This window comes from Sinomicrobium weinanense, assembly GCF_018863395.1.
Classification (GTDB): domain Bacteria; phylum Bacteroidota; class Bacteroidia; order Flavobacteriales; family Flavobacteriaceae; genus Sinomicrobium; species Sinomicrobium weinanense.
The window spans coordinates 288,358-403,700 of the sequence record NZ_JAHKRR010000004.1 but is presented as its reverse complement, the minus strand read 5'-3'; the positions used below and the strand labels follow the sequence as shown (position 1 = coordinate 403,700).

At 46.1% G+C, this 115,343-nt stretch carries 86 protein-coding genes and 3 tRNA genes (2 of these 89 only partly in view); 55 read left to right on the top strand and 34 right to left on the bottom strand.

Going from position 1 to position 115,343, the window contains the following annotated elements; all coding sequences use genetic code 11:
- The 7 genes from KN811_RS13995 to KN811_RS13965 all read left to right on the top strand — a co-directional run.
- On the top strand, window positions 1–378 hold the end of the coding sequence (locus KN811_RS13995) for an SDR family oxidoreductase (protein ID WP_187966477.1). The gene continues 378 nt to the left of window position 1, outside the view; 378 of the gene's 756 nt are visible here — the last part of the coding sequence; its start codon lies beyond the left edge, outside the window; the stop codon is at window positions 376–378.
- 150 nt (window positions 379–528) lie between these two features.
- Window positions 529–894: a DoxX family protein gene (locus tag KN811_RS13990; protein WP_187966476.1), complete on the top strand. Its 366-nt coding sequence runs from the start codon at window positions 529–531 to the stop codon at window positions 892–894.
- Window positions 895–978: 84 nt separating this feature from the next.
- On the top strand, window positions 979–1,299 hold the full coding sequence (locus KN811_RS13985; protein ID WP_187966475.1) for a nuclear transport factor 2-like protein: 321 nt from the start codon (window positions 979–981) through the stop codon (window positions 1,297–1,299).
- A gap of 68 nt (window positions 1,300–1,367) precedes the next feature.
- Window positions 1,368–1,880 carry a methyltransferase domain-containing protein gene (locus tag KN811_RS13980; protein WP_187966474.1) on the top strand — a complete coding sequence of 171 codons (513 nt, stop codon included), beginning with the start codon at window positions 1,368–1,370 and terminating at the stop codon, window positions 1,878–1,880.
- A 5-nt stretch (window positions 1,881–1,885) separates the two neighbouring features.
- Window positions 1,886–2,563 carry a potassium channel family protein gene (locus KN811_RS13975; protein WP_187966473.1) on the top strand — a complete coding sequence of 226 codons (678 nt, stop codon included), beginning with the start codon at window positions 1,886–1,888 and terminating at the stop codon, window positions 2,561–2,563.
- Between the two features lie 15 nt (window positions 2,564–2,578).
- A complete protein-coding gene (locus tag KN811_RS13970; RefSeq protein WP_187966472.1) occupies window positions 2,579–3,583 on the top strand; it encodes a bestrophin family protein in 1,005 nt (334 codons plus the stop codon).
- Window positions 3,584–3,752: 169 nt separating this feature from the next.
- On the top strand, window positions 3,753–4,382 hold the full coding sequence (locus KN811_RS13965) for a carbonic anhydrase (protein WP_187966471.1): 630 nt from the start codon (window positions 3,753–3,755) through the stop codon (window positions 4,380–4,382).
- An 80-nt stretch (window positions 4,383–4,462) separates the two neighbouring features.
- On the opposite strand, the gene KN811_RS13960 is transcribed toward KN811_RS13965, so the two are convergent.
- On the bottom strand, window positions 4,463–6,349 hold the full coding sequence (locus KN811_RS13960; RefSeq protein ID WP_187966470.1) for a hypothetical protein: 1,887 nt from the start codon (window positions 6,347–6,349) through the stop codon (window positions 4,463–4,465).
- A 748-nt stretch (window positions 6,350–7,097) separates the two neighbouring features.
- On the opposite strand from KN811_RS13960, the gene KN811_RS13955 reads away from it, so the two are divergent.
- Window positions 7,098–8,000, top strand: a complete 903-nt coding sequence (locus KN811_RS13955; RefSeq protein WP_187966469.1) for a metallophosphoesterase family protein — start codon at window positions 7,098–7,100, stop codon at window positions 7,998–8,000.
- A gap of 32 nt (window positions 8,001–8,032) precedes the next feature.
- A complete protein-coding gene (locus KN811_RS13950) occupies window positions 8,033–8,842 on the top strand; it encodes an endonuclease/exonuclease/phosphatase family protein (protein ID WP_216334858.1) in 810 nt (269 codons plus the stop codon).
- 183 nt (window positions 8,843–9,025) lie between these two features.
- Here the strand turns inward: KN811_RS13950 and KN811_RS13945 are convergent, their stop codons facing one another.
- From KN811_RS13945 to KN811_RS13925, 5 genes are all read right to left on the bottom strand, one after another.
- Complete coding sequence (locus tag KN811_RS13945) at window positions 9,026–10,483, bottom strand: glutamate synthase subunit beta (RefSeq protein WP_187966467.1); 1,458 nt, start codon at window positions 10,481–10,483, stop codon at window positions 9,026–9,028.
- A 103-nt stretch (window positions 10,484–10,586) separates the two neighbouring features.
- Complete coding sequence (gene gltB / locus KN811_RS13940; RefSeq protein ID WP_187966466.1) at window positions 10,587–15,113, bottom strand: glutamate synthase large subunit; 4,527 nt, start codon at window positions 15,111–15,113, stop codon at window positions 10,587–10,589.
- A gap of 605 nt (window positions 15,114–15,718) precedes the next feature.
- Window positions 15,719–17,203: an efflux transporter outer membrane subunit gene (locus tag KN811_RS13935; protein ID WP_247716501.1), complete on the bottom strand. Its 1,485-nt coding sequence runs from the start codon at window positions 17,201–17,203 to the stop codon at window positions 15,719–15,721.
- Window positions 17,204–17,243: 40 nt separating this feature from the next.
- A complete protein-coding gene (locus KN811_RS13930) occupies window positions 17,244–20,417 on the bottom strand; it encodes an efflux RND transporter permease subunit (protein ID WP_187966304.1) in 3,174 nt (1,057 codons plus the stop codon).
- 104 nt (window positions 20,418–20,521) lie between these two features.
- Entirely contained in the window at window positions 20,522–21,667 is a 1,146-nt protein-coding gene (locus KN811_RS13925; protein WP_187966303.1) for an efflux RND transporter periplasmic adaptor subunit, read from the bottom strand.
- 712 nt (window positions 21,668–22,379) lie between these two features.
- Here KN811_RS13925 and KN811_RS13920 point away from each other — a divergent pair.
- Both KN811_RS13920 and KN811_RS13915 read left to right on the top strand, forming a co-directional pair.
- A complete protein-coding gene (locus tag KN811_RS13920; RefSeq protein ID WP_187966302.1) occupies window positions 22,380–22,673 on the top strand; it encodes a hypothetical protein in 294 nt (97 codons plus the stop codon).
- Between the two features lie 648 nt (window positions 22,674–23,321).
- Complete coding sequence (locus KN811_RS13915) at window positions 23,322–23,615, top strand: hypothetical protein (RefSeq protein WP_187966301.1); 294 nt, start codon at window positions 23,322–23,324, stop codon at window positions 23,613–23,615.
- A 93-nt stretch (window positions 23,616–23,708) separates the two neighbouring features.
- On the opposite strand, the gene KN811_RS13910 is transcribed toward KN811_RS13915, so the two are convergent.
- Window positions 23,709–24,851 carry an acyl-CoA dehydrogenase gene (locus KN811_RS13910; RefSeq protein ID WP_187966300.1) on the bottom strand — a complete coding sequence of 381 codons (1,143 nt, stop codon included), beginning with the start codon at window positions 24,849–24,851 and terminating at the stop codon, window positions 23,709–23,711.
- 408 nt (window positions 24,852–25,259) lie between these two features.
- On the opposite strand from KN811_RS13910, the gene KN811_RS13905 reads away from it, so the two are divergent.
- The 9 genes from KN811_RS13905 (at window position 25,260) to KN811_RS22135 (ending at window position 32,405) form a co-directional block, all read left to right on the top strand.
- On the top strand, window positions 25,260–26,711 hold the full coding sequence (locus KN811_RS13905; protein ID WP_187966299.1) for an alanine/glycine:cation symporter family protein: 1,452 nt from the start codon (window positions 25,260–25,262) through the stop codon (window positions 26,709–26,711).
- A gap of 70 nt (window positions 26,712–26,781) precedes the next feature.
- Window positions 26,782–28,008, top strand: a complete 1,227-nt coding sequence (locus KN811_RS13900; protein WP_187966298.1) for a Glu/Leu/Phe/Val dehydrogenase dimerization domain-containing protein — start codon at window positions 26,782–26,784, stop codon at window positions 28,006–28,008.
- 272 nt (window positions 28,009–28,280) lie between these two features.
- On the top strand, window positions 28,281–28,970 hold the full coding sequence (locus KN811_RS13895) for a MotA/TolQ/ExbB proton channel family protein (RefSeq protein ID WP_187966297.1): 690 nt from the start codon (window positions 28,281–28,283) through the stop codon (window positions 28,968–28,970).
- 144 nt (window positions 28,971–29,114) lie between these two features.
- Window positions 29,115–29,501: an ExbD/TolR family protein gene (locus KN811_RS13890; RefSeq protein WP_187966296.1), complete on the top strand. Its 387-nt coding sequence runs from the start codon at window positions 29,115–29,117 to the stop codon at window positions 29,499–29,501.
- A gap of 5 nt (window positions 29,502–29,506) precedes the next feature.
- Complete coding sequence (locus KN811_RS13885; protein WP_187966295.1) at window positions 29,507–30,355, top strand: energy transducer TonB; 849 nt, start codon at window positions 29,507–29,509, stop codon at window positions 30,353–30,355.
- 117 nt (window positions 30,356–30,472) lie between these two features.
- Window positions 30,473–31,684, top strand: coding sequence for a bifunctional folylpolyglutamate synthase/dihydrofolate synthase (locus KN811_RS13880; protein WP_187966294.1), 1,212 nt, complete (start codon window positions 30,473–30,475; stop codon window positions 31,682–31,684).
- 221 nt (window positions 31,685–31,905) lie between these two features.
- Window positions 31,906–31,980 (top strand) — tRNA-Val (locus tag KN811_RS13875).
- A 29-nt stretch (window positions 31,981–32,009) separates the two neighbouring features.
- Window positions 32,010–32,084: transfer RNA gene (locus KN811_RS13870), tRNA-Val, on the top strand.
- Between the two features lie 9 nt (window positions 32,085–32,093).
- On the top strand, window positions 32,094–32,405 hold the full coding sequence (locus tag KN811_RS22135) for a GIY-YIG nuclease family protein (protein WP_216334856.1): 312 nt from the start codon (window positions 32,094–32,096) through the stop codon (window positions 32,403–32,405).
- Here KN811_RS22135 and KN811_RS13860 read toward each other — a convergent pair.
- The 8 genes from KN811_RS13860 to KN811_RS13825 all read right to left on the bottom strand — a co-directional run bounded on the left by KN811_RS13860 (window position 32,344) and on the right by KN811_RS13825 (window position 49,367).
- Window positions 32,344–33,783, bottom strand: coding sequence for a sialate O-acetylesterase (locus KN811_RS13860; RefSeq protein ID WP_187966293.1), 1,440 nt, complete (start codon window positions 33,781–33,783; stop codon window positions 32,344–32,346). The two genes, KN811_RS22135 and KN811_RS13860, sit on opposite strands and share 62 nt — an antisense overlap.
- A 69-nt stretch (window positions 33,784–33,852) precedes the next feature.
- Window positions 33,853–36,630: an alpha-L-rhamnosidase gene (locus KN811_RS13855; RefSeq protein ID WP_187966292.1), complete on the bottom strand. Its 2,778-nt coding sequence runs from the start codon at window positions 36,628–36,630 to the stop codon at window positions 33,853–33,855.
- Window positions 36,631–36,672: 42 nt separating this feature from the next.
- Window positions 36,673–38,157, bottom strand: a complete 1,485-nt coding sequence (locus tag KN811_RS13850) for an alpha/beta hydrolase fold domain-containing protein (protein WP_187966291.1) — start codon at window positions 38,155–38,157, stop codon at window positions 36,673–36,675.
- Between the two features lie 54 nt (window positions 38,158–38,211).
- Entirely contained in the window at window positions 38,212–40,527 is a 2,316-nt protein-coding gene (locus KN811_RS13845) for a discoidin domain-containing protein (protein ID WP_187966290.1), read from the bottom strand.
- Between the two features lie 43 nt (window positions 40,528–40,570).
- Window positions 40,571–42,271 carry a RagB/SusD family nutrient uptake outer membrane protein gene (locus KN811_RS13840; protein WP_187966289.1) on the bottom strand — a complete coding sequence of 567 codons (1,701 nt, stop codon included), beginning with the start codon at window positions 42,269–42,271 and terminating at the stop codon, window positions 40,571–40,573.
- 35 nt (window positions 42,272–42,306) lie between these two features.
- The gene (locus KN811_RS13835) at window positions 42,307–45,330 is read right to left on the bottom strand and encodes a SusC/RagA family TonB-linked outer membrane protein (RefSeq protein ID WP_187966288.1); all 3,024 of its coding nucleotides are present in this window, start codon (window positions 45,328–45,330) and stop codon (window positions 42,307–42,309) included.
- A 27-nt stretch (window positions 45,331–45,357) separates the two neighbouring features.
- Entirely contained in the window at window positions 45,358–47,631 is a 2,274-nt protein-coding gene (locus KN811_RS13830; protein ID WP_187966287.1) for an FAD-dependent oxidoreductase, read from the bottom strand.
- An 8-nt stretch (window positions 47,632–47,639) separates the two neighbouring features.
- Window positions 47,640–49,367, bottom strand: coding sequence for a sodium:solute symporter family protein (locus tag KN811_RS13825; protein WP_187966286.1), 1,728 nt, complete (start codon window positions 49,365–49,367; stop codon window positions 47,640–47,642).
- A gap of 215 nt (window positions 49,368–49,582) precedes the next feature.
- Between KN811_RS13825 and KN811_RS13820 the strand changes: the two genes are divergently transcribed.
- The 5 genes from KN811_RS13820 to KN811_RS13800 all read left to right on the top strand — a co-directional run bounded on the left by KN811_RS13820 (window position 49,583) and on the right by KN811_RS13800 (window position 55,932).
- Window positions 49,583–50,623 carry a LacI family DNA-binding transcriptional regulator gene (locus KN811_RS13820; RefSeq protein ID WP_187966285.1) on the top strand — a complete coding sequence of 347 codons (1,041 nt, stop codon included), beginning with the start codon at window positions 49,583–49,585 and terminating at the stop codon, window positions 50,621–50,623.
- 151 nt (window positions 50,624–50,774) lie between these two features.
- On the top strand, window positions 50,775–51,155 hold the full coding sequence (locus tag KN811_RS13815) for a hypothetical protein (RefSeq protein WP_345725292.1): 381 nt from the start codon (window positions 50,775–50,777) through the stop codon (window positions 51,153–51,155).
- Between the two features lie 83 nt (window positions 51,156–51,238).
- The gene (locus KN811_RS13810; RefSeq protein ID WP_187966284.1) at window positions 51,239–52,270 is read left to right on the top strand and encodes a transporter family protein; all 1,032 of its coding nucleotides are present in this window, start codon (window positions 51,239–51,241) and stop codon (window positions 52,268–52,270) included.
- Window positions 52,271–52,298: 28 nt separating this feature from the next.
- Window positions 52,299–54,656 carry a TonB-dependent receptor gene (locus tag KN811_RS13805; protein ID WP_216334855.1) on the top strand — a complete coding sequence of 786 codons (2,358 nt, stop codon included), beginning with the start codon at window positions 52,299–52,301 and terminating at the stop codon, window positions 54,654–54,656.
- A 4-nt stretch (window positions 54,657–54,660) separates the two neighbouring features.
- Window positions 54,661–55,932, top strand: coding sequence for a PepSY-associated TM helix domain-containing protein (locus KN811_RS13800; RefSeq protein WP_187967725.1), 1,272 nt, complete (start codon window positions 54,661–54,663; stop codon window positions 55,930–55,932).
- A 139-nt stretch (window positions 55,933–56,071) separates the two neighbouring features.
- Here the strand turns inward: KN811_RS13800 and KN811_RS13795 are convergent, their stop codons facing one another.
- Window positions 56,072–56,500, bottom strand: a complete 429-nt coding sequence (locus KN811_RS13795) for an META domain-containing protein (protein ID WP_187967724.1) — start codon at window positions 56,498–56,500, stop codon at window positions 56,072–56,074.
- 342 nt (window positions 56,501–56,842) lie between these two features.
- Between KN811_RS13795 and KN811_RS13790 the strand changes: the two genes are divergently transcribed.
- The 4 genes from KN811_RS13790 to KN811_RS13775 are packed head-to-tail and all read left to right on the top strand — an operon-like array spanning window position 56,843 to window position 59,627.
- Window positions 56,843–57,373 (top strand): RNA polymerase sigma factor, encoded by a 531-nt coding sequence (locus tag KN811_RS13790; RefSeq protein WP_187967723.1) that lies wholly within the window; start codon window positions 56,843–56,845, stop codon window positions 57,371–57,373.
- Window positions 57,370–58,149: a HEAT repeat domain-containing protein gene (locus tag KN811_RS13785; protein ID WP_187967727.1), complete on the top strand. Its 780-nt coding sequence runs from the start codon at window positions 57,370–57,372 to the stop codon at window positions 58,147–58,149. The genes KN811_RS13790 and KN811_RS13785 overlap by 4 nt, the downstream gene beginning before the upstream one ends.
- Window positions 58,150–58,172: 23 nt before the next feature.
- A complete protein-coding gene (locus tag KN811_RS13780) occupies window positions 58,173–58,925 on the top strand; it encodes a DUF4097 family beta strand repeat-containing protein (RefSeq protein ID WP_187967722.1) in 753 nt (250 codons plus the stop codon).
- 18 nt (window positions 58,926–58,943) lie between these two features.
- Window positions 58,944–59,627: a DUF4097 family beta strand repeat-containing protein gene (locus KN811_RS13775; RefSeq protein WP_216334854.1), complete on the top strand. Its 684-nt coding sequence runs from the start codon at window positions 58,944–58,946 to the stop codon at window positions 59,625–59,627.
- A 118-nt stretch (window positions 59,628–59,745) separates the two neighbouring features.
- Here the strand turns inward: KN811_RS13775 and nagA are convergent, their stop codons facing one another.
- The 3 genes from nagA to KN811_RS13760 all read right to left on the bottom strand — a co-directional run bounded on the left by nagA (window position 59,746) and on the right by KN811_RS13760 (window position 62,964).
- On the bottom strand, window positions 59,746–60,846 hold the full coding sequence (gene nagA / locus KN811_RS13770) for an N-acetylglucosamine-6-phosphate deacetylase (RefSeq protein WP_187966618.1): 1,101 nt from the start codon (window positions 60,844–60,846) through the stop codon (window positions 59,746–59,748).
- A gap of 273 nt (window positions 60,847–61,119) precedes the next feature.
- Entirely contained in the window at window positions 61,120–62,370 is a 1,251-nt protein-coding gene (locus KN811_RS13765) for an aspartate kinase (protein WP_187966617.1), read from the bottom strand.
- Between the two features lie 111 nt (window positions 62,371–62,481).
- Entirely contained in the window at window positions 62,482–62,964 is a 483-nt protein-coding gene (locus tag KN811_RS13760) for a GNAT family N-acetyltransferase (RefSeq protein ID WP_223129413.1), read from the bottom strand.
- A 335-nt stretch (window positions 62,965–63,299) separates the two neighbouring features.
- Here KN811_RS13760 and fbp point away from each other — a divergent pair, with 335 nt between their 5' ends.
- The 5 genes from fbp to KN811_RS13735 all read left to right on the top strand — a co-directional run bounded on the left by fbp (window position 63,300) and on the right by KN811_RS13735 (window position 67,666).
- Complete coding sequence (gene fbp, locus KN811_RS13755; RefSeq protein WP_187966616.1) at window positions 63,300–64,307, top strand: class 1 fructose-bisphosphatase; 1,008 nt, start codon at window positions 63,300–63,302, stop codon at window positions 64,305–64,307.
- A 63-nt stretch (window positions 64,308–64,370) separates the two neighbouring features.
- Window positions 64,371–64,727, top strand: a complete 357-nt coding sequence (locus tag KN811_RS13750; protein ID WP_187966615.1) for a fructose 1,6-bisphosphatase — start codon at window positions 64,371–64,373, stop codon at window positions 64,725–64,727.
- Window positions 64,728–64,858: 131 nt separating this feature from the next.
- The gene (locus tag KN811_RS13745) at window positions 64,859–65,686 is read left to right on the top strand and encodes a cell envelope biogenesis protein OmpA (protein ID WP_187966614.1); all 828 of its coding nucleotides are present in this window, start codon (window positions 64,859–64,861) and stop codon (window positions 65,684–65,686) included.
- Window positions 65,673–66,158, top strand: a complete 486-nt coding sequence (locus tag KN811_RS13740; protein ID WP_187966613.1) for a Rab family GTPase — start codon at window positions 65,673–65,675, stop codon at window positions 66,156–66,158. The genes KN811_RS13745 and KN811_RS13740 overlap by 14 nt, the downstream gene beginning before the upstream one ends.
- On the top strand, window positions 66,158–67,666 hold the full coding sequence (locus tag KN811_RS13735; RefSeq protein ID WP_187966612.1) for an ATP-binding protein: 1,509 nt from the start codon (window positions 66,158–66,160) through the stop codon (window positions 67,664–67,666). The genes KN811_RS13740 and KN811_RS13735 overlap by 1 nt, the downstream gene beginning before the upstream one ends.
- Before the next feature lie 174 nt (window positions 67,667–67,840).
- Here KN811_RS13735 and KN811_RS13730 read toward each other — a convergent pair whose 3' ends face one another.
- On the bottom strand, window positions 67,841–68,272 hold the full coding sequence (locus KN811_RS13730) for a tellurite resistance TerB family protein (protein ID WP_187966611.1): 432 nt from the start codon (window positions 68,270–68,272) through the stop codon (window positions 67,841–67,843).
- A gap of 268 nt (window positions 68,273–68,540) precedes the next feature.
- Between KN811_RS13730 and mfd the strand changes: the two genes are divergently transcribed.
- The 6 genes from mfd (at window position 68,541) to KN811_RS13700 (ending at window position 75,715) form a co-directional block, all read left to right on the top strand.
- Window positions 68,541–71,900, top strand: a complete 3,360-nt coding sequence (gene mfd, locus KN811_RS13725; protein WP_425596679.1) for a transcription-repair coupling factor — start codon at window positions 68,541–68,543, stop codon at window positions 71,898–71,900.
- A 207-nt stretch (window positions 71,901–72,107) separates the two neighbouring features.
- A complete protein-coding gene (locus tag KN811_RS13720) occupies window positions 72,108–72,986 on the top strand; it encodes a cell division protein FtsX (RefSeq protein ID WP_187966610.1) in 879 nt (292 codons plus the stop codon).
- A gap of 70 nt (window positions 72,987–73,056) precedes the next feature.
- Window positions 73,057–73,320 carry a DUF3098 domain-containing protein gene (locus KN811_RS13715; protein WP_187966609.1) on the top strand — a complete coding sequence of 88 codons (264 nt, stop codon included), beginning with the start codon at window positions 73,057–73,059 and terminating at the stop codon, window positions 73,318–73,320.
- A gap of 68 nt (window positions 73,321–73,388) precedes the next feature.
- Window positions 73,389–74,186 carry an undecaprenyl-diphosphate phosphatase gene (locus KN811_RS13710; protein WP_187966608.1) on the top strand — a complete coding sequence of 266 codons (798 nt, stop codon included), beginning with the start codon at window positions 73,389–73,391 and terminating at the stop codon, window positions 74,184–74,186.
- 1 nt (window position 74,187) lies between these two features.
- Window positions 74,188–74,886, top strand: coding sequence for a tRNA pseudouridine(55) synthase TruB (gene truB, locus KN811_RS13705; RefSeq protein WP_187966607.1), 699 nt, complete (start codon window positions 74,188–74,190; stop codon window positions 74,884–74,886).
- Between the two features lie 88 nt (window positions 74,887–74,974).
- On the top strand, window positions 74,975–75,715 hold the full coding sequence (locus tag KN811_RS13700; protein ID WP_187966606.1) for a hypothetical protein: 741 nt from the start codon (window positions 74,975–74,977) through the stop codon (window positions 75,713–75,715).
- Window positions 75,716–75,815: 100 nt separating this feature from the next.
- On the opposite strand, the gene KN811_RS13695 is transcribed toward KN811_RS13700, so the two are convergent.
- The 3 genes from KN811_RS13695 to KN811_RS13685 all read right to left on the bottom strand — a co-directional run bounded on the left by KN811_RS13695 (window position 75,816) and on the right by KN811_RS13685 (window position 77,927).
- The gene (locus KN811_RS13695; RefSeq protein WP_187966605.1) at window positions 75,816–76,757 is read right to left on the bottom strand and encodes a helix-turn-helix domain-containing protein; all 942 of its coding nucleotides are present in this window, start codon (window positions 76,755–76,757) and stop codon (window positions 75,816–75,818) included.
- Between the two features lie 130 nt (window positions 76,758–76,887).
- Window positions 76,888–77,130, bottom strand: coding sequence for a uroporphyrinogen decarboxylase (locus KN811_RS13690; RefSeq protein ID WP_187966604.1), 243 nt, complete (start codon window positions 77,128–77,130; stop codon window positions 76,888–76,890).
- A 26-nt stretch (window positions 77,131–77,156) separates the two neighbouring features.
- On the bottom strand, window positions 77,157–77,927 hold the full coding sequence (locus tag KN811_RS13685; protein ID WP_187966603.1) for an SDR family NAD(P)-dependent oxidoreductase: 771 nt from the start codon (window positions 77,925–77,927) through the stop codon (window positions 77,157–77,159).
- A gap of 101 nt (window positions 77,928–78,028) precedes the next feature.
- On the opposite strand from KN811_RS13685, the gene KN811_RS13680 reads away from it, so the two are divergent.
- Window positions 78,029–78,391: a winged helix-turn-helix transcriptional regulator gene (locus KN811_RS13680; RefSeq protein WP_187966602.1), complete on the top strand. Its 363-nt coding sequence runs from the start codon at window positions 78,029–78,031 to the stop codon at window positions 78,389–78,391.
- Here the strand turns inward: KN811_RS13680 and KN811_RS13675 are convergent.
- Window positions 78,375–79,571 (bottom strand): anhydro-N-acetylmuramic acid kinase, encoded by a 1,197-nt coding sequence (locus KN811_RS13675; RefSeq protein WP_187966601.1) that lies wholly within the window; start codon window positions 79,569–79,571, stop codon window positions 78,375–78,377. The two genes, KN811_RS13680 and KN811_RS13675, sit on opposite strands and share 17 nt — an antisense overlap.
- A gap of 185 nt (window positions 79,572–79,756) precedes the next feature.
- A complete protein-coding gene (locus tag KN811_RS13670) occupies window positions 79,757–80,512 on the bottom strand; it encodes a DeoR/GlpR family DNA-binding transcription regulator (RefSeq protein WP_187966600.1) in 756 nt (251 codons plus the stop codon).
- 345 nt (window positions 80,513–80,857) lie between these two features.
- On the opposite strand from KN811_RS13670, the gene polA reads away from it, so the two are divergent.
- Window positions 80,858–83,683 (top strand): DNA polymerase I, encoded by a 2,826-nt coding sequence (gene polA / locus KN811_RS13665; RefSeq protein WP_187966599.1) that lies wholly within the window; start codon window positions 80,858–80,860, stop codon window positions 83,681–83,683.
- Window positions 83,684–84,216: 533 nt separating this feature from the next.
- Here the strand turns inward: polA and KN811_RS13660 are convergent.
- A complete protein-coding gene (locus tag KN811_RS13660) occupies window positions 84,217–86,874 on the bottom strand; it encodes a DUF5916 domain-containing protein (RefSeq protein ID WP_187966598.1) in 2,658 nt (885 codons plus the stop codon).
- Window positions 86,875–87,079: 205 nt separating this feature from the next.
- Here KN811_RS13660 and KN811_RS13655 point away from each other — a divergent pair, with 205 nt between their 5' ends.
- Window positions 87,080–88,315, top strand: a complete 1,236-nt coding sequence (locus KN811_RS13655) for a serpin family protein (RefSeq protein ID WP_187966597.1) — start codon at window positions 87,080–87,082, stop codon at window positions 88,313–88,315.
- Between the two features lie 15 nt (window positions 88,316–88,330).
- On the opposite strand, the gene KN811_RS13650 is transcribed toward KN811_RS13655, so the two are convergent.
- On the bottom strand, window positions 88,331–94,768 hold the full coding sequence (locus KN811_RS13650) for an alpha-2-macroglobulin family protein (protein WP_216334853.1): 6,438 nt from the start codon (window positions 94,766–94,768) through the stop codon (window positions 88,331–88,333).
- Window positions 94,769–95,250: 482 nt separating this feature from the next.
- On the opposite strand from KN811_RS13650, the gene rplM reads away from it, so the two are divergent.
- From rplM to KN811_RS13590, 12 genes are all read left to right on the top strand, one after another.
- The gene (gene rplM, locus KN811_RS13645; RefSeq protein WP_187963695.1) at window positions 95,251–95,706 is read left to right on the top strand and encodes a 50S ribosomal protein L13; all 456 of its coding nucleotides are present in this window, start codon (window positions 95,251–95,253) and stop codon (window positions 95,704–95,706) included.
- Window positions 95,706–96,092, top strand: coding sequence for a 30S ribosomal protein S9 (gene rpsI, locus KN811_RS13640; protein ID WP_187963694.1), 387 nt, complete (start codon window positions 95,706–95,708; stop codon window positions 96,090–96,092). Before rplM ends, rpsI begins: the two co-directional genes overlap by 1 nt.
- A 193-nt stretch (window positions 96,093–96,285) precedes the next feature.
- Window positions 96,286–97,137, top strand: a complete 852-nt coding sequence (gene rpsB, locus KN811_RS13635; protein WP_187963693.1) for a 30S ribosomal protein S2 — start codon at window positions 96,286–96,288, stop codon at window positions 97,135–97,137.
- 107 nt (window positions 97,138–97,244) lie between these two features.
- Window positions 97,245–98,069, top strand: a complete 825-nt coding sequence (tsf, locus tag KN811_RS13630) for a translation elongation factor Ts (RefSeq protein ID WP_187963692.1) — start codon at window positions 97,245–97,247, stop codon at window positions 98,067–98,069.
- Window positions 98,070–98,310: 241 nt separating this feature from the next.
- Entirely contained in the window at window positions 98,311–99,018 is a 708-nt protein-coding gene (pyrH, locus tag KN811_RS13625; protein WP_187963691.1) for a UMP kinase, read from the top strand.
- A gap of 40 nt (window positions 99,019–99,058) precedes the next feature.
- A complete protein-coding gene (gene frr / locus KN811_RS13620; RefSeq protein ID WP_187963690.1) occupies window positions 99,059–99,616 on the top strand; it encodes a ribosome recycling factor in 558 nt (185 codons plus the stop codon).
- Between the two features lie 101 nt (window positions 99,617–99,717).
- A complete protein-coding gene (locus KN811_RS13615) occupies window positions 99,718–102,252 on the top strand; it encodes a DUF5686 and carboxypeptidase-like regulatory domain-containing protein (protein ID WP_187963689.1) in 2,535 nt (844 codons plus the stop codon).
- A gap of 197 nt (window positions 102,253–102,449) precedes the next feature.
- Entirely contained in the window at window positions 102,450–104,831 is a 2,382-nt protein-coding gene (locus KN811_RS13610; RefSeq protein WP_187963688.1) for an efflux RND transporter permease subunit, read from the top strand.
- Between the two features lie 971 nt (window positions 104,832–105,802).
- A complete protein-coding gene (gene asnS / locus KN811_RS13605) occupies window positions 105,803–107,236 on the top strand; it encodes an asparagine--tRNA ligase (protein ID WP_187963687.1) in 1,434 nt (477 codons plus the stop codon).
- Between the two features lie 236 nt (window positions 107,237–107,472).
- Window positions 107,473–108,237, top strand: a complete 765-nt coding sequence (locus KN811_RS13600; RefSeq protein ID WP_187963686.1) for a hypothetical protein — start codon at window positions 107,473–107,475, stop codon at window positions 108,235–108,237.
- 165 nt (window positions 108,238–108,402) lie between these two features.
- Window positions 108,403–109,866, top strand: a complete 1,464-nt coding sequence (rpoN, locus tag KN811_RS13595; RefSeq protein WP_187963685.1) for an RNA polymerase factor sigma-54 — start codon at window positions 108,403–108,405, stop codon at window positions 109,864–109,866.
- A gap of 81 nt (window positions 109,867–109,947) precedes the next feature.
- Window positions 109,948–110,550, top strand: coding sequence for a hypothetical protein (locus KN811_RS13590; RefSeq protein WP_187963684.1), 603 nt, complete (start codon window positions 109,948–109,950; stop codon window positions 110,548–110,550).
- Window positions 110,551–110,553: 3 nt separating this feature from the next.
- On the opposite strand, the gene KN811_RS13585 is transcribed toward KN811_RS13590, so the two are convergent.
- The 7 genes from KN811_RS13585 to KN811_RS13555 form a co-directional block, all read right to left on the bottom strand.
- Window positions 110,554–111,270 (bottom strand): porin family protein, encoded by a 717-nt coding sequence (locus KN811_RS13585; RefSeq protein ID WP_187963683.1) that lies wholly within the window; start codon window positions 111,268–111,270, stop codon window positions 110,554–110,556.
- Window positions 111,271–111,458: 188 nt separating this feature from the next.
- Window positions 111,459–111,944, bottom strand: a complete 486-nt coding sequence (locus tag KN811_RS13580; protein ID WP_187963682.1) for an ExbD/TolR family protein — start codon at window positions 111,942–111,944, stop codon at window positions 111,459–111,461.
- Between the two features lie 10 nt (window positions 111,945–111,954).
- The gene (locus tag KN811_RS13575) at window positions 111,955–112,572 is read right to left on the bottom strand and encodes an ExbD/TolR family protein (RefSeq protein ID WP_187963681.1); all 618 of its coding nucleotides are present in this window, start codon (window positions 112,570–112,572) and stop codon (window positions 111,955–111,957) included.
- Between the two features lie 9 nt (window positions 112,573–112,581).
- On the bottom strand, window positions 112,582–113,010 hold the full coding sequence (locus KN811_RS13570; protein WP_187963680.1) for a hypothetical protein: 429 nt from the start codon (window positions 113,008–113,010) through the stop codon (window positions 112,582–112,584).
- A gap of 21 nt (window positions 113,011–113,031) precedes the next feature.
- Complete coding sequence (locus KN811_RS13565) at window positions 113,032–113,838, bottom strand: MotA/TolQ/ExbB proton channel family protein (protein WP_187963679.1); 807 nt, start codon at window positions 113,836–113,838, stop codon at window positions 113,032–113,034.
- Window positions 113,839–114,072: 234 nt separating this feature from the next.
- Window positions 114,073–114,160, bottom strand: a tRNA-Ser gene (locus KN811_RS13560).
- Window positions 114,161–114,349: 189 nt separating this feature from the next.
- Window positions 114,350–115,343: the 3' portion of an asparaginase gene (locus KN811_RS13555; protein WP_187963678.1), read on the bottom strand. Its footprint extends 35 nt past the window's final position; only the last 994 of its 1,029 coding nucleotides appear in the window; its start codon lies beyond the right edge, outside the window — the gene reads right to left on this strand; its stop codon occupies window positions 114,350–114,352.

Sequence of the window (115,343 nt, the reverse complement as noted above, 5' to 3'; positions counted from 1 at the left end):
ATCAAGGAAGCGGGGAAAAACCTGGAAAAAGACGGTAAGATCATTACTGTCGTTACCTCATTGCTCGCCGCTTTTACCGACGGGTATTCCACTTACGCAGGAGGCAAGGCTCCCGTAGAACACTTTACCCGTGCCGCGGCCAAGGAATTTGGCCCCAGGGGTATTTCCGTCACCGCTATCGGCCCCGGCCCCATGGACACTCCGTTCTTTTACGGCCAGGAAACCCCGGAGCGGGTGGAATTTCACAAATCCCAGGCTATGAACGGCTTTCTGACCGTTATTGACGATATCGTTCCCATCGTTAAGTTCCTCGCCACAGACGGCTGGTGGATCACAGGGCAGACCATCTTTGCCAACGGAGGGTATACTACGAGATAATCCATTTTTTCAAAAACGAGGCTATCTTCTATGTTAAAAACCCAGCCTCGTTTTTCTTCTTGTGAATGCCTTTCGATAAATCTTTCGTATATTGAATATCTAAACCTGTTAACACCAAAGAGCCTCAGTTCAGTCAAAAGGATCAAATGTATGATAACCACTCTGAAGATCATTAATTCCATACTTATACTCATAGCCGTGACTATGGGGCTCAAACAGGGATGGGCCATGTTCTCAGGATCCCGGAAAATGATAGAGATGTTCAGTAAATGGGATTTTTCCGTAACAGGGTTAAAGGTCCTCGGAGTACTGACCCTCTGCAGCGCCCTGATGATCCTGTTCTCAAAAACCTTTGTGTACGGTAACGTGTTAATGGCATCTACCATACTTCTCATCATAGGCTTTCACCTCAACGAAGGAAATCTCAAAGGGGTGCTCATTGAGCTTCCCTTTTTCCTCTTAAACCTCATCATTATATATCTCAAATACCCCCTGCCTTTTAAAAATGCATCATAACGAAAGGATTATCCTTATCTTTATGTTGTGTTTTATCAACCATAACGACACAAATAGAAATAAAAAATCAATATTGTATAAATTATGGATACAAGCGAACTTACCAATGAAATCGTAAAAAATGCTTTTGACGCCTTACAGGAAGGGGATAACGCAACCTGGTCGTCTTTATTTACTCCCGATGCCGAACTGTACGACGACGGCAGCCCCAGGGACCTCAAGGCCTTTAACAACACCGCCATAGGTCATGAACGTTTTACCTCCATAGACAAGGTGGAGAACGACGGAAAGGATATCTACGGCCAGTTCCATTCCGACCAGTGGGGAGACTTTAAGGTTTATTTTAAATTTCATATCGATCATACAGGGAAAATACATCGCCTGGATATCGGACAGGCAGGGTGACAGATTCAAAATTCAAGGTTTAAGGTTGTACTCGGTACCTGGGCCCTTCGACTTTAGTTTACGATATTGTGAAAACAGAAGAGGCCATTGCATTTATACAGCCCGCAGGTGAGACACTGAGATCGTCAGGAAACTGGGCCGACCTGGGGTGTGGAACGGGAATATTTTCCATGGCCCTGTCGCATTACCTTCCGGAAGACAGCATTGTTTATGCGGTAGACAGGACTAACTACTTTCACCAGGATTCCGAAAAAGTGCGGTTTATAAAAGCCGATTTTGTAAAAGACCCTCTGCCCCTGAAAGCACTCGACGGTATATTGATGGCCAATGCCCTGCACTACGTGAAAGACCAGCTCTCCTTTTTAAAGAAACTGAGCACCTATATAAAACCCGGGGCGAAGTTCATTGTCATAGAATACGACAAAACCGTTCCGATACCCGCATGGGTACCCTACCCGGTAAGTTTTGCCCGGCTTACGGATATATTTCAGTCCCTGGGCTATACTTCCGTGGAAAAGATCGGTGAAAAGGCCTCCATTTACGGGAACGATATGATCTATGCTGCTCTGATAGCACCCTGAAACCTATGAAGAACAACTATTTAGGCATTCTCAGACGAAGAAAATACGAGTTTTTACTCGCAGCCTTACTACTGCACCTCTATATCGGTGTTTTTTTCAGTAATATTGAATTTTACGCACATGTAGTATGGCCGATAAACATGCTGTTGCTGGGCATCTTCAGCCTGGGGGTCTTTTCCTGTAAGAACCGTATACGCCTGCTTTTGCGGAATATTCTGTTTGTCCTGGTCGTCGCGGTTCCCGTGGCATCCTCCTTTATGAAACCGGACGCACTGTTTATGCAGGTGGTGAGTGTGGTCCACATTGCTTTTTATACAATGATCTTTATCGAGATATTGCGGTATCTCGTTAAACCGGGCCATGTGAACCTCGATATTGTTTCGGCATCGGCCTGCGGGTACCTGTTACTTATCGAGATCGGTATCTTTACCATGCAACTGATATACTACTCCATCCCGGACTCGTTTACAGGTATCGACCCCCGGAATTTTATAACCATTTACCTGGACCTGGTCTATTTTTGCAATATCACACTTACTACCATAGGATACGGGGACATTACCCCGGCCAATCACTTTTCCAAGCTGGCCACGGCCATGTTAGGGCTGGCAGGACAGTTTTATACCGTGGTCCTTATCGGGATCATGATCAGTAAATACACTTCTTTACAAAACAGCAAATAATCAAATCCGAATACGATGCACACCGGAAGCCATTACCGACTCAAAGAATTTTTACACTGGACACAACACTCCATTTTCCTCCTGTTCGTCATTGCCTTTGTCCCTACCTTCCTCTACGAGGTGGTAGGATGGAAATGGCTGGGTATTCCCTGGGTCCCGATAGCCCTGATAGGTACGGCTGCAGCTTTTATCGCGGGGTTCAGGAACAATGCCACCTATGACCGCATGTGGGAAGCCCGGAAGATATGGGGCTCCATCATTAACAGCAGCCGCACCTGGGGAATTATGGTCAGGGACTACATCAGAGCCGATGAGCCCGAGACGGAAAAAGAAATACACCGGGCCCTGATCTACCGCCATATCGCCTGGCTTACGGCCCTCCGTTTTCAACTTCGTACCCCCAAGAACTGGGAAAATATCCACACCAAAAAGTACAACCGGAAATATCTCAAAAGATATACGGTCCCCGAATGGGAAACCGACCTGGCCGAAGAGCTGAAGCCCTTTCTGTCCGAAAAAGAACGACAACACATCCTGAGCAAAAAAAACCGGGCCACACAACTCATCGCCCTGCAATCCGGTCACCTGAAAGCACTCAACGGCAACGGGAAACTCGATACGTTATGCCTCGTGGAAATGGAAAACGTACTGAACGACTTTTACGTCTTCCAGGGTCAGGGCGAACGTATCAAGAATTTTCCCTATCCCCGGCAATTTGCCAGTATTAACTTATTTTTTATACGTTTGCTGGTATGGATGCTCCCTTTCGGTATGCTCAATGAATTTGACAAACTGGGAGCGTACTGGGTATGGCTCACCGTACCGTTCAGCATAGTGGTAGGATGGGTTTTCACCTCTCTCGAACAGGTAGGGGAAAGTACGGAAAACCCTTTTGAAGGTAGTGCCAACGATATTCCGATGGCCGCCCTGAGCCGGACCATTGAAATAGACCTCAGGGATATGCTGGACGAAACCGACCTGCCCCCGGCGGCACAACCGGTAAATAATATTTTAATGTAATGATCCGGTCGTCCGGGGATTGAGTAGAGATTGGTTGAGATTGACGGAGATTGAAAACAGAACCTGGAAAAAACTAAAATCAACCATTATCAAACACCCTTAAACCGGGAATCCGCAACTCTAAACCTTGAACAGCTCAAAGAATACAAATAGCTTAAATCATAATTACATGGAACTGACAAAAGTATTTGAGAACAACGAAAAGTGGATCGCCCGCAAACTGGAAGCGGACCCGGACTACTTTAAGAACCTGTCCAAAGGGCAGAGCCCCGAGATCCTGTACATCGGGTGTTCTGACAGCAGAGTTACTGCGGAGGACCTTATGGGTGCCCAGCCGGGAGAGGTTTTTGTGCACCGGAATATTGCCAATATGGTGACCAGTATAGACCTCAATGTGATGTCTGTACTCAATTATGCCGTAAACCACCTGAAAGTAAAACATGTAGTGGTTTGCGGACATTATTTCTGCGGTGGGGTAAAAGCAGCCATGCAGGCCGAAGATCTCGGTATACTCAACCCCTGGCTCCGGAATATCAGGGACGTATATCGCCTGCACGAAAAAGAACTGAACGCCATTGCAGATGAAACCGAAAGATATAACCGCCTTGTGGAACTCAATGTACAGGAGCAATGCATAAACCTCATCAAAACAGCAGCGGTACAAAAGGCCTATAAAGAAAGAGGGCTGAAGGTCCACGGCTGGGTATTTGATATTCACAGCGGAAAACTGATCGACCTGAAGATCGATTTTGACAGCCTCCTGAAAGACATCATGCAAATCTATAACCTGTCTTCCTGAAAGGTTAAAAGCTTGAAGGAGATTGATCTAAAACCTTTCAATCTCCTTCAAGCTTTTAACCTTTTGGCATGTATTAAATACTACTTACAAAACAGAACGCGGTCCCAGATGTTATGGTGCTGTTGTTCGCCATTGGTAAGGTTAAGTTCGGCTGTAAGCCTCACTTCATACGAGCAACTGGGCAACGAAGCCACATCACTGGGATCCACCGTATTGTCCGTACCCGTATAATTTGCTTGTCCGCGAGCCTCCTCCCCCGGAGTGGTAAACACCACAGGCTCAAAATTATGAGGTCCGCCGGGGCCACTCATGGATATGCTTACCTGGCCCAGATTAGGATTAGCAGCAGTGTAGTTTACACGTAGCGTATTGGTTAATTTGGAGCAACCACCACCATCCGCCAATTCCTGCAGGTCAACGGTTGCTATCCCTAATTCGCTACTTGATGCGGCAGGCAACCAGGATCCCCCCTGCGGTACATTTTGATATACCGTGTTAAAAATGGCAAGGGGGCGTGAGAATCCTGCCGCTACTTCTGTGGCCGGATTACCGGCTTCCCGCTTGCGCATCCTGAGGACAAAATAACGGTTCTTTTCCAAGGGTGCCGAACTATTGCCCGCAATGAGGCCCGATTTGTTCACTTGGCTGCCTGCCAGGTTCTGGGTAATTAATTTGATCAGTGATCCGTCAAAAGCAATACCAAAACCCGGGCCATTGTATTGGGGAACCTGGATCCAATTTCCGTTGAAGGGTACATCTACCTGTGCTCCTGTGGCTTTAATAGCATAATAATCTACTTCAATAATTGGAAAGTATTGTGTTACCCGGGAGGCAATTACAGTGGGTGCAATATCCGCAGGGGTTACATCGGTCCAGGTTGTTATACTTGAAATATCTGTACCCGGCGACGGCACTTCTGCATATTGGAATTTGTATTCCACGGGATTGGAGTTCAACTCTTCCGACAGGGACCCCCGCAACTCCACGGTAGAGAAAAATGCCTGTTCGTTCCAGGAAAGTACCGCCTTACCGGTGGTCCGGCCCGTAGCAGGATCAATATTGAGCACCGGGTGATATTTTCGGTTGTGCCCGATCTGATAGAAAGCCGCCGGTGGGTCCAGGGTTCCCTGGGGAGCGTCGTCCAGGCATAAGCGTACACACAGGCAATTGCCCACATTTTTACGGCTGGGCTTATGGGCCTCCGAAGTGGGTTCTGCATGAAACTCCATACCACCCGCTGCAAATTTAAAGTAAATGTCCGGCCCGTTGTCAAAGCTGAAAACAGGCGTGGTCTCTACATTGATCCACGGCGACAGGAATGTCTTTTTGAAATCGGCAGAGCGATAATAAATGCAAAACTTTCCATTACTGTCCGTGATATCGCTGCCCAACCTGTCGTCTGTTATGATATCGTCGTCCATTGCTATGACCTCAATACCCTCCAGGGGTTGTTGCGATTCACAATTCAGAAGCGTTCCGCAGATCACCCAGATGTCCAGGCGTTGTAAGATATAGCACCAGATGCGGCGCAGCAAAGTATAGTTCCAGACAGCAGCGGCCCCGGTATTGGTCTCGCGCCATTTGGGCTGGATGACATCCAAAAGCACCTGAAAGGGCTTAAATCCCCGGGGGTCGGTAGTGCTTTGCTGACCGTAGCCGGGCACTTTGTCATAATGAAGGACCACTTCAATGGCCCCGCCATTGTATTTATGCCTGTCGCCGTCAATTTCAAATTCGTAGTGCCCGCTGCCGTCAGTCTCAGTTTCCGCAAGCAGCATACTTTTCCGGGCCTTGATCTCATTTTCTTCATACCCCCTGCTAACCTCCTTGCTCCGGGCTGCCGTAAGTGCGGTTGCCATATTGATGTCCTGTTCGATCCGGTAAACACGTACTTTTGTGTTTGCGATAATGTGCTTTTCATCGTCGCATATGGCAGCATATAATCTGCCGGATATTGCGTACTTCATAATGTTATTGTTTAATGGTTTAGACTATTATAATTGTATACTTCATGTATTTTTGACGCATATCTTTCCCGACAAAATGTAATTCCCGCACATTGTAATGTATACTTCGAAACAAGGAAAAGAGGCAGGTAGTGAGGGAAAGTTTAATAGTCCAAAAGTATTTCCAAAGACAACAGGTCACAAGGGGACTTATCCCCGAATTAAAAGGGGATTATTCCCCTATTTGCAATGTGCAACTTATCCCTATGAGTTTTCCTTAAATAACGTGAATAATAGATAAGAAAAAAGGCTCCCCTCTTCAGACGAAGACACGTGCTGAGCACTTCGGCAAGCTCAGTATATCACTTGTCGAAGTAGAGGAGCCTGTTAGAAATCTCAAACAAAGGTTGTAATTTTTAAATGTTTTTGATCCAGAGAGCTTAAACATTAGTCACGTTAAATAATGATTTACGATTTTGTTGGAGGGAGTTTCGGAGCTGAGGAGTTTTTGCCTGACTTTGGCTCTTATATAATGTGTATAATAACCAGTTAAAAAAACAAACTTTTTTCATCCAATAAAAATCACTACATTTGTTTTTAGTTTGTGTTCGTGCACATAAAAATTTATCTGCAAAGAAAAGTCAAGGTCATACCTTTTTAATAAAGAAATGTGTGTTGAGTAGAGATCAGGTGTGGGAATATTTTGTGCGTTCCTACCCTGATCTTTTAATAAACTGTTTTAAACTTAATACATGGAATCCACCTACAAATGAAACGCAGAAATTTTATAAAAATTGCAGGTACAGGTTCAGCAGGCCTCTCTGCCACCTTTGCCACTCCCCTGCTCGCCCAAAACAAGACAACAAAGAGATCCCCGGTGCTGAAAATCGCTCATATTACCGATGTGCATATCCGTCCGGAAGAAAATGCTCCCCGCCGTTTTAAGCAATGTCTTCGGGAGCTCCGCAAGCTCGGTGTGGACTTTTTCCTCAACGGAGGCGATTCCATCTATGCGGCCGATTACGACCATATTACCCGGGAAAGGGTTACGGAACAATGGAACATATGGGACGACTGTATCCGGGAGATCGACGGGCATAAAATATACAGTTGCATCGGCAATCACGATATATGGTGGGCAGCCCCGGATAAACAGGACAGCATGTACGGAAAAGAATATGTAGTGCAGCGGTTACATATTCCGGGCAGGTATTACAGCTTTTCCGAAAAGGGATGGCACTTTATTGTCCTGGACGGGAACAATCCTTCCGTATCGCTCGATGAAGAACAATTTCAATGGCTGAAGAACGAACTGGAACAACTTCCCGAAAACACTCCGGTATTGCTTATGTCCCACTACCCTATCCTGGGGGTCACTCCTTTCTGGGAAGGCGGTATGCACTCGGACTACCAGGCCCTTAAAACCTTGTTCTACAAACACCGGGACAAGGTAAAACTGTGCCTGAGCGGACATCAACACTTGCTGGACAGCGCTTCCTATAACGGGGTGTCGTATTTTTGTAACGGCGCCATGAGCGGCTTCTGGTGGGAAAAAGGAGATAAGAGCTCTGCCGCAAAGGGGTATTGCCAGGAAACTCCCCCCGGCTATGCCATTCTGGAACTTTACAACGACGGCAGCTTTACAAATACTTATATTCCCCATACATACTGATCATCGAAATGTTCAACCTAATCCATATCTTCATGAAATCTTTGTACAAGAGTTTTTTGTCCTTGGGCCTTTGCCTGCTTTTCTTTTCCTGTAAAGGCCAGAAAGAACCTGCCGAATTTACCCTGATGACCTATAATATCTATCACGGGGAGAGCAATTACAAGGAAGGCGAAAGCAATTTAAAAGGCATCGCTGACGTCATCAATCAATATCAGCCCGATTTTACAGCGCTCCAGGAAGTAGACAGCATGACCCAGCGCACAGCCGGGTTCAACAATGGCGAGAAAAAGGACCTTGTCAGGGAACTGGAAAAGCTCACCGGCATGCATGGAGGGTTCGGCAAGGCCATAGACTTTAGCAAAGGCGGATATGGCGAGGGACTCCTCGCAGCAGAACCGGCGGAATTCAAAGTACTGAGCCTGCCCACTCCCAAAGGAGGTGAAGGCAGGGCCATGATATACACTACGCTCGAATATGCCAAGGGCAAAAAGATCACTTTTGCCGCAACACATCTTTGTCATCAGTTCGAGGAAAACCGTGTAGCACAGATCAAGGCTGTTAACGATTTTCTTCTGAACCTGGGCCATCCCGTAGTCCTTGCGGGCGACCTCAATTTCAAGGAAGGATCTGCCCCCTATAAAGTCCTGAAACCCGGCTGGACAGATTCGGCCCTGGAATTCGGATCACCGCAACTCACCATTCCGGCAGATGCTCCGCGTGCGCGGATAGACTACATATGGCTGAGCAAAAATGCCGACTGGGATATCTCTGCCGTGAAAGTACCCCAGGCCGATCATTCTGATCATTTGCCTGTTGTGGTGAAGGTGAAACTGCACGATTAAATGACATAAGACGTATGGACATATGACTTAAGCCTTCGAAGCATACATGTCGTATGCCCTAAGTCATTTAGTCCTAAATCATAAAAAAAGAGCCGGACACGATGATCCGGCTCTTTCCACTTACACTAACACAAATAAAATAGAGGAAAAGTAGTTTACGCTCTAATTTGTTTCGTCCGTATTTTATGCAGCAGGCAGGTCTCCCTTTTCTTTCAATGGGAGAGATGATTTGCCCATAAGGAATTTATCCACGTGATGTGCTGCTTCCCGGCCTTCGGATATGGCCCACACGATAAGCGATTGTCCCCTCCGCATATCTCCGGCCACGAAGACGTTGGGAACGTTGGTCTGATAGTCGTTTCCTTTAATATTGGTTCTCTGGTCGAGTTCCAGTCCCAATTGTTCGCTAAGGGGTTTTTCCGGGCCTGTAAATCCGAGAGCTAGCAGGGCAAGCTCACAGGGCCATTCTTTTTCCGTGCCCTCTACTTCTTTGAGTTGCGGACGTTGTCCGGGTACTTTAACCCATTCCACCTGTATAGTTTTCAGGGCCTTCAGGTTTCCGTCCTTGTCTTTGATAAATTCTTTGGTAGCAATGCTCCAGTTCCGGTCACATCCTTCTTCGTGGGAAGAGCTGTTTTTAAGGGTAAAGGGCCAGAACGGCCAGGGGTTTTCGGCAGCTCTTTCTTTAGACGGCATCGGCATGATCTCGAAATTGGTCACCGATTCTGCCCCGTGACGGTTAGATGTCCCAACACAGTCAGACCCGGTGTCTCCACCACCTATTACAATGACGTTCTTTCCTTTGGCATGCAGATCGGCTACGGGTTCTTCCAGGCCGTCCACGACTTCATTATTCCTTTTCAGAAATTCCATGGCCTGCACCACTCCTTTGGCATCTGCCCCGGGAATAGGGAGTCCTCTTTTGGAAGTGGCTCCGCCGCACAATACTACGGCATCGTATGCTTTCAGCTCTTCCACATCGTAATTAACCCCTACGTGTATGCCTGTCTTAAACGCAATGCCTTCTTCTTCGAGAATGGCAATCCTGCGGTCTATGACATGTTTTTCGAGTTTAAAATCAGGGATGCCGTAGCGCAGAAGGCCCCCTATTTTCCGGTCTCTTTCAAAAACGGTAACACTGTGCCCTGCCCTGTTCAGTTGTTGGGCAGCGGCAAGCCCGGCAGGGCCGGAACCGATCACGGCTACTTTTTTCCCGGTACGTTCTGCAGGCGGATCGGCTTTTATCCAACCTTCCTTAAACCCGCGTTCTACGATATACTTTTCTATGAGTTCTATGGAAACAGGCGGTTTAATAATTCCCAGTACACATGCCGATTCACAGGGAGCCGGGCAGAGCCTACCGGTAAATTCCGGGAAGTTATTGGTGGAATGTAAAATATCCAGTGCCTTCTGCCAGTGGTTCCTGTATACTGCATCGTTAAAATCGGGGATCAGGTTTCCGAGGGGGCATCCGCTATGGCAGAACGGTATACCGCAGTCCATACATCTCCCTCCCTGTTCGTTCAGTTCCTTTTCGGCCAGGTCTACGGTGAACTCCTCGTAGTTCTGTACCCGTTTTTTTACTTCTATATAGTTTTCTACTTTTCTGTCGTATTCTAAAAAGCCTCTTAATTTTCCCATGGTCGTTGTCTTTTTATTGTGCCCTTGATTTTTTGTGCTTCGGCTCCCTTCGCCCCAGCTCAGGGACCGCCGTTCAGCAACCGGTTGCCACCTAATCTATCAATTAATTGTTTACTGCCAATTCCTCGCTTTCAAATGTCTTTTCCCTGGCCAGCCTTTCCAGTGCTTTCTTGTATTCCACAGGCATGACCTTGACGAATCTGTTTTGCTGGGCTTTCCAGTCGTCCAACAGTCTTTTTGCCAGTGGGCTTGCAGTATAGGCATAGTGGTTTTCGATCAACTGCCTTACTTCGTCCATATCTTCTCCGGACGGGTCTTCCAGCTCTACCATCTCCAGGTTGAAGTTGCGATTGTCTACCTCGCCGGAACCATTATAGATATAGGCTACGCCTCCGCTCATTCCCGCGGCGAAGTTCCGCCCTGTCTTACCAAGGATCACGGCCACACCGCCGGTCATATATTCACAGCCGTGGTCGCCAATACCTTCCACAACGGCTCTTGCCCCGGAATTTCTCACACAGAAGCGCTCTCCGGCTATACCGTTGATATACGCTTCCCCGGTGATGGCTCCGTACAGGGCTACATTACCTATAATAACATTTTCTTCTGGCTTAAAAGTGGTTTTTTCCGGTACTCTTATCACCAGTTTACCTCCCGAAAGGCCTTTCCCGAAATAGTCGTTGGTATTACCATTGACTATCATGGTAAGCCCGTGGGTAGCGAACGCCCCGAAGCTCTGTCCGGCAGAACCTGTAAATTTCAGGGTAAGCGTATCCTCAGGAAGGCCCTTGGCCCCGTGGATCTTGGAGATCTCGTTGCTCAGGATGGCCCCGGTAGTCCGGTTGGTATTGTTGATAATGAAACACTGCTCCATTTTTTCTTTACGGTATACCGCCGGATGCGCCTCGTTCAGAATATCGAAATCCAGGACATTTTCCAGTTCGTGGTCCTGTTTTTTTGTATTGTATACCTCAACATCATCGCCGACCTGAGGTTTGTAGAGTATTTTCGAAAGGTCAATGCCCTGTGCCTTGTAGTGCTCTATGGCCCTGTTCATGTCCAGTTTCTCGTTTTTGCCCACCATTTCGTTGATGGTACGGAAACCGAGATCTGCCATGATCTGCCGCAGCTCCTGGGCTACGAAATACATGAAATTGATCACGTGTTCCGGGGTGCCCTTAAAGTTCTTTCGCAGTTCAGGGTCCTGGGTGGCTATTCCCACGGGGCAGGTATTCAGGTGGCATGCGCGCATCATAATACATCCGGATGCTACGAGTGGTGCGGTAGCAAAACCGAATTCCTCGGCCCCGAGCAGGCAGGCGATAGCCACATCCCTCCCGGTTTTTAGCTGACCGTCGCACTCCAAAACAATCCTGTTCCTCAGGTCGTTAAGCACCAGGGTTTGCTGGGCTTCGGCAATCCCGAGTTCCCAGGGAAGCCCGGCATGTCTCAGGGATGTTAACGGGGATGCCCCGGTACCTCCGTCATAGCCGGAAACGAGGATCACATCGGCCTTGGCCTTGGCTACACCGGCGGCTATGGTACCCACGCCTACTTCCGAAACGAGTTTTACATTGACTCTGGCCTCACGGTTGGCATTCTTCAGGTCATAGATGAGTTGTGCCAGGTCTTCAATAGAATAAATATCGTGGTGCGGGGGCGGGGAGATCAGGCCTACGTAGGGCGTAGAGTTCCTTACCTTGGCCACCCATGGATATACTTTGGGGCCGGGAAGCTGTCCGCCTTCTCCAGGCTTGGCTCCCTGGGCCATTTTTATCTGTATTTCTTTCGCATTGGTCAGGTAATTTATGGAAACACCAAACCTTCCGGAGGCTACCTGCTTGATGGCACTGTTGCGCCAGGTACCGTCCAGGTCTTTGTGAAACCTGTTAGGGTCTTCGCCACCTTCCCCGGAGTTGCTTTTTCCACCGATACGGTTCATGGCAATGGCCAGGTTTTCGTGAGCCTCCTGGCTGATAGATCCGAAAGACATGGCCCCGGTTTTAAAGCGCTTTACGATTTCTGTCCAGGGTTCTACTTCTTCGATAGGAATAGGGCTCAGGTTCCTGAACCTGAACATTCCTCTCAGTGTCATTAACCGTTCACCCTGTTCATTGATGATCTTTGAGTATTCCTTATAACTGTCATATTTATTGTCCCGTACTGCCTGTTGCAGTTTGGCTACGGAGGCGGGGTTGAACATATGCCGTTCGCCATTCCTGCGCCAGCGATAGTCGCCCCCGATATCCAGGCGGAGATTGGCAGACACGCCCTCTTCTTCAAAGGCCTTGTCGTATCGTTTGCGAATTTCTTTTTCCAGTTCATAAAGGCCAATCCCTTCTACGCGTGTAGCGGTATTACAGAAATATTTATCTACAAACTTTTTGTTGAGCCCAAGGGCTTCGAATATCTGGGACCCCCTGTATGAATGCAGGGTGGATATCCCTATCTTGTTCATGATCTTAACGATCCCTTTTCCTATGGCCTTGTTGAAATTCTGAACCGCTTTTTCCTTATCCGCACTTACAATGTCTTCGTTGGCCACGAGTTCTTCAATGATCTCGTTGACCATATAGGGATTAATGGCACTAGCACCGTATCCGAACAGCATGGCAAAATGATGTGGTTCCCTCGGTTCTGCCGATTCGATGATGATACCGATGGACGATCTTTTTCCGAGTTTTTTCAGGGAATGGTGTACAAAAGAGCACGCCAGTATGGCCGGGATGGGAGCATAGCCTTCAGCGACATTCCTGTCGGAAAGGATCATGATATTCGCCCCTTCGTCCACGGCAAGGGAGATCTCGGACACTATGGCATCGAGCCGGGACTCGAGCCCGTTGAGCCCTTTATCCGTTTCATACAGGATGGATATGGATTTTGCCCTGAAATCGGGATGGTCTATATATTTTATCTTGTCCAGATCCTCGTTGGAGATCACCGGGTTCTGGATACAGAGCTTTTTGGCCTGCTCCGGAATGATGTCAAAAATATTCTTGTCTCCCCCGATCGTAAGACTTATATCGGTAACGATCTCTTCCCGGATACCGTCCAGCGGCGGATTGGTCACCTGGGCAAAAAGCTGTTTAAAATAGTTGTACAACAACTGTGGCTTTTCGGACAATACCGCCAGGGGGGTGTCAAAGCCCATGGAGCCGATAACTTCTTTACCCTCGGTAGCCATGGGGGTAATGATGGTCTTTATGTCTTCCTGCGTATAGCCAAAAAGCTTTTGCCGGGTTTGGATGTCCATTTTTTCGACGGGGGTCTTGTTTCCCGTATAGGGCACAGCGGCCAGCGGAAGGAGGTTTTCATCCAGCCATTTGCGGTAGGGCCTCTCGGAAGCGATCTTCTTTTTCACTTCTTCATCCCCCACAATACGGCCTTCGTTCATATCAACGAGGAACATACGCCCTGGTTCGAGCCGGCCGTGATGTTCTACATTTTCAGGTTTTATATCGATGACCCCGGTTTCGGACGACATCACTACATACCCGTCTTTGGTCACCGTATACCGTGATGGGCGCAGCCCGTTCCTGTCCAGCAGGGCTCCGATATAATTACCGTCGGTGAACGGAATGGAAGCGGGCCCGTCCCAGGGCTCCATGATACAGGCGTTGTATTCATAAAATGCCTTTTTATCGCCGTCCATGGATTGGTGTTTTTCCCAGGCTTCGGGCACCATCATCATCATAGCTTCGGGAAGGGACCTCCCGGTTTGCAACAGCAGTTCCAGTACCATGTCCATGGAAGCGGAGTCGGACTTTCCGTCCTGTACGATCGGGGGGATATCTTTCAGGTCATCACCAAAGATCTCACTCTTAAAGAGCTCTTCCCGGGCTTTCATTCGGCTCAGGTTACCTTTCAGGGTATTTATCTCCCCGTTATGGCACATATACCTGAAAGGCTGTGCAAGGTCCCAGGTAGGGAAGGTATTGGTGGAGAAACGCTGGTGCACCAGGGCGAGCTTGGTCACCACTTCGGGGTCATTGAGGTCTTTGTAATAGATATTGATGTCCTGGGGCATCAGCAGGCCCTTGTATATAATGGTCGTTGTAGACAGACTTGAGAAATAGAAATAATCGGCTTCGGAAAAGTTGGATTTCAGCACCTGATGTTCGGAGATCTTTCGTGCGGCATATAACCTGGCATTAAATTCTCTTTCGGTAAGATCCTTGCCATTTTTGCCGATAAACACCTGCATGGTCGTAGGCTCCGATTCGGCTGCGATCTTCCCGATGCAGTTATGGTCTACCGGTACTTTTCTCCAGCCAATGATATGCAGTCCCTGTTTGGCTATGTTCTCTTCAAATATCCGGGCACATACCTTGACCTGGTTCGGGGACTTTGGCAAAAAGAGCATCCCAACGGCATATTCCTTAGGGGCCGGCAGTTCAAAGCTGCATGTTTTTTTAAAGAATTCGTGAGGTATTTCTATGAGTATCCCTGCACCATCTCCCGTTTTACCGTCTGAACTAACGGCTCCCCGGTGCTCCAGGCGGATAAGAATATCCAGGGCTTTGTGAATGATATCGTTAGTTCTTTTTCCTTTCAGGTTACAGATAAAACCGGCTCCACAATTGTCATGTTCATACTCCGGGTGATAAAGTCCTTGCTGCTTAAGTCTCATAGCTCTATGTCATTGGTGTTAAAAAATCATCAACGAAATTAACACATATACATAGAAATATGCACACTTATTCGGATTTCAAACAAATTAATTCGTGTTTATTAAAATATCATTAACGATAATTTAAATCCATTACTAAGGAAAGCAGAAATTACAGATATGACATTTTAAGGGAGTCATAAAAGCCATACCCTCGTAAAAAAGACAAAAACAAAGTGATAAAACATAAAAAACAGAAACAACCCCCTATAAAAAATAAAAATGCAAACAAAAAAATATGTTTACACACGACACACCCCCTTAAAATAAAAAAAAGATCTTGTGAAACAAAAAAGAAAAGACCCTGATCTTCACTTTTTCTGATGCGGAAGTGAAGACCCTTTGAAGTTTTAGTATTTGAATATGTATTTCGTTTGGGTTTTTCCCGCAGATGATGCAGATCTTCGCAGAAGGCCATAAAAATCTACGTCTATCTGCGGTATCTTCGGGCTATTTTTTCTCAGTAAAATGTAAATTCATATCGTGCACTAAAACCCGAAATACAAAACCAGAGCCGCCGTGTAAATTCACAACAAAACTCCGGTTTTCACAGGGTTATATTATTGTTATTGCCAGCCTCCTCCGAGACTTCTGTACAATTCAATATTGGCCAGTAATATTTGCATTTTGGTATCTATGAGCCCCAATTCACTGTCCAATGCATCTCCCTGGGCTGTGATCACCTCCAGGTAGTTGGCAAAACCACTCCGGAACAAAAGGGCGGCATCGGTAACTCCTTTTTGAGTGGTTTCGAGCCGTTCTTCGCCCAGGGCGTATTCTTCTTCCAGTTTTTCCAGGATTATCATAGCATCTGAGACCTCCCTTACGGCATCGATCATCTTCTCTTTAAAATCGAGTTGGGCGATCTGCCTCCTGGCAAGGGCTTTCTTATAATTGGTTTTCAGCTTTCGCTTTTGGAATATGGGCTGAAAAATAGCTCCGTTGATCAGGGCAAAAGCAGACTCCACAGGGGTGAACAACTTGTTCAGCTTATAGGAATCCAGCCCCAGGCCTGCATCGATGGTAATGGAAGGATATTTCATGGCTTCTGCAATTCCCACTTCTGCATTGCTCGCTATCAGTTCATATTCTGAGGCTGCTACATCCGGGCGGTTCTGGATGAGTTCCAAAGGCACCCCGGTATTGTAATTTCCCTTAAAACCGACATTGTTTAAATGCCCGGTGATGTCTATTTTCTGTGGAGGCCTTCCCAACAGGGTGTTGAGCCTGTTTTCTGTAACCGCATATTCCCTTTCTATTTGCGGGATAAGGGCTTCAAACCTCAGTTTTTGTGATTTGGTTTGCCGTATGGCCAACGAAGTGGCTTCCCCGGCTTCGTATTGCAACTCTACGATCCTCAGGGTATTTTTGTTAAGGTCCAGGTTCCGTTCTGCCACTTCGAGTTCTGCCCGTAACTTCAGTAACTCGTAATACGTAGAGGCCACTTCGGCAACCAGTGCCGTTTGCACGGCTTTCTTAAACTCTTCGCTCTGCATATAAGCGGCACGGGCCGCATCTTTTTTCCAGCGCAGCTTGCCCCAAAGGCCCAGCTCCCAGCTCGTGCTTACACCCAGATTGTACGACAATTGTTGCGTATACAAACTAGTAGGAGGAGTTTCACTCTCATTAGCATGCCTCCTGGAAGCCCTGTTTCCATACTTATCGTGATACAAAGAACGATAATCCCTTTTGTACCCAAAAGGGGTGAGCCCCAGCGACGGATAAAAATTTGCCCTGGACTGCAACAGATCCTGACGGCTCATCTCAAGGACCTGAACCGTTTTCTGCATATCGAGGTTATTGGCCAAGGCCGTATCGATCAGGGCAGCCAGGTCATAATCCCCGAAAAATTCCACCCATTTTACCTTTGCCAGGTGTACGCTATCGACCGGAACGGTATCGCCGGTCTTTCCGTAGTATTCTTCAGAAAAGTCAAGGTCTGGTCGTTTATACGGATCTCCTACCTTACAGCCCGTTACGGCTACCAGGAGAAACGCCACTACACCAAGTCTTTTTATATTTTTTACCAACATGGGTTTATATATTTTCAATCGTCAATTAACTTTTATGCCAAATATTCAACAGGGATCGCTACTCTTCCTCGGTGGTTTCCATATTATACCGGTTGTGCAGTTTCAGGAACACATAGGCCAGTACCGGAATGATAACAATTCCAAGGAAAATACCAAACAGCATACCACCGGCTGTTCCGATACTTACAGATTTATTACCAATAGCCGAGGACCCACTGGAAAACATCAGCGGCACCAAGCCGACAGTAAACGCCAATGAGGTCATAATAATGGCCCTTAACCTAAGTGCGCTGGCTTCCAAAACAGCATCCAGTATTCGGAGGCCGGCCCTGCATTTCTGGGCGGCAAATTCCACGATCAGAATGGCGTTTTTAGCCAGCAGACCGAGTAACATTAAAATACCCACCTGTACATAAATATTATTGTCAATCCCGGCGAGGTTGATAAACACAAATACGCCCAAAATCCCCGTGGGCAATGACAACATTACCGCAATGGGCAACCAGAAACTTTCGTACTGTGCCGCCAGGATAAAATACACGAGCACAATGCTGATAATAAACACCAATATAACATCGGAACCGGATTTCTTTTCTTCCAGGCTCATACTGGTCCATTCATAACTTAAACTGGCGGGCAGTTTTTTCTCTCCCAGTTCTTCGATCTTGGCCATGACATCACCGGTACTGTAACCAGAAGCCGGCGTAATGTTAATTTTAGCCGCATTGTACAGGTTGTACCGGGTGATGGTTTCAGGTCCGAAGGCAGGTTCCAGGCTAACGAAAGTGTTTATGGGAACCATTCCGCCATTTTCGCTTCTCACAAAAATGGAGTTGATAGTCTCCGGGCTTTCACTAAATTCGGTGTCGGCCTGCATATACACCATATACTGACGGGTAAAACGGTTCAAATCACTTACCCGCTGGCGTCCGAAGTTAGATTGCAGGGTAAACATCATATCCTTTATACTCACGCCCAAAGCCTTTGCTTTTTCATAATCGATATTGAGCTTGTATTGTGGAAAGTTGGGATTGTAGGACGTAAAGGCACTTTCTATTTCCTCCTGACGGCCCAATTCAATGATAAATTCGTTAACCAACTGGCCAAATTCGCCCAGATCGCCATCAGTACGGTCCTGTAGCATGATTTGCACCCCATCAAAGTTACCAAATCCCTGTACCGTAGGACGCGGATACATATTCATACTACGTATATCAGTGATGACCTCCAGTTTTTCGGTCAGGTGTTTCACCACTTCCTGAATATCTTTAATCTTTCCTCTTTTACTTTTTTCTTTCAGTTTAATATAAGCCAACCCGGAAGAAGGCGTTTCGGAATTATCTACAATATTGAATCCCGAAACTGTGTTTACCCCCTCTACTGCATCTTCCTTTTGCAGAATTTTGGCCGCCTGGTCCAGGGCCTGGTTGGTACGGTTCAGCGAAGCTCCTTCGGGCATGGATACTGTATAAATCAAAAAGTTGTCGTCTTCCGTAGGAATAAAGGCACTGGGTGTAATACGGGCCAAAAAGACCAACAGCAGGATGACCACTCCCAATCCGGCGAGACTCACCCATTTAAACTGAATAGCCTTTTTTATGACGCTAATATATTTTTCAGTAAACTTATCAAAAAGAACATCGAATTTTTTAAGCCCTTTCTCCTTTAACGAATCGACTTTTTTAAGGTGTTTGGAATGGGCATAAAAAGCAGACAAGCGTTTTTTCTTGTTGTTTTTGTTCTTTTTTCGATACAACATAACAAATAACACAGGCCCCAATGTAAGAGAAATGACTGCTGAGATCAGTACTGCAACAATAATAGTATAGGCAAATTCCTGATAAAAAACACCTACCGGGCCTTGCAAAAACCCTACCGGGAGGAACACTGCGGCAATCACTACTGTAATAGAAATAATAGCGCCTGTGATCTCGCTCAAGGCCGAATTAACCGCTTGACGGGCCGTCATCTTATGATGCTGCATTTTTTCAAAAATAGCCTCGACCACTACAATGGCATTATCAACCACAATACCAATGGAAAGCACCATGGAGAACATACTGAGTGCGTTCATCGTTACACCGATCATATCCAAAAAGAAGAACGTACCCACAAGCGAAATGGGGATCGTAACAGCCGTGATAAAAGTAGCCTTAAAATCCTGAAGAAATATAAACACCACAAGGAATACCAGGATAAAAGCCTCGATAAGTGTTTGCTTTACGTGGTTCATGGATTCATCAATGGCATCACGTACACTATACGTAATCTGGTAATCCATACCTTCAGGGAAAATTTTGGCCTGTTCTTCCATGGTTTCCCGTATAGCCTGGTCTATTTCCATGGCGTTGGCCCCATTTTGCTGGGTGATGTCCATAGTCACGGCTGGCTTGTCGTCCAGGCGGTTTTGACTGGTGTAATTGGAGGCGCCAAACTCAATACGGGCAATATCTTTCAGCTTGAGCTGCAGCCCGTCTTTTTCGGTTTTTATTACAATGTTCTCATACTGTTCGGGTTCGCTAAAACGGCCTGCGTGCTTGATAACCATTTCAAAAACCTCTTCGGAGTTTTCCCCGAATTTACCCGGCCCGGCCTCAAAGCTCTGATCGTTCACCTGATTATAGATATCCCTTGGTGTCAGGTTATACAGGGCCAGTTTTTCGGGGTTGAGCCAGATACGCATGGCATAGTCGCGCCTACGTAAGATCTGGGCCCTTGCCACCCCCTCAATACGTTTGAGTGCCCGCCTGATGTTTATTCGAGTATAGGCATTCAAAAAGGTTTCGTCATAGGCCCCATCACTAAAAACATTAATGGTCATCAGCGTTCCCTTCATACGCTTCATCACCTGAATTCCGTTTTCTATCACCTCTAACGGAAGGTCGGATGTTACTTCCGAAATACGGTTTTGAACTTCAACTGCCGCCAAATTGGGATCGGAACCAGGTTTAAAATACACCGTTACCCTTCCTTTTCCGGAGTTGGTCGCCGTAGAGTTGATATACTCCATATTCTCGGCACCGTTAATGGCTTCTTCAAGCGGAAGCAGTACTGCTTTAGCCAGGGTCTCGGAGTTGGCCCCCGGGTAATATACCGCAACAGATACACTGGGTGGAGCAATTTCGGGAAAACGTTCTACGGGAAGTTGCGGAATACTGAATGCCCCGGCCAGTACCAATAGAATAGAAATAACAAGGGTGAGTACCGGGCGTTCTATAATTTTTTTGATCATCGGATATCTATGGCTTTATTTTAAAATCGAACCGGGACTTCTGCTTACGGTGGCTTTCTGCCTTACCATAATACAAGTCGTATGGTTTTTCAGAAAAACAGTGATTAATTACCGGATAACAACCTTCCCTGCTGTACAGGTTTTACTTTAATGCCATCGGTTATTTTGTTAATTCCGGAGACCACAATACGGTCGCCCGCTTTTAAGGTGCTCCCCTTAACAATATAATTTTGTCCTGACCGGCCTTCTATTTCCACTTCGTGGCGTTCGGCAGTATTGTCGTCTTTCAGGGTATAGACAAATCTTTTGTCTTGAATAGACATCGTGGCACTCTGCGGAATAAGAATAGCTTTGGGAAAAATCTGTTCCATCACTATTTTCCCGGTATTCCCCGAACGAAGCAGCGTATCGGGGTTCTGGAACCTGGCACGAAGGCTGATAGACCCCGTAGAACGGTCAATTTGTCCTGAAGCAGCATCTACGTTCCCTTCCATGTTGTAGGTAGACCCATCGGCCAGAACGAGTTTCACCTTGTCACTCATCCGGCGCGAAGTAGAGTCCTTTTTCATACGTTCGTAATACAGGTAATCCGATTCACTCATGGAAAAGTACACGAGTACCTCGTTTACATTAGAAAGCACGGTAATGGGGTCGGAATCGGTTTGCTTTACCACATTTCCCACAGATTTAGGAATACGGCCAATAAATCCGTTTACCGGGGCTTCTATAACAGTGAAATCGAGTTTTATTCTCGTATTGGCCGCCTGCGCCTGCGCCCTGTCTAATGAAGATTGTGCTACTTCATAATCGGCCTGGGCGGTCTTTTGCTGTACTTCGGAGATCACCTCGTTGTCGATAAGCGGCTGAAGCCTGTCGAGTTCTGTCTTGGCTTTTCGCAGTTTGGCCTTTTCGAGCTCCACATTGGCCTGGGCATTCTTAAGATCCTCCATATAAGGCTGCTGGTTTATCTTAAACAGGGGCTGCCCTTTTTCTACATAATCTCCCTCATCTACATAGATCTTTTCCAGTATGCCGTCTACCTGCGGCCGGATATCGACATCTTCTGCTCCTTCTATGGAACCCAGGTATCGAAAGGCTTTCCCGGCCGATTCCTCCTTTAACGTAATAACAGGAAGAGGCAGGCCCTCATCTTCTTCTTCTTTTTCCTTACAAGCTGTAAAGAAAATCGCAAGCAAAAGAAAAGACATTACAAGACCGGTGCTGTATGTTGTGTTAGTACTCTTTTTCATCTGTTTTATAATTGCAATTTTAAAGTTTCTGTAACTTACAATAGAAGTGCCAAATTTCACAAAGTGCCACTATTCACATAAAGTTACTGAAAAGCAACATCTTACACAACACCAAACATTTTAACAAACCAAACAAAGTGTGTAACTGATGGGAAAGAGATCATGTGTATTGTGTAAATTTTACCCACTCCACACTGATATATCCACCTCCCGGTACCCGGAACTTATAACACACAGGTTTTTCCGGATAAGAACATATACTTTTAATAACCAACCACTAATGCATTTATCCATTTTCATTGTTAACCTCAAAGAATCGATCTCATCTCTTTTCATTGAAACAATCCGATCAGTGTAAAGTCAGAACAGAAATAAAAACCCGGGTTATCACTCAAATCGCGAAAAGCCTTTCTGCGGTAACAAAAAAACTTCGACCTTGTTTTTTGATTCAACCCCTAAAATATAGGAATAAATTTACTCAAATACCAGATAAATCGTCATTATATTGTATATAATTTACACATAATAATAACATTTACACAATAAAATTCACACATTGCCAAAGCATAGATCATCTCTTTAAAAATTACAAGTTATTAAAAATCAATAGGTTAATATCAGTTTCGGTAAAAACACCCAAAAACGGCATCATAATTTCGATATAACTACCACAAAACATTGACAGTAAGTTTAACTTTAAAATTTTAGTATCATGAAAAAGTTATTTGTAGCAGCAGCTTTAGTTCTCGGTGGATTTGCTACCCAAGCCGCAACCAGTATAAATGCTAACGATGTGGCCATCGTTGTAAACCAGGAAGAATTCAAGGAAATTGCCGCGGAAGAAGTTCCCAAAGCTATTACAGATGCTTTGGCCAAAGATTACGAAGGTGCTACGCTCAACAAAGCGTATGTAAACGAGGCTAAAGAATACAAACTGGAAGTTACCATAGGTGACCAAACAGGTGTACTTTATGCCAACGAAAACGGTGAGTGGATCCAGAAATAATCTGGCCTTCTCATTAGGTTAGAGCTTTTTTAAAGCAATCTTATAAAAAATCGCCTTAATTGTAAGGCGATTTTTTTTGTGCTGTCCCAACACCCCGCTATATACAAATAGTATGGATAAAACTGAAACAGCAGATGCCACTCCTGACTAAAAACAGCATTTCAACAAATGTCATACTACCGGATCAATCACAAATGTAGTGGCAGTGTAAAATATACGGGGTACAGGATATAAGACATATGATATTATGGAGTGTATCTGGTTAGCTGTGGGGCAACCTGCAACATCTAACGATTTTCCAATCTAGAGTCTTACGTCTCATATCTAAAACCCGGCTCCTATCCATAACTTTTGAAATTGCTTATGTAATATTTACCTTTCTGCTAAAGTAATCTTATCAATACAAAAATTAAAATATGATATAACAATCAGATAAGAATTAAGGAATTGTATATAATTTACACAAAAATATCTCATTTACACACTAAAATACACATATTATTAAAAATACAGAAATTTAAATATTCTCAATCATCTCAAAATCAGAGCATTAATATTATACTTGACAAACTATTTAAAACGGCATTAAAATTTCATATAGGTTAGTACAAACATTGACAGTAAGTTTAACTTTAAAATTTTAAAATCATGAAAAAGTTATTTGTAGCAGCAGCTTTAGTTTTCGGCGGATTTGCTACCCAAGCCGCAACCAGTATAGATTTTAATGATGTAGCCATCGTAGTAAACCAGGAAGAATTTCAGGAAATTGCCGTAGAAGAGGTTCCTGAAGCCGTTACAGCCGCCCTGGAAAAAGATTATGCAGGCGCCACTATTAACAAGGCATATGTAAACGAGGCCAAAGAATACAAACTGGAAGTTACCATAGGCGAAGAAGCCGCCGTACTTTATGCTAACGAAAACGGTGAGTGGATCCAGAAATAATCCAGCACTCATTAGTATATTAGAGTAAGCCAGCAAAAAGAGACTGAAAAAATCAGTCTCTTTTTTTATTTAAAAACTATCCAATAAGATCATTTAATCCTTCAGAATACTCCTGGATATTACGATCTTCTGAATTTCAGAGGTCCCTTCATAGATCTGGGTGATCTTGGCATCACGCATCAGGCGTTCTACATGATATTCCTTGACATAGCCGTTACCCCCATGTATCTGCACAGCCTCTATCGCAGTATCCATGGCCACTTGCGAGGCATAGACCTTAGCCATGGCCCCGGAAAGATCGTAGTTATTACCATTATCCTTGTCCCAGGCCGCCTTTAGCACCAGGTGGCGCGCTGCTTCTATCTGGGTGTGCATATCGGCCAGTTTAAAGGCTATGGCCTGATGGTTGCATATTTCCGTGCCAAAGGCCTTTCTTTCCTTGGAATATTTTTTTGCCAGTTCATAGGCGCCGGATGCAATACCCAGCGCCTGGCTCGCGATACCGATACGCCCACCTGCCAGGGTCCTCATCGCAAATTTAAAACCAAACCCATCTTCCCCGATGCGGTTTTCTTTGGGCACCTTAACATCGTTAAAGTTCAGGGAATGCGTATCGCTTCCGCGGATACCCAATTTCTGTTCCTTGGGCCCCACTTCAAAACCGGGCATGCCTTTTTCTACGATAAGGGCATTGATACCGTGGTGTTTTTTACTGACATCGGTCTGGGCTATAACCAGGTAAACATCGGCCGTACCTCCGTTGGTGATCCAGTTCTTTGTGCCGTTCAGCACATAATGGTCTCCTTTATCAATAGCTGTGGTCTTCTGAGAGGTGGCATCGCTACCGGCTTCGGGCTCCGACAGGCAGAAGGCCCCGATAATTTCTCCTTTGGCCAGGCGCGTAAGGTATTTTTGTTTTTGTTCTTCCGTACCGTAATGCTCCAGTCCCCAGCACACCAGCGAATTGTTTACACTCATCACCACCGACGCCGAAGCATCTACCTTAGAGATCTCTTCCATGGCCAGCGCATAAGATACAGTGTCCAGCCCGCTGCCGCCATAATCGGGAGATACCATCATCCCCAGAAAGCCCAGTTCTCCCATTTTCCGGACCTGTACTGTGGGAAATTCCTGTTTTTCATCTCTTTCTATAACCCCGGGAAGCAACTCGGCCTGCGCAAAGTCTCTTGCTGCATCGCGGATCATAACCTGTTCTTCGGTAAGCGTAAAATCCATTTCTTATAGTACTTATTTGTTTTAAATCACACAAATTAATGAAAAATCTGTATAAAAAAACCTATTTTTGGGGTCCAAAATTAATTTTCATCAAAATAACAGGCTAATTTTTACACAGAACTCATTTAAACTTTTCCTGTAATATGCTATAATTTTCTTTATTTTATGCCGGAGAAAAATGAACCTCCTGCATACCACATAAAAATAATACATAAATCCATTTATTTTCTCATTCTTTGTAAAAGTCACCTGAGCTTTTCCTGAGGAAGCAGGGTGACGAAGTGATGGGGAGACCCGGAGATAGGGAGACTGGGTGATGAAAGACTGAAAACTGGCAATTGGTAACAAACCTTATTAAACCAATTTATAACCGAACGATAAAAACTACACTAACTCTAATAAAATTATATGGAAGAAATCATTAGCGAAGCTAAGAATATTGTATGGAGCACTCCACTGGTCGTTCTCTGCCTGTTTGCAGGGGTCTACTTTTCCATCGCTACAAAATTTCTACAGGTAACACATATCCGGGAAATGATAAAGCTGCTTTTTTCCGGGGAATCTTCAAAAAAAGGGGTCACCTCATTCCAGGCGTTTGCCATAGCTATTTCGGGACGGGTCGGAACCGGTAACATTGCCGGTGTGGCAACTGCTATTGCCGCAGGTGGGCCAGGGGCCATTTTCTGGATGTGGGTCATTGCTCTGCTGGGTTCGGCTTCTGCCTATATTGAAGCCACACTGGGACAAATTTACAAGGAAGTAAAAGACGGACAATATCGTGGCGGCCCTGCTTTCTACATAGAGAGAGGGCTGAGGGTAAAATGGTTTGCCTTACTGTTTGCCGTAGTCACCATTGCCTCTACTGCCCTTTTTCTTCCCGGGGTTCAGAGCAATAGTATTGCACTGAGCGTAGAAGAAGCCTTTAACTTTCCGACATGGGTTACCGGAGTTGGCGTATGCCTTCTGCTGGCACTTATCATCTTCGGAGGTGTTAAACGGATAAGTAAAGTAGCTGAGATCGTGGTGCCGTTCATGGCACTGGCTTACGTGCTTATGGCTGTGATCATTATCTTTTTGAATATAAGCGAAGTACCGCAAATGCTTTTGCTTATTGTCCGTTCTGCTTTTGGCATGGAAGAGATGTTTGCCGGCATTTTCGGTTCTGCCATTGCCTGGGGGGTCCAGCGCGGTATCTATTCCAATGAGGCCGGGCAGGGTACAGCACCCCATGCCGCAGCGGCAGCAGAGGTGAGCCACCCCGCCAAACAGGGACTGGTACAGGCTTTTTCCGTATATGTAGACACCCTGTTCGTATGTACAGCGACTGCACTTATGATATTGTTCACCAATTCATACAACGTGAAGCACCCGGACAACGAAGGCCAGTTTATTGTACAGCACCTGGACGCAACAACCGAGGCAGGCCCTGCATTTACCCAGGCGGCCATAGCCCATCATTTCCCTACCGTCGGTGCACCCTTTGTGGCCATATCCCTCCTCTTTTTTGCATTCACCACCATCATGGCCTATTACTACATTGCGGAAACAAACCTCAGCTACCTGGATCGCAAAGGCTCATGGTGGGCATTGCTCGCATTGCGTATGGTGCTCCTCCTGGCCGTTTTCTATGGAACCATTAAAAGCGCCCAAACAGCCTGGGACATGGGCGATATAGGTGTGGGACTTATGGCCTGGATAAATATCATCGCCATTTTATTCCTGCAAAGGCCTGCCCTGAAAGCCCTGAAAGACTATAAGGAACAGAAGAAAAGGAAAAAAGACCCTGTTTTCGATCCTGAAAAACTGGGAATCCGAAATGCCGATTTCTGGAAGGAATACAAAAATAAAGACCAACGATAGAGACGCACGGCCGTGCGTCTCAAACGTGGAAAAGGCCGTGCGTCTCAAATGAGAAATAAACAAAGAACAGATGAAAGAATTATTAACTCAGTACGAAGACAAGGCACCGGAAATCGTTTTCCACTGGCAGGACCAGGAAACGGAGGCCGAGGGCTGGACGGTGATCAACTCCCTCCGGGGCGGAGCTGCCGGGGGCGGAACACGAATGCGCAAAGGACTCGACGTAAACGAGGTGCTTTCCCTGGCCAAGACCATGGAAGTGAAGTTTACCGTATCCGGACCGGCCATCGGCGGAGCAAAATCGGGCATCAATTTCGATCCCAAAGACCCGCGAAAAAAAGGAGTACTGGAACGCTGGTATAAGGCTGTTTCCCCCCTGCTGAAAAGTTATTACGGCACGGGCGGCGACCTCAACGTGGACGAGATACACGAGGTCATTCCCATCACCGAAGACTGCGGCGTATGGCATCCTCAGGAAGGGGTCTTTAACGGCCATTTCAAACCCTCGGAAGCCGACAAGATCAACAGGATCGGACAGTTGAGGCAGGGCGTTATCAAAGTGATCGAGAATGAAAAATACTCTCCCGATATCCGCAGAAAATACACGGTGGCCGATATGATCACCGGTTATGGTGTGGCGGAAGCCGTAAAACACTATTACCATATATACGGCGGACATGTGGAAGGCAAAAAAGCCATCGTACAGGGCTTTGGCAATGTAGGTGCCGCTGCTGCCTTTTACCTCGCGCAAATGGGTGCTAAAATTGTCGGTATCATGGATATTTCCGGCGGGGTTATCCGCGAGGACGGGTTTTCCTTTGAGGAAATAAGGTCCATGTTCCTCGAAAAGGACAAAAATATGCTAATGCACAAAGACATCATTCCCTTTGAGGAAATGGACCAAAGAATATGGAGCCTTCAGGCCGAGATATTTGCCCCCTGTGCAGCATCACGGCTTATTACCAAAGAACAGATCACACAACTTATCGACACCGGACTGGAGGTGATCTCCTGCGGGGCCAACGTACCTTTTGCAGATAAGGAGATCTTCTTCGGCCCCATCATGGAATATACGGACAAACAGGTGAGCCTCATCCCCGACTTCATTTCCAACTGCGGCATGGCCAGGGTCTTTGCCTACTTTATGGAAAGACGGGTGGCCATGGACGACAAGGCTATCTTCCAGGACACCTCTAACATCGTAAAAAAGGCTTTACAACGCACCTTTAAACAGAGCGCTTCCAGGACAAACATAAGCAGTACCGCCTTCGAAATAGCACTGCGGCAACTGGTATAGGAAACTGTTTCAGGTTCCAGGTTTTAAGTTTCAGGTTAAATTCATCATTATCATCAGGGTATTCACTACTCGGTGAACAGTGGTCAGATAAACCGAATATCAATCACTGAGTAATTGAACGCATTAAAAAACTTGAAACCTGAAACTTAAAACCTGAAACCTGTCCGGGGGTTTTTCTTTTTAATTATCTTTGGTGCATGTTGCATGCATTATTGGGGCTAATATAATTTTATGAACACTCAATCGTTTTATTATCAAAAAACTTTTTATATATGATGCTATTTCAGGACGTTGCCCAGAATGTGGCGGAAGAAGCACTTTCTGAGGAAAAAACCTTATCCGTTGCGGATCTTATTATCAGCGGAGGCCCCGGAAGTATTATAATCGTATTGATCCTTTTTATTTTGCTCTTTGTAGCCCTGTACATTTATTTTGAACGGACATTTGCCATCAAGGCAGCATCCCAGATCGACAAGAACTTCATGAACCAGATCAGGGACCATGTGAGCAACGGCAAACTGGAAGCCGGAAAAAACCTTTGCGAACAGACAGATTCTCCGGTAGCAAGACTTATCGAAAAGGGTATTTCCAGGGTGGGCAAACCATTGGAAGACATCAACAAAGCCATAGAAAATGCCGGTACGCTGGAAGTATACAAGCTGGAAAAGAACGTAAGTATCCTGGCTACCGTAGCCGGAGCAGCCCCCATGATAGGCTTTCTCGGAACCGTGATCGGTATGATCATTGCGTTCCACGAAATGGCCACCAGTGGCGGACAGGCAGAGATCGGAGCCCTGGCCTCGGGTATCTACACCGCAATGACTACGACGGTAGCAGGACTGATAGTTGGTATTATCGCATATATAGGTTATAACCACCTGGTAGTACGCACAGAAAAAGTGGTTCACCAGATGGAGGCCAATGCCGTGGAGTTCCTCGACCTGTTAAATGAACCAGCCTAGCGAAGTTGGAAGTTAGAAGTATGTGGTTGGAGACCTGTACAAGGCAAAGATTGATGAAGATCGGGAGCGATTCAGACCGATCAAACTGCAACCCGTCACTCTAACTTTGAACATTGAACCTTAAACATTGAACCAACTCACACGATGAAATTAAAAGGAAGAAATAAAGTATCGCCGGAATTCAGCATGTCTTCCATGACAGATATCGTATTCCTGTTACTGGTGTTCTTTATGCTTACGTCAAGCGTGCCGAATGCCCTCGACCTGCTGCTGCCCAAGGCCAAGGGAAAATCGACCAATGTACAGAACGTTTCCGTGAGCATTAACAAAAACCTGGAGTATTATATGGACGACCAGAAGGTCAACCCGGAATTCCTGGAAACGGAACTGAAAAGAAAGCTCAAAAACGAGGAGACCCCGACCATAATACTCCGCGCCGAAGAAGGTGTACCTATCGAAAAAGCTGTTGACGTTATGGATATAGCCAACAGGAACCAATATAAAGTAATTCTGGCTGTAAGGCCCAAATAAACGTCATGTCCTTTTTAGACACCAGACATAAAAAGAAATCATTTACACTGACCACCGTACTGCTGGCCCTACTCGCCGTACTGCTCTTTTATCTCGGGCTCAGCTATATGGACCCGCCCCCGGAAAGCGGCATCACCGTTAATTTCGGTATGACGGAATTCGGCTCCGGAGAGATACAACCCAAAGAAAAGGTACAATCTGCCCCCCAAGAAGAAAAAATACAGGAAGAACAACCCGAGGAAACAGTAACCGAACAGGAACCGGCCGAAGTGGAAGAACCTCAGGAAGAAGTGCTCACTGACGATACGGAAGACGCCCCCGTTATTTCACCCAAAGAAGAGAAAAAACCGGTAGTCACCGAGGAAACCCCAAAACCGGTGGAAGAAAAACCCAAAGAAGAGCCTAAAAAACCCTCAAAGTCTACGACCGACGCTCTCAGCAACATCCTGAACGGGCCTAAAACGGAGGGAACGGAAAATGCAGGAGAAGGCGATGACAGCCAGGCGGGTGACAAGGGGAACCCGGAAGGAGACCCCTATGCCAGCAGCCATTACGGTTCGCCCGGCTCGGGTTCCGGAGGTGTAGGTTATGGCCTTAATGGCCGTTCTCTGCTATCCAAAGGCAAGGTCCAACAGGATTGTAATGAAGAAGGACGGGTTGTGGTAAAGATCGAAGTGGATAAAAACGGAAATGTTATCGATGCTGTTCCCGGCGTAAAAGGTACTACCAACAATCATCCCTGCCTGCTCGACCCCGCTAAAAAGACTGCCCTTATGTTTAAATGGAACCCGGATTCCGATGCACCTTCCAGACAGATCGGTTTTGTTGTGATCAACTTTAAACTGGGGGATTAACAACAAAAACAGATCCTATCGTAAAGACACGTGGCCGTGCGTCTCTATCGGGAAGTGTACCCTATAAAGAAGATAAAGAAATCCCTTCATCAATCTGCAAAATCACTATCATACTACATGACATACCAGGAAACACTGCAGTGGATGTTCAACAGGCTGCCCATGTACCAGCAGCAGGGCAAAACAGCCCTGAAACCCAAACTGGACAATATCCGGGAATTTTGCCGCCACCTTGGCAACCCCGAAAACAGGATCAGGACCGTACATGTTGCCGGGACCAACGGAAAAGGCTCCGTGAGCCATATGCTTGCATCCATATTACAGGAAGCGGGATATAAAACCGGGCTGTACACCTCCCCGCACCTAAAGGATTTCAGGGAACGGATAAAGATCAACGGCATTGAGGCCGAAGAAGATTTTGTTGTAAATTTCATCAAAGACAACAAACCTTTCCTGGAAGAACAGGACCTCTCCTTCTTCGAGATGACCGTAGGTATGGCCTTCGACTTTTTTGCACGGAAAAAGGTGGATATCGCCATTATCGAGGTAGGACTTGGCGGCCGGCTGGATTCTACCAATATCATTACCCCGGAAATCTCGGTGATCACCAATATAGGCTACGACCATACGGACATCCTGGGAGATACACTTGAAAAAATAGCTTTTGAAAAGGCCGGTATTATCAAACCCGGGGTCCCAGTGGTCATTAGCGAATACCAGGCAGAAACCTTCCCTGTATTCCGGAAAGTGGCCCGTGATAATGGTTCCGAGCTATTCCTGGCCGAAGACCTCTCCCTGGAAACCATAGAAAGTGACCTCCTGGGCATATACCAGAAAAAGAACATACGCGCCGCAATAGCCACGGCCCGGCATCTGAAGCGTTTCGACATCAGTGAAGAGAACATGCTTTCCGGGTTGATAAAAGTGGTACAGAACACCGGCCTGAAAGGAAGATGGCAGCAATTACGGACAGCGCCGAAAGTGATCTGCGATACCGCCCACAATGCTGAAGGATTACGCCTGGTGATGCACCAGATAGAAAGCGAGGAATACAAAAACCTGCATATCGTATTGGGAGTTGTCCGGGGCAAGGACCTGAACAGTATACTTCCCCTTTTTCCACAAGAGGCAACCTATTATTTTGCCTCACCTGCCATATCCAGGGCACTCCCGGCAGAAGAGCTCCGCGACCACGCGCAGCGATATGGTCTTACGGGAAATATATTCCCTTCGGTAAAAAAAGCCTATAATGACGCCCTGGCCAAAGCAAATAAGGGAGATTTTATATACATAGGAGGGAGTACTTTTGTGGTCGCCGAGATATTATAGAAAAATACCACAAATATTTTGCACGTGTAAAAAACAATCGTATTTTTGCATCCGCGATTTCCCTCAAGGGTGTCTGGTAAAGGCCTCGCCCGGGAAAAAGTTGATTTAGTGGGGCTCTTAGCTCAGTTGGTTCTGAGCATCCCGACTTACCGTCGGGAGGGTCGCTGGTTAGAATCCAGCTTCAGATGAAACGTTCATTTATTATAAAGCATATTTTGTGGGGGCTCTTAGCTCAGTTGGTTCAGAGCACCTGCCTTACAAGCAGGGGGTCACTGGTTCGAATCCAGTAGGGCCCACAATTTTAGAATTATTTTTATTGTTTTTCGGGCTCTTAGCTCAGTTGGTTCAGAGCACCTGCCTTACAAGCAGGGGGTCACTGGTTCGAATCCAGTAGGGCCCACAACAAAAAATGCCTCTCATCCGAGAGGCTTTTTTGTTTATAGTCATGACTTTTTACTGCTACATATTATTCTCTCAAAAAATCGATAAGTTCTATATCGGCGTAACTGCTAATCTCCTGGAAAGACTCAAAAAGCATAATTCAAATCACAAAGGGTTCACAGGAAAAACCAATGACTGGCAGCTTGTTTACAAAGAAACATTTAACTCCAAAACACAGGCCCATCCAAAGGGAAAAACACTGAAAATAAATAATTTGATCAGTTATTTATATCCCAGCTATCTGTTCGAAACGATGATGCGGGAAGGCCTTCGGTATTAAAGAGATCGCCCATGGCATAGTCCTGAAAAGCATAACGGACGGCTACCGGGCTTTCTACATTTTCCGAATATACAGTAATCCCTTCTTTGGTAATAATGGCTTTAGCAGGATGAAAAACCTTATCTTTTGCAGCTATCTGAAAATTTTCCAATTCTTTTCCAAAAGCGGTCAACCCATTACTGGCATTACTGAATGTTAATTTTACCCGGTTCCCTTCCACCTCCACATCCTTCAGCACCGGGCCTGAACTGGCAAAGCCCTTTTTTCCGTAAGTTTTGTCCAGGGCCAGGTATGCCAGCCTCTCCCCGGCTTTTCTTTTGTCCGGAGGATGGATACAGTTTTTGTCTCCGGCATCCATTAAACACGCCATACCGCTATTGGTTATTTCCGAAAGGGCCCGGAGCTGGGCTTCACGAAAAAAAGCCGATATACCATTTTCTTTGTAGTTATATGGTGCTATCTGTACATAATAAAATGGAAATTCTCCCCTATCCCAGGCTTTTCGCCAGCTTTTTACCATTTCCGGCATTAATTTCCGGTATAGTTCCGGGGTGTGGCGGTTGCCTTCTCCCTGATACCATATAGCGCCTCTTATTCCATATCCGATCAACGGATGTATCATGGCATTGAAAAGCGTAGTAGGGCTCTTATGGGTAAAATTCTTTGCCTCCTTTTTCGGCAAATTCACTTCCTCGAATGTTTTAAGCGTTGCTTCGTCCATCCAGGATTCGATAGGGCTCCCTCCCCAGCTTGTACTGATCAATCCTACCGGGACACCCAGGGTTTCCTGGAGCATTTTCCCGAAAAAGTAAGCTGTGGCACTGAACTTCGCAACTTCTTCAGGGGTACACTCCGTCCATTGTCCGCCCAGGTCATCCAAAGTCTCCAGGCTGATCTTCTGATCTACGGTAAATAATCGTATTGAAGGGTTATAGGAAGTGGCAATCGCCCGGTTTGACCCCAACATCGGTTGGTTGTAATATCCTTTCATTGGGAAATGCATATTGGACTGGCCCGAGCAAATCCATACCTCCCCGATCAATACGTTGTTTAATTCTAGTTCCACCCCATCGGAAATAGTAACCGAATAGGGCCCTCCGGCAACGGGAGTGCTGACAGCCAGCTTCCAGTTCCCTGTTTTATCTGTGGAAGTCGTATAACTTTTATTGTCCCACGAAGTGGTAACTTTTATTTCCTTACCGGGAGAAGCCTTTCCCCAGACCGGGGCTTCTGTTTGTTGTTGTAAAACCATGTTGTCCTTAAAAATAGCAGGGAGCTTTACTTCTGCCCGAAGGGATACGCCAAGCAACATCAAAAACCCTAATGTTATACTATTTTTACAAGGCTTGACCTTTATTTTATACAGTATGCAGACCATCTTTGATATTTTTATCAATTATCGTTATTTCATTAATGTGCAATAGGATTCAGTTCAACCGTTCCTGATTTAGTTCATGGAAAAATTATAATGCCCCGACCCGACGGATATAACGATTTCATCCGGTTTTTCATCTACGATTTTTATATCCTTCGAAGAAGAGAGCGGTTTATTATTTTCTTTGATCTTTGCAATACTGTTCGACGGTAAATGTATTTCTGCGGTTGTGTTAACCGGGATCTTAATATCAAAAGTTTTTCTTTCGCCATCAATTTCCCAGTGAGACACTATGGTTCCGTAATAGGTTTCCAGGCTGGCGTTTACTTCGTCTAACACACTGTTTTTATTCTGTTTCTCAACTTCTTCAGATTCGTATTTATTGTCTAAATGAGGCTTCAGCACTATCTTTTTATAACCGACTTCATTGATCTTTTCGGAACTGTTAATTCCTGCCAGTTCCCTGTACATCCAATCCCCTATGGCCCCGTATGCATAATGATTAAATGAATTCATTCCCGGCGTTTGAAAAGTCCCATCGGGTTTACGGCCATCCCATCGTTCCCAGATCGTTGTGGCCCCTGCGGTTACCGGATACAACCACGAGGGGTATGTCTGTTGCATGAGCAATGTATAGGCCAGATCGTGATAACCAAATTCAGACAATACAAAACACAAATACGGAGTGCCTAAAAATCCTGTGGTTAAATGATAACCGTAGCTTTTTATATTGTTTACTAATCGTTCTGCCGCTTGTTCCCTTAAATTTTCAGGAAACATATCAAAATTTAAAGCCAATACATAGGCTGTTTGGGAACTGGATACCAAACGCCCGTTCGGGGTCATATATTCTTTTAAAAACGCTTCTTTGATCTTATGCAAAAGGCTGGAATATTTCTTTACATCTTCGTCTTTACCCAAAACTTCTGCCGTATTGACCAACAGTTGGGTGGAATGGGCAAAAAAGCATTGTGCTATTAAATACTTATCGGTTAATGCCGCTCTTCCGTCATTATCGTCATCGGGCCTGTAAAAAAGCCAGTCTCCATAGTGAAAGCCGCTGTTCCAGAGATAGTCTTTGCTCTGTTCATTCATATAATTGACCCATCCTTTCATACTCTCATACTGGTTTTTGAGAATCTCCGTATTTCCATAAAGGAGGTACATATCCCAGGGAATGATCGTAGCTACATCTGCCCAACCGGCCGAACCGGCCCCACCAGGTCCGAGGACGTTAGGGACAACATGCGTTACGCTGCCGTTCTGGAGCTGATCTGCCGCTACGTCCTGCATCCATTTTGTAAAAAAATTATCGACATGCATATTAAACGCTGCCGTTTTGGAAAAAACCTGGGCATCCCCTGTCCACCCTAACCGTTCATCCCTTTGCGGACAATCGGTAGGGACATCGAGGAAATTTCCCCTTTGCCCCCATTGGATGTTATGTTGTAGCTGATTTAACAATTTATCGGATGTTTTAAAAGTACCTGTTTTCCGCATATCGGAATACAATGCCACAGCAGTAAAATTGTCCGCGGAGATGCCGGGGACATTTCCTTTCAACCTAACATACCTGAATCCCTGCCATGTAAAATGCGGCTCGAATTTTTCATTATCCCTGCCACTAAGGATATAGACGTTTTTCTGTTTGGCTGCACGAAGGTTTTCCGTATAAAAATTACCATCTTTGTCCAGTACTTCTGCATGCTCCAAAACTAAACTGTCTCCCGCTTTACCTGTGATCTCCACTTCCACAAAACCAACTAAATTCTGCCCGAAATCCAGTACTTTATCCCCCTCCGGAGTCGTTAGCATTTTTACCGGTTTAAAAGTTTCCTGTTTTCTGACGGGCTCATTGTAGGTGGCTACCAGGTTGTCATATCCATATTGTTTTTCTTTTACTTTCACCCATTCACCAGCGTCGTAATCACTTGTATTCCAGCCCGTTTTTATCTTTCGTGCATCTATGGTTTCACCATTGTATATTTCCGAGTTTAAAATGGAGCTTTTTGCGGACTTCCATTGATTATTCGTACTAAAAACTTCAGTAGTGCCGTCGGCATATGTTACGTTTATTTGAAGTAATAAAGCTAATTCACTGCCAAATAAATCTTTCCTTTCCCCCCATGTTAACGGGCCTCTGTACCAACCATCACCTAAAATAGCGCCGACGGCATTTTTCCCCGGCTTTAACTGACCGGTAACATCATAAACCTGGTACTGCAAACGCTTGTTATAACTTGTCCACCCCGGAGTTAAATAAGCATCTCCTATTTTAGATCCGTTCAAAAAGGCCTGATAAAGCCCGTGAGATGTGATTATAGCCGTAGCTGATCTTATTTTTTTATCGATATTAAATTCATTTCGCATCAGTCCACCGGGGCGGGATTGCTCTTCTTCATAGCCAACCCCTATCCATTTTGCTTTCCAGTCCGATCTGTCTAGCACTCCCATTTGCCAAAAGGCGGTATTACTCCACCCGGAAGACTTATTATTTTCGTCCCAGACTTTTACCCTCCAATAATATTTATCTAAAGCATTTAATTCATCTCCCTGGTATGCTACATGAACGGATTGGCCGGATTTTACCTTTTTGCTGTCCCAGATCAGGTTTTCGGTGAAATTATCCGGATTTTCGCTAACCTGAACCTGATACGCTGATTGTTTTTTGTTTCTCCCGTCTGAAGAGAGGACCCATGTAAGTTTCGGATTAATATTTTCAATCCCCAAAGGGTTTTCCCTGTTTTCGCAGAAAAGCCGGTCTATACTTATTACCTGCGAAAACAAAGGAACGCTTAAAAATAAAGCCGCAAAAGTGAGGCTTATTGTCAATAATTTAAAATTCTTCATGGTCGTTGATCTATTATGGTTTTTGATCTAAATTGTCAAGTATTACGGTGAGAGGTATCCCTGTTCTTCAAGAAAGCGGTCAGTATCCCGGAGCATCTCGTAATACCGGGAAGACGGGCCTTTGCGGTAATGGAAAACAGGATGTCCCGATCCGGGATACATCATTAGCTTGCACGGGGTTCCAAACTGCTCCAGTCGGGCTTTGTACTTTCTTGCCTGCGTTTCGGACAGATAGGGGTCTTCCGTACCCAGGAGAATCAACGTAGATGGGGTTTGCGGACCTACATTGTGCATTGGGGATATTTCTTTGAACCTTGTCTTTACCTCGGCGGACCCGTAACCATCGGGGCCGTTATCCAGAACCGGGTAATACAGGATATTCAGATCGGGCACTGCACTAATATCCCTTCTTTCTCCCTCCTCATCAAACCCTGCAAGCGTACCGGTTGCAGCGGCAAGGTGCCCTCCGGCAGATGCCCCCGCCACAGCGATCCGCCCGGGGTCGATATGGTATTCCTGTGCATGTTCCCGGACCCAGCGTATGGCAGACCTGGCATCGGCCACACTCTCAAATACCGTGGACCCATTTGCCGATCCGATCCGATAATCGGCTGAAATGGCGACCATCCCCTTGCCTGCATAATGCGCTGCCTCGCGGTAGAACTGTAACGGCGTGCCATATTTCCAGCCTCCTCCGAAAAAGAAAAGGATACAGGGACGGGGCCTGTCCTCCCTGTGCGGCTCTTCCGGCTGAAAAATATGTAGTTTCAGCCTGGCGTCTCCCGCTTTCTTATAAACTACCAGCTCAGGAGAGAAAGATACGGACGGCCTTTTTAAATGTTTTTCCAACTCCCGGAACCAGGTTTCCGCCATCTTTTCAGCCCCCTGCGAATTAGGGTGGACCTTATCCTGTATGGCATCGGTTTCCCAATGAAATGAAGCTGACTGATCCACCAGATAGATCCCGGGACAGTTTTGCCGGAGTTCTTTCACCAACTCCCCGATCCCGGCATTCAACTTGGGAATATACGAATATTTGGGAAGTTTTCCGCTTTCGATAACCCGGGCAACAAGGATCAAAGCATCCGGATTGATCTTCTTTATCCTGGAAATAATCGATCGCTGGGCATCCAGAATACCAGAGACCGGTTGTTCCTCAGCAAAATGATTGTGCCCCGCATGGAGCAATACCACATCGGCCGGATACTTCCGGTAGATACTATCGATTTGCCCTTCTAAAAATTCTGCAGTCCGGCCACTGTAACCTGCATGGTTCAGTACTCCGATCCGGGTGGGTGCCTGTCTTGGCCCTACAAAGTCCACAATATATCCGGCGCGGAGCAATTTTTCCCATAACGGGAACAGATAGGAAGAAAATGCGGCTCCGCCTTCAGTAATCGAATCCCCAAATCCCATAAGTGAAAAGGACGGGGGCTTGTCCGGCTTATCCTCTTCTGATTGCGCATTCAAAGGAAGCATCAGTATCAAACAAAAATTTATTACCAGTAAATTTAAAATCCTGTTCATACGTTTTCCGGTTTTATCATATCGCCTCATATACCCTCAGGGCCGATCTCAGGATCAATCGAGTCGTAGTTCTGCTTCATTTTTCATAAACCCCAATCCATAGCTCACGGTGACTGTATCTCCCTCCGAAAATTGCAGTTCCCCATCATCGGCAACCAACTTTTTACCGTGGACCTTAACCTTTCCGACCAGCGTATCCGAATAAGGGGACGCCTCCCGGAGTACCACCTTCAATTTTCCTCCGCTCTTATTTTTCAATTCCAGTTCCAACAGTTCTTCTTTTCCATAATCAAAATTAAGCGGGGCCTTTAGTGCTATGGTCAGTTCATCGCCTTCCCGGTTGAGCGAGATATTACTGTTGTAGTTGGCCAGGTAAGCCATGCTAAGGTTAAATGCGGTATTGAATTGTACCCATCCTTCTGTCCATCCCAGGTTCCCTACCTCCGGATGGTTGGGGTAATGAAAAGATTTCGGGGACCCGTCAAATACAAAACGAACCTTCTCCAACAACCCGATCCCTCCTTTATGTGTGCTGTACCAGCCCAGGTCCACTCCTTCTATTTCCTTTGTCCCCCGATAGGAAAAATGCCTCCCGGTCGGATTTCTTCCAAAGGCATTTTCCAAATGTGCCCAGGCCAGCACTTCCAGTCGTTTGCAAAGGGGGCCGTTTTCAAGTATGCCCATAGCTGAGAATACAGCCGCAGGAAACCCCAGTACGTTACCGGTTTCATTCCAGCTTGGCGGGGTCCAGTCTTCCGGGCTGTATTTTCGGAAATCCCAGAAATTATCGGATCGCGAAATTGCCACCCGGGCCCATTTTTCTACCTTATCCCGGATCCTGTCAGGGGCCCGGCCGGGATATTCGTGAAAGAAATAGGCAAACGCCCGCATGGTGATGTGCTCAGACATACGCTGTCCCTTGGTGGTTATCGGGTCTTCCCAGTCCAGGTTTTTGATCATCCAGTCCAGTTGGTCATATGCTGCCTGAAAGTATTTTTCCGCATCGTCCTCACCCTGGCTTTTGGCTACTTCATACATCATCAGGTTAGGGATCACCGAATGCCCAGGGGGGAGTTCTCCCTTGGTAGTGCCAAGTTTGGTCTTCAAAGCCAGCAGGTCGTGCCCGGGACTTAGATCGTATTTGGTAGTGGAGTGTTCTTCTACATCGTTTTTTGACCATTTTTCTTTCAGGTAAGCATACACCCGATCGAAATTCTGCCTGGGAAGCCATTGCTTTAAATAGGGCCAGGCGTATAGAAAATATGCCAGCTCGGCTTTTTGCATTTCATGGTCGAGCTCTTGGCTGATCTTTACATCCGCATCCCAATGGATCAATTTTACAATATCCGGGGCGTCGGGAGCATAGGGTTCCAAAGCTCCCCATTTGCGCCGGTAGTCTTCCGGAAAGTCCTCGTTAGGGACATATTGAAGAGTCCGTTCCATCCGGTCAAAAGCCGCGGGATTGGACAGGTATAGCGATACCAGACTTTGCTGGGCCCAGTTGAAGAAGTCCCCGTCGCGCCACGCCCAGGAAAGCGGTCGTATCTGATCTGTCGTCCCCAGGTAATGCCGGGCTCCTGCCATAAAATCTACCATATTCCGATATGTCACCCGCTCCAACCAGTTAGGCCCGATGCGGAACGGGAAGGAACGATGCCCCCGGGCTTCTATCACATACTCTTTTTCTGACTCCGGATCAAAATCTGAAAAATCACCTACCCCATTCTGTATCTCCCCCTGATACACTTCCCGGCCGTCCGGCAGTTCCAGTATCTGAAATCCGACCTGGCCGGACAGGTCCGGGGCAGAAAATCGCTTGATGTGGTTCAGGTTATAGCCGCTTTGGTTGACCAGTATCTTTTTCACAACCATTGCGCTGCTGTCCACATAAGCCTGCCCAAACAGTTCCAGCTCTGCCAGTGCTATCGGTCCTGCAGCGGAGGCAATGAAACGGATCCGGTCTGACAATACCGGTTTATCGAGATCCACCTTCAGGTCTTTTTCTGTATTGCCCGATATTTTCCGGACATCATGCCATTTACCGTTATGCATGAACTGCAGGCTAAAATCAGTAACTACCCGGCCGGCATCCACCGATCTGACCCCGATCCTTACAATCTCAGTAGCTCCCGGAAGCCTCACGATCACCCAGGGGTTCCGGTCATCGTCCCCGCTTTTCCAAAGGGTGTTCTCTTTGCCGTCGGCTACCCGGTCAGCTTCATATCCCGCAATGGCCGTACTTGAGCTCGCTGTACCGGTACGTGACAGATTGTTTTCCTGACCGTGTCCCGGCGTCATCAGCCCCGTTACGGCCAGGGCTACAAGAATGTATTTGTAATAATTGTTCCAGTTATCCACTGTGCTATTCATTTAGCTGTAATATGGTGTGTTATTTCTTATTTTCTTATACCCCTCAGTACCCCGGGTTTTGCTCCAATGCCGGGTTAACGTCCATATCTTTCTGGGGAATAGGCCAGAGATAATCCCTACCTGGGTTAAATATACGCTGGTCCACCGAACGGTAAAGGTCTTGCGACCCGTTGTAATTCGGGTGCCCGTACCGGTCTATTTCCGGTACAAAAGTCATATTACTGTAAGCTCCCCTGGGCCTGCCGGCAAATATTCCGGGCATCACGTGTTCTGCAATTTTCCAACGGCGGATGTCGGTAAGCCTGAAGCCTTCATTGGCAAGCTCTACCTTACGTTCCCTACGGATTATTGTCCGCAACTCGTCCTGATTTGTGGTGGTCACCGCCGGATAGTTACCGGTATCCCCGACATCCACTCCATATGCCCGGGCACGGACCTGGTTGACAGCATCCAGTACTGTGGCATCGGCCTGGCCGAGTTCTGTTTTCGCTTCGGCATAGATCAACAATACTTCGGCATAACGCATCAGGATAAAGCTCAATCCCGAAGTGTGTGCATTCTGAGGCATATCTTCCGGAGCGGCGTATTTTCTCCACAGATAACCGGTAAAGGTCGCGAAAGCATTCCGGACGTCCTGGTTGGCTACCCTGGTGGCAACCCCATCTTTAAAATACGTGGTCTCCGTACTGTCGGGATGGGTTTCAAACACATACCCGGCAAATACCGACTGCGGTCTGACAAGGGAGGCATCCAGGCGAGGGTCCCGGTTTTCAAAGGGCTGAGCCGGATCGTAAAGGGACGACCGGTCAATAGGATTACCATCCGCACATTCATAAGAATCGACCATAAATTGCGAGGGGACAATCTGGCTCCAACTACCTGTATTTCTTGGCCCCAGTTGCAAGGGCAATCTTGTGGTCATAAAACCCAGCTGAAAAGGCAGATCAAAAATAACCTCCTCAACCCTTACCCCGGCATAGGTGAACAATTCTCCATAATCCGGATGAAGTTTGTACGTTCCCGAATTCATGACCTGGAAAGCTGCTTCAGCTGCTTCCCCGAACAGGCCGTCATACAGGGCAATCCGCGCTTTTAAGGTCAAAGCAGCTCCTTTTGTGGCCCGTCCTTCATCCGAATCTCCCCAGTTTTCCGGCAGTATTTCGGCCACTTTGTCGAGATCTTCCAATAACCGTTGTACGATCTCGGTCCGGGGAGTTTTTGGGATATATGCATCTTCTATGGCCGCGGGCACTTCTTCCATAAACGGAACATCGCCGTATAGCTGAAGCAGCCATGAATAATAATAAGCTCTAAGGAACAAGGCTTCGGCCTCTATCCGGCGGTATGTATCATCAGAAACCACTTCCCTGGCTTTTTCCATATTATTGAGCAGGTTATTGCATCTGCCTATTCCGGTGTACATCTTTTCCCAGACATCGGAAAATCCCGGTTCTGCGGGAGAATGAGCCCCCCTGGAAAAAGTTTGCATACTACTAAAATCCGATCTCAGGAAACCCAGGTCGGTCGTATTGTCCAGCAATACGGGAAATGGTACATCACTTACCCAATAAAGGCTCCTGTATGCCCCTGTCACAGCCATCTCCAGTTCGGTTTCGTTAGTATAAAAGGTCTCATCGGAAGGTGCGTCCAGGGGCAGCTTGTCCAGCGCATCATCACAGGCTCCCAGTCCGGCGAGCAAAAAAAGCAGGAGAGCTGTTATTTTGCAAATTCTTATAAATTCCATAAGTATCATTTTAAAGGTTTAGCTGATTCATCTATCTAAAAGGTGATATCTACACCCAAAGTGTATATGGCCATAATGGGATAAATATTTCCACCTGTGGAATTCGGTGTTTCCGGGTCCCATCCTTTGGGCATATCGTGAATGGTGAACAGGTTCTGCCCGGAAACGTAAAACCGGAAGCGGTCCATTGAGAATTTTTCGGAAACCTTTTGGGGTAACGTATAGCCCAGCGTAAGGTTCCTGAGGCGGAGGTAAGACGAATTCCATATCCAGAAATCACTCATCTTAAAGTTGTTATGACTGCTGGTAGCTACAAGCCTCGGATAGGAGGCATCCGGATTTTCGGGTGACCAGTAATCCATCTGCCACCGCTGTATCTTCCCTGCATTGTAAAAAGCCCAGCCGGCATCTTGCTGAAGATATACATCCCGCTTGCCCACGCCTTGTAACAAAGCGCTAAAGTCAAAGCCTTTATAATCTGCCGTGAAATTCATACCGTAGGTATACCTGGGAAAGGGATCTCCCAATACCACCCGGTCATCGGCATTGATAAGTTCGTCTGCCGCATCCGGAATACCATCGCCGTTGGTGTCTACGGTGAGCTGGTTTGTATACCGGATATCTCCCGGGGCAATGGCACCGAACTGTTCGGGAGCCCTGTCTACTTCTTCCCCGGACTGGAAAAAACCGTCCGACCTGTATCCGTACAGGGAATTAATAGGATATCCTTCCTGCACAATGGTGGTTTCCCCTATATATGGTCCGGTACCGTGCAGGTCCTCCACTTTATTGTGTACATCAGAAATATTAAAGTCAATGCCGTAATGAAATTCTCCTATCTTATCTTTCCAGCCTACAGCCAGGTCCCAGCCTTTATTATTTATTTTCCCGGCATTCTGGTAAGGGGCACTCAGCCCTATGGTAGCAGGTATGGGAAGCTGTAAAAGAATATCGTAGGTATTGCGGATATAATATTCTGCTGAAAGCGATAACCTGTTCTTAAACAGGGCCAGGTCTATTCCGAAATTAGTGGTTTCCGTAGTTTCCCAGGAAATATCTTTATTGGCCATATCACGCTGGGCTGCCCCGTTGACCGGTTCGCCCCCAAAGAGGTAGTCCATCCCCAGGGAAACCGTGGATGCAAAGGGGTAGGTGCCCACATTCTGGTTCCCCAGGCGCCCCCAGGAAGCCCGGAGCTTTAATTCGTCGAGCCAGTTTATGTTTTCCATAAAAGATTCTTCGGCAACCCTCCATCCGGCAGAAAATGCAGGAAAAGTCCCGTACTTGTTCCCTTTGGCAAAACGGGAAGAACCATCCACACGGACATTGGCCTCCAAAAGATATTTGCCCTTATAATCGTAATTTACACGGGTAAAGAAAGAATGCAGCCCCCATTCGCTGGCCGAACCGTCGTTTTGCATGTTCTCTTTGGAACCATTTTGCAGATAGGGATAGTCCTGAAGGGAAAAATTGTCCCTGGAAGCAGTTATCCAGTCTCTCCTGTAAGTATTGAGTTCATAGCCCGTGAGCACCTTAAAAAAATGATCGTTCAAATCTTTTTCGTAACTCCCGGTGGCGAGTACCATATGGGTGAGGTCTCGGTCGTGCCCCTGGGAAAGCTCATTCCTTGTGGGATAAAGGGAAGGAGATGTATCTCCGTATTCGTAATATTCGTATTGCCGGGTGAAGGATTTGCTCATGGTCTCATTGTATTGGGGAGAATACATCAGGGAAAACTGCAGGCCTTCAGCAGGCTTGTAATTAGCTTTGAGTATGGCACGCAGGTAATGATACTGGTCCTCACTTCCCCCTCCGTCACGGACCCGGGCTATCGGGTTGCTTCCATTCCATCCCGGCCCCCAGGTTCCGTCAGAAAACCGGGATGCATAAACAGGAGGGTTACGGTAAGATTCACGTACTACACCAAGCCCGGTAATAGGCTCATCGCGAACACTCCGGCGAAAACTGATATCGAAATTAAAATTGAATTTTTCCGAAGGGGACAGGTCGGTATTTATCCGGGCGTTATAACGTTTATAGGAAAAGCCCGGGATATTCCCCTGCTGTTCCATAAAAGAGAACGACCCCATTACCCTGGCCAGTTCGCCACCCCCGGAAAGCGAAAGGGAGTGATGTTGCTGAAATCCGTTCCTCGAAAAGATCTCGTTTGCCCAATCCGTGTCGGGATACTGGTCGGGATCGGTGAGGTGCCCTTCCTGCCAGGCATCGATATATTCCTGGGGAAAAGCGGGTTCCTGGCCAAGGTTTTGCCTGGCAATATTATACAGTTTCATGTATTCCCCGCCATCTGCAAATTCCGGCATTTCCGTAGGGTCTTGCCAGCCCACATATCCATTATAATTGACACTGAGTTTTCCCATTCTTCCGCGTTTGGTGGTAATAAGCACCACCCCGTTGGCCGCCCTGGACCCGTAAATTGCCGCAGAAGCGGCATCTTTTAACACAGAAATATTTTCTATATCCCTGGGGTCTATCCCGTCCATATTACCGGGCACCCCGTCAATAAGCACCAGGGGGTCGGAATTGCTCAGTGTGCCTATACCCCGTATACGAAGAGTAGCTCCGTCTGCCCCGGGCTGGCTGGAGCTCTGTAAAGCAGTTACCCCCGGCATTTTGCCCATTAAGGCCTGAGAAGGCTGCATCACGGGTTGAGTAGCTATCTCACCTCCTTTTACGGCAGAGACCGACCCGGTGAGGTTCTCCTTCTTTTGGGTGCCATATCCAATAATGACCACCTCTTTTAAAACGGATACATCGGGAGCTAATGCTATATTTATGGTTTCCTTGTTATTCACAGCTACTTCCTGCTGTATATAACCAATATAGGAGAAAATAAGAGTGCTCCCTTCAGGTACATTTAACTGGTATTCCCCGTTAAAATCGGTGACTGCCCCGGCCGATGCTCCTTTTACAATAATATTAACCCCCAACAAGGGTTCCCCCGACTCCGCATCGGTAACTATTCCGCTGACTTGCCCCTGGGCCCAACACACCCCTATAAAAAAGAGGTTAAGAAATAAAATCAATACGTTCTTCATAATTGCAGTGTTTTAATTGGTCAATCCTCATTCACATACAATACCTATTACGGAAACAGGTACATTGCTGTGGTTTTGTTTTAATTTTAGCGTAAGCCTGTCGGTGTTCAAGGGGGTTTCGGGGACAATCTCGTTAATAGTCTGATAGTTATCGCTCACTTCAGCGATCCTGACATCGGCGGCATACAGTTCGTAGTTCCGGATCAAAAAGGGCATGTAATTTTCGGCGTGGTTCATTTGTACGGTTTCCATAGGATGGTCATAATCCGGGTCGAAGAACAACCGGATCTTTTTAATGGTCTGGGGTTCTTCCCATTGCAGGTCGACGGTAGCTTCTTTTTCCTCTAAACCGGCTACCCACGCATTGGGAACATGAACGGGCCGGAAAAAACCATTTACCAGGTTTTTTTCACTGAAGAGGGTTATGGGAAAGGATAGTTCAAATGCCATATTGGCCCCGGCAGGCCGTCGTTTGGGGCACCAGAACTCAAATTCATCCACTCCCAGGCCTTCCGGGGGGGTTTGCTTGCCGAAATTGGAAACCGCAGGGTTACTGCTGTTGAACACCGACACGATCCCGGACAAACGGCGGTCCGTCAATGCTACGGATACCTGTGGATTTGCCATGAGGCAGAGAAACAGGTAACGGGGGCTTTCTGCTTTTGCCCCTGTTTGTATATCGAGGCTTTGTTCGCCAGGTATCAGTTCATAGCTAAACCGGTCCACCAGTACATCGGGGGTGTGGTTATAAGGTTTTGAGCTTACCCTTAACTCTATGGAGAGGGTTGTAGCCTCTTCGGCTTTTACCCATAATTTAACGGCAGGTATTTTTTTCTCAACCGGGATCATCTGCCCCATGGAAAATTCCAGATGTTGCCAGTTCCCATCCGGTTGGAGTTTTTCGAGCTGTAATGTACCGGAGGTTGTTATATGTGCCTTTTCGGCCAGGTTATACCCGGAGCTGAGTTTTATCCCGGGGATATAGTGCCCTTTGCCCAGCAAGGCATTTTGCAGGAGTTTTACAGTATCGGGCTCCATAAACGCTTTAACGGGTATTCCCTTTTTAAGGCTTAAAGCCACGGCCATACCAACCGCCTGTCCGCCATGTGCACAGGTGGCCATGACCCTGGTAGAGCCAAAAGCCACATGACTGACACTTATGATCCGGCCCGTCAGCAAAAGGTTATCCATTCCCAGGGGAACGTAACACCGGTATGGAATAGCGTACACTCCCCTGGCATGCCATTGCGTACAACCATCCTTATCACTGTATATACCGTCCGCAGGGTGCAGGTCCAGGGCCCAGCCACCGTACGAAATGGCATCGTAATGTTCCCTTTGCTCTATAACGTCTTTCTGGGTGAGCATAAAATGCCCTTCAAACCTCCTGCTCTCTCTTTTTCCGGGGATCAGCCCTACCCATTCCAGCGTATAATAATCCGCCCCTTCGTAATCTCCCGAGTTTTTTATATGGTTCCATATGCCATAGACCACTTTCCACAATTCTTTTTTGATCTCTTCGGTTTCGTGGACCGTATCCCGCCTGCCGCCATATTCAAACCACCACAGCTTACACCCGTCTTCTCCTACCTTTACATTTTTCACCCTGGGCACCTGGCCCATGTCCTTCAGTGCAAAATCCGGGGCTATATACTGCACTTTCTGTTCCTGCTTTTTGGAATAAAAAAACAGCGTATGCCCGAGAAGTTCCCCGTAATCCTCTACATCGGGAGCCAGGAGCTCATCAAATTCCCCGGGAGCCTCTGAACCGATACGATAAGGCACGCCTGCCTGATAAGCCATGATACCATCGCCGGAAGCATCGATAAAATAATTACCGGAAAAATGATATAAAGTGGAATTCTGGGAATTAAAAGCAATGACCTTTTCTATCCGGCTTTCTCCGGATTTTACCGTACTGAAGACCGCTGTGTTCAAATACAGGTCTATATGAGGTTCATCGAGCACTTTATCGATGAGGATGGTATCAAAGATCACAGGGTTCCCTTCTTTGTTTTTATAGGTATTCTCTACCATGATCTCATCTACCACCCCTCCTTCCCGGGCCCACCGATTGTTGTTCCCCATGTGAGAGGTAGCCCCCAAAGCCCATAACCGGACTTCGCTGGAAGCATTTCCCCCCAGGACCGGCCTGTCCTGGACAAGGGCTACTTTAACTCCTTCACGAGATGCCGTAAGTGCTGCACATACACCGGACAGCCCTCCTCCTACTACGATGAGCTCATAGTGCAGTTCTAATGTCTTGAGTTCTCTGAACCCGTCTAAACCTACTTGCTTCATATCTTGATTTACAGTTTCTTATTCCAGTTCTTTTTGAATAGCATCCATACCCAGACACATATTGCGGTAAGTACCCCGGCAGCAATAAGTACATATCCCCTGCTCTTCTCTGTCAGGAAGCCCACAAGAAATAAGAGTATGGCCACGGAAAAAACGGCCATTGTAATGACCTTTATACCAAAAAAGCGATCTTTAAGGGCCTGTTCCTCCTCCTTTATTTCCTGCCGGGCCGTATCGTGTTCTGACAGCTCCGTATACATCTTCGTCACGTTCTGATGATCTGATCTTACCGAAAGGCCCTCTTGCTTATTCCTGTCGTGCAGTTCATCGGGCACCTGTCTTTCCCCGTACCTGGCATATAATTCATATATGACCAGCAAAACCAGTGGCGTTAAAGCACCCAGTGCCTGTTCACCGGCTTTGCCCAGGGTTACAGGAACTAAAAATTTAAAGCATACATTTACCGATAGGCTAAGAATCGTTATCCGGATCATTGCCTTACCTGTTAATCTTTTGGAGAACAATGCCCATACCGGCGGGGCGTAAAGTGGCACACCTGTAATAGCCGCCACCGACAAAACCACATTGACAATACCGCCCATACGGGGAACAAGCAGGGCTATGGCAACCGCCCCCAATCCGAAAAACACCGTAGCGATGCGGGCTACGTACATTAATTCCCTTTCTTTAACCCATGGGCGAAATGACCGGTAGAGGTCGTTGGAAGTCACTGCCGCCATCATATTGAGCGTGGTGTTTACGGAGCTGGCGGTGGCAAAAACCATCCCCGCTATCATAAGCCCTAACATTCCCGCCGGCATAACTTGCATACAGATCATCAGATAGGCCCCTTCTACCTGTTCCGTTCCTGCAAGACCGGGATTTACCACCCGGTAGATCATTGGGGGGAGCATCCATAACAGCGGGAAAAGCAGATAGAGAAACATAAAACCCAGGCTTACCTTTCCGGACTCCTTTTCGTTCTTGACACTGGTATATCGCTGTACATAAGCCCAGTTTCCGCCTATAAAGAAGAAATTATAAAGTGTAAATGCCAGGAGGAACCCTATGGAATATTCATGGTTGGTGAGCCGGAAAAAGTTTTCAGGAGCCTTGTCTACAAATGCCTGTATCCCCCCTACCTCATCAAAAGCCAGAGGGACAACGATCAAAACGGCCACGGAAAGGACAACAAACTGGATCACATCAGTAGCGAGTACAGCCCAATAGCCTCCGATGGCCGTATATAAGAGCACCATACCTCCCAATACCATGATAACGTATTCTACGGGATAGCCCGTGGCTATTTGGGTTATTTTGGCCACCGGGTACAAAAAGGCCCCGGCCGTAAAGAAAGAAATCGCGATAAAAATCCCGGTATAGAACTTTTGTGTTTCCTTTCCGAACCGGCGGGTGATGAATTCGGCAACGGTAAGTATGCCGGCACGTTTCCATCTTTTTGCCAGGAACAGGTAGATAAAAAATCCGCTGACGGCCATGGTGAGCTGTATCCCTACGGCCACCAGCCCGCTTTCGTAGGCAATGGACCCCCATACCACAAAAGTACCTGCGGAAAAAAAACTCATAAAAAGCGAAAGACTGCTTATCCACCAGGGAATATCGCCACCGCCTGCAAAAAAAGACCTCATGTCCCTGCCTGTCCGCAAAAAGGAAATACCTACTGCAACCAGGATAAACGACAAAACAAAAATTAACAAATAATCTAGCTGCCCCATTGAATTTTAAATACTCTTTAACTTAAATCGCTGAATAATGCGGAATAAATAAACTTCAACTTTGACAATATTTCTAGTAATTACCGGGGAAAATCTCCGAAAACGTTTTAGAAAGCAGGTTGTTTAACCGAAAACGTTTTCGGAAAATCACACAAGGACATACGAATCGATAATTACACATAATTTTAACTATTTTAGTATCTTATTTCTAATTCATGGAAAAACACGTTACTATAAAGGACATTGCCAAAGAACTCAACACTTCCGTTTCGACGGTTTCAAAAGCCCTGAACGAAAAATATTTCGATATTAACCCCGAAACAAGACAACGCGTACTGAAAGCAGCAAGGGAAATGGGGTACAGGCCTAACCCCATTGCGCGAAAACTACAACAGGGCCGATCTTACAACATAGGTGTTATTGTTCCCGAGTTCCTGGATACTTTTTTTCCCGAAGTGATCTTTAATATCCAGAAAAGGCTGATCAAGGAAGGATACCAGGTCGTGGTCATGTCTTCTGACGAGAGCTTTGAAACTGAGCTGGAAAACCTGAAAACACTGGAAGACAATATGGTAGACGGGCTTATTATCTCATTGACCAGGGAGACTAAAAATATAGATTACATCAATAAGATCATCGATAGGGGTATGCCCGTAGTACTGTTTAACCGGGTAAACCCGTCCATCAGGTCCCCGAAAGTGATCTTCGACGACTTTAAATGGTCCCATTTTGCTACGGAACACCTCATACTTCAGGGATACCGCAATATTTATCACTTTTCATTACCCTATCATCTGGCCATGAGCCAAAAACGCATACAGGGATTTAAGAGTGCTCTAAAAAAATACCGTATCCCCTTTACGGAAGAACATATCATAGAAACAGGTATTTCCATTGAGGAAGGACAGGAGGCCATGAAAAGGCTGTTGGACCGGGATATAGTTCCGGGAGCTGTTTTTGCTGCGGGCGATAAAGTAGCCATTGGCGCCATCAAAGAACTGAAGAGAAGGGGATATAAAATTCCCGATCAGATAGGGGTTATGGGATTTACGGAATCTGCCCTTGCCGAGATCATAGAACCCAACTTAACAAGCGTAAATCAACCCACAGATAAAATAGCCGATAAAATAGTGGAACTCCTTCTCGATTCCATCAATGATAACGGGAAAGCAAAGATCGGGGAATTTTTGATTGGCGGAACTTTGAACGTCAGGGAATCTTCCCGGGTCATGGCATCGGACCCGAAAAGAACCTGACCTCACTATAATTGTAACTGTAATCCGAAAGAACGGACAAAAGCATAGCAGTTTTCGCCTAGATTATGGTATTTACCTGTAATGCCAAAACTTTAATAAAATCCATTCGTTTTGATGGGGGGAATGTTTTAAATTCGCAAAAAATTATGGGGTGCATCGCTTTTCCGGCTTCATATCATTATTTTTTGTCGCGTTGTACATATTGGCTATGACCAGGCCCGTAATGCCCGTATTGGACTATCTGATCAATGAAGATTATATAGCGGAATATTTTTGTGTCAATAAAGAAAGGCCCGAGTTGAAATGTAACGGGCAGTGCTATCTTGCCAAACTACTGGAAAAGCAACAGCAAAACAAAAAAGAAGGCATCCCTCCTATTCAATTAAAAGAATATCCCATTGGTTTTGTAGACATTTTGGAGATCCCGGCTTCTGTATCTTCCAGAGATAAGAAACATCAAATAGAACACATCAATCACTATACCCGGGAAATTAACTTCTCCATATTCCACCCTCCTTCCTTTTTAGGTTGATATTTCAATATTTTTTATTCAAGCCTGATATATTCATATATCCAGGCTGCTACTATTGTTTATTAATCTAAAATTCAACACAGATGAAAAGATCGTGTATGGCATTGCTATGTGTAATGGCCACAGTAACTGCCTTTGCCCAGCATAAAGAAACCGAAACTCCCTGGACATCCGCCAGGCCGGACGGGCACGCCCCGATAAGCGTCATGGGAGATCATACGCATCATAAAGGAGAATGGATGTTTTCCTATCGCTTTATGTATATGCAAATGAAAGACCTGAAAAACGGAAGCGACAATATTTCTCATTCCGATGTGTATGGCAACGGATATATGGTGTCTCCTCTTAAAATGAACATGAAGATGCATATGCTTGGTGTTATGCATGCCGTTTCAGACAAAATTACCCTCATGGCTATGCTTAATTATATAGAGAACGATATGGATTTACAGATGATGATGAATAATATGACCTCATCATTCGCTACCTCCTCTTCGGGATTCGGAGATATCAAAGTATCTGCACTCTATCAGTTCCTGAACAAAAACCATCAGGAACTTCATGGCCTGATCGGGGTTTCTGTTCCTTCGGGAAGTATTGATAAAAAAGATGTAACCCCAATGTCTTCCCCGGATAAAATTGTTTTGCCTTATCCCATGCAAATGGGCAGCGGTACTTTGGGGACCGACATCGGCCTGACATACCTGGGACAAAATCCTCTGATCTCATGGGGAAGTCAGTTAAAAGCGACCTTCTACTATGGCGAAAACAGCAATGATTATCGTCCGGGTAATATGTATGACTGGAACAGCTGGCTTGCCGTTAAGACTACGGATTGGCTGAGCTTTTCCGCCCGGTTGCAAGCCAGGATCACAGAGGATATACACGGGGAAAACCCGGATTTAAACCCGATGATGGTCACCACGGCCAATACGGAAAATTCCGGGGGAAAATATATCCTCTCCGGCCTGGGGTTGAACACCTATATCCCGGGCGGAAACCTGAAAGACCTGCGCCTCGGTATTGAATTCGGATATCCGGTTTACCAAGATGTCAACGGCATACAGTTATCGCAAAAGGAAACACTGACCGTCGGTTTGCAGTACGCTTTTTAAGCACTACAAAACACATAAAATATTAACAATGAGAAAATTACACATTTTACTCATAGGCATTCTATGGCCTTTGGGCAATGCCCTTTTTGCCCAGGCAAATTACAGCGGGCAAGTCCTGGACGAGAATAGCAATCCACTGGCCGGAGCCACAATTATCGAAGCCGGGCACACCGTTAACGGTACTGTGAGCGATCTTTCCGGAATTTTTGAAATTGCACTCGAAACCCCGGAAGTACAGATCAGCTATATGGGATATATTTCCAAAACCGCTACACTTACAGCGGGCCGGAAAAATATCGTTCGTTTACTTCCCGATAGCTTTTCCCTTCAGGAAATTGTCGTCTCCGGAAACAGGGAAATACAGCAGCGAAAGGAAGTTCCCGCAGCGATCTCAACATTAAACACCGGAGAGATCGACCGTCTGAAGGGCTTTGGCCTGGAACAGGTACTCAATACCGTTCCCGGGGTTTTTATGCAATCCTCCTCCGTCAGCAGCAATGAACAGCACCAGATGTCATTGCGTTCGCCCAATACCACCAAGGGATTGTTCCTGTATCTGGAAGATGGCATCCCCATTCGCCCCACAGCGGTATTTAACCACAATGCCCTCCTGGAAATGAATACCACGGCCCTGGAGCGTATCGAAGTTTTAAAAGGTCCGGCCTCCAGCATCTACGGAAGCGAAGCCATCGGTGGCAGCTTTAACTTTCTGACCAAAAACCCGACCCGCGATTTTTCGGGAAGCGCAGCCTTTCAGATCAATGACCTTGGTTTTAGAAGATATGAACTGGAAGTATCGGATTATATTACGGACAAATTCGGCATATATGCAGGCGGGCAGTATTCCGAAAGGAATAACGGCCCGGTAGAGCACAGCGATTATCATAAGCTCGGTCTCACCTTTAAAACGGTCTACCATATCAACAATACGACCAGGTGGACCAATGTTTTTGACTATACCGATTACGACTCGGATATGACGGGATCGGTCAGTGAAAAAAACTTTTATGAAGGCGCATACCACAGTAATGAAACCTTTACCAACAGAACGGCCAGGGCATACCGGCTGAGGAGTACGTTAGACAAAGTCTGGAATACCAGTCAGAAAACTTCGTTCAATGTGATCTTCAGGGATAACACCATGGGGCAGATCCCGGCTTACCGGACCCGTGAAATAAGAGAGAACGGGAAACTTACGGGCCGGGGAACAGGAGAGATAAACTCCAATGCCTTCAGGAGTTATGCCGCCCTGTTACAGCACAAGGTCGATTTTTCTTTCGGGAACTCCACCCTGATCGCAGGCCTGCATTTCGATTACTCCCCCCAGGACTACGTAGCGAACACCATCGATTTTGAGGTGGACCTCGAAACCGAGAAGAATAAAAACCATACGGTCAATAAAGAAGATTATATCCTGAATTATAAGGCAGATATCTTTAATTATGCCGGGTACTTTCAATACGAGATCACACCCCTGCCTGACGTAAAGCTAACGGCAGCATTACGTTTGGACCGCTTTGTTTATGATTATCACAATCGTATTCCCGATATTGCCGGGCCGGCCGATAACAGGACGGATTATACCAGTGCGTCCCCAAAAATAGGGATCAACTACAATATCTCCGCCCGTGCCGGGCTTTACGGAAATATTTCCAAGGGATTTGCACCGCCCCCGACATCAACATTATATCGGAGCGGCACAGGAACCCGGGAAGAAGTTTTTCATTTAAAGCCGAGTGCTTACTACAATTATGAAATTGGCGGATACTTCTCCTTTGACCAACACCTGAAGCTGGACCTTTCACTGTACGACCTTGAAGGAAGGGATGTACTTGTTTCCTATCAAACCCCGGAAGAGACCACAGATTACAGAAACGCCGGAAAAACCAGGTCGTACGGCGTGGAATACGGCATTCAATACATGCCCCTGAAAAATGAGAACATCGTTGTTTCGCACAGCGGCACCTATGCCAGGCACCGCTATCTGGAATATACGGACGGCAGCGAAGATCATTCGGGCACCGATATGGAACAGGCCCCGAGATACCAGGCATATACTGCCGTAAGTTACACCCCGGGTTTCCTGAACGGATGGAATGTTTTGTTACAACACGAATTCAGGGGAAAGTATAACAGTTCCTATAAAAATTCCGCTTCTGAAACACAGAACGACGGAACGGTCACTACATACACCCCGGCATATAAAGGCTTCAGTATTTTCAATATAAAAACGGCATACAGGTTTCACTCCGTGGAGCTATGGGCGCAAATGTTAAATGTCTTTGACAGCCTGTATGCTGTAAAAGCATCTTATGCTTACGGGAGAAATACCTATATGCCGGGAAATCCCAGGACCTTACATTTCGGTATAAAATATCATTTTTAATAGCATGAAAAAAAACGCAAAACTCAATCTGTGGCTGTGGAAATGGCATTTTATAGCCGGAATCATTTCCCTGCCGTTTATCCTGGTACTCGCCGTTTCCGGAGGATGGTACCTGTTTAAGGACATCATAGAACGGCCGGAAACAGACCGGGCCAGGACCGTTGACGTAAAAGGAACCCCATTAAGTTTCCAGGAACAATGGGATATTGCACAGAAAGCCACTACAAAACAGATTAATTCCGTAGTGCTGCCAAAAACAAAAAATAAAGCGACGGAGTTTGTCTCCGGGCGTTTTTCCAATACGTTGGAAAGTGTTTATATCAATCCCTTTACAGGCGATATTACAAACCACAGGGTGGTGCGAAACACCTTTATGTATAAGGTCAGGAAATTTCATGGCGAATTATTAATGGGAAGTTTCGGCACCAAAATAGTAGAACTTGCAGCATGCTGGATGGTTGTCCTGGTCCTTACAGGGATCTATATATGGTGGCCAAAGCAAAAATGGAAAAGCAAAAGGCTGTTTTCGATAAGGACAGGACATGGAAAACGAATTCTGTTCAGGGACCTGCATGCCGTGACCTCCTTCTGGATCTCTGCCCTATTACTGTTGATCCTCGCCGGAGGCTTACCCTGGACGGATGTTTTCGGCCATAATTACAAATGGTTGCAGGAGGTAACACATACCGGGTATCCCGAAACATGGAACAATTCCAATTACAGATCCGTTAAACAGGGCGACCCTGTTCCCCTGGACAGCGTTATACAATTGACCTATGGGTTACAGCTTCCCGGAAAAACAACTATTACCTTACCCGAAAATGAAAAAGGGGTATTTACAGTAAAGAACGAAACCCCGGCCCTGGAAAACCAACAGATATTTCATATAGACCGGTACTCCGGTAAAATAATCGGGAAAGATCAATGGAAAAATGTAGGTGTTATGATGCGTAGCCGGATGTGGTTGATGAATTTTCACGAAGGAAAATTTGGCACATGGAATTTTATCCTGGTATTTCTGACTGCCGTATTGTTAACATTGGCCAGCGCCTCTGCCCTGTGTTCCTACCTTTTACGAAAGAAGAGAGGAGACTGGGGTATTCCGCCTGTACCTCCGCAATACAAAGCGGGAAAGGGGATCATTGCATTTATTATCCTTTTAGGGATCTGTTTGCCATTATTCGGATTAAGCCTTATTATCATCTATGGATCGTATAGCATAAAACAACGTTTTTCATGGTCGGTCAAAAATACCGGGCTTATCCAAAAAGGATGATTTAAAGGGGCTTGTCCCAAAAGTAATTTCTACGTTATACTGAACCCTGATGTATCGGGGTTCAGTATAACGAGTTTTAGCTCTTTTCGGGCAGCCCCTTTTCATTTCCACAGGACGGGCTTCGGAAATCAGGCCTGTATTATGGTATTACTTTTTTAAATCTCAGGACAGGAAGGTCATCCATCAATAAATTCAGCTTGCCTTCTTTGTCAAAGCTATACCCGTTTACCTTTTTTATGGCCTTCAGGAATTCCGGCTCCCCTTCTCCGCAGTACATCATGGTTGTCGGCCCAGGATCGCCGAAGGACAAGGTATTCCCGTCCAGGGCATAATCTGAACTATACCCGTTGCAACCTGAATTTCCCATGGCTTTTCCCGAATCCTTTTCAAAAGATATTCGAGGTTTCTTATCCGGGAACAATCCGTCAAAAGCTATCCGTTTTCCGGTGATATACTCCAGTTCCCAGGCCGATCCGAAAAGGTCGTTGCCTTTCTCATTCTTCACGGTTCCGCATGCCCCGAATAACAGGGTCAAAACAGTGACGAGCATTAATGTGTTGTGTTTCATAGCTCAAACAGGTTAAAAGTTCATACTTCTTAAATCGTTTTCCCACCGGCATAAAAACCATAGGCAGGAAAAACACTATTCAAAAATAAAGATTATATTGATAACACTGCCTTTAAATATCCGATTTCAGATATATTAAAAACGGACAAGGACAAACAGGAACAAGCCTCGCGGAAAACACAAACAACATATAAACCAAAGAAATAAAGCCCCCGGGAAGATCTATATTTGAATTTCAAATGACTTCTCAAGCCGATTTTCTGAAAAAAAATTCTTTGCCCTGTAACCTTTTTTATTTTTTGAACTCTATAATGATGAACAACCAATCTTAAAACGATATTCTTGAAAGAATTAAGCGATGAACAACTTATGAAAGAAGTTGCCGGCGGAAACCTGGAAGCCCTCCGGTTCCTGTTTGACCGGCATCATGTTTATCTCTACAATTTTTTGTATAAAATGTGTGGTGACGAGATGTTAAGCGAGGACCTGTGCCAGGATGTCTTTTACAATATAGTCAGGTACCGGACTTCCTACAAGAACGGCAAATTCGTTTCATGGATGTTTACCATTGCCCGTAACAGCCTGTCTTCTCATTTTCGGCAGCACAGGGCAAAAAACGCCCCATTGGACGAATTACCCCTCCAGGTGGAACCTCCTGAAAACGAAACATCAGAAAATATATCCCAGCTCCAGCTGGCCCTGAACCAACTGGAAACTTCAGACCGGGAATTGCTGATCTTAAACCGGCTGCATGAAATAAAATACAAAGAACTGTCGGAAATCGTGGGAAGTACCCCGGGGGCCATTAAGACCAAGGTAAGCAGAGCCCTGAAAAAATTGAGAAAAATCTATTTTCAAACGGTACAGGAATGAAAAATAAACATGTTATAGATCTGTTACCCGATTACCTGGACCATCTCCTGGATGCCAAACAACACGCAGAGGTTCGGCAACACCTGGAGGTATGCAAGGAATGTACGGAACACCTGAAAGAACTGGAACTATTGCTGTCCGCATTCCGGAAAGAAAAAATGGTAAGGCCGGGAACAACACTGAAAACCCGTTTTGACCATATGCTCGAGGAGGAAATAAAAAGGAATAACAAACCGGTATACCCTCTCAACACCCGGTGGCTATTACCCGTATTAAAAATAGCCGCAGGCATTGTAATACTTATCGGCTCTTTCGCTCTCGGGGCCTATTATCAAAACATCAAATCCGGGAACACCATTGCCAGGCTCAAAGAGACCGGCCAACAGTATAAGCAAACGGCCATGCTCTCACTGATAGAAAGCGAATCGGCCAGTAAGAGGATACAGGGTATCGGTTATATCGAAGAATTTCCGGACCCCGATAAGAAAATCACCACGGCCCTGATAAAGCGAATGGAAAGTGACCCCAACACCAATGTTCGCCTTGCGGCAGTACATGCCCTGGAAAAGTTTGCCCGTTCCGAAGCCGTTAAAAATGCCTTCGTAAAAGCCCTGGAAAACGAAACGGATCCCGGGGTTCAAATAGCCGTTATACACGCCCTGGTCCGTATTCAGGAGAAAAAGGCCGTGGAGCCCATGCAACGCATATTAAAACAGGAAAGCACCCCTCCCTACGTCAAAAAACAGATCAAGGCACTTATACCGGCCATCACCTGATAAAAGTAAAAAACACAAATATCATGAAATACGTAAAAACCCTTTTCATAACCTGTCTCCTTTCCATTGGGGTCAATGCCCAGGAATACACTGCTCCGCTCCAGGGGGTGGAATGGATCGATATTGAATCCAAAGCCGAGATCACTATCAAATCACATGGTAAAAACACTATGGTCATCAGGCCCGACTCCCCGGTTGAAATCCCCGAAAAAGCAAAGGGGCTGCGATTGGTTGCCGATGGGGTTGACAATACCGGCACAGGATTTTCGGTAACCCAACACGGCAACAGGCTGATGGTCAAAAACCTCCGGAAACAAGACAAGGGCAAGGCCGTAATTTACCTTCCTGCATCACAAAATATTTCAGTTCACAGCGCCGGGCTCAACGATATGACCATCTCCGGGTTTACCGGCGAGATAGAAGCAGATACCGAAGTAACGGGGAATATTACCATAACTGATGTGTCCGGTCCTGTCACGGCAAATTCAAATACCGGTAAGGTCGAAGTGATATTCAACAGGGTCAACCAGAATTCACCGATCTCAATTTCAACCTCTACCGGGGAGATCGATGTCTCCCTGCCCTCCGATACCCCGGCAAATTTTAACCTGAATTCAACAACGGGAAATATTTACACCAATTTTGACCTTAACATCCCGGACAAAGAAGGTCTCCGCCCTGTTTCCTCCCAGAAAGTAACGGGATCTGTCAACAATGGCGGCGTCCATATCCGCCTGAATTCAGCTACGGGAAATATCTACCTCCGAAAAAAATAATCCATCAAAAAATATATCATGAAAAAAATCATCCTGTTTTCCATTGCCATTCTGCTGGGACAAATGAGCGTGGCCCAGAGGTCCGTTCAGAAAGAGGTTGCCTATAAAGGTCAGCACATTCACATAGAAGTGAAGTTTGCAGACAGCATTGTTATCAATACATGGGACAAACCCACCGTATCCCTCCAGGCAGAAATAATGACCCGGGGAGGAAAGCACCTTGACGCCTATGAACTGGAAACGAAAGAGACCACTAACACTATCCATATTAATTCAAAGCCTGAACGGATTTTTGACAAGTTCCGGTCAGAATGCGACTGTAATACCCTCAATACAGATTACAAGGCCTTTTACAGTATTAATATCCCTAAAAATGCACAATTTGAAATAAGCAGTATCAACGGTGACCTTCAATCGAAGATCATCGAAGGAAATTTTACCGCAGAACTGATCAACGGGAATATTGGCATTGAAAATTATTCCGGCCAGCTTAACCTATCTACCATAAACGGTGAGATCGACCTTGAAATGAAGAATACCAGCCTCACCCTCGAAACCATCCACGGAAATGTCTTTGCGCGTGAAAACCTCGAATTGGAAACAGAAGAACGTGTCGTAGGCCATAAAATGAGCGGAAGTACCGACCAGGCCACCAACAGCTTGAAACTAAAGACCATTAACGGCAATATATACTTGCGATAAACACGCCAAGGAAAATACATAGCGGGAAGAAACCATTGCGTTCAGCAAACTATGCTATTGAACGGTACCGTACTTTGTCCTCTCCTATTATTTATGCAACAGGAGATCAAATCTCAGGTCAGGAGGCGATTGTCTGGTGAACTTCCAGGCTGTCATCAAAAATGACCATATCGGCTTTATACCCGCTTGCTATTTTGCCCAGTTTATTGTTTTTAAGTAATTGTGCAGGATAGGCCGATGCCATACGAAGGGCCTCTTCCAGGGGAATACGGGCGTGTTTCACCCCATTTCTTACACACTGCATCATGTTCAAGGCTGAGCCGGATAAAGTAGCATCAGGCAGTGTATACCTGTCATTGGCGAATATGTGCTTATATTCCCCTTCAGGAGTTTCGGTCACAGCATCGGTGATAAAGAACAGGCGGTCTCCCATTATCTTCTTTGCGGCCCTTACAGCAGCATAGTCCACGTGAATGCCGTCACAAACAATACTCGCCATAGCCGAGGGATGATCGAATACGGCACCGACCATACCCGGTGCCCGGTGATGGAGGGGCGACATGGCATTGAACAAATGGGTCGCAGCCGGGATGCCCCGGTCAAAACCGTGCATGGCTTCGGCATAAGTGGCATTGCTGTGCCCTGCGGAAACCAGTATGCCGCGCTCCAGTAAAAGGTCCAACACCTCATCGTTGCACTGTTCCGGAGCGAGGGTCATCATCCTGAAGATATCACCCCCCTTTTGCAACAGAAGTTCTATTTCTTCCGGTTCCGGGACCTTGACACATTCCGCCAAATGTGCTCCGCGTTTGTCCGGGTTTATATATGGCCCTTCCAGGTGAACACCGAGAAGTCCCTTTCCGCCTTCGTCCACATACCGCTTTGCAACCTCAAGGCTTTTCAGGAATTTTTCCACGGTATTGGTAGCCAGCGTAATCATAAAATGCGTACATCCGCCACGCAGACCATACGCATAGGTAGCCTCCAGGGATGCCATGCTCAGCTCCTGGGAAAACAGCTTCCCTTCACCACCATAGATCTGGAGGTCTATAAAAGCAGGGGCCAGGTACATCCCTCCGAGGTCTTCCCTGTGATATTCCTCCGGAATACCTGCAACGGAAATAACATCTTCAATGATACCATCCCGGACGAGGACAACTTTATCGGTTTCCATGGAATCGCCGGTAAATATCCTGGCGTTGGTATAAGCTATTGGCATAGATATGGTTTTGTACCGGATAAATATACAAAAATGTCCCGGGGGCGGTGTTCGGTATTCGGTAATCAGTGTTCGGTAGGTGCATTAGTGGGCGGTAGGTGTAACTACTGCAGCTTTCCGGATACCAATGGAAATTAGTGGAAATTTATTATGACTTGTAAAGTAATAACTGTACAGCACTACAAGTCACTATAAATAACAATAAGTTACCAGGAGTAGCTATCCATAAGCTCCCACCGACTATAACCAATCCCCAAAATACCAACATACCGACTACCGGGCCACCAACTGCACCGTGTTCTGCAGGCGTTGTTTTAACAGTATTTCCTTGTCATTTTCCAGTTCTTCCAGGGATTCGGTTGTGGCGTGCCGTACGGTATAGAGTGATACTCCCTCCACGCATTCTACCTTGAACTTGGCTTTGAGGATATTCAACAATCCCTCGAGATTATTGAATTTGTTGTCTGCACATACGGAGAAACTGATCGCAGAATTCTGAATGACATCTACCTTCATCCGGTGATCGTGCAACAATTTAAATATTTCACTGATATTGTCCTCTACGATAAAGGAGAAATCGAGGGAAGAAAGGGAGATCAACACCTGGTCTTTCTTTACGATAAAACAGGGCACCTGCGGGTCGAGGTGCTGCCCCTTGCTTACGCTGGTCCCTTTTTCGGTAGGGTTCACAAAAGATTTTACATACAGCGGTATTTCCTTGCGCTGCAATGGCTGCAACGTCTTGGGGTGGATCACGGATGCTCCGTAGAAAGCCAGTTCTATGGCTTCTGTGTAGGAGATCTGGTTGAGCAGGTGGGCATTTTCAAAATATCTCGGGTCCGCGTTCAATACCCCCGGAACATCTTTCCATATGGTAACACTTTCGGCATTGAGGCAATACGCAAAAATAGCAGCGGTATAGTCCGAACCTTCCCTGCCAAGGGTCGTAGTAAAATTGTTGGGATCACTGCCCAGAAACCCCTGGGTGATGTTCAGCAGGTTTTTATTTACACCTTCGTTTATATTTTGTTGCGTGTTCTCCCAGTCTACACCGGCATCCCGGTAATTGGCATCTGTCTTTATAAAATTGCGGACGTCCAGCCAGGTGTTCTTGATACCCGTATCCAGCATGTACTGACTTATGATCGTGGTGGAAATAAGTTCTCCAAACCCGATAACCTGGTCGTAGACAAAGCTGTAATTGGGCGATTTGTTCCTGCCCAGGAAAGAGCTGAGTTCGGCAAAAAGGCCGTCCACTTTCCAGAAAACGGGATGGCTTTCCTTTTCAAAAAGCTCCAGCAATATCTCATTGTGGTATTTTTTTACTTCCTGTAATGAACTCTGTAATTCTTCCGTGTTGTGGAAATAGTTTTTTATGACCTCTTCCAGGGCATTGGTAGTTTTTCCCATCGCGGAAACGACCAGGAGAGTATTGTCATACCCGATCGTCTCCAAAACCTTAATCACATTTTTCACCCCTTCCGCATCTTTTACCGATGCGCCTCCGAACTTAAATATTTTCATATTAAATCATTTAGACTTAAGACTACAAGACATATGACATAGGATTATTTGAGTCTTAAATCTTACGTCTTGTGGTCCCAGGTCTTAATTTCATATTTCCTTTTAGTGTCACTACAGCTTAGCCATATAATTTGCTATGCCTTGTTCGTCCAGATGTACTACATTCCATTCGCGCATAACATTGGCCCCGTTGAGTTCATAGAACTTAATGGCCGGTTCATTCCAGTCCAGCACTTCCCAGTTAACCCGCTTTACCCCGAGGGTATGGCCGTATTTTATCACTTCCGAAAGCAGTGCTTTCCCCAGGCCTTCTCCCCGATATTTCCGGGATACCACAAGATCCTCCAGGTGCAGGGAGATCCCTTTCCAGGTGGAATAACGCGGATACACCAGGGCTATCCCTGCAATATGTCCTTCCATTTCGGCCACAAAACAGTGAAAAGCAGGTTTTTCTCCGAAACCATCCCTTTCAAGGTCTTCCACGGTGATCTCCACCGCATCCGGTTCTTTCTCAAAAATCGCCAGCTCCTCGATAAGATCCAGGACACCTGGCATATCGGCTTTAGTAGCGTCTCTAATAATGTATGGCACCATTGCTTTGATCTTTTACTGTTCTAAATGTAACACAAAGTTATATAAGTATTTTCTAACCAGGAATAAATTCCTTCCGAAATCGTTTTAGTTTCACAATTTTGTCGATATTTGTGACCGGGACAACATCATTGATACGGACATCCGTCAAACTGCGAAAAACGAATCCCGGAAAAGAGGCATGAGTACAAAAAAATACGTGTACACACCGAAAGACATCCCCTCGGGGGGCAAGATATTCGACTTCCAGAAGATAAACAACACCTTACCTTATTTTATTCTATACCATTTAAACATCATTGGTCCTCATGCGGACCATTCCATTGAAATCAACACACATGAGAAAGCACAAGACCCTTGGAGAATTTATCATTGAAAACCAGGCAGCATTCAAATACTCTTCCGGAGAGCTGTCTAAACTCATCAATGCCATACGCCTTGCGGCCAAAGTAGTGAACCACGAAGTAAACAAGGCCGGCCTGGTGGATATTATTGGAGCATCGGGCGATACGAACATACAGGGCGAAGACCAGCAGAAGCTCGATGTCATGGCCAATGAAAAATTCATACAGACCCTGACCAACAGGGAAATTGTATGCGGGATAGCCTCGGAAGAGGAAGACGATTTTATTGCGATAAACAGTCTCGACAAAAAACACCAGAACAAATATGTTGTGCTGATAGACCCCCTGGACGGCTCCAGCAACATTGATGTCAACGTCTCGGTAGGGACCATATTTTCCATTTACCGGAGGGTAACGCCTATCGGCACTCCGGTGACCCTTGAAGATTTTCTCCAGCCGGGAAGAAACCAGGTGGCAGCCGGTTATGTTATATATGGCACTTCTACCATGCTGGTATATACCACCGGGCACGGGGTAAATGGCTTTACGCTCAATCCCGCCATAGGAACTTTCTACCTGTCGCACCCCAATATGCGATATCCGGATACCGGAAAGATCTATTCGGTAAACGAAGGAAACTACACCCATTTTCCGCAAGGGGTAAAAGACTATATAAAATATTGCCAGGAAGAGGAAGGAGACCGTCCCTACACTTCGAGATACATCGGTTCTCTGGTATCGGATTTTCACCGGAACATGATCAAGGGCGGAATTTATATATATCCGAAAAGTAACAAAACAGAGAATGGAAAACTGCGCCTGCTCTACGAATGTAATCCCATGGCCTATATCGCCGAACAGGCCAACGGGAAGGCCAGCGACGGCTTCCGGCCTATCCTGGACATCCAGCCTACGGAACTCCATCAGCGGACTCCTTTTTTCTGTGGCAGTAAAAAAATGGTGGAAAAAGCAGAGGGCTTTATGCTTAAGTCCCCCAGTTAAAGGTATTTGCACCATTTTTACCCGATTTTTGTTACCTTTGTTCCAAATTCATACTGTACAACCATGGCTAAGGAAAAAAATCAACCTGAGGCAAACGGTGCACCCGCAGACCCGTTGTCTAAAATAGAGGCGATAAAGAATCTCATATTCGGTGAGAACATACAGGAATACAACACTGAGTTTGAGTCTGTTAAAAAAGATATCGTACAGAAAAAGAAAGAGCTGCAAGCCCTGATCGAAGACACCCGGACAGAGCTCATGCAAACCATTGACAACCTGGGGACTGACGTTAACATCAGGATCACCGAACTGGAGAATTCTCTCCAGGAGAAGGCCGACACACTCGACCAGGACAAGGTGGACAAATCCACTCTCGGAAAACTCCTCATTCAACTTGGAGAAAAGATCAAAGACAAATAAAGGGCAAACAAGACTAACAAGATATTTATCATACCAAACCAGAAAAGGCTGTCCCGACAGGATCGGCCTGTTTCTGTTTCCTGTAAAACAAATGTTTTTAGTAATAGGTAGCGCCTGCAATTATCTTTGAAATGAACGAGAATGATAAGTTAAACATCCTGAAAGATATTCTCCTTACAGACGACCGGGAGTATGCAGAGTCCATTGTCAAACGCATGGAGACCCTGGAAAATCTGGTCCATACCCGTTCGAAACTCTCAGATAAGGTAGACCCCATCATAGACCACAAACTCGACGAGTTTATCCACGAGATCCCCAGAACCCTCGGACCTACCATTACAGAAACCCTGAAAACGGAGATCAAAAATTCCAAGGACCAGGTGGTGGAAGCACTTTACCCCATTATGGGTAAAATGATAAAGAAATACGTGTGGCAGGAAATAAAACTATTGTCCGAGAGAGTGAGCAAACAGGTAGAAGACAGCTTTTCGGCCAAATCCTGGAAACGACGGGTCAAATCTTGGTTCACCGGAGTCAAGGAACACGATCTCATTTTGTCGGAACTGGGAAATGCCACCATAGAACAGGTTTTTGTCATCGAAAAGAACTCGGGCATCTTACTGGGCAATTACTCCAAAACAGAAACCATAGACAAAGAAATGTTCTCGGGAATGCTCACAGCCATTAAATCATTTGTGGAAGACGCCTTTCAGCAAAAAGGGCAAAATCTTGAGCTCATTGAATATGAACTGTACAATATTCACATACAAAGTTTCGTTTCCTACTACATAGCTGTGGTCATCTCAGGGCAATACACTACCCCAATTAAAAACAAATTGCAGGATATCATTTTTAATTTCTCCCAAAACTTTCTGAGCTTAGTAATCTACAATCCTGACATTACCAAAAATGATATTGTAAACGAATTAAATTATTATTTTAATAATGACCGCATCTAAAAAAATTGTTCTTTTGGGGCATTTTGGCGTAGGAAAAACCTCTTTGGTACGACGTTTCGTAGAGGACACTTTTTCAGATAATTACAAAGTCACCATTGGTGTACACATATTAAAAAAAGAAGTGAAACTGCCGGAAAACCAGATCAACCTCATCATCTGGGACATCGAGGGCAGTGAAGATATTACCAGGACACGTTCTTCCTACCTCCTGGGATCGCATGGTTTTATCTATGTTTTTGACACGACCAGAAAATCTACCTACGAGAACCTGGCTGCCGACCTGGAGCACATCAGATCTAATTACAACGATGTTCCCGTGCTGGTAGTGGGCAACAAAAGCGACCTGGTTACCAGGGCCCACCTCAGGGAGAACAAGCAACACTTTAGCCTGGCCCAATATTTCTCCAGTGCCAAGACCGGAGAAAATGTAGAGACCCTTTTCGAAGACCTCACAAAAAAACTGATCGAATAATGCTTGAAGCCTATAAAAAGCAATTCCTGTCGCCCAAAGTGCAGTTTATTGTCATCTCGGAAAAGGGGGACATCCTGGACTCGGACGACGTTCTTTTTCCCTTTAAAAAGGAAAAGAACATCATTCATTGCCATCCCTTTTTTGAAAGCGTCATTCCACTGCTCAATCATACGGAAAACTCCCTTTCCTTCTCTTGTGTACACATTGGCGAAAAGATATGCGACATTAATTGCAAAACCTTCAGGGATCAGGATCCGCTTATCATTATCCACGACCTCACCGACCACTATCAATCCCTGCAGACCGTTACGCAAAAGCGGAACGAAACGGTCATAGAATCGGAAATACTCACCCTGCACAACACTTACCTGCAGGAAAAGGAAGCCTTTAAACGTACGTTCATCGCCAACTTCAGTCATGAAATACGAAATCCGCTCACAGGAGTCTTTTCCTTTACCGAAATGCTGGAAAAGACCAGCCTCTCCGACGAACAGTACGACCTGGTAGAAGTCGTAAAAGCCCTGTGCCAGGACCTGAACATTATGATCAACGACATCCTGGACCTCTCCAAGATCGAAGTCGGTAAATTTGCCGTAAAAAACGAAATATTCAACTTCACCGAACTGCTCGAGACCACAGACTTCATATACGGCACCAAGGCAAGGCAGAAGAAACTCCAGTTCCGCATGCATGTGGACAAAAAACTGCCCAAATATATTGAAGGAGACAAGACACGGATAAAACAGGTACTGACCAATGTCATAGAAAATGCCATCAAATTTACCGAGGAGGGACATATAGACCTCTATGTAAAACTCAATCACAAGAGGGCAAACAAGGTAAATATCCAGTTTGAGATCACAGATACCGGAATAGGCATTCCCAAAAAACACATTAACGATATATTTACCAGCTTCACCCAGGTACACAAGGACAACAAATACTCCGGAACAGGCCTTGGCCTCACCATAGTAAAAAACCTCGTTACCCTGATGCAGGGCGAGATCGCAGTCGAAAGCGAACCGGGCAAAGGGACTTCCATAAAATTCAACCTGAGACTGAAATTCCCCATCAACTACAAGGAACCCCAGAAGAAAGACCGGGACGACAATAAAGTTCTGTTCAACCCCAAAAAGAAACACAACATCCTGCTCGTGGAAGACAACAAAATAAGCCAGATCATCGTACTGAAGATCCTGTCTTCCCAGGGGGCCTTTTACCTGGATATTGCAGAAAACGGGCAACAGGCCATGGAAAGAGTGGAAGAAACCCAGTACGACCTCATACTCCTGGATATCCGCCTGCCCGATGTTACCGGGTATGAACTGGCCCCGGTGATCCGGAGCCTTCCCGAAAAGAAATATGCCAAAATCCCCATTGTAGCGCTCTCAGGCAGCCTTATGGGAGACAATAAGACCAAATACAAGAAATCGGCCATGAACGACGTATTGCAAAAACCGTTTCAGGAACAACAGTTACTTAAAACACTGCATAAATTCCTCAAGTAAAGGGTATTGGTCGGTGATCAGTGATCGGTAAACGGTATGGCAGAGTTTCGGTAACTTATCGGGATAAAGAAATAGCAGGCAAACAACCATACATTACAACAAGTCAGGTCACCAGGAAACAACAGACCAACCGGCAACCAGAAACTGAAAGCTGTTCTCGCGGCCCACAGTGCCTTATCGGTTCATATGCCGCATTTCCTCCTTAAAAGTCTCCAGGTCTACATGATGAGACACCAGGTCATAGGCCTTGTTTACGATGTATTTCACATTTCCCGGAGTGAACCCCAGCCCTATTGCAAGTTTATACAGCATTTGTGTTTCTTCCTCGTCTGCAATGTGGTCTGCATAGACCATACAGGTAAGGTCGTATAATCGATGTAGGCGGGACTCGTAAAAAAGAGGAGGGTTTATCGGGTATTTCTCCGGGTTTTTCAGAATAGCCTTATAGTCTTCCTCTGAAATATCCAGATTACTTGCGAGACGGTCCAGAAAGGCCTTTTCCTCCTCGTTGATCTCTCCGTCAGACAAAGCTATGCGCACTATCGCTGCAAAATGATCCCGGTTGCGTTCCAGAAAAGCACTGGAATATAAATCTAAGATTGACATGTCTTTTATTATTTACTCTCCGAATTTTGCGCAAATATACATCTTTCTGCAATATATTTAACATAACGGTTGCCAGTGTACGAGTATACGAATTGTTTATTCCTCTGTATACACCCGAACACACGGATACCTGCATACCCGAACACTCGTATACAAATCCGTTTTTATTACCTTTGCACAAAATATCTGTACAGTGAGCAAGACCCATGCCTCGCCAATTTCACTCCCGGCAGCGATCGGGACAATGGGAATAACACAGTCTCCGCAAATGCGAAAACTGCGGAACGCCATGGCCCATACCCAACTCCCGGAGCATATATATATAAACGGACTCGTAGGTTCCTCCCTCTCTTTTGTCATCGCCGAAAATTTTAAGAACAGCGACCTGCCCCACCTGCTTATCCTCAATGACAAGGAAGAAGCGGCCTATTACCTGAACGACCTGGAACAGCTTATAGGCGACCAGCATGTGCTGTTCTACCCCGGAAGCTATCGCAGGCCTTACCAGATCGAGGAGACCGACAATGCCAATGTACTACTGAGAGCGGAGGTACTGAACAGGATCAACTCCCGGAAAAAACCCGCCCTTATTGTCACCTATCCCGACGCGCTCTTCGAAAAAGTGGTCACACGTAAGGAACTGGAAAGGAACACGCTGAAAATGAAAGTCGGCGATCTCATCTCGCCCGATTTTATCAACGAGGCCCTCTTCGAATACCATTTCAAACGGGTGGATTTTGTTTCCGAACCCGGGGAGTTTTCGGTACGGGGAGGCATTATAGATGTGTTTTCCTTTTCCAATGACGAGCCCTATCGTATCGAGTTCTTTGGCGACGAGGTAGACAGCATCCGGACCTTTGATGTAGAAACGCAGCTCTCCATAGACAGGCTCAAAAAAATAACCGTCATCCCCAATGTAGAAAACAAGACGCTGAATGAATCCAGGGAGAGCTTCCTGAAATACATTCCGTCCAAAACCGTGGTTTTTCTGCAAAACACGGAAATGCTCTACACGCGTATAGACCGTCTTTTCGGTAAAGCCGAAGAAGCCTTTGCTTCCCTCTCCAAAGAGGTGAAACACGCTTCCCCGGAAGAACTGTTCTGCTCCTCGAAGTTACTGAAAGCACAGCTTTCTACCTTTATCACGGCCGAAACAGGCAACCAGGCGCAACTCCCGTTCAGGAAGCATCAGGTAGCCAGGGAAGACCATGCCGTGATCACATTCCACACAAGGCCACAACCTTCGTTCAACAAGCAATTCGACCTGCTTATTGAAGACCTCCGGAAAAACAGTGAAAACGGTTATACCAACTACATATTTTGCGTCAGCGGGCAACAGGCCAAACGCTTTCGCGATATTTTCGAAGAGATCGAGGGAGAAGTGCAGTACAGGACCGTTGTCTTCCCCATCTATCAGGGCTTTATCGACGACGACCAGAAAACGGTCTGCTATACCGATCACCAGATCTTTGAACGTTATCACAAGTTCCATCTCAAGAACGGTTATGCCAAAAAGCAGGCCATCACCCTGAAAGAACTGACCCATCTGGAGATCGGGGATTATGTAACCCATATCGACCACGGTATCGGCAAGTTCGGCGGACTACAAAAAATACAGGTGGAAGGAAAGCCCCAGGAAGCCATAAAACTTATTTACGGAGATCGCGACATCCTTTATGTGAGCATACATTCGCTCCACAAAATAACCAAGTACAACGGCAAGGATGGCAAGCCCCCCAAAGTGTACAAACTGGGAAGCAATGCCTGGAAAAACCTGAAGAAAAAGACAAAAAACCGGGTCAAAGAGATCGCTTTCAGCCTTATTGACCTCTACGCCAAAAGACGCGCACAACACGGATTTGCTTTTGCCCCCGACAGCTATCTGCAACACGAGCTGGAAGCCTCTTTTCTCTACGAGGACACTCCAGACCAGAGCAAGGCCACTCTCGATGTGAAAAACGACATGGAAAATGAGCACCCCATGGACCGCCTTGTATGTGGGGATGTGGGCTTTGGCAAAACCGAAGTGGCCATACGGGCCGCCTTCAAGGCCGTGGACAATAGCAAACAGGTTGCCGTCCTCGTCCCGACCACCATCCTGGCCTTTCAGCACTACAAGACCTTTAGCGAAAGGTTAAAGGACCTTCCGGTCAATATCGATTACCTCAACCGTTTCCGTACCGCCAAAGAAAAACGCGAAATACTGGAAAAACTGGCCGAAGGCAAAATAGATATTATTATAGGCACCCATCAACTGGTCAACAAAAACGTAAAATTCCGGGATCTCGGACTTCTCATTGTCGACGAAGAACAAAAATTCGGGGTTGCTGCCAAGGACAAGCTGAAAACCCTGAAGGAAAATGTGGACGTACTTACCCTTACCGCTACCCCGATCCCCAGGACATTGCAGTTTAGCCTTATGGCTGCCAGGGACCTCTCTGTGATCACTACGCCCCCACCCAACCGTTATCCCATAGAGAGCCACGTTATACAGTTTAGCGAAGAGGTTATAAGAGATGCGGTTTCTTACGAGATACAACGCAGCGGACAGGTATTCTTTATCCACAACCGTATAGAGAATATCCAGGAAGTGGCCGGCATGATACAACGCCTGGTCCCCGATGCCAAAATAGGGATCGGCCACGGGCAGATGGAAGGGAAAAAGCTGGAAAAACTTATGCTGGCCTTTATGAACGGAGAGTTTGACGTGCTTGTGTCCACCACCATCGTGGAAAGCGGCCTGGACGTACCTAACGCCAATACCATCTTTATCAACAACGCCAATAATTTTGGCCTGAGCGACCTGCACCAGATGCGCGGCCGTGTGGGACGAAGCAATAAAAAAGCCTTCTGTTATTTTATAACACCACCCTATTCTGCCATGACCGAGGATGCCAGGAAACGTATCCAGGCCCTGGAACAGTTCACCGAACTGGGAAGCGGTTTTAACATCGCCATGAAAGACCTGGAAATACGCGGTGCGGGAGACCTCCTGGGCGGTGAGCAAAGCGGGTTTATCAATGACATCGGTTTTGACACCTATCAAAAAATACTCAGCGAAGCCATAGAAGAGCTCAAGGAAAACGAGTTCAGGGACCTGTACAGCAAAGATGAGGATACCCGCGATTACGTCAGGGACACCCAGATAGACACCGACTTTGAACTGCTTTTCCCGGACGATTATGTGAACAATATTACCGAAAGACTCAACCTCTATAATCAGCTGAGCAATATTAATACGGAAGCGGAAATAGAGAAATTCGAGGCCGACGTCACCGACCGTTTCGGCCCTCCCCCTTTTCAGGTTACAGACCTGCTCAACAGTGTTCGGATCAAATGGATTGCTTCCGGAATGGGACTGGAGAAAGTAGTGCTCAAACAGGGAAAAATGGTCGGTTATTTCATTGCCGATCAGCAAAGCAGCTTTTACCAGAGCAAAAAGTTCAACCGTATCATACGGATCGTACAGCAACAACCCTCACTTTGTAAGATGAAAGAAAAACAGACCCGCCTCGGAGGGCTCCGGTTATTGCTGGCCTTTGACCATATTACCTCGGTAAACAAAGCATTAAAAGCCCTGCGCCCCTTTGTCGTGGAAGAAACAGTACATGCCCCGGTGAAGGACTAAAATCAAGGAATTACACAAAAACACAGTATCAGCACTTTGTGTTTGATCCGTAAAGCCTGGTGTTACAATAAAAGCAATATATACTGAAATGGCTTATAAACAAAGGTATATTGGCCCTGTTTTTTTCATTAATCCTCCTCACGAAGCAAGAATCGAATTTCGAATTCGTTATATTTGCAGGGAAGCCGGAAAATTATGACATAAGCCATGAGCAAATCATTTGAAAGGTATCAAAAACGAAGATTGATCTCTTCATACTTCTCCGTAACATTAAGTATTGCCCTGGTGCTGTTCCTGTTGGGTATGCTGGGCCTGTTGGTGATCAACACCAAAAAGCTGGCCGACCATTTCAAGGAGCAGGTGGCCATTTCCATTTTCCTGAAAGACAATGCCAAGGAGGTGGAGATAGACCAGTTGCAAAAAAGCCTTTCCCTGGCAGAATACACCAAATCGGTGGAGTTCGTGTCCAAGGAAGCTGCTGCCGAGGCCCAAAGCGCAGAGATCGGGGAGGATTTTGTAAAATTCCTCGGATACAACCCATTGCAAAATTCGATAGACGTAAGACTGAAGGCCGATTATGTCGATGCCGAAAAACTGGAGGAAATTGCCAATCAAATATCTTCCAGGAACTTTGTAGAGGAAGTTTCCTATGACCGCCCACTGATATCGCTGCTCAACGAAAACATAAAACGCCTCAGTTTCTGGATACTGATCGTCAGCGCCGCGTTTACCGTAATAGCCGTGCTGCTCATCAACAGTTCCATCCGCCTGTCTATTTATTCCAAACGCTTTATCATAAAGACCATGCAAATGGTAGGGGCCACAAAACGCTTTATACGAAGGCCTTTTATCTGGACCAGTGTAAAACTCGGGATGGCCGGTGCGGTGATCGCAACCCTAGCCATGGGGATATGCCTGTATTATTTTAACGACAGGTTCCCGGAACTCAACCTCATGCAAGACCCTTTCTGGTTGATCGTCCTGTTTATAGGTATTTTTTTAATGGGAGCCGTGATCAGCTGGATAAGCACCTATTTCGCAGCACAGCGATTCCTGAATTTAAGGACGGATGATCTTTATTATTAGGGGATGGCACATAGATAACGCAGATACAGACAACAAAACACCATAAGACACAAGTCAAAAACTATTCATCATGAATAAAAAAGGCAAAGAAACACCCAGTGAATTTATCTTCCAGAAAAAGAATTATACCATTATGTTCATAGGGCTGGTATGCATAGCCCTGGGCTTTGTACTCATGAGCGGCGGCGGCAGTGACGACCCCAATACCTTCAATCCCGAAATATTCAGTTTCCGCAGGATACGCCTGGCCCCCACATTGGTCATCATAGGTTTTGCCCTGGAGGTCTACGCCATTCTGGCATCTCCCAAAAAAAAGGAAAACAAAGGCAAATAAATCCGTTTATCCTTCGTTAAGGCAAGAGATCAGTTATAATTTTCCCACACTGAAAACGAAAACTACGCATGGACATTATTGATACTATTATCCTTGGGATCATCCAAGGGCTTACGGAATTTTTGCCCGTTTCCTCCAGCGGACACCTCGAACTCGGAAAAGCCATCCTGGGAGACAATTCCATTCCCGAAGAAAGCCTGCTTTTTACCATCATCCTCCACTTTGCTACTGCTCTCAGTACTATTGTTGTGTTCCGAAAAGAGGTTATGGAGATACTGAAGGGACTATTCCAGTTCCGATGGAACGATGAAACCCGTTTTTCCCTGAAGATCATTGTTTCCATGATCCCGGCAGTATTTGTGGGCCTGTTTTTCGAAGAACAGCTCGAACAGCTTTTTGGGGAAAACATTCAACTGGTAGGCTTTATGCTGCTCATCACCGCGCTACTGTTATTTCTGGCCGACAGGGCGAAAGACACTTCCAAGAACGTCACCTACAACAATGCTTTTATCATCGGCGTATCGCAGGCCATAGCCATGCTTCCCGGGATTTCCCGGAGCGGTTCTACAATTTCCACTTCCGTTTTGCTGGGCATTGACAAGAACAGAGCTGCCCGGTTCTCATTCCTCATGGTGGTTCCACTGATCTTCGGCAGTATTGCCAAGGAGGCTATATCTGGCAAAATAAGCTACGATTCTCAACAATTCACTCCGCTGGCCATAGGGTTTGTTGCCGCTTTTATCTCCGGCCTGCTTGCCTGTACCTGGATGATAAAGTTGGTAAGAAACAGTAAACTTACGTACTTTGCTGTATATTGCCTTATCGTTGGAGCAGTAGCCATTGTTTATTCCTTTTTGAGCAACTAAAATGTATTCGGAAGAAGATTTTAAAACCGGGAGAATACTTCTGATAGACAAACCCCTCAAATGGTCGTCTTTCCAGGCTGTAAACAAGGTAAAATGGGCTATCCGTAAAAAATTCGGCCTTAAGAAGATCAAGGTGGGACACGCCGGGACCCTCGACCCCCTGGCTACCGGCCTACTGATCATATGTACGGGAAAGTTCACCAAGAAAATCCCGGAATTACAGGGACAGAAAAAAGAATATACAGGAACCTTTACACTGGGAGCCACTACCCCATCCTATGACCTGGAGACCGAAGTAGACCAAACCTACCCTACGGAGCATATCACCGAAGCCTTAATACAAGAAACCACTACCCGGTTTACCGGTGATGTCGAACAGGTACCCCCGGTTTTTTCCGCCATAAAAAAAGACGGGAAACGCCTCTATGAACACGCCCGTAAAGGTGAAAAAGTTCAGATCGCCCCGCGAACAATACACATCAGTGAATTTGAGATCACCAGGACCGAACTGCCCGAAACGGATTTTCGCGTGGTCTGCAGTAAGGGCACCTATATCCGCTCACTGGCCTACGACTTTGGCAAATCTTTGCGATCGGGCGGACATCTTTCTGCGCTGCGAAGAACCAGGATCGGCCAATATCATGTCAGCGACGCCATTTCGCCCGAAGCATTCGTCGCCCTGCTGAATGCAGAAAATTAATTTTTTTAGTACCTTCTCCTTTCCAAAACAGGATATTTTTAAAATTTGTCAAATTATTTTCCGGTTCGGACGTTTATATAACATGGAGTTGAGCAGAAAACAACTGTCGTTGCTGATATCATTTCTCATCATGATGCTGGTGGTGTTTATCCTATTTAACATACATCTGGCGGAACAGCATGAGAAAGAGATCCTTTTTGAAATGCATTTTGAAGAACTGCCGGACGAAGAGGAAGAAAGAGCCGCCCCCGAAGAGAACAAACTCCAGACCCATATGGCCTATAACGAAACCGTGACCAGCAGGTTTGACAAGGAGACCCGGGAATTCAAGACACTGGAAGAGATCGAAGAGGGAAGGGACACGAAAGAAGACGCCCCGGAAAATCCGGATGAAGAAACTTCTGCCGAAGCTGACCAGAATACGGACGACCGTTACCTCACCTCCGAGACCGGGACCTCAGCCCTGCCTTCTTCGGGCAAAAAGAAACAAAAGGCCAAACGATCTGACGGGGACAACTCATCGGATGCCATTGTAAAAAACAACCGCGCCAATACCAACAGTTCCATCTCCTATTCCCTGGCGGGAAGGACCCATAGGATACTCCCTAACCCGGTTTACACCTGCACATCCCGCGGAAAGATCGTCATAAACATCAAAGTGAATGCCCTGGGCCATGTTACCGAAGCTACTTTTAACAAAAGGAGCTCTACAACCAGCAATGGCTGCCTGGTAGACCATGCCATAGCCTATGCCCTGAGGGCCACCTTCAACAGGAAAGACAACAAAAGCGAACAGACAGGCACCATAACCTACCTGTTTCAGGGATAATAAGACCTCGATACCCTTCAATTGCACTCAGGGCAGCGCACTGCTCCTGCACCCTGGCACCCGGCCTGAGGGGAATGACTATTCTAATGCCGAACTCAGGCTAACCATTGGGCACGGGTTTCTTTCCATTGATCCCTTCCCTGTATCCTCTCGGGGTTTTCCCGGTTTGTTTCCGGAAAAAATTGTTGAAGTATGCCGGATTTTCAAAGCCCAGGCAATACGCTGCTTCGGCAATGTTCCAGTCCGTGTGCTTCAGCAGGGTCCTGGCCTCCTTGATCAGCCTGGCGGAAATATGTTCTGTGGTCGTTTTCCCTGTCACTTTTTTCACGGCCCTGTTCAGGTGATTGGTGTGCACTGACAGCTGCTGGGCATAATCGTTGGCAGACCTGAGCTGCAAAATATGTTCGTGCGAAACAGGAAACTGCCTTTCCAACAATTCGAAGAACATAGCTGCAATACGCGATGCAGCATCCGTATGCTTAAAATAGGAATCTGCCGGCTGCATTTTCAGGGCCTCATGCATAACGAGGTTCATATAATTGCGGATAAGATCGTACTTATAGCGATAGTCGGAATCGATCTCCAGAAGCATTTTTTCAAATAACCTGCCCACTTTTTTCTCCTGCTCCTCATCAATAAAATACACCGGTTTCCCCCCTATCCTGAACAAAGGGGAGTTCTGTAAGCTCTCACTCTGGTGATTGGTATTCACAAAACCGTCCGTAAACAGGCAAAAGTATCCTGTCTGCTCCCCTTCCCCGGCTTCCCAGGCATAAGGGATATTGGGATTGGAGAACAACAATGCCCTTTTGTTTATGGCAATGCCCTTATCGGCATAATACAGAGTCCCGGAACCAATGATCAGGGAGATCTTATAAAAGTCCCTGCGATTATAGGGCGAATAGTCCTTGCAGGTCATATCGTTTCGCCGGTACACGTTAAAATGATCCAATTCTCCCACCTGCCTATGGCGTGAAGCCGGAGACGTACTTTTAAAGGAAACTCTGCGGTAAAAGTCGGTTAAGGATTCGCTGCTTTTCATCTGGTGTGTTAAAATGGTCTCTGGGTATAAAACCTTAAAGTTATAAAATTCAGGACAAACACCATCACGGATCCACAGATTTACCGGATGCGACAGAAAAAAAGGGACCGTCTATTCATTAATCTGCCCATTATTTCCCGCGTTTACGAATCGCATAGACAAAATACAGGTTAACGCAGAAAATAGTAAAATTGGTTACAATGATCGGTATGGAAGGATGGGGCAGCAAAAAACCATACACCGTAAAAAGGAGGCATCCCGCAGCATTGATCGCTCTTAATTTCAGTACATCCCGCATAAGAAAGGACAACAGTATACCGGCAGAAGCGGCATATCCTATCCATTCGACAAGCGGGATGTTCCAGGATTCCATATTATTTCTTCTGTTTTATCATAAAATTAACTGTTAAACCCGCCATCTATGGTGATGGACGTACCCGTGATAAACCGGCTTTCCGGCCCGGTAAGAAAATAGACCAGGCCGGCAATTTCCTCGGCTTTCCCGTAACGGGAAACAGGAATATGCTTTTTGAGCTCCAGGGCCATGTCACTGTCGGCAGGGTTCATATCGGTGTCTATCGGGCCGGGCTGCACCAGGTTTACTGTGATGTCCCTGGAGCCGAGTTCCCGGGCCATTCCCTTGTTCAACCCGATAAGGGCGGATTTACTCATACCGTACAGTCCCATATTAGGGTCGCCCACACGATCGGCCACATTACTACCAATGGTAATGATACGCCCTCCCTCAGGCATTTTGCCCGCTGCTTCCTTCATCGCCAGGAAAACCGCCCGTACGTTTACAGACATCATCCGGTCAAAATCTTCCAGTGTACTCTCCTGTGTGGGCTTATACAAAAAGACTCCTGCATTGTTGACCAGGATATCGATCTTTCCGTAACGGGAAATTGCCTCCTGTATGGCCGTGGTAACACCCTCTGCACTCTGGTTATCAGCCACTATTTCCTCGGCCTCCCCGCCGGCTTTCTTCACTTCGTCTGCCACAAGGGCTGCCTTTTCACTGTGATTTCCGGAATGTGTAAAGACCACCCGGGCACCTTCTGAAGCCAGGCGTTTTACTATGGCTGCTCCCATACCGCGGCTGCCCCCGGTGACAAAAGCTATTTTACCGTGAAGCTGCCTGTGTTTACTGATAGATGTGTCGTTTTTCATATCAAATTTATTTTTAGGATTATTTGTTTGCTAAAGTACATAAGTCACTTTACATTTGTAAGTACTGTAAAAATTGTTAGGTACTGATAAAAGAGTAAGTTATGAGAAAAGAAACCTCCACCAACTCCCTGAATGAAAAGAAGATCAATGCTACCTGCGGCATGGGGTATGCCCTATCGCTTATAGGCGGAAGATGGAAATCCAATATTATCTGGAGATTGCTCAACCACGAAAAACTGAGGTATAGCGAGTTGCGAAGACTTATCCCGGATATTTCCGAGCGTATGCTGGTCTCCCAGTTAAGGGAACTGGAATCGGACCAGCTTGTGTTGCGAATTGTTTATCCCGAAGTGCCGCCAAGGGTCGAGTATAAGCTCACAGACCTGGGCAGGACCATGCATCCTATGCTGCAGGCCATTTCGGATTGGGGGGAAATGCATAAGGAGGTCACCCGGGAAAACTGACCTTGCCCATACTTACCCAGGGATAGGCCGCGGTCCCTTCGACATTTGCCGAACCGCTTACCGTTTCATTGGCCAGCAGGGCAAACAATACGGCCTCTTTGGCATCCGGGTCCAGCCCCAATGCCGAAGTATCGGTGAACTGCAGGTCCGGGCAGGTCTTTTTCAGCAGGTTCAGCACCAAAGGGTTAGATGCTCCTCCTCCACTGACAAATCCCCTTACGGAACTGTCCGCAGGCAAATGTTTCGCAATACATTGTGCTATACATTTTACCGTAAAATGGGCCAGCGTATGCAATATGTCTTCATGCGATAACTGTCCCTGCATACCAGATGTTTCCAGGGCTGCGTCCAGGTATTCCATATTGAACAGTTCCGGCCCCGTTGTCTTCGGTGCGGACAAGCGGAGAAACGAATGGTCCATAAGCCTGTTCAGCAGGTCTTCATTCAATTGCCCGCGGGAAGCGATCCGGGCATCCTCGTCGTAAGGCAGGTTAAAATATTTTTGCACATAAGCATCCATAAGGGTATTCCCCGGCCCTACATCTGTGCAGAAAACCCGGTCAAAACCCGTGGCAGCAGGAATAAAAGTAAGGTTGGAGATCCCTCCCATATTGAGCAGTAGCCTGGATTCTTCCTTATCGGCAAACAGTAAATAGTCCCCGTAGATCGCGAGGGGCGCCCCTTCTCCCCCGGCTGCAATGTGCTTCTGCCGGAAATCGGAAAGTGTAATGATCCCTGTGATCTCTGCCATATGATCCCCGTCGCCCAATTGCAGGGTCGCATTCGGGAACTCCGGATTGTGGTGAAAACTGTAAGGCGCGTGATAAACGGTCTGTCCGTGACTGGCGATCAGGTCTACCTCTTCCGGAGATATTTTCCACTGTTTCAAGGCATCCACAACCATCCGGGCCTGCACCTGTGCTACCAACGGATGCAACAGGCATATCTTTTCGAGTTCACCGTCCTTCCTGGCAAAAACTTCCCGGACATGCCCGCAAAAACCGGGTTCATAGGGAATGGTAGTAAACGCCAAAAGCTCCGCTCTCGTTTCAAGGCCGCTTCCGGTTATCCTGCAAAGGGCAATATCCAGTCCGTCCAGCGAGGTGCCACTCATCAGGCCGATGATGTTACGGGATGCCTTCCGGGATATTTCATACAGTTTTTCTACGGAGCGTTTCATCTGTTTATTTTTTATTTGTTTCTAATAGGTCATGCTTCGACAAGTGATATACTGAGCTTGCCGAAGTGCTCAGCACAGGCATGGAATGCCCTACGATCATATCGGCTGGTGTCCGGAAATTTGGTCATGGGCATTTCATAGGCTTCTATCTTTCTGAACAGGGAAAGTGCGTTTGCAGGTAAGCATCAGATGAAATCCACCCCGGTGGCCAGGAAATTGGCATATTTTCGTTTTAATGTATTTTGGGAAAGACTGGTTACTACGGTACCCACACGGCTTATTGGACACACCTTGTAGCGCTCTACCATATTGAGTTTTTCTTCCGTACACAGCAGAACCAGGTTGTCCGAAGCCTCGATCATCGCCTTTTTTACATGAGACACTTCGTAGTTTATTTCCGTAAGCCCTTCGGTAACACTCAGCGCCGATGTTCCGAGAAAACACAGATCGGCATGGACCTGAGACAGTGCTTTTATCACATCGATCCCTACCGTGACCTGGGCATTCTTAAGAAGTTTACCTCCGATAAACAAGACCTCCACATTCGGTTTTTCCGTAAGGATCATGGCAATAGACAGGCTATAAGTGTATACTGTAATACTGAGATGATCGGGGATCATGCTTACCAGTTCAAAATTGGTTGTCCCTCCGGTAACAATGATCACATGGTTTTCCCGGATCAGGGAAACCGCCTTTTCGGCTATGGTTTTCTTTTCCTCCAGGTTGGAAATACTGGCTTCGTCATAAGTATATATCTTCTGCCTGGTAGCCAGCGCCCCTCCGTGGACCTTTAATATCATACCTTTACCTGCCAGTTCGTTCAGATCCCTCCGGACCGTATCTTCCGACACCTTTAAAAATTCACTCAGATCCTTGGACAAAATTTTCCGCTCGCGGTTTACTTTTTGAAGAATTAGTTGCTGGCGCTCTTCTTTTAGCATTTTTCTGCGTTTTTATGCATTTTTGGTAAAAATACAAAAACTTCTTTCCCATCATACTTTTGCCCCTACCCAATTTCCCACAATGGAAGGGCGATATGTACAATATTTCACAAAATCACGTTACGACCGGGAGTTTTGGAGTCCTGGAGTTGGTGAGTTGGAAAATAAAAATCATGAATTATTACTTACTACACGAAAACCCCAAACCCTCAACTCCAGGACTCCAAAACTCAATTATTTACCTCTTTTCATCTGTGATACTTTTGCCCTGACGTTATGACTGCCCCGTTACCTGAAAAAAAAATTAAATCCTTACTTTTACACAAATAAACTTTAACAGCAATTATGTCTAGCCAGAAACGCCTTTTTCTCCTTGATGCTTTTGCCTTGATATTCAGAGGATACTATGCATTTATCAAGAATCCCCGGATCAATTCCAAGGGAATGGACACTTCCGCCATCATGGGATTTACCAACTCCCTGCTGGATGTGATAAAGCGTGAAAAACCCGATCACCTTGCCGTGGCTTTCGACAAGGGAGGTTCCGCAGCGCGTACTGAGATGTTCGAGGCTTACAAAGCGAACAGGGATGAAACTCCCGAGGCCATCCGCATCGCCATACCATATATCCAGGAGATCCTCAAAGCCATGCATATCCCCGTCATAGAGAAGGAAGGCTACGAAGCAGACGACATTATAGGCACCCTGGCAAAACAGGCCGAAAAAGAAGATTACCAGACCTTTATGGTGACTCCGGACAAGGATTTTGCCCAACTGGTATCCGACAATATATTTATGTACCGCCCTGCCAGAATGGGCAACGGTATTGAAATATGGGGCATTAAAGAAGTACAGCAGAAGTTTGAGGTGGAAAGACCTGAGCAGGTTATCGACTATCTGGGGATGATGGGAGACTCCGTAGATAATATTCCCGGTTTTCCGGGGGTGGGCGAGAAGACCGCTAAAAAATTCATCAAGGAATTCGGCAGTGTGGAGAACCTCATCGCCAATGCCGACAGCCTCAAGGGCAAGATGAAAGAAAAGATAAAAGACAATGCAGAGCAGGGACTGCTGTCCAAGGAACTGGCACGTATTATGCTCGATGTCCCTGTGAAATTCCACGAAAAGGATTTTGAACTGAACACTCCTGATTTCGACAAGGTAAAAGAGATCTTCCAGGAGCTGGAATTTCGTCGCCTTACCGAAAACCTGATGCGGACCTTTGCGCTGGAAACCACCACGGAAACTTCTACCGGGGGCAGCACCGCGTCAAAAAAGACACAGCAACAGGAAGGCACACAGTTCGATCTTTTCGGTTCTCCTTCCGAAGAGACTGAGACCGTAACAACATCTTCTTACAGTACTATCGAAACCGTTCCGCACCACTATCAATATGTAAATACCCCGTTGGGCAGAAAGTTATTGCTGGAAAAGTTGATGTTGCAAAAAAGCGTGTGCTTCGACACGGAAACAACCAGCATAAAATCACTGGAAGCCGAGCTCGTGGGCATAGCATTTTCCTGGGAACCGGGCAAAGGCTATTACGTAACCTTTCCGGAAGAGCAGGAAGAAGCAACGGCCATCCTGGAAGAATTCCGCCCTTTCTTTGAAGCAGAACAGATCGAAAAGATAGGACAGAACCTGAAATACGATATCAAGGTGCTGTCTAATTACAATATCCCGGTGAGGGGAAAACTTTTCGACACCATGATAGCCCACTACCTGATCAACCCGGATATGCGGCACAACATGGATGTGCTGGCAGAGACCTACCTCAACTACCAGCCCGTTCCCATCGAGACCCTGATCGGAAAAAAAGGGAAAAACCAGAAGTCCATGCGGACGGTAGAGATCGCAAAGCAGACCGAATATGCCGTGGAGGATTCCGACATCACCCTCCAACTCCGCAACCTCTTCGAAGGAGAACTTCCCAATCGCAATGCCCTGAAGCTGTTTGAAGAGATCGAAGCCCCTCTGGTACAGGTACTCGCCGATATGGAGATCGAAGGCATTCGGGTGGATACGGATTTCCTGAAATCGCTTTCCGAAGCCCTGGACAAGGATATAAAAAGCCTGGAAAAAGGCATTTACGAACAGGCCGGGGAAGAATTTAACCTGGCTTCTCCCAAGCAGCTAGGCCCCATCCTCTTTGACAAACTGAAACTGGTAGACAAACCCAAAAAGACCAAAACAGGACAGTATTCCACTGCGGAAGATGTGCTTTCTTACCTGGCCAAAGACCACAAGATCGTGGGAGACATCCTTATGTGGCGGCAACTTCAGAAATTACAGAACACCTATGTAGATGCCCTCCCGAACGAGATCAACCCGAAGACCAACCGCGTACACACGGTTTACAGCCAGGCCGTAGCTGCCACAGGACGACTGAGCAGCAACAACCCCAATTTGCAGAACATTCCTATACGCACCGAACGCGGAAGGCAGATACGAAAGGCTTTTATTCCCAGGGATGAGGACCACATCCTTCTCGCTGCCGACTACTCGCAAATAGAACTGCGCATCATAGCCGCCCTGAGCGAGGAGGAAAACATGATAAAGGCTTTTAAGGACGGCGAGGACATTCACGCTTCCACGGCGGCCAGGGTCTTCGGCGTGCCTCTCGAAGAAGTAACGCGGGAACAGCGAAGCAATGCCAAGACCGTAAACTTCGGTATTATCTACGGGGTTTCTGCCTTCGGGCTCAGTAATCAGACTTCCCTTTCCAGGAGCGAAGCCAAGGAATTGATAGACACTTATTATAAGACGTACCCGAAACTACGGGCATACATCAACGATCAGATCCACTTTGCACAGGATCACGGTTATGTAGAGACCATTCTGGGCAGGAGGCGCTATCTGCAGGATATCAATTCCCGGAACCAGGTAGTCCGGGGCGCTGCCGAACGCAACGCCGTAAACGCCCCCATACAGGGAAGTGCCGCCGATATCATCAAAATAGCCATGATCAACATCCACAAAAAGTTACAGGAAGGCGATTTTAAGAGTAAAATGCTGTTACAGGTACACGATGAACTCGTTTTCGATGCCTATAAACCCGAGCTCGATACCCTGAAACCCCTCATCAAATCCGAAATGGAGAATGCCTATAAACTGCTCGTTCCCCTCGATGTGGAGATCGGACTGGGAGAAGACTGGCTGGCGGCGCATTGATAAAATTTCTTGATCATACTGAAGAAGTAAAAAAACTCGTATATATCCGGATAATAAGGAGAAACCTTTAAGAGACTGCCTAAGTTTTATCCTATAAATTTTAGTACATGACAAAAATTGTTTTTGAGACTATTTAACCGGTAAATCAGCTCGTTCCCAACCCTTAAGGACAATGTCGTTTATTAAGGTCATGGATATAAATATATCACCCCTTCGGGGTTCAGAATCTCTTTAATGCCTTTGGGTCTATAAATATTTCAGCCTTTCAGGCTTTTTTTAATCCCGAAGGGATGATCGAATTATAGAATCAGAAACGGTAAGACAATATATAAACCCCGAAGGGGTGGTATAATTTGCTAAACTAAATGACATTGCCCTTTAGTGCTGGGATACCAAATCGAGGAGTTGTTGAAATTCAATTTTTGTCATGTACTAATCCTATAAATAATAACCCAAATTGTTTACTTTTTATATTTTTTGTATCCCTTATTAGTTACAGATCAAAATGAATTTACCAAAAGTTCTTAACGCCATCACAACACAAACCGATACGTCGCCTTGATCAGAAAGATATTCCTGGGCTGTGTTCCCAGGATATTCCTGTCCAGGGCAGCAAGCAGGTTATCCCGGGGATTACCGGACTGTGTGATCCCCTGCGACCATACCAGGTAGAGCTCGGAACCGGGGATATATTCCCACCGGAGCACCAGGTTGGAACGGAACTGTACAAATGAAAAGTCGGGATCTTTAAAAGAATAGTCCGTAGCACCGGTGTGCCCTTCATCTACAAAGTATGTTTGGCTTTCTTCATCATACCGTATCTCATCATCGCTAAAGCTGTAAAACCTGTCTTCAAAATTACTTGCCTGAGGGTTGGTTACATGCTTAAAGTCCGAATACCTTCCCCGGGAAATAAAAGGTTGCCCCCAATACTCAATAGTTAAATTGGGATTGATCGTATAATTCAGCCGGAAGGACATGCTCAGCGTTTTTTGATCGATTTCGGCATTCAGGTATCGCACTCCGGATCCGGTTTGTATGTTTTTTACAAACTGTAACTTGTCTTTATTGATCTTATAGGACGGTTCCAGGGAAAGTTTAATTGCATTGATCGGCCGGTAGATAAAGTATATACCGTATTCATCTATACGATATGCCTTGTCTTCTCCATCGGTAAAAGCGACCTCAAAACCGTAACGCAGCTTTTTCCTTTCATCCGAGTCTACAAAAGCCGAATAGGCAACCTCATCGGGAAGCCTGAGTTTGGGTCCACCACGCAAGGCTGTATTGGAATACTGTTTAATCCGGGCTGTGATACTTGTACCTATATACCAGTTGTTCTTGAACTGGGCATTATTGTTCGTGTTGAATGTCAATTCGTTATGATCACCCCCAAAATCCCAGGAGCTCCAATGATTGTAATTGATCTGTGCTTTTCTGAACACAGCGAACGGTTTTGTTATTTTATATCCTGCCCAGGCATAATGTGTTATATAATCTGCCCTCCGCAAAAAACCGACATCATTAAGTTCCAGTCCGGGGGAACGCCAGGTCACCCCGCTTTCAAAGTTGAGGTTGCCCCGGGCCTTACCGAACTGTACATTCCCTCCATGCCCGGCCAGGGATGTCCTGGTCGTATCCACCTCAGTGTAAGTGGCATCCACGCGCTGATATAACCTTGCTATATCTTCCTGCGTTCGCCTTATGGCCTCTTTTGAACCGGAAACCGCGCTCATAATAAGGTTCCCTGCCGTATACCACGTCCTGTTTTTCCACTGGTGCTTAAAATCCAGCCCCCCGGAATAGGCCGATTGATGTAAAAAATCCAGGTTATCCGGAAGGTCGCCCCGGTTGGTGGCCGTAAAGATCCCGCCTATAAACGAATTTCTTTCATTAAAATCTTTCTGTAACCTGCCCACAAAATAATTGGTAAGCGGTTCTATCAATTGCTCCCGCCGTTCTCCGTTATTGCTGATCTTTGCATATTCCCTGGAGGTCACGCTTTCCAGCACCCCTATGGACCAGCCATTCCTGGTTTTTCCGCTGAATTTGGCCGCTCCCAGTATGGTGGTGTTTTCCGGTTGTTCGGCATACTCCCCTGCGGCCGTGTCCGGCGAACCATGCGGACTTCTCCCTATCCGCCTCGAATAAAAAAGGTTGTCCGTACCTTCGGTATTTCCCGCAATGGTATTGGAAATACGGTAATCAAAGATGTTCTTGTTCTCTACGAAAAAGGGGCGTTGTTCGTCAAAAAATATCTGGAAACCATCCAGCGCTATGGCAGAGGGGTCGGCCTCCACCTGTCCGAAATCGGGATTTGCCGTAAAATCGAGGGTAAGATCGTTGGTGATCCCAACTTTACCGTCTATCCCGCCGTTCAGTTTGGTGTCCCTGCCATCCATGAACGGGTTGCCTTTTTCTTCTTCGTAGGTTTCCAGGGAACTCACCACATAGGGCTGTATTTCAAACTGTTTTTGCTGTTTCAGACCTGTAAGCCCGAGCAATTTTCCGGTTTCACTGATCCATCCCGGGGCATTCCTGGGGAAAAACTGCCATTCCGAACGCTCGTTATTCCTGAAGTACATTCGCGACAATTGCAGGCCCCACAACTGTTCCCTGTTCTTACCGAACCGCAACTGGCTAAACGGAATTCTCATTTCGGCCGTCCACCCCTTGCTGTCTGTTGCTGTTTTTACATACCAGATCGGATTCCAGCTTTCGTCCCATGCATTGCCGTTTTGGGTTACAAACTCATCTCCTTTTACCCCCGCAGCAGTTATGGTAAAGGCAAATGCCGTCTGAAGGTCGAGATTACTGTCAAACATGATCGTTACGCGATCGCCCTCAAAACCGTCACGCCTGGAAAGTCTTTTTACAATGTTGTCCGGTTCTGCATCAAAACAGCGGATGGCCACATACAGGTTTTTATCGTCATATATGATCTTAAATTGCGTCTGTTCTGTCGGCGGTGCATTTTCTATCGGTTCGCGCTGTGTAAAATTTCCTCCCCACTCTGCAGCTTCCCAGCTACTGTCTTCCAGTATTCCATCGATATCGGGAGGGGAAAACGTCCCCAAGGGCACGGTTGTATACACTTTTTTGGGGATATTGGCCCCTGGATCCTGTCCATGCAACAGGCAGCCGCAACAGGTCACAATTAGGAATACAAAGGTTTTCTTTCCGTGAAACATGGTTGGCACTGGTTATTTCCTTAAAGATAAGGCTTCTGGCAAATTGTTACATATTTCAGCCCACATTTGTTAAAATCCAATACTGAAGAGAGGTAAAACAGGCAAAATTATTTTATACGCATTTGTAAATCAAAACAATAACCACAATCTAAGGCAACCTTTTCAGAATTTCAGTATCTTTAAAATAAACCAAAACACCATAATTATGAAAAAAGTAGTGATAACCGGCATCGTATTGCCCATACTCCTTTTTTGTGTAGCATGTGACAAAGACCCTTCCACAACCCCCGAAGGCCCCAAGGGTGAGTTGCCCCGCGAACTGAATGCATCTGAGATGAAAATCATAGCGGCCGACCAATCCTTTAGCTATGATATTTTTCGTCGTACCGTAGCGTACGACACCGAAGAAGAAAACCTTATGATCTCCCCGCTCAGCATTTCCACAGCATTGGCCATGACCCTGAACGGAGCAAAAGGACAAACCTTCGAAGACATGCAGGCAAGCCTTTATCTGCATGGCATGAGTATGGATGAGATCAATGACGCTTTTCAATCCCTTGTAAAACTCCTCCTCACGGCCGATCCTGAAGTTAAAATAAAAATCGCCAATTCTGTATGGTACAAAGAAGGCCTGCCCGTGGAAGAAGATTTCGTGCAAAGGTTAAAGAACAAGTATGAAGCCGAAATCACTGGGCTCGATTTTTCCGATCCCGGTGCAAAGGACATCATTAACAAGTGGGTAGCGGAAAACACGGAAGGGTTGATTAAAACCATCATCGACGAAATCCCCGGAAATATGATCATGTACCTGATCAACGCCCTGTATTTTAAAGGTAACTGGCTGACTCAGTTTGACAAAGACGACACACATAAAGCCGATTTCGTCCTGGAATCCGGCGAACGGGTACAGGTGGACATGATGAGCCAGAAAAGCCGTTTTGCCATGTATGCCGATGACGATGTCCGCCTTGTGCAACTGCCGTACGGTGACAGCCTTTTTACCATGAGCGTCCTTATGCCCGGCGACCCGAAAATGCCCATTGACCAGTTCGTTGCCGAAAAAGTTACGCAAGCCAACCTGGCAACGTGGAGGTCGAAACTCCGGGTCTACGGGGATATGGACCTGAAACTCCCAAAATTCGAGCTCGAATACGAACTCAAGTACAACGACATACTGAAAGCCATGGGCATGGAAATCGCTTTTGACGGCCCAGCAGATTTCACAGGGATTGCCCCGCTAGACCTGCTCATCGACGAAGTAAAACACAAGACCTTCATCCGTGTCGACGAAGAGGGGACGGAAGCTGCTGCCGTGACCAGCGTAGGGATCGTTGAAACTTCCCTCCCGCCTTCAGTGGTCATAAATCGTCCTTTTGTCTTTATCATTTATGAACAGGTAAGCGGTGCCAACCTTTTTATGGGTAAGGTAAAAAAGCTATAAAAATCCTTTTCACCTTTATTTTATATCTACCCGCATGCCTTCGGAATGAGCCCCCATTTCAGGAGCATACATACATTGAAGAGAAGTGATCCCATTGGAAAAATTCCCGGCGTTATTGGCTCTCAGGTCGTATTCAAACACGTAAACTCCTTTCGGCATGTGGTCTGCAAAGAAATTGGTGGCGGCATCCCGGGTGCTTTCATAATACCCGAGACTACCCTGCCATTGGTATTTTGAAATGACATTCACAGGCTCAAAACCACTGGCACGCATGTCTTTGATATGTACAAACTCCATATCGCGATCGTTCTTTATCTCGAGGCGTACAGTGACCAGGTCTCCTACTTTTATGGGGGTCCCCTCGGTGATACGTTGTAATTCCGGCCCTTTATCCGTGAGTTTTTTCAGGAAAAGCTCTTTTTTGAAACGGATGCCTGTTTCAGCCGAAGTGATCTTGTCCAGATCCTCGAAATATTGCCAGTACAGGGCACCCCAGGCCACGCCGGGCGAGGTTTTCTTCACTTCTACCGTGCCCATTTCCGGTTTTATCTCATCCTTGTTCCAGGAGGCTTTTACATAGCCGCTTCCCTGCTGACGTTCTTCGAGTTTTTTGAGATCCAGTTTTTCTCCGCCCACACTTACGTCGAGCCCTCCTTCTGTATTTACCCAGTCTTTTCCTGTACTCATCAGGGCAAAAACGGCTTCAGTAGTGGCCTTGGTAGATGTCCAACGGTTGGCCTGCCGGTTTTTGAGCAGCCATACTTTCATCAGTTCCACGCTTTCCGTATCTTTCAGCACCTCGTCAAAGGCTTCAATAAGCAGGGCCTGGGTCTCTATCGGGGCGTTGTACCAGAACCAGCCCGGACGGTTGTCTTTCCAGTACATCCCCATTTCATCACTCTCTACGGCCTGGTCCTTTAAAGACAATAGCAATTCCTTTGCCGGGCCATCTTTGTCAAAACGGTGAAAGACCAGGGAAAGCATGGCCTGATAATAACGGGATTCACTAAACTTTTTCTTCTCAAATTCCTTCAGGAAATAATCGGCCATTTCCTTTCCTTTTTTGCTGAGCGGGTAGTCTTTCAGGAAATAGCTTCGGGCATACATCCAGTACATGCCCTTATAGGTTGAAGGCGGGTATTTTTCATTTTTTTCATACTTGTCCCATTGCTCTTCCATCTCTCCGTCTATAAATTCTATGGCATTTCGGAGAATTAAAGAAGGAGTGATCCGAAAAGCCGGGTTTGTTGACGGGTCCATGTTTTTATCGTAATTGACACCCATGGCCCCGAGATGACCGAAGCCGGAAACAATATGGGTAGTGATATAAAAATTTTCCTGTCCCCCGTCAAACCACGGGAACCCTCCCGATCGCATCTGCTTGCCCTGAAGTTTAAAGAAGGTGGATTGAAATTCGAGTTGCATCTTGTTCAGTTCAAACAACACGGCGATACGTTTCATCTGTTCGCTTTCATCAGTTGCCTGGCGCAACCAGGGTGTTTCCTCCAGCAGCAGGGATTTCAGTTCTTTGTTGGCTTCGAGTCTGGATTTTAGCTGTCCTTTACTGTTCCAGTGGTCAAAAACCGCCTTGATCTTCGGGTTTGAATTGATCAGGTGGTGCGAGATCAGGTTGCCGTACAGCCTGGAAAACACCTGCTCCGAACATTCATAGGGGAACTCCCGCAGGTAGGGCAACGAAAAAACGGCATACCAGACCGGGTTGGTGGTCATTTCGAAAGTGAGCTTAAAATTTTCGAGGGTGGCCGATTTGTTTTCCGCCAGCACTTCGGCTCCGCTCAGCACAAGCTTATCCAGTTTAAATGTCTTTTCCTGCCCTTCCCGGATATGAACGGGCAAGGTTTCGGTGACCAGCATCCGGTTGGTGAGTACCGGCAGGGCAGATTCTTCACCATCGGAATAACCTGTCGAAGTATTCCCGGTTTTGGCCACTACCCGGTACACAATGGCCTGGTGCCCTTCCGGGATTTTTAATGTCCAGGCTATATTGGCACTTTGACCTTCTGAAGCGGTAAACTCCCTGTTATTATCCGTATTGTCGAAAGCCGCATCCACCGGGTTCATCGTAAAAGCGTCGAAAAGCTGTAATTGTGCATTTCCCGATAGTGGTTTTCCGGACAGATTTGTCACTTTGGCCTGAAATTCAACTTCATCTCCTTCCCTTAAAAATCTCGGCGGATTGGGGATGATCATCAGTTCTTTTTGTGTCCGGACACTGGCCTGGTAATTGACCGTTTGTAATCCGGGCGTATGCGCCAGGGCCATGAACTTCCACTCCGTAAGGCTTTCGGGAGTAGTAAAACTGATCTTTACACTACCTTCCCTGTCCGTTTTGAGGTGCGGGAAGAAGAATGCGGTTTCCTGGAGGGCTCTCCGGGGTTGTACTTCCATAGCTTCATCAATTTCACCTTCCCCGGGAGCAGAAGGCGCCGGCTCAGACTCTATCCCGGGCCCTCCCAATTCTACATTACTGTACTGATCTGCTACAGGACTTTCCGCCATGGCCATTAGTCTTGACTCACCATACCCGGTAATCACCACTTCATCCAGAATAGCAAGGTCTTCTTCCATGACCACATTAAAAATCCTGGTTCCGGAAGTAACAGCGATTGTTCGCCTTTCCCTACCTATATAATTGAATACCAAAACATCGCCCGGAACAGCCTCGATAGTGTATATGCCATCAAAGTCTGTTACAATGCCCGTTGTAGTCCCCTGTATCATTACATTGACACCGGGCAAGGGATCTCCTTCTTCATCGATAACAGCACCTCCTATATATCGTTTATCCTTTTTTATTTTCTCTTCGACTTCTTGTGTTTTCTCCTTTAATATCTTTTCTAAATTAAAACGGATATTCAATCGATGTACATAGCTATTCTGTGCATTCCTCCCGTTAATATCAAACCCGAACCAGTTAACGCGGTCGAACAAGGGGCTTCCGATACTTCCGGGCAGTGACAGGTTTTTTCGAAAAATACGGGAAAACCTTGTTGTCCCATACGCCATATTGAGGTTCCAGTTACGATATCCGGACGACCTTGACAGCAGATGGTAAGGCGACCAGTTGATATTGTGCGGTTTAAACTGGTCGAGTGAAGCATCGTACATCGTTGCAAGCACCTCCGCACCTTCCGTAGCAAATTTTGCCAGAAAAGCATCTTTGCCCTCTCCGCTGATGGTCAGTTCCCAGTTCTCTTCATCTCCGGGCCGCAGCTTGTCCCGCATGGTTCCGGCCGTGACCTTCAATTTATTCTCTTCAAACGGTACGGCTATGGTTACGCTTCCCTGCCGGGCCGTATTGTATTTTCCGAAATAATAATGTACATATACATTTCCGCGATAACTTTCCTTTACGGGAAAGGAAAAGACACCGACGTCGTTGTTTATTTCCAGTTCCTCCCTCTTTACGATCTCACCGTCGTATTCCAGCTCGGCAATGACCGTGGCATTCGGGGCAGCACTGGCAAAAGTCACCTTCGCCTCATCTCCGGGATTATAACTCTCCTTGTCTGCCATCACCGAAAAAAGTTCATTGTTCACAGGATGTTTTTTCTCCTTTTTATAGAGGTATACCAGCTTTTCTGCAGGGATCGTATCCTGTCCGTCCAGAATATGTCCTTTTAACAGATAATAACCTTCTTTCCATTTTCTTCTGGGCTTTACCCTGATCTTATTTTCTTTTTCAGTATCGAAGTTCACGGCAATCACCGGGTCTTCTTGTGGCCAGTTCTCCTTCTTATCCTCTTTCGCATAAGGGTCATGAGGAAACATTTTCACAAATGCTGCCCTGTCGTAGAGTTTGTAATCTCCATCCTGCAGGGGATTTTCACGCAACACCCTGTCTGGCGGAACGATCCTGGCAAGCGTTAACTTTCCTTTTGCCGGGGCGAACTGTCCGTTGAGATTTTCGGTATGAAGGGTGATATTTTTTAACGCCTCCCATTCTACACGGGAAGGGATATCCAGCCCAAGCGTATAACGCAGGTCACCTACCGTAATGCTCTGGCTGCCTGACCGGGTTTCCCCGTTGATATCGGTAATATCGGTTTCTATGATATAGGTATAGGTACGGGGTTCCTTTTCCTTTTTTACGGAAGCAGGACGGGACGGTGTTTTTGCTTCAAACGGAATTTTAAAATTTCCTTTCGCATCGGTCATTGTTTCCCCGTGAGTGATCTCTTCTCTCGGTTCCTGCCTTATGCTCTGCCTTCTCCACCAGGGAAGATAAGGATAGATTGGCTTACGGTATACGCGGTATGTTACCTTAGCGTTATCTATACTGGCACCGGAGTAGGCCTGTGCTTTTCCATGAGCGGTTATTTCTTCATCCAGGCGGAAAATTTCTTTAATGGTATCAAATATGACTTCAAAACGGGGACGTTTGTATTCTTCCACACTAAAGGTATACCTGTTATAGGGATCGTCCTTCAGGATATAAATTCCTGTAATCCCTCCCGTTGGCAGGACAAACTCTCCCGAAACGGACCCGAAACGGTTTGTGGTCAGTTCCAATGTTCCCAGGATATTCTTATTAAGATCGGACAACTCAATATTGAGCTTCTCCTTTTCGACCACTTCTTTTCTGCCATCGGGATATTGTTTATAGCGAATTGCTTTAAAATAGACGGTCTGCCCGGGACGGTAAATGGACCGGTCTGTAAAAAACCGGGTGTGATGGGTGGTTTGCCTCTCGTAATCCACCCCGGAATAATAACCGGAGTGGTTATAAAAAACATCTTCTCCCTTTATACGGTAATACTGTTGTGACCTCCCCTGTTTATCGAAAGCGGCAACGGATTTCCCCGAAGCATCGGTAGTAAGCGTCTTTACCATGTTTAATTTTTTGGAGTCCCTCTCATAAACTTCCACGGTCTTCCCCGCTTCGGGATGCCCGCTTTGACGCCCGGTAACCAGCACTTCCTTCCCGTTGCTCACTATGGTATAGTCTGTTACATTGACGAGTTGCGACTGCAAGGCAAACCCTTCACTTTCTACCTTAAAATCCGGGGTATTCGCCGCAAGTACAATATAACTTCCCGGAGGCAATGCTTCCAGGGCAACAGTAGTGGTATGGTCCTGGTAATCGTCAAATGATCTCAGGGAAATACTAAATTCTTTTTCCAGCGGATATTTTTCCTGCATTTCATCCAGCACTTTTTGCCGGTCCTCATCTTTGGCATAACGGATCTTGTCTGTAGGATTTCCGAAAAAATCATTGAGGTTCGGATGATACCGAAGTACCCTAAAATAAATGTGCTCCAGGTTTTTATGTGTTACCGACATAGGATTGTACTGCCCGGATGGGACATAGGATTCCACCCGGATGGAAAAAGTTCTGGAAAGTATGTCCTGCCGGAGCTGTATGGCCTCTCTTACGGCATGGGTCTTTGCGTAGTCTTTTTCGATTTTAGCTACCAGGGCCAGGGCATTGTCACACCATTTCTTTTTCGCCTGAAGGTCATCCGTGTCTTCCCGGTCTTCCTGCTCCCGGTAAAAACGGGCCAGCTCCAGCAACACTTCCCCGTTATACCATGCAGAGGGAGCAGTCCGGGAAAGTTTTTCGAGTTTGTTTATATATTTCTCCGCAGTATATTCCTCTTTTCGGGCCTTGAGGATCTCCAATTCGTTATAAAGCTGTGCATTGACATGGCCCTTTTCCCTGTGAAAGTCCGCAAGGTCCCGGAGCAGGCCCAGAACTTTTTCCTTTCTTGGGCCTGCTTCGTCTTCGGTAATAAACCTGTTAAAGAAAATTTCCGGTTGGTCCCGGAAAAACCCGATAGCCCTATATACCAGGAGATCATATAATGCGGGCCGGAGTTCTCTTCCCCGGGCATGCTGCGATTTCAACCCTTCGTTTTTATCTTCTTTCTGCCTGTTATAAACATACCTCCATTCCCGGTTTTCCAGAATATTATCCCATTTTTCAATAGTCTGCGCCTTCAACTCCCCGGCATTTTCCAGGGACCGGAGATACAACGCGGTGATCCGTTCGTCAAAAATATTTTCACTCCAGAACCGGAAATCCTCCGTTGTGGCCTCTTTCACACGGGCGCGCTCCTCGATAATCCACCTGTTGCCCTGGTAATAACTATACAGTGTTTCGGCCAGCATGGATTGCAGGATATTTTTTTCCGGACCCGAAGCGGAAGCGATCTCTGCTTCAAAATCGCGGATCGCCTGTAATTGTTCTTCACCGCCATCGTCAGTGATCACCACTATTTTTCCCCGATAGAGTACGGCACGGATGCGCTGGGTGGCATTCCCTTCTCTTTTTGCTGCTTTATAAATCTTGTTCACGGCCGGAAGGAGGCTTTTGAGCTTCCCTTCCCTCTCCTGCTTTTCAATCTTTTTCCATTCCCTGTCATAGGGAAACTGCTGGGCACTTATTACGGTATAAGTTAAAAAAACTGCAAAGAATAGATATGTTCTCATATTAACCAGGTGTTTATAGCGTACATTTAAAACCGCTCTTTATAAAAATACGGCTTTTATTTTACAAAGTATTTCGTGTATAAAGAGCTTTTCCCTATCTTCCCTTCCACGCAGGAAAATAGGAAAACTCCGGAAACAAATTTAAAGGTCTGGAAAGTCTGAAACAATTTTCAAGGGCATACACAGCAACTACGGCCCCCAAAAAAACATCTACAAAGCATCTACAAAATCAAAATCCACAGGCATTTTTCCGATTCGAAGTGCTCAACAGGCCGGAAAAATCAGCGCTTACAAAAACCCGCATAACTCCTCTACGGGGCACCGTACGATTATCGTATTAAAGTGCCATTAGTAGCCACATGAAAACCAAACGATTACCTACTCCCAAATAATAATATCCCGGTGTTTGTTATTACAATTTATAGTTGTACATTTGCACCCCATTTATTGGGAATGGAATGTTTAATTTTAAATAAATTAGTGTGAACACGTTAAGCTACAAAACCATCTCGGCCAACAAGGCTACTGTAGATAAACAGTGGGTACTCGTTGATGCCGAAGGACAGACGTTGGGACGTCTTGCCTCTAAAGTGGCCAAGCTCCTGAGAGGTAAGTACAAACCCAATTACACCCCGCATGTGGATTGTGGAGACAATGTTGTTATTATCAACGCAGAAAAGATCCAGTTAACCGGCAACAAGTGGGAAGCCAAGCAATACATCCGTCATACGGGTTATCCGGGCGGACAGCGATCGCTCAATGCCAGGGAACTCTATGAAAAGGACCCTGCCCGCCTGATCGAAAAGTCCGTTAAAGGGATGCTCCCCAAGAACAGACTGGGCGCTGCATTGTTTCGCAACCTGAAAGTATACACAGGTGCAGAACACAATCAGGAAGCGCAAAAACCTACTGCAATTAACTTAAACGAGCTGAAGTAATGGAAGTAATTCACAAAATCGGCAGAAGAAAAACTGCGGTTGCACGTGTTTATGTTTCCCAGGGAAGCGGAAACATCACCGTCAACAAAAAAGATCTTAACACTTATTTTCCCACTCCTACTTTACAGTACAAGGTAAAACAACCTTTGAACCTCACCAGTACGGCAGATAACTTTGACATTAAAGTGAACGTATATGGAGGAGGCAGCACAGGACAGGCAGAAGCCGTACGCCTGGCGATCTCCAGGGCACTTTGTGAAGTAGACGCGGAAAACAGGATAACCCTTAAACCGGAAGGTTTGCTGACTAGGGACCCGAGAATGGTAGAACGCAAGAAATACGGACAGAAAAAAGCCCGTAAGAAATTCCAGTTCTCCAAGCGTTAATTTTTATCCGGATATTTTATATCCGAAACCTTTTGTTTTCACCGGAACCGGTTTTACGGGGACGGTATTAAAAATAATCAAGTTGTTGTTGTCCCGGGGCAACCGGGAAATTAGTTTAGCATCCAAATGATAGAGGCCTCCTCCGGAGCCACTTTGTCATTGCTAACTCAACGGAACGTAAACTATTACGAAAATGGCAAGTAAAATAGACGTAAAAGACTTATTAGAAGCAGGTGTACACTTCGGACACCTCACCAGAAAATGGAACCCGAACATGGCTCCCTATATCTATATGGAGCGCAATGGCATTCACGTTATTAACCTGTACAAAACAGCAGCCAAGATCGACGAAGCGGGTGAAGCCCTTAAAAAGATCGCAGCTTCCGGCCGAAAAATACTTTTCGTAGCCACCAAGAAACAGGCCAAAGACATCGTTGCCGATAAAGCGAGCGGCGTTAACATGCCCTATATTACCGAAAGATGGCCCGGCGGAATGCTCACCAACTTCGTGACCATCCGTAAAGCCGTAAAAAAAATGACGGCCATCGATAAAATGAAAAAAGACGGCACCTTCAATACCCTTTCCAAAAAAGAACGTTTACAGGTAGACCGTTTAAGAGCCAAACTGGAAAAACAGCTCGGTTCTATTGCAGATATGACCCGTCTTCCGGGAGCATTGTTTATTGTAGATACCATGCGTGAACACATCGCTGTGAAAGAAGCACAGAAATTAAACATTCCAATATTCGCCATGGTGGATACCAACTCTGATCCCCGCGATGTGGACTACGTTATCCCATCTAATGACGACGCTTCCAAATCCATCGAAAAGATCCTGTCTCACGTAACTGCCTCCGTTGCCGAAGGCCTTTCGGAAAGAAAAGCAGAAAGAGCAGAAAAAGACGCAGCCAAAACCAACAAGGAAGCTGCTAAAAATGAAGCTCCTGCCGAACAACCCGAAGCCAAAGAAAAGGTAGAAACCAAGAAGGAAGAGGCAGAGACCGAAAAAAACACAGAAACTGCTGAAAGTAACAAAGAAAATTAAACCTAAAATTAATATTAAGGTGTTGACCGTATAAAACAGGCCCGGTATATTTACCGGTATATAATATGGTCAACCCTTTAATATTACCCAAATAAAACGAGAAAAAAATGGCAAAAATCACAGCCGCTGAAGTTAATAAACTGAGACAAGCTACCGGTGCCGGTATGATGGACTGTAAAAAAGCATTGGTAGAGGCCGAAGGCGATTTTGACAAAGCGATTGAAATACTCCGTAAAAAAGGACAGAAAGTAGCAGCAAAACGCGCAGACAGAACGTCTTCCGAAGGTGCTGTTATTGCTAAGGTAAACGGAGACGCTACCCAGGGTGTTATCGTTTCCCTGAACTGCGAAACCGACTTCGTGGCCAAAAACGAATCTTTTGTAAAACTGGCCAATGACCTGGCCGAACTGGCACTGAACTACACTACCAAGGAAGAACTCCTTAAAGCCGACTACAACGGGATCCCCGTTGAGGACAAGCTCACCGAACAAACCGGTGTTATCGGCGAAAAGATAGAAATCGGAGGTTTTGAAACCATCGAAGCTCCCTTTGTAGGATCTTATATCCATGCCGGAAACAAGATCGCTACGATAGTAGGACTTTCTGCCAAGGCCGATGGCGCTGAAGAAGCTGCAAAGAACGTAGCCATGCAAGCCGCTGCAATGAACCCCATCGCCCTGGACGAGGAAGGCGTGGACCAAACTGTGATCGATAAGGAAATCGAGATCGCCAAAGACCAGCTGCGCACCGAAGGAAAACCGGAAGCCATGCTGGAGAATATTGCCAAAGGTAAATTGAAACGCTTCTTTAAAGACAACACCCTGGTAAACCAGGTATACATCAAAGACAGCAAGCTCAGTGTTTCCGATTATATAAAATCCGTAAACGGAGACCTTACCGTAACAGGATTCAAAAGGGTAGCTTTAGGATAAGCCCCCTTCCTGACCGATATATAAAAAGCCGTACTGGAATTTAGAACTCAGTACGGCTTTTTCATGTCTTGTTTTCCGGTTACCGGTTGCGGGTTGATCCGTTTTCAGCCTCCCAGTCTCCTTTTCTCCCTTTTCCCCTTCCCCCAGTCTCTTTTTCTCCCACCCTCTCCTTCCCTTTTCATTTTTCACTTTCTTAATTTGAGATTATCCTTATATTTGCACACAACTCATCCGAAAAATTATGCAATACAAGAGAATCCTCCTGAAACTAAGTGGCGAGGCATTAATGGGAGAAAGACAATATGGAATAGACCCGAAACGCCTTGCGGAATATGCAGCAGATATCAAAGAAATAGCGGGCAAGGGTGTAGAAGTGGCCATTGTCATCGGAGGTGGGAATATTTTCCGGGGGTTAGCAGGAGCCAGCAACGGCATGGACAGGGTCCAGGGCGACCATATGGGAATGTTGGCTACCGTGATCAACGGACTTGCCCTTCAAAGTGCTCTCGAAGATGTGGGCGTACAGACCAGGCTTCAATCTGCCATTAAGATCAACGAAGTCGCCGAACCTTTTATAAGGCGAAGGGCTATAAGGCACCTGGAAAAAGGAAGAGTGGTTATCTTCGGCGGAGGTACGGGCAACCCCTACTTCACCACCGACTCGGCGGCAGTGCTCCGCGCTATTGAGATCAATGCTAATGTAATACTGAAAGGCACCAGGGTAGACGGAATTTATACTTCCGACCCGGAAAAAGACAAAAGCGCTACCAAATTTGACTTTATTTCCTTTGATGACGTACTGAAAAGAGGACTGAAGGTCATGGACACCACAGCTTTTACCCTTAGCCAGGAAAACGAATTACCCATTATTGTTTTCGATATGAATAAAAAAGGAAACCTTCTCAAGGTGGTTTCCGGTGAAAATGTAGGGACCAAGGTTAACCTCTAACCACCCCGGGAGCATTACAACCAACATAAAATCAATAATCATGAATGAAGAGATCGATTTTATATTAGACAGCGCCAGGGAAGCCATGGACGGTGCCATACTCCACCTGGAAAAGCAGTTTGTTAACATACGGGCCGGTAAAGCCAGCCCATCTATGGTGGGAAGCGTATTTGTAGACTACTACGGTTCGCAGACCCCATTGAACCAGGTAGCCAACATCAACACCCCCGACGGCAGGACCATCTCCATACAGCCCTGGGAAAAGGCCATGTTGCAACCCATAGAAAAAGCCATTATTGTGGCTAATATTGGGTTTACCCCCATGAACAACGGAGAGACCCTCATTATCAATGTACCTCCCCTTACCGAGGAAAGACGACGCGAGCTGGTAAAACAGGCCAAAGGAGAAGCGGAAGATGCCAAGGTAAGCATCCGTGGTGCCCGGCAGGACGCCAATAAGGAAATAAAAAAACTGGAAGACGCATCTGAAGACGTTCGTAAAAACGCCGAAGTAGACATACAGGAACTTACGGATTCCTATATCACTAAAACAGATGATCTTCTGGCCGTAAAAGAAAAAGAGATCATGACGATATAAGTTAAACTTCACATAATTTTTTTTCAATGCCCGCAGATTGTGGGCATTTTTTTTGTAACATTACCGTTTTTAATTCGTTATCGGATAAACATTTGTTCTTAATGAAAAAGCAATTGCTTTCCTTTTTTATTATCCTGCTCCCCTTTTTTTGCTTTTCACAGGAAATCCTTTCCGGGATAGTCCGGGATAAAAATACCGGGGCACCCCTTCCCTTCGCCAATATTCTCACTAATATCGGGAAAGGGGTTATTACCGATGCAGACGGAAAATTTCAGATCGACAATTCCAACGGGGAAGTCCTCTCACTGACCTTCTCTTATATCGGATACCTGGAAAAAACCGTAAAAACAGATTCCGAAAAGAACTTTTACTCCATAACGCTCGATGAAAAACCCGAAAAGCTCCGGGAAGTCGTGGTCACCGGGGGGCAGAATCCCGCCCTGGAGATCATAAAAAAAGCCATGAAAAAGAGGGCGGAAAATGATCCTGAAAAAGTATTGAACAGCTTTAAGTTCCGCACCTATAACAAACTCATCGTTACCGCCAACCCGGATTCCATAAACGGTACGGTCGATTCCCTGTTCAAAAAGACCAACAGGGGGAAAGAATTTGTAAAACTGGACTCCACAAACTACGAATTAAAAAAACAACTCTCCCGCTCCCATCTTTATATGTCAGAAAAGATATCTGAATACGCCTATAACAAACAAAAAGGGAGGAGGGAAACGATTCTGGCCACAAAAATGGCCGGTTTCAAGGAACCGGTTTACGAGATGATCGCCTTACAGATGCAGTCTTTTTCCTTTTATCAGAACAGCTATACGATCCTCGGAACCAATTATCCCAACCCCATAGGGAGCAGGGCCCCGGGCACTTATCATTACCGTATACTCGACACCATCCCCGACCAGCTTAACCAAAGGCCGGCCTACATGATCTACTATTACCCGAAAGAAAAAGGGAAAACCGCCGGTATAGAAGGGGTGCTGTACATCGACAGCGAATCGTATGCACTTCAGAAGGCCGTGGCCCAGCTCAAAGCAGTGATCGACATCAGCGCTTCCCAGACCTTCGAATATTTTCCGGAAAAAAATATCTGGTTTCCATCGTCCAAACAAATCAAGATCACACGTGGCGAAAACAATGAAGGCATTTCCCTCCTGGGGGGATCGATCTCCTTTAACGGGGATGAGAAAAAAGATAAGGACTCCACTTCCATGACGAGTTCACAACAGGATGTATCCAAACTGATGCACTTTATAAGCAGGGAAGAGAACTTTGATATTTCCTTCAATACCCCTGTGGAGATCAAAGGCAGGGGCATAGCCCTCGACATTGACGACAATGCCCACCGGCAAAGCGAAGATTTCTGGAATAACTACCGCAGGGGACCCTTGTCTCTACGGGGAAAAGAAACCTATGTTGTCGTTGACAGCATTTCTGAAGCGAACAAGGTAGAACGAAAACTAAACCTGGCCCGGAAACTGTTAAAAGGATATTATCCGCTGAAGTATGTAGACCTGGACCTGCGCTACCTGCTCAAATACAATAATTATGAAGGGTTCCGCCTGGGGATCGGTGCCATTACCAATACCGACTTTTCCTCGAAGTACAGGTTAAGGGGATACAGCGTTTACGGCACCAAGGACAAAAAGATCAAGTTTGGTATGGGTGCCGCAGCGCGACTGGCAAAAATGACCAATACCTGGATAGGCGTTTCATATATGGATGACCTAATCGAGACCGGAAGCGCCGAATTTATCAACGAAGCGAGGAGTTTTTCCCTGTTTGAACCACGGCTCTTCAACATCACCATGCTCCACAAGACCCGCAAGACCAGTGCTTACCTGGAGCACGACATCACGGCCAAGATCGGCGCCAAATTGCAGGTGAGCCAAAGCAATATTGTACCTACTTATGATTATCGCTTTGTCAACAATGGCACATCTTATTACGATTTTAAACTTACCGAGGCTACACTGGCCTTGCAGTGGACCCCCTTTAGCCGCTATATGCAAACCCGGCACGGCAAGGCCACAATGAAAAACGAATACCCCAACCTCACTTTCCAGGTATCCAGAAGTTTCCGCAACCTGCTTGAAGGTGATTTTGACTTTACAAAACTCGATTTCCGGGCCATGCACCTGATCAAACACCCTAACCGGACGAGTACCAGTTTTCTCGTTAAGGGCGGGCTGGCATACGGTGACATCCCCATCACCCACCTCTATCACGCTTCTCCTAACCAGCCGGAAGGCCATGCCATTTTACAACGGTTTTCCGTAGCAGGGAGGGACAGTTTCGAAACGATGTACTTCAACGAATTCTTCTCGGACCGCTATGCCATGTTTCAGTTAAAGCACCAATCCAATCGCTTTAAGCTGATCGGAAAAATAAGACCGGAGATCGTCCTTATTTCCCGGTTTGCCATCGGGAGCGTTACCCATACGGAAAAACACATTGGTCAGGATTTCAAGTCCCTGAACAAGGGCTATCTCGAAAGCGGATTCGAGCTCAACAAGATATTCAAAGGGTTTGGCCTGAGCACCATGTATCGCTACGGCCCGTACCGTTTACCACATTTTGACGACAATATATCGTTCAAATTCACCTATTACCTGAGCCTCGGGTTTTAGCTTCTCGATACGGGTTTCCAAGTCACTAAAATGACCTGGAAACCCTACTCGAAGTGACGGGGATTATTTAATTATAACCTAATTAGCCGGATCGAATGGTTCGAAACAGGAGAGATGTATCAAACCTGTGTTAACTTCACGCTTCTAACTTCGTACTTCTAACTTCTTTTGTATCTTTGCCGAGTTAAAAAAACAGGATGGTTGCTTGGATCAGTAAAGGCTTTTGGGAAAGGGTTGCGCGAATAATTCTCCGGAACAGGATCTTAATACTCCTCATTATCGTGGGAGTTACGGTTTTTCTGGGTATACAGTGGAAAAACATGCGTTTCACTTATACAGAGGCCAATCTGCTTCCCGATCATCACCCGGTAAATGTCCAGTACAACAAATTCCTGGAAACTTTCGGTGAAGAAGGCAATCTCATTGTCCTTGCCACAAAGGACCCGGCCTTGTTCACCCCCAGAAACTTCAACCTGTGGAACAAACTGAGCAAACAACTCAACGCTTTTCCTGAAGTAGACCTTGTGGTTTCTACCGATAACCTCAAGGAACTGTCGAAGAACACGGAAAAACAGGAATTCGAGTTAAAGCCCTTCCTGGATCATCACCCGGAAACCAAAGCAGCCATAGACACCCTGAAAAATCATCTTTTTCACGAACTTCCCTTCTATGAAAGCCTGCTGTTCAACAAGAAAAACCAGACCATACGCACTGCGGTCTATATCGATAAAGAGATCGTAAACACTCCTGTCCGGAAAGATTTTATTTTCAACGACTTTATCCCCCTTATTGAAAAATTCGAAAACAAGACCGGGTTAAAGGTACATGTGTCGGGCATGCCCTATATCCGGACCCTGAACTCCCAGAATATCATTGATGAGATCGGCGGCTTTATACTGGCTGCACTGGGAGTTACTTCGCTTATTTTCTTTTTCTTTTTCCGATCGTTCCGGGCTACATTTATTTCCATGATCGTAGTGATCATCGGGGTGATGTGGGCATTTGGTATTTTGGGGCTGCTGCACTACGAGATCACTGTGCTTACAGCACTCATTCCCCCGCTTATCATTGTCATCGGGATCCCCAACTGTATTTTCCTGATCAACAAGTACCAGCAGGAAGTAAAAAAACACGGTAACCAGGCCAAATCACTGCAGCGGGTAATTTCAAAGGTGGGTAATGCCACTTTAATGACCAATGCTACAACGGCTATCGGGTTTGCTTCTTTTATCGTTACCGAAAGTAAATTGCTCAAGGAATTCGGGATCGTGGCCTCTATTAACATCCTGGCCATATTTATCCTGTCGCTGTTGATCATCCCTATTATTTACAGCTTCATGTCCCTGCCCAAGAAAAGACACCTGAAGCACCTGAACAAACGGTGGATCGGCGGGTTCGTCAACTGGATGGAGCAAACCGTACGGCACAAACGGATCGAAATATTCGTCTGCTCCCTCATCCTGCTTGTTGCCAGCATTATTGGTATTTACCAGATGAAAATATCCGGCAGTATTATTGAAGACATGCCCAAGAGTGCCGATTTCTTTGATGACATCCGCTTTTTTGAAAAGGAATTCGACGGTATCATGCCCCTGGAGATCATGATCGATACCAGGAGGAAAAACGGGGTGCTCAAATTATCTACCCTGCAAAGAATGGACAAACTGGAAGAACTTATCAGGGAAACCCCCGGGCTTTCCAAGCCCATATCGGTGGTTAACCTCGTTAAATATTCCAAACAGGCTTATTACAACGGGAACCCCACTTATTACCAATTGCCGAGCACCCAGGAAAATCATTTTATCCTTTCCTATGCCAAAAAATCATCAGGCCACACTGACCTATTGCGGAGTTTTATAGATTCTACCGGGCAAATAGCACGTATTACCACCTTTATGAAGGATATGGGAACGGATCAGATGGAAGAGGTCCAGCACCAGCTAAAGACCAATATAGACAAGATATTTTCTAAGGACCGTTATGATGTAAGCATGACGGGTAAGGCCCTGGTTTTTATGAAAGGCACCAAATACCTGGTAAAAAACCTGGTCATTTCCCTTTCCCTGGCCATATTGCTCATTGCCATATTTATGGCCTATATGTTCCGGTCCTTTAAGATGATCATTATATCACTGATACCGAATCTGTTCCCGCTTATCATCACGGCCGGGGTCATGGGTTTCCTGGGTATCCCCATAAAGCCCTCTACCATACTGGTCTTTAGTATTGCATTTGGTATATCGGTAGACGACACCATCCACTTCCTGGCCAAATACCGGCAGGAACTGGTGAGCAATGGCTGGAAGATACGGCGGTCCGTTTTTGCCGCCCTGCGGGAAACCGGGGTAAGCATGTTCTACACCTCTATTGTCCTGTTTTTCGGCTTTTCGGTCTTTATGACTTCGAGTTTCGGAGGGACAGTAGCCCTCGGAGGACTGGTTTCCTCCACACTGCTGTTCGCCATGCTTTCCAACCTTATTCTTCTGCCATCGCTGCTGCTGTCACTGGAAAAAAGCATTGCCAATAAACAGGTGCTCAAAGAACCCAATTTCGACGTTTTGACGGATGAGGATAAATAGTTTGGGAGTTTGTTAGTCGGGGAGTTTCGGAGTTAAAGGAATGGATTGCTTTGGGTTACACTCTCCTGTCCCTTACACACCCCAACCCCTCTCATACTTCGGCCGGGCTCAGTACAAGCGGAGGGTCTTTTAAAGACAGTTACAGCTCTCTTCTTGAGGACAATATCATTTAGTTTGGCTAATTATACCACCCCTTCGGGGTTTATATATTGTCTTACCGTTTCTGATTCTATAATTCTGTGATCCCTTCGGGATCAAAAAAAGCCTGAAAGGCTTAAATATTTATAGCCCCAAAGGCATTAAAGAGATTCTAAACCCCGAAGGGGTGATACATTTATATCCATGACCTTAACTAAATGACATTGCCCTAAAGGGGACCAAAAAGGGGATGTAAACCGAACAGAAGCATCAATATTTCACGGAAAGCCCGGTAATTCAAAATCAAAAAACCTGCCGGAAAATAAACCCCGACCTTTCACGATCGGAGTAGGACCGACAGGCTTTTTTTGGCTTCCCCAAACCTACTTTACCTAAAACAAATAATTCAACTTATTATCTGTACCTCAAAAGTATTGCAGCAGGCCTTGACAGGTAAGGGGAAAAATCCCCTTTTTTAAATTTAAGGCCAGGGAGGAATATACGAGGGCACGGGTGTTCGCGGATACAAGTATACAGGAGGCCTGCAAGCCCGTTTATCTTCTAATTTTATCGCCCGGGCCTGCCTTTATGAATTTTGACATAAGACCTAAGCCATCAAAGTCACTTCAAGGGTTTCGGTATTCTTCAGCTTTAGTTTACCCTGATAATCCCTCCGAAATCTTCAAAAAAACTATGAAAAACACCTATATTTGCCAACTGATATTAACCGCATGCCATACGCTTTTTCACAGCTTACATACCCCTCCGCTCTGATAAAAAGAGACAGGGAAAGTCCGTAGAAAAGTGTATCGTTCAGTAAGAAGATCAAAAAAATGAAGGTTTACAGTGTAAAAGACCTGCTTGTCGAAGACCTGCTATTACAGGAAGTAAGTGTTAAGGGATGGGTAAGAACATTCCGGAGCAATCGCTTTATTGCACTGAATGACGGCTCTACCATACACAACATCCAGTGCGTAGTCGATTTTGAAAAAACACCCGAAGAGGTCCTGAAACGGATCTCCACGGGAGCAGCCCTGCACATAGAGGGCACCCTGGTAGAAAGTTCTGGAAAAGGGCAAAAAGTAGAGATACAGGTAACCCGGCTGGAGGTGCTGGGCGATTCTCATCCTGATGAATATCCTATCCAGCCCAAGAAACACTCTTTGGAGTTTCTCAGGGAAAACGCCCATCTGCGTACCCGGACCAATACCTTTGGTGCCGTAATGCGGGTGCGTTCTACCCTGTCGTTTGCAGTGCACCGGTATTTTCAGAACAACGGTTTTAACTATGTCAACACCCCCATCATCACCGGAAGTGATGCCGAAGGGGCAGGAGAAATGTTCCGCGTAAGTGCACTCGACGCCAAAAACCCACCGTTGAATGAGGATGGCAGCGTTAATTATAAAGAAGATTTTTTCGGCAAGGAGACCAATCTTACCGTATCCGGTCAGTTGGAGGCCGAAACCTATGCCATGTCCCTGGGCAAGGTATATACATTCGGGCCTACATTCCGGGCAGAAAACTCCAATACTTCCAGGCACCTGGCCGAGTTCTGGATGATAGAACCCGAAGTGGCCTTTATGGACCTGGACGGCAACATGGACCTGGCTGAAGATTTTATAAAATACGTTATCCGCTATGTCCTGGAACATTGTAAGGATGACCTGGAATTCCTGGAAAAACGCCTTCTGGACGAAGAAAAGACCAAGCCCCAGAACGAAAGAAGCAGCATGACCCTTACGGAAAAACTCCACTTCGTACTGGACAACAATTTCAAAAGAGTCAGCTATACAGAGGCCATTGACATCCTGAAGAATTCCAAGCCCAATAAAAAGAAAAAGTTCCAGTATATCATTGAGGAATGGGGTGCCGACCTTCAAAGTGAGCACGAACGCTTCCTGGTAGAAAAACATTTTAAATGCCCGGTGATCCTCTTTGATTATCCCGCCAAGATAAAGGCGTTTTATATGCGGCTGAACGACGACGGCAAAACGGTAAGGGCCATGGACATCCTCTTCCCGGGTATTGGCGAGATCGTAGGAGGATCGCAACGGGAAGAACGTTATGATGTGCTACTGGAAAAAGTGAAGACCATGGGTATTGACGAAAAAGAACTCTGGTGGTACCTGGACCTTCGAAAATACGGTACTGCAGTTCACAGTGGTTTTGGACTGGGCTTTGAAAGGCTCGTGCTCTTTGCCACCGGAATGACCAATATACGGGATGTTATTCCCTTTCCGAGAACACCACAGAGTGCGGAGTTTTAAGATCTCACCTGAATTTCCCGGCCCGAAACAATTCGAGCCGGGATTTTTTTTGAAAATTTCCGGCCCTGCTTTCCCAAATGCCTTTTTAAAACTGACATAAGACTGTAACTTACACCTAAAAGACACAAGCAACTTCAGATCCATGTGTCAAGGAATATTTTTGTTTTAAGCATTTTCCTTCCCATCTTGCTATCGGGTTCGTTTTTGTTTATATTTATATTCCCAAATCTTTACTTATGCCATTTTATACTACCCTGTTAAGACCGGTAGCGGTTATACTTACGACAATCGTTTTCATTTCGTGTAGCAGCGATGACGACACTGTTCCCGAACCGGAATACACCCCGGACGAACTATACCATTTATCTGTTACCGATGCCATGGTAGCCGACACATCTGAGATCATCGATACGCTATGGGCTATAAGCCCGGAAAATCCCGGATTGCAATGGAAAAAGATCAATGGCCGGGACTATGTGTTAATGGCCAGTTTTAATAAATATCCGTCCAGCTATCCCGCAGGCGACTCCATTACCAATACCTGGGGAGAGTCTTGGTTATTCATTCCTTCGCAAATGAAAGCCCGGCTAAAAACAGACCTCACACAGGCCTCCGACACCATTATGCGTATCTGCCAGGTATTAGGCCTGCCCCCTGCAAACGAAAACAGCAACACCCATATCAGTACGCTTTGGGTCAACCCGGAAAGCCTCTACCGCCCTGCCGGCGATCCGGACATCCACACCACATCGGCCGGGGCAGCCCTCCGGGACAATGTTACAGCGACCTATGTTTCGTGGTTTAACAACTATATCATTTTTGCCTATTACCGTACCCTCGGATCTGAAAACGACCGCCATTATCCCTGGACACGCCTGGGATATACCTATGATTGGTCTCCCGAAACGGAAGAGGTAGGGTTGAGTGAATTCGTGCTTTCTGCCAATTCCGGTTTCTGGGTGGAAAGCACTGATACAGCCGGTGATTTTTTCAGGAAATGATCCATTCCCCGGAAAGCCCGTCCTTATTGCGGACCATATATAGTACAATTCCCGCTACCGCGCCACCTGCGCAAAACAAAGCAGCACCTATTTATCCTGTTATTGTTCCCGGATTCAAAGTTTTCGATTATTTTTGCAATATAAGTCAGGAGTAATCGAATACAGATGCTGAAACAACAGTTACAGTTTAAATTATCACAAAAGCTATCACCTCAACAGATCCAGTTGATGAAGCTGATCCAATTGCCTACACAGGCTTTTGAACAGCGCCTTAAACAGGAAATAGAGGAAAACCCCGCACTGGAAAGCGGTAAGGAGGAAGACTTGTCTGCATATGATGATGACATGAATGATACTTTTGAAGATGATTATAACGACAGGGATAAGATAGAAGCGGAAGACATCAATGTTGACGAGTACCTGAGTGACGACGAAATACCGGAATACAGGCTCCAGGCCAATAACTACAGTGCCGATGACGAGGAAAAGACCGTGCCTTATGCTGCCGGAACTTCTTTTCACCAACACCTGGTCAACCAGCTAAACACTTACAGCCTCAACGACAACCAGCGCGACATTGCCGAATTTCTCGTGGGTAGTGTGGACGAAACAGGTTATATAAGGCGTTCCCTGGAAGACATCATGGACGACCTGGCTTTTACCCAGAACGTCTATACCGAGGAAGATACCATAGAAAAAGTACTCCGGATCGTCCAGCAACTGGACCCGGCCGGAGTTGGTGCGCGGGACCTCAAGGAATGCCTGCTCATTCAGCTCAAACGAAAGGAAGCCACACCGGAGATAAAACTGGCCATAAACATACTGGAAAGGTCTTTCGAACAATTTACCAAGAAGCACTATAAAAAACTGCTGCAAAAACACCATATCTCGGAGGAAGAGCTGAAAGAAGCCATACACGAAATTGAAAAGCTAAACCCCAAGCCCGGCAGTTCATATTCCGGAAATAACCGTATCGTAGAGCACGTGGTCCCTGATTTTACGATCCGTATTATCGATGGCGAACTGGAACTGTCGCTCAACGGAAGAAACGCTCCTCAACTGCATGTTTCCAGGGAATACAGCAATATGTTACAGGGGTATAAAGATTCCAGGGAAAAATCCAGATCGCAAAAGGATGCGGTCCAGTTCATCAAGCAAAAGCTCGATGCTGCCAAGTGGTTCATCGAAGCGATTAAACAACGTCAGGAAACACTCTTCGTTACGATGAATGCCATTATGCACTACCAGGAAGAATACTTCCTTACGGGGGATGAGCGGAAGCTGAGGCCCATGATCCTCAAGGATATTGCAGACGGCATTGGGATGGATGTATCCACGGTGTCCAGGGTAGCCAACAGCAAATATGTAGACACGCCCTACGGCACTAAACTCATCAAGGATTTCTTTTCAGAAGCCATGAAGAACGAGCAGGGAGAGGACGTATCTACCAGGGAGATCAAAAAGATACTGGAAAATATTATCGAGGAAGAGGACAAAAAAACCCCGCTGACCGACGATAAACTGGCAATACTCCTGAAAGAAAAAGGCTATCCCATCGCCAGGAGGACCATTGCCAAGTATCGCGAACAACTGGATATTCCTGTGGCGAGACTGCGAAAACAGATATAAAAGAGATGGACCACGCAAGGGCAAAAATGGTTTTTTCACTCCCTCCCGGTCTTTTTTGCCATTCCAAACCCACAGTCGTATATGTATTTTTTAAGATCATTCAGCTACCTCTTTCATCCGCTTTTCATGCCTTTTGCGGGAACAGCGATCTATTATATCATCTTCCCCGGATATCAGCCTCAAGCGGTAGAAAAAAGCGTTATTATCCCTGTACTGATCCTTACACTCATAGTACCGATCGTGCTTTATTTTTTACTCCGGAATATGGGATGGGTCCGATCTCATGAACTTTCGGGGGTAGAAGAGCGGAAAGCCCCCTTGTTTGTAGCTATCCCCATAACCTGTATCATCACGGCATATATTGTTCCCAGAACATTCTCCCCGGAGTTACACTATTTCTTCCTGGGCATATTAATAGCTCTGTTTGCTTGTCTTTTTCTTGTTTTCCTAAAGGTAAAAGCCAGCATTCATATGATGGGCATTGCAGGGCTGACCACATTTGTGACGGAACTTGGCATTCATTTCCGGCTGAACATCACCCTGCTTCTTGTCCTTCTTATACTCGCCGTAGGAGCCGTGGCTTCGTCCAGGCTATACATCCGCGCCCATAACACGAAGGAAATAATTCTGGGGATCCTGCTGGGTGTACTCCCACAAGTGCTGGTTTTTCCGTATTGGTTCTAAACCTCAGAGGGCATAAAAGATTATACCTATCTTCAGGGAACTCATGTCCAGGCTTTCTCCCGTATCGGTCTCCGTATCGCCCTTAAAGAGCTTTCCAAGCCCATAATAGGCATAAAAATTCCAGGTATTGTACCCCACACTTAAATGAAGGCCTGCCTGAAACCGTGAAATATCGTCATTGGTGAACCTGGTCTTATTATCGGCAATAAATTTATACCGGTTTGCAAAGACATACCCCAGTTTAATCCCGGTATAGACACGCCAGAATTTATAGGAATCGGCAGTAGAGGTACGCCAGCGAAATTCTATCGGCATCTCTATAAGATGGGTGTCAACCTTATTTCGTTTATAATCGACGGAATCGGGGATCACGCGATAACCCGACCCTCCTTCCCCTTCGAAGAACTGCAGGTTGTGGAAATGCACATTATACGCATACCCTATTCCAATACCGAGGGCTATATTTCTTCTTTTGTTCAGGGGCATATCTTTGACAACCCCGAGCTGTATTCCTCTCGACAGATTATTTTGTTTTACATCAGACGGCCTGTTCAGCAATATATTGTAGGTCGCCCCGATATAAACCTGGTCTTCCTTGTATTTATCATCTCTTTTTTCCTCCTGCAATACTGTGGTATCTGCAGTAATTTCTTCCTGGGAGTATATATTCCACGAATAGAGGCCAAAGGTAATGAGCACTATGTACAGGCGAACTTTCATACACATCATATATTTCTAACAAATATAGTTTATTTCGGCCTTATGCTTTTGGCATATATGCAGCCCGTTACAACAAAGTCTCTCTCCTTCCGGAGTCCTTTGCCTCCGGAAAGCGTCCGGACCAAAAACAAAAAGCCGGCACGTAAAACGGCCGGCTTTTGCAAAATATAAGTTTTAAGAAATGAGGGTCATTCCAGGTTCCTCATTGCATCACCTTCCTTGGTTGTGTAGTTCACTTTCAAGGCATTTACTTTCCTGAGTTCCTGTTTTATATCGGATATCAGGCCCATATTAGTCTCTTTATCCACTTTCAGGGCGGTGGTCATTAAAGGTTGTAATTCCTGTCTCATCTCCGCTCTTTCTGCCAAGATATAAGGGGCAACCTCATCTACACCAGCAAACTTATCATTCAACTGAATTCTTGCCGCTGTACCGTATTTGTCCTGATATCTGGGATGCGGTTTCCCGGCATAGATATAAACCACAGTATTATCTTTTTTATCAAGCCTTTGTACCTGGTCTGCTGTAGGCAGAACATTCTCGACCATAAGCTCATCATCTTTCATTACTGTAACGGTCATAAAGAAAAACAACAACATAAATACGATATCCGGCAACGAAGCCGTAGATACAGCTGGTAATTCGCCACTTTTCTTTTTTGTGAATTTTGCCATAATAGTATTTTTAGTTTTTCTTAGGTTCAGCTTCAGACAACAGCTGCGGATACATTTTCTGGACCCGTTCTACTTTTGGCCTCAACTTATCCTTTTCTTCATCAGTAGTTTTCGGATCTTTGTACACCCTTTGCATTTCGGTAAAATCCGTTTTATACAATTGCTGTGCTGCCCGGTTTCTCAACTCGTTATAAGCTGCTACCAATTCATTCTGAACGGCTATATACGTGCTATACTTGGTTTGCCTGTCGTTCTGAAGAGAGATAATCGCTTTCTCGGGATGAACGGATGACTCCGAGTCCTTCGCTCCCTGGCAATAATCGCAGGTCTCTCCTTTATCGTTTGCCCCTGCTCCATTATCGATGAAGTCCATGGCAACCTGGCGAAGATCCTTTAACTCGGTCAACTCTTCATTGACCATCAGTTGATTATTCTTGTTAATCAACACTTGCAACAGGTTTCTCTCTTTGATGATAACATCTTCTTCCGGCGGTTCATCAGGCGGTAACTTACGGTCCAGCCCGGAGTCTGTCTCAATGGTGGTGGTCACCAGAAAGAAGATCAGGAGCAGGAATGCGATGTCCGCCATTGAACCGGCGTTTACTTCCGGTATTCCTCTTCTTGCCATAATTCTTAGTTACCTGATTAATATTTTTTTAATGCTGGAAAATACCAGCGAAATGACTGCCACGGCAGCCAGTATGTAAAAAGCGATCAATCCACCTCCAACTAACCTGGATGTATTGGCCGTTGCCAATACGCTGCCGTCAGCTGTTTTCACCTCGCTTCCGGTAGCCAGTGCATAACTCACTACGAGTATCAGTGCAAAAACTACCAATGAGATGAGCATTTCCTTGATCTTGTGATGCGAGAGCAAGCTCTTTATACTAAATAACACAGTAAGGACAATAGCTATGCCAAACAGCACATAAGAAACGATAAACATCAGGTTTACATTAGAGTTTGTCGCCGCCACATCTACCGGCACATCTCCACTGGGCAGCAAGAACCACAGTATCGCGCCGATCACCCCAGCTATGATTAATAAAATCTTATATATTTTCATAATTCTTCTTTAATCCGGTTATTACTTCTTGTGAGCTACCAACAGGTCGATCAATGAGATGGAAGCCTCTTCCATATCATTTACTATACTATCGATTTTTGCGATGATATAGTTGTAGAATATCTGCAGGATAATAGCCACAATAAGACCGAATACGGTAGTCAACAGTGCTACCTGAATGTCTGCGGCGATCAGGGAAGCGTCCAATCCACCGGCTGCACTAATCTTGTCAAAGGCCTGGATCATACCGATTACCGTACCCATGAACCCGAGCATCGGGGCTACGGCAATAAACAGAGAAACCCAAGATACATTCTTTTCTAACTGTCCCATCTGAACACCTCCGTAGGCCACAACCGCTTTTTCTGCAGCTTCTGCACCTTCATCTGCCCTTTCCAGGCCTTGATAGAAGATAGAGGCAACGGGGCCTTTAGTGTTTCTGCACACTTCTTTTGCGGCTTCTACTCCTCCTGATGACAATGCTTCTTCCACTTTAGAGGTGAGTTTTCTGGTGTTTGTAGTAGAAAGGTTAAGGAAAATAATCCTTTCAATGGCAACTGCCAGACCGAGTATCAAACACAGCAATACGATACCCATAAAACTTGCACCACCCTTAATAAAGTATTCTTTCAATACCTGGTGGAAAGGCTTGCTATCTTCAGCAGTAGCAGCGGCATCGTCTTGAACAAAAGCAGCAGCATCGTCTACAGGAGCAACAATTTCCGAAACATTTTCAGATACAACAGGAGCAAGATCCTTTGCTTCCGTCGTCGTTGCATTAAAAGCCATCAATCCGGCAACAGCCAGAATAGAGAATAATCTTTTCATTTCTTTTAAACTTAAATTTTGTTAGTTAATAGGGTTAAAGATATAAAATTTTTACAATTAATGAATTTGTAATAAAGAAAGGAAAACTCTCCCCGTTTTCACTTCCCGAGCTCCGTTACCGGAAAACAAATAGATTTTTTAAGAACTTCATTGCCGTTTTGATAATTATAATTCACAAAAAGGACAAATATTGTCAGATTGTCAAAACAGGTGTGATCTATCTATTGTCTTTTGCAGAGAGGAAGGGATTCGAACCCTCGATACGGTTTTGCCGTATACACACTTTCCAGGCGTGCGCCTTCGACCACTCGGCCACCTCTCTGTATTATTAACTAACGTCGAATTGTTGAATATCAAATTGCGAAGTTTTTCCAGATCTTTCTTCAACAACACTTCTGCATTCAACCCTGGTTATTCAACGTTCATTATTCGAAAAAATTACTTCTATAATTTTCTTCGGGGTGCCAAATAACGAATTTTTTTTTAGTTGATAAAATTTCTATCGTTATTTTTAATGTATTTCTCCCCTCAAAGGTGTTTCGAACACAGTTTTAAACATTTTTTTGTCGATCCCACCTCCCAAAAGATACATGAGCTTAGCTATCGCCGCCTCTGTGGTCATGTCCTTTCCATTAATAACCCCCAGCTTCTGAAGGTAGGTGCTGGTCTCATATTTCCCCATGAGCACACTGCCACCGGAGCACTGTGTAACATTGACCACAAATATCCCCTTTTTTATTGCCTTTTCCACAAGGTTGCAAAACCACGTTTCCGTCGGTGCATTTCCGGCTCCGTAAGTTTCCAAGATCACTGCTTTTAGCCCGGGGCTGTTAAAAGTACCCTCCAGCACATTTTCACTTATTCCGGGGAACAGTTTCACCACTGCTATACGATTGTCCAATTGCTTATGTACCCGTAGCTTTTTTCCCCGGTTGGGCTTTAACAGACATTCTTCGTTTATCTTTAAATGCACCCCGCTTTCGGCCAGGGACGGATAATTCAGGGAAGCAAAGGCCTCGAAGTGTTCTGCGTTTATCTTTGTGGTACGGTTGGCCCTGTATAGTTTATATTCGAAATACAGACAAACCTCCGCCACCCTGGGCCTGCCTTTTTCCTGTAATGCCGCGATCTGTATCGAGGTAATCAGGTTTTCTTTGGCATCGGTCCGGAGATCACCTATGGGTAATTGCGAGCCTGTGAGTATAACGGGTTTTGTAAGGTTTTCGAGCATAAAACTCAATGCAGCCCCGGTATAGCTCATGGTATCACTGCCGTGCAACACTACGAAACCGTCAAAAGCGTCGTAATTGTCTTCTATGATCTCTGCGATCTGCACCCAGCAATCCGGATTCATATTGGACGAATCTATGGGCTCACTGAACGAAACCGTTTTTATATTACAGTCCAGGTGTGACAACTCGGGGATCCGCTTTAACAGCTTGTCAAAGTCAAAAGCTCGTAGCGCCCCGGTTTTATAGTCTTTGATCATACCGATCGTTCCTCCG

What these genes read in the sequence shown, in the direction of transcription:
- KN811_RS13990 (WP_187966476.1), top strand. Translation starts at nt 529, where the DNA reads ATGATAACCACTCTGAAGATCATTAATTCCATACTTATACTCATAGCC.
- KN811_RS13985 (WP_187966475.1), top strand. Translation starts at nt 979, where the DNA reads ATGGATACAAGCGAACTTACCAATGAAATCGTAAAAAATGCTTTTGAC.
- KN811_RS13975 (WP_187966473.1), top strand. Translation starts at nt 1,886, where the DNA reads ATGAAGAACAACTATTTAGGCATTCTCAGACGAAGAAAATACGAGTTT.
- KN811_RS13970 (WP_187966472.1), top strand. Translation starts at nt 2,579, where the DNA reads ATGCACACCGGAAGCCATTACCGACTCAAAGAATTTTTACACTGGACA.
- KN811_RS13965 (WP_187966471.1), top strand. Translation starts at nt 3,753, where the DNA reads ATGGAACTGACAAAAGTATTTGAGAACAACGAAAAGTGGATCGCCCGC.
- KN811_RS13960 (WP_187966470.1), bottom strand. Translation starts at nt 6,349, where the DNA reads ATGAAGTACGCAATATCCGGCAGATTATATGCTGCCATATGCGACGAT.
- KN811_RS13955 (WP_187966469.1), top strand. Translation starts at nt 7,098, where the DNA reads ATGAAACGCAGAAATTTTATAAAAATTGCAGGTACAGGTTCAGCAGGC.
- KN811_RS13950 (WP_216334858.1), top strand. Translation starts at nt 8,033, where the DNA reads ATGAAATCTTTGTACAAGAGTTTTTTGTCCTTGGGCCTTTGCCTGCTT.
- KN811_RS13945 (WP_187966467.1), bottom strand. Translation starts at nt 10,483, where the DNA reads ATGGGAAAATTAAGAGGCTTTTTAGAATACGACAGAAAAGTAGAAAAC.
- gltB (WP_187966466.1), bottom strand. Translation starts at nt 15,113, where the DNA reads ATGAGACTTAAGCAGCAAGGACTTTATCACCCGGAGTATGAACATGAC.
- KN811_RS13930 (WP_187966304.1), bottom strand. Translation starts at nt 20,417, where the DNA reads ATGATCAAAAAAATTATAGAACGCCCGGTACTCACCCTTGTTATTTCT.
- KN811_RS13925 (WP_187966303.1), bottom strand. Translation starts at nt 21,667, where the DNA reads ATGAAAAAGAGTACTAACACAACATACAGCACCGGTCTTGTAATGTCT.
- KN811_RS13920 (WP_187966302.1), top strand. Translation starts at nt 22,380, where the DNA reads ATGAAAAAGTTATTTGTAGCAGCAGCTTTAGTTCTCGGTGGATTTGCT.
- KN811_RS13915 (WP_187966301.1), top strand. Translation starts at nt 23,322, where the DNA reads ATGAAAAAGTTATTTGTAGCAGCAGCTTTAGTTTTCGGCGGATTTGCT.
- KN811_RS13910 (WP_187966300.1), bottom strand. Translation starts at nt 24,851, where the DNA reads ATGGATTTTACGCTTACCGAAGAACAGGTTATGATCCGCGATGCAGCA.
- KN811_RS13905 (WP_187966299.1), top strand. Translation starts at nt 25,260, where the DNA reads ATGGAAGAAATCATTAGCGAAGCTAAGAATATTGTATGGAGCACTCCA.
- KN811_RS13900 (WP_187966298.1), top strand. Translation starts at nt 26,782, where the DNA reads ATGAAAGAATTATTAACTCAGTACGAAGACAAGGCACCGGAAATCGTT.
- KN811_RS13895 (WP_187966297.1), top strand. Translation starts at nt 28,281, where the DNA reads ATGATGCTATTTCAGGACGTTGCCCAGAATGTGGCGGAAGAAGCACTT.
- KN811_RS13890 (WP_187966296.1), top strand. Translation starts at nt 29,115, where the DNA reads ATGAAATTAAAAGGAAGAAATAAAGTATCGCCGGAATTCAGCATGTCT.
- KN811_RS13885 (WP_187966295.1), top strand. Translation starts at nt 29,507, where the DNA reads ATGTCCTTTTTAGACACCAGACATAAAAAGAAATCATTTACACTGACC.
- KN811_RS13880 (WP_187966294.1), top strand. Translation starts at nt 30,473, where the DNA reads ATGACATACCAGGAAACACTGCAGTGGATGTTCAACAGGCTGCCCATG.
- KN811_RS22135 (WP_216334856.1), top strand. Translation starts at nt 32,094, where the DNA reads ATGCCTCTCATCCGAGAGGCTTTTTTGTTTATAGTCATGACTTTTTAC.
- KN811_RS13860 (WP_187966293.1), bottom strand. Translation starts at nt 33,783, where the DNA reads ATGGTCTGCATACTGTATAAAATAAAGGTCAAGCCTTGTAAAAATAGT.
- KN811_RS13855 (WP_187966292.1), bottom strand. Translation starts at nt 36,630, where the DNA reads ATGAAGAATTTTAAATTATTGACAATAAGCCTCACTTTTGCGGCTTTA.
- KN811_RS13850 (WP_187966291.1), bottom strand. Translation starts at nt 38,157, where the DNA reads ATGAACAGGATTTTAAATTTACTGGTAATAAATTTTTGTTTGATACTG.
- KN811_RS13845 (WP_187966290.1), bottom strand. Translation starts at nt 40,527, where the DNA reads ATGAATAGCACAGTGGATAACTGGAACAATTATTACAAATACATTCTT.
- KN811_RS13840 (WP_187966289.1), bottom strand. Translation starts at nt 42,271, where the DNA reads ATGGAATTTATAAGAATTTGCAAAATAACAGCTCTCCTGCTTTTTTTG.
- KN811_RS13835 (WP_187966288.1), bottom strand. Translation starts at nt 45,330, where the DNA reads ATGAAGAACGTATTGATTTTATTTCTTAACCTCTTTTTTATAGGGGTG.
- KN811_RS13830 (WP_187966287.1), bottom strand. Translation starts at nt 47,631, where the DNA reads ATGAAGCAAGTAGGTTTAGACGGGTTCAGAGAACTCAAGACATTAGAA.
- KN811_RS13825 (WP_187966286.1), bottom strand. Translation starts at nt 49,367, where the DNA reads ATGGGGCAGCTAGATTATTTGTTAATTTTTGTTTTGTCGTTTATCCTG.
- KN811_RS13820 (WP_187966285.1), top strand. Translation starts at nt 49,583, where the DNA reads ATGGAAAAACACGTTACTATAAAGGACATTGCCAAAGAACTCAACACT.
- KN811_RS13810 (WP_187966284.1), top strand. Translation starts at nt 51,239, where the DNA reads ATGAAAAGATCGTGTATGGCATTGCTATGTGTAATGGCCACAGTAACT.
- KN811_RS13805 (WP_216334855.1), top strand. Translation starts at nt 52,299, where the DNA reads ATGAGAAAATTACACATTTTACTCATAGGCATTCTATGGCCTTTGGGC.
- KN811_RS13800 (WP_187967725.1), top strand. Translation starts at nt 54,661, where the DNA reads ATGAAAAAAAACGCAAAACTCAATCTGTGGCTGTGGAAATGGCATTTT.
- KN811_RS13795 (WP_187967724.1), bottom strand. Translation starts at nt 56,500, where the DNA reads ATGAAACACAACACATTAATGCTCGTCACTGTTTTGACCCTGTTATTC.
- KN811_RS13785 (WP_187967727.1), top strand. Translation starts at nt 57,370, where the DNA reads ATGAAAAATAAACATGTTATAGATCTGTTACCCGATTACCTGGACCAT.
- KN811_RS13780 (WP_187967722.1), top strand. Translation starts at nt 58,173, where the DNA reads ATGAAATACGTAAAAACCCTTTTCATAACCTGTCTCCTTTCCATTGGG.
- KN811_RS13775 (WP_216334854.1), top strand. Translation starts at nt 58,944, where the DNA reads ATGAAAAAAATCATCCTGTTTTCCATTGCCATTCTGCTGGGACAAATG.
- nagA (WP_187966618.1), bottom strand. Translation starts at nt 60,846, where the DNA reads ATGCCAATAGCTTATACCAACGCCAGGATATTTACCGGCGATTCCATG.
- KN811_RS13765 (WP_187966617.1), bottom strand. Translation starts at nt 62,370, where the DNA reads ATGAAAATATTTAAGTTCGGAGGCGCATCGGTAAAAGATGCGGAAGGG.
- KN811_RS13760 (WP_223129413.1), bottom strand. Translation starts at nt 62,964, where the DNA reads ATGGTGCCATACATTATTAGAGACGCTACTAAAGCCGATATGCCAGGT.
- fbp (WP_187966616.1), top strand. Translation starts at nt 63,300, where the DNA reads ATGAGAAAGCACAAGACCCTTGGAGAATTTATCATTGAAAACCAGGCA.
- KN811_RS13750 (WP_187966615.1), top strand. Translation starts at nt 64,371, where the DNA reads ATGGCTAAGGAAAAAAATCAACCTGAGGCAAACGGTGCACCCGCAGAC.
- KN811_RS13745 (WP_187966614.1), top strand. Translation starts at nt 64,859, where the DNA reads ATGAACGAGAATGATAAGTTAAACATCCTGAAAGATATTCTCCTTACA.
- KN811_RS13740 (WP_187966613.1), top strand. Translation starts at nt 65,673, where the DNA reads ATGACCGCATCTAAAAAAATTGTTCTTTTGGGGCATTTTGGCGTAGGA.
- KN811_RS13735 (WP_187966612.1), top strand. Translation starts at nt 66,158, where the DNA reads ATGCTTGAAGCCTATAAAAAGCAATTCCTGTCGCCCAAAGTGCAGTTT.
- KN811_RS13730 (WP_187966611.1), bottom strand. Translation starts at nt 68,272, where the DNA reads ATGTCAATCTTAGATTTATATTCCAGTGCTTTTCTGGAACGCAACCGG.
- mfd (WP_425596679.1), top strand. Translation starts at nt 68,541, where the DNA reads ATGCGAAAACTGCGGAACGCCATGGCCCATACCCAACTCCCGGAGCAT.
- KN811_RS13720 (WP_187966610.1), top strand. Translation starts at nt 72,108, where the DNA reads ATGAGCAAATCATTTGAAAGGTATCAAAAACGAAGATTGATCTCTTCA.
- KN811_RS13715 (WP_187966609.1), top strand. Translation starts at nt 73,057, where the DNA reads ATGAATAAAAAAGGCAAAGAAACACCCAGTGAATTTATCTTCCAGAAA.
- KN811_RS13710 (WP_187966608.1), top strand. Translation starts at nt 73,389, where the DNA reads ATGGACATTATTGATACTATTATCCTTGGGATCATCCAAGGGCTTACG.
- truB (WP_187966607.1), top strand. Translation starts at nt 74,188, where the DNA reads ATGTATTCGGAAGAAGATTTTAAAACCGGGAGAATACTTCTGATAGAC.
- KN811_RS13695 (WP_187966605.1), bottom strand. Translation starts at nt 76,757, where the DNA reads ATGAAAAGCAGCGAATCCTTAACCGACTTTTACCGCAGAGTTTCCTTT.
- KN811_RS13690 (WP_187966604.1), bottom strand. Translation starts at nt 77,130, where the DNA reads ATGGAATCCTGGAACATCCCGCTTGTCGAATGGATAGGATATGCCGCT.
- KN811_RS13685 (WP_187966603.1), bottom strand. Translation starts at nt 77,927, where the DNA reads ATGAAAAACGACACATCTATCAGTAAACACAGGCAGCTTCACGGTAAA.
- KN811_RS13680 (WP_187966602.1), top strand. Translation starts at nt 78,029, where the DNA reads ATGAGAAAAGAAACCTCCACCAACTCCCTGAATGAAAAGAAGATCAAT.
- KN811_RS13675 (WP_187966601.1), bottom strand. Translation starts at nt 79,571, where the DNA reads ATGAAACGCTCCGTAGAAAAACTGTATGAAATATCCCGGAAGGCATCC.
- KN811_RS13670 (WP_187966600.1), bottom strand. Translation starts at nt 80,512, where the DNA reads ATGCTAAAAGAAGAGCGCCAGCAACTAATTCTTCAAAAAGTAAACCGC.
- polA (WP_187966599.1), top strand. Translation starts at nt 80,858, where the DNA reads ATGTCTAGCCAGAAACGCCTTTTTCTCCTTGATGCTTTTGCCTTGATA.
- KN811_RS13660 (WP_187966598.1), bottom strand. Translation starts at nt 86,874, where the DNA reads ATGTTTCACGGAAAGAAAACCTTTGTATTCCTAATTGTGACCTGTTGC.
- KN811_RS13655 (WP_187966597.1), top strand. Translation starts at nt 87,080, where the DNA reads ATGAAAAAAGTAGTGATAACCGGCATCGTATTGCCCATACTCCTTTTT.
- KN811_RS13650 (WP_216334853.1), bottom strand. Translation starts at nt 94,768, where the DNA reads ATGAGAACATATCTATTCTTTGCAGTTTTTTTAACTTATACCGTAATA.
- rpsI (WP_187963694.1), top strand. Translation starts at nt 95,706, where the DNA reads ATGGAAGTAATTCACAAAATCGGCAGAAGAAAAACTGCGGTTGCACGT.
- rpsB (WP_187963693.1), top strand. Translation starts at nt 96,286, where the DNA reads ATGGCAAGTAAAATAGACGTAAAAGACTTATTAGAAGCAGGTGTACAC.
- tsf (WP_187963692.1), top strand. Translation starts at nt 97,245, where the DNA reads ATGGCAAAAATCACAGCCGCTGAAGTTAATAAACTGAGACAAGCTACC.
- pyrH (WP_187963691.1), top strand. Translation starts at nt 98,311, where the DNA reads ATGCAATACAAGAGAATCCTCCTGAAACTAAGTGGCGAGGCATTAATG.
- frr (WP_187963690.1), top strand. Translation starts at nt 99,059, where the DNA reads ATGAATGAAGAGATCGATTTTATATTAGACAGCGCCAGGGAAGCCATG.
- KN811_RS13615 (WP_187963689.1), top strand. Translation starts at nt 99,718, where the DNA reads ATGAAAAAGCAATTGCTTTCCTTTTTTATTATCCTGCTCCCCTTTTTT.
- KN811_RS13610 (WP_187963688.1), top strand. Translation starts at nt 102,450, where the DNA reads ATGGTTGCTTGGATCAGTAAAGGCTTTTGGGAAAGGGTTGCGCGAATA.
- asnS (WP_187963687.1), top strand. Translation starts at nt 105,803, where the DNA reads ATGAAGGTTTACAGTGTAAAAGACCTGCTTGTCGAAGACCTGCTATTA.
- KN811_RS13600 (WP_187963686.1), top strand. Translation starts at nt 107,473, where the DNA reads ATGCCATTTTATACTACCCTGTTAAGACCGGTAGCGGTTATACTTACG.
- rpoN (WP_187963685.1), top strand. Translation starts at nt 108,403, where the DNA reads ATGCTGAAACAACAGTTACAGTTTAAATTATCACAAAAGCTATCACCT.
- KN811_RS13590 (WP_187963684.1), top strand. Translation starts at nt 109,948, where the DNA reads ATGTATTTTTTAAGATCATTCAGCTACCTCTTTCATCCGCTTTTCATG.
- KN811_RS13585 (WP_187963683.1), bottom strand. Translation starts at nt 111,270, where the DNA reads ATGAAAGTTCGCCTGTACATAGTGCTCATTACCTTTGGCCTCTATTCG.
- KN811_RS13580 (WP_187963682.1), bottom strand. Translation starts at nt 111,944, where the DNA reads ATGGCAAAATTCACAAAAAAGAAAAGTGGCGAATTACCAGCTGTATCT.
- KN811_RS13575 (WP_187963681.1), bottom strand. Translation starts at nt 112,572, where the DNA reads ATGGCAAGAAGAGGAATACCGGAAGTAAACGCCGGTTCAATGGCGGAC.
- KN811_RS13570 (WP_187963680.1), bottom strand. Translation starts at nt 113,010, where the DNA reads ATGAAAATATATAAGATTTTATTAATCATAGCTGGGGTGATCGGCGCG.
- KN811_RS13565 (WP_187963679.1), bottom strand. Translation starts at nt 113,838, where the DNA reads ATGAAAAGATTATTCTCTATTCTGGCTGTTGCCGGATTGATGGCTTTT.